The organism is Brachybacterium sp. GCM10030267 (genome assembly GCF_042666875.1).
In the GTDB taxonomy this organism is placed as follows: domain Bacteria; phylum Actinomycetota; class Actinomycetes; order Actinomycetales; family Dermabacteraceae; genus Brachybacterium.
Genome location: NZ_JBHTCX010000017.1, coordinates 55676 through 169103, shown reverse-complemented (window position 1 = coordinate 169103; position 113428 = coordinate 55676). Strand labels below are relative to the sequence as shown.

At 70.7% G+C, this 113428-nt stretch carries 102 protein-coding genes (2 of these 102 cut by a window edge); 53 read left to right on the top strand and 49 right to left on the bottom strand.

Features of this window, described 5'->3' with window-relative positions; genetic code table 11:
* The 3 genes from ACFQS2_RS15355 to ACFQS2_RS15345 all read right to left on the bottom strand — a co-directional run.
* Positions 1-51, bottom strand: partial view of a sensor histidine kinase gene (locus tag ACFQS2_RS15355; RefSeq protein ID WP_377794317.1) — the start only. The gene continues 1317 nt to the left of window position 1, outside the view; only the first 51 of its 1368 coding nucleotides appear in the window; the start codon lies at positions 49-51; its stop codon lies off the left edge, out of view.
* Between the two features lie 108 nt (positions 52-159).
* Entirely contained in the window at positions 160-651 is a 492-nt protein-coding gene (locus ACFQS2_RS15350; protein WP_377019133.1) for an SRPBCC family protein, read from the bottom strand.
* Between the two features lie 32 nt (positions 652-683).
* Positions 684-1751 carry an NAD-dependent epimerase/dehydratase family protein gene (locus ACFQS2_RS15345; protein WP_377794316.1) on the bottom strand — a complete coding sequence of 356 codons (1068 nt, stop codon included), beginning with the start codon at positions 1749-1751 and terminating at the stop codon, positions 684-686.
* A 105-nt stretch (positions 1752-1856) separates the two neighbouring features.
* Here ACFQS2_RS15345 and ACFQS2_RS15340 point away from each other — a divergent pair, with 105 nt between their 5' ends.
* On the top strand, positions 1857-2591 hold the full coding sequence (locus ACFQS2_RS15340) for a TetR/AcrR family transcriptional regulator (RefSeq protein ID WP_377019135.1): 735 nt from the start codon (positions 1857-1859) through the stop codon (positions 2589-2591).
* Here the strand turns inward: ACFQS2_RS15340 and ACFQS2_RS15335 are convergent.
* Positions 2575-2889: a hypothetical protein gene (locus ACFQS2_RS15335; protein WP_377019136.1), complete on the bottom strand. Its 315-nt coding sequence runs from the start codon at positions 2887-2889 to the stop codon at positions 2575-2577. The two genes, ACFQS2_RS15340 and ACFQS2_RS15335, sit on opposite strands and share 17 nt — an antisense overlap.
* Positions 2890-3108: 219 nt before the next feature.
* Here ACFQS2_RS15335 and ACFQS2_RS15330 point away from each other — a divergent pair, with 219 nt between their 5' ends.
* From ACFQS2_RS15330 to ACFQS2_RS15315, 4 genes are all read left to right on the top strand, one after another.
* Positions 3109-3396, top strand: coding sequence for an FmdB family zinc ribbon protein (locus ACFQS2_RS15330; protein WP_377794315.1), 288 nt, complete (start codon positions 3109-3111; stop codon positions 3394-3396).
* A gap of 61 nt (positions 3397-3457) precedes the next feature.
* Positions 3458-4714 carry a formamidase gene (gene fmdA / locus ACFQS2_RS15325; RefSeq protein ID WP_377794314.1) on the top strand — a complete coding sequence of 419 codons (1257 nt, stop codon included), beginning with the start codon at positions 3458-3460 and terminating at the stop codon, positions 4712-4714.
* 91 nt (positions 4715-4805) lie between these two features.
* Positions 4806-5408, top strand: coding sequence for a class I SAM-dependent methyltransferase (locus ACFQS2_RS15320; RefSeq protein WP_377794313.1), 603 nt, complete (start codon positions 4806-4808; stop codon positions 5406-5408).
* On the top strand, positions 5405-5959 hold the full coding sequence (locus tag ACFQS2_RS15315; RefSeq protein WP_377794312.1) for an AAA family ATPase: 555 nt from the start codon (positions 5405-5407) through the stop codon (positions 5957-5959). Before ACFQS2_RS15320 ends, ACFQS2_RS15315 begins: the two co-directional genes overlap by 4 nt.
* Position 5960: 1 nt before the next feature.
* Here ACFQS2_RS15315 and ACFQS2_RS15310 read toward each other — a convergent pair whose 3' ends face one another.
* The 5 genes from ACFQS2_RS15310 to ACFQS2_RS15290 form a co-directional block, all read right to left on the bottom strand.
* Complete coding sequence (locus ACFQS2_RS15310) at positions 5961-6644, bottom strand: alpha/beta fold hydrolase (protein WP_377794311.1); 684 nt, start codon at positions 6642-6644, stop codon at positions 5961-5963.
* Positions 6645-6650: 6 nt separating this feature from the next.
* Positions 6651-8363 (bottom strand): dihydroxy-acid dehydratase, encoded by a 1713-nt coding sequence (ilvD, locus tag ACFQS2_RS15305; RefSeq protein ID WP_377794310.1) that lies wholly within the window; start codon positions 8361-8363, stop codon positions 6651-6653.
* Between the two features lie 76 nt (positions 8364-8439).
* Entirely contained in the window at positions 8440-9495 is a 1056-nt protein-coding gene (locus ACFQS2_RS15300; RefSeq protein WP_377794309.1) for a PKD domain-containing protein, read from the bottom strand.
* Positions 9482-10177 (bottom strand): DUF6318 family protein, encoded by a 696-nt coding sequence (locus ACFQS2_RS15295; protein ID WP_377794308.1) that lies wholly within the window; start codon positions 10175-10177, stop codon positions 9482-9484. The genes ACFQS2_RS15300 and ACFQS2_RS15295 overlap by 14 nt, the downstream gene beginning before the upstream one ends.
* Before the next feature lie 93 nt (positions 10178-10270).
* Positions 10271-11086: a spermidine synthase gene (locus ACFQS2_RS15290; RefSeq protein WP_377794307.1), complete on the bottom strand. Its 816-nt coding sequence runs from the start codon at positions 11084-11086 to the stop codon at positions 10271-10273.
* 115 nt (positions 11087-11201) lie between these two features.
* Between ACFQS2_RS15290 and ACFQS2_RS15285 the strand changes: the two genes are divergently transcribed.
* Complete coding sequence (locus tag ACFQS2_RS15285) at positions 11202-11903, top strand: DNA alkylation repair protein (RefSeq protein WP_377794306.1); 702 nt, start codon at positions 11202-11204, stop codon at positions 11901-11903.
* Positions 11904-11906: 3 nt separating this feature from the next.
* Here the strand turns inward: ACFQS2_RS15285 and ACFQS2_RS15280 are convergent, their stop codons facing one another.
* The gene (locus tag ACFQS2_RS15280) at positions 11907-12263 is read right to left on the bottom strand and encodes a VOC family protein (RefSeq protein ID WP_377794305.1); all 357 of its coding nucleotides are present in this window, start codon (positions 12261-12263) and stop codon (positions 11907-11909) included.
* 308 nt (positions 12264-12571) lie between these two features.
* On the opposite strand from ACFQS2_RS15280, the gene dnaK reads away from it, so the two are divergent.
* From dnaK to ACFQS2_RS15260, 4 genes are all read left to right on the top strand, one after another.
* Positions 12572-14446 carry a molecular chaperone DnaK gene (dnaK, locus tag ACFQS2_RS15275; protein WP_377794304.1) on the top strand — a complete coding sequence of 625 codons (1875 nt, stop codon included), beginning with the start codon at positions 12572-12574 and terminating at the stop codon, positions 14444-14446.
* Positions 14446-15144, top strand: coding sequence for a nucleotide exchange factor GrpE (locus tag ACFQS2_RS15270; protein ID WP_377019151.1), 699 nt, complete (start codon positions 14446-14448; stop codon positions 15142-15144). Before dnaK ends, ACFQS2_RS15270 begins: the two co-directional genes overlap by 1 nt.
* 168 nt (positions 15145-15312) lie before the next feature.
* Complete coding sequence (locus ACFQS2_RS15265; RefSeq protein ID WP_377019152.1) at positions 15313-16359, top strand: DnaJ C-terminal domain-containing protein; 1047 nt, start codon at positions 15313-15315, stop codon at positions 16357-16359.
* 179 nt (positions 16360-16538) lie between these two features.
* Positions 16539-16976 carry a heat shock protein transcriptional repressor HspR gene (locus tag ACFQS2_RS15260; protein ID WP_377019153.1) on the top strand — a complete coding sequence of 146 codons (438 nt, stop codon included), beginning with the start codon at positions 16539-16541 and terminating at the stop codon, positions 16974-16976.
* On the opposite strand, the gene ACFQS2_RS15255 is transcribed toward ACFQS2_RS15260, so the two are convergent.
* From ACFQS2_RS15255 to ACFQS2_RS15205, 11 genes are all read right to left on the bottom strand, one after another.
* The gene (locus ACFQS2_RS15255; protein ID WP_377019154.1) at positions 16894-18144 is read right to left on the bottom strand and encodes a glycosyltransferase; all 1251 of its coding nucleotides are present in this window, start codon (positions 18142-18144) and stop codon (positions 16894-16896) included. The genes ACFQS2_RS15260 and ACFQS2_RS15255 overlap by 83 nt on opposite strands.
* A gap of 19 nt (positions 18145-18163) precedes the next feature.
* The gene (locus ACFQS2_RS15250; RefSeq protein WP_377794303.1) at positions 18164-18928 is read right to left on the bottom strand and encodes a TVP38/TMEM64 family protein; all 765 of its coding nucleotides are present in this window, start codon (positions 18926-18928) and stop codon (positions 18164-18166) included.
* Positions 18925-20250 carry a glycosyltransferase gene (locus tag ACFQS2_RS15245; RefSeq protein ID WP_377794302.1) on the bottom strand — a complete coding sequence of 442 codons (1326 nt, stop codon included), beginning with the start codon at positions 20248-20250 and terminating at the stop codon, positions 18925-18927. Before ACFQS2_RS15245 ends, ACFQS2_RS15250 begins: the two co-directional genes overlap by 4 nt.
* 192 nt (positions 20251-20442) lie before the next feature.
* Positions 20443-20925 carry a YbhB/YbcL family Raf kinase inhibitor-like protein gene (locus ACFQS2_RS15240; protein ID WP_377794301.1) on the bottom strand — a complete coding sequence of 161 codons (483 nt, stop codon included), beginning with the start codon at positions 20923-20925 and terminating at the stop codon, positions 20443-20445.
* Positions 20926-21043: 118 nt separating this feature from the next.
* Positions 21044-22318, bottom strand: a complete 1275-nt coding sequence (locus tag ACFQS2_RS15235) for a carboxylate--amine ligase (RefSeq protein WP_377794300.1) — start codon at positions 22316-22318, stop codon at positions 21044-21046.
* Positions 22319-22340: 22 nt separating this feature from the next.
* Positions 22341-23600 (bottom strand): carboxylate--amine ligase, encoded by a 1260-nt coding sequence (locus tag ACFQS2_RS15230; protein ID WP_377794299.1) that lies wholly within the window; start codon positions 23598-23600, stop codon positions 22341-22343.
* Between the two features lie 132 nt (positions 23601-23732).
* Complete coding sequence (locus tag ACFQS2_RS15225; RefSeq protein ID WP_377794298.1) at positions 23733-25433, bottom strand: alpha-amylase family glycosyl hydrolase; 1701 nt, start codon at positions 25431-25433, stop codon at positions 23733-23735.
* A 73-nt stretch (positions 25434-25506) separates the two neighbouring features.
* On the bottom strand, positions 25507-27534 hold the full coding sequence (locus tag ACFQS2_RS15220; RefSeq protein WP_377794297.1) for a glycoside hydrolase family 13 protein: 2028 nt from the start codon (positions 27532-27534) through the stop codon (positions 25507-25509).
* 13 nt (positions 27535-27547) lie between these two features.
* Positions 27548-28450 carry a sugar ABC transporter permease gene (locus ACFQS2_RS15215; protein WP_053918813.1) on the bottom strand — a complete coding sequence of 301 codons (903 nt, stop codon included), beginning with the start codon at positions 28448-28450 and terminating at the stop codon, positions 27548-27550.
* Between the two features lie 14 nt (positions 28451-28464).
* Positions 28465-30045 carry an ABC transporter permease subunit gene (locus tag ACFQS2_RS15210; RefSeq protein ID WP_377794296.1) on the bottom strand — a complete coding sequence of 527 codons (1581 nt, stop codon included), beginning with the start codon at positions 30043-30045 and terminating at the stop codon, positions 28465-28467.
* A gap of 135 nt (positions 30046-30180) precedes the next feature.
* Positions 30181-31461: an extracellular solute-binding protein gene (locus ACFQS2_RS15205; protein ID WP_377794295.1), complete on the bottom strand. Its 1281-nt coding sequence runs from the start codon at positions 31459-31461 to the stop codon at positions 30181-30183.
* A gap of 160 nt (positions 31462-31621) precedes the next feature.
* Between ACFQS2_RS15205 and ACFQS2_RS15200 the strand changes: the two genes are divergently transcribed.
* On the top strand, positions 31622-32623 hold the full coding sequence (locus ACFQS2_RS15200) for a LacI family DNA-binding transcriptional regulator (RefSeq protein WP_377794294.1): 1002 nt from the start codon (positions 31622-31624) through the stop codon (positions 32621-32623).
* A gap of 709 nt (positions 32624-33332) precedes the next feature.
* Positions 33333-34427, top strand: a complete 1095-nt coding sequence (trpS, locus tag ACFQS2_RS15195; protein WP_377794292.1) for a tryptophan--tRNA ligase — start codon at positions 33333-33335, stop codon at positions 34425-34427.
* A 30-nt stretch (positions 34428-34457) separates the two neighbouring features.
* On the opposite strand, the gene ACFQS2_RS15190 is transcribed toward trpS, so the two are convergent.
* A complete protein-coding gene (locus tag ACFQS2_RS15190) occupies positions 34458-34934 on the bottom strand; it encodes an SRPBCC family protein (RefSeq protein WP_377794291.1) in 477 nt (158 codons plus the stop codon).
* A gap of 189 nt (positions 34935-35123) precedes the next feature.
* Here ACFQS2_RS15190 and cysK point away from each other — a divergent pair, with 189 nt between their 5' ends.
* Complete coding sequence (gene cysK / locus ACFQS2_RS15185) at positions 35124-36053, top strand: cysteine synthase A (protein ID WP_377794290.1); 930 nt, start codon at positions 35124-35126, stop codon at positions 36051-36053.
* 37 nt (positions 36054-36090) lie between these two features.
* Positions 36091-36651 (top strand): serine O-acetyltransferase EpsC, encoded by a 561-nt coding sequence (gene epsC, locus ACFQS2_RS15180; protein ID WP_377794519.1) that lies wholly within the window; start codon positions 36091-36093, stop codon positions 36649-36651.
* Between the two features lie 64 nt (positions 36652-36715).
* On the opposite strand, the gene ACFQS2_RS15175 is transcribed toward epsC, so the two are convergent.
* Complete coding sequence (locus tag ACFQS2_RS15175; RefSeq protein WP_377019165.1) at positions 36716-37495, bottom strand: NAD-dependent deacetylase; 780 nt, start codon at positions 37493-37495, stop codon at positions 36716-36718.
* Positions 37492-38331, bottom strand: a complete 840-nt coding sequence (locus tag ACFQS2_RS15170; protein ID WP_377794289.1) for an aldo/keto reductase — start codon at positions 38329-38331, stop codon at positions 37492-37494. The genes ACFQS2_RS15175 and ACFQS2_RS15170 overlap by 4 nt, the downstream gene beginning before the upstream one ends.
* A 119-nt stretch (positions 38332-38450) precedes the next feature.
* Between ACFQS2_RS15170 and ACFQS2_RS15165 the strand changes: the two genes are divergently transcribed.
* Positions 38451-39698: an arginine deiminase gene (locus ACFQS2_RS15165; RefSeq protein ID WP_377794288.1), complete on the top strand. Its 1248-nt coding sequence runs from the start codon at positions 38451-38453 to the stop codon at positions 39696-39698.
* A 27-nt stretch (positions 39699-39725) separates the two neighbouring features.
* Here ACFQS2_RS15165 and ACFQS2_RS15160 read toward each other — a convergent pair whose 3' ends face one another.
* Positions 39726-40298, bottom strand: a complete 573-nt coding sequence (locus ACFQS2_RS15160; protein WP_377019169.1) for a GNAT family N-acetyltransferase — start codon at positions 40296-40298, stop codon at positions 39726-39728.
* A gap of 265 nt (positions 40299-40563) precedes the next feature.
* Here ACFQS2_RS15160 and gcvT point away from each other — a divergent pair, with 265 nt between their 5' ends.
* The 8 genes from gcvT to ACFQS2_RS15120 all read left to right on the top strand — a co-directional run bounded on the left by gcvT (position 40564) and on the right by ACFQS2_RS15120 (position 50598).
* Positions 40564-41697, top strand: a complete 1134-nt coding sequence (gene gcvT / locus ACFQS2_RS15155; protein ID WP_377019170.1) for a glycine cleavage system aminomethyltransferase GcvT — start codon at positions 40564-40566, stop codon at positions 41695-41697.
* A gap of 65 nt (positions 41698-41762) precedes the next feature.
* A complete protein-coding gene (gcvH, locus tag ACFQS2_RS15150; RefSeq protein WP_377019171.1) occupies positions 41763-42134 on the top strand; it encodes a glycine cleavage system protein GcvH in 372 nt (123 codons plus the stop codon).
* A 98-nt stretch (positions 42135-42232) separates the two neighbouring features.
* Positions 42233-45298 carry an aminomethyl-transferring glycine dehydrogenase subunit GcvPB gene (gene gcvPB / locus ACFQS2_RS15145; protein ID WP_377794287.1) on the top strand — a complete coding sequence of 1022 codons (3066 nt, stop codon included), beginning with the start codon at positions 42233-42235 and terminating at the stop codon, positions 45296-45298.
* 100 nt (positions 45299-45398) lie between these two features.
* Positions 45399-46616 carry a cobalamin-independent methionine synthase II family protein gene (locus ACFQS2_RS15140; protein WP_377794286.1) on the top strand — a complete coding sequence of 406 codons (1218 nt, stop codon included), beginning with the start codon at positions 45399-45401 and terminating at the stop codon, positions 46614-46616.
* 93 nt (positions 46617-46709) lie between these two features.
* A complete protein-coding gene (locus ACFQS2_RS15135; RefSeq protein ID WP_377794285.1) occupies positions 46710-47855 on the top strand; it encodes a glycosyltransferase family 4 protein in 1146 nt (381 codons plus the stop codon).
* 187 nt (positions 47856-48042) lie between these two features.
* On the top strand, positions 48043-48792 hold the full coding sequence (locus ACFQS2_RS15130; protein WP_377794284.1) for a gamma-glutamyl-gamma-aminobutyrate hydrolase family protein: 750 nt from the start codon (positions 48043-48045) through the stop codon (positions 48790-48792).
* Positions 48793-48860: 68 nt separating this feature from the next.
* A complete protein-coding gene (locus ACFQS2_RS15125; protein ID WP_377019177.1) occupies positions 48861-49100 on the top strand; it encodes a hypothetical protein in 240 nt (79 codons plus the stop codon).
* A 205-nt stretch (positions 49101-49305) separates the two neighbouring features.
* Positions 49306-50598 carry an MFS transporter gene (locus tag ACFQS2_RS15120; protein ID WP_377794283.1) on the top strand — a complete coding sequence of 431 codons (1293 nt, stop codon included), beginning with the start codon at positions 49306-49308 and terminating at the stop codon, positions 50596-50598.
* Positions 50599-50648: 50 nt separating this feature from the next.
* Here the strand turns inward: ACFQS2_RS15120 and ACFQS2_RS15115 are convergent, their stop codons facing one another.
* Entirely contained in the window at positions 50649-51284 is a 636-nt protein-coding gene (locus tag ACFQS2_RS15115; protein ID WP_377794282.1) for an L-threonylcarbamoyladenylate synthase, read from the bottom strand.
* Positions 51285-51348: 64 nt separating this feature from the next.
* The gene (locus ACFQS2_RS15110) at positions 51349-51714 is read right to left on the bottom strand and encodes a DUF952 domain-containing protein (protein ID WP_377019180.1); all 366 of its coding nucleotides are present in this window, start codon (positions 51712-51714) and stop codon (positions 51349-51351) included.
* Between the two features lie 24 nt (positions 51715-51738).
* On the opposite strand from ACFQS2_RS15110, the gene ACFQS2_RS15105 reads away from it, so the two are divergent.
* From ACFQS2_RS15105 to ACFQS2_RS15090, 4 genes are read left to right on the top strand one after another with little or no spacing between them, the layout of a single operon-like run.
* Positions 51739-52149 carry a GNAT family N-acetyltransferase gene (locus ACFQS2_RS15105; protein WP_377019182.1) on the top strand — a complete coding sequence of 137 codons (411 nt, stop codon included), beginning with the start codon at positions 51739-51741 and terminating at the stop codon, positions 52147-52149.
* Positions 52146-52661, top strand: a complete 516-nt coding sequence (locus ACFQS2_RS15100; RefSeq protein ID WP_377019184.1) for a low molecular weight protein-tyrosine-phosphatase — start codon at positions 52146-52148, stop codon at positions 52659-52661. The genes ACFQS2_RS15105 and ACFQS2_RS15100 overlap by 4 nt, the downstream gene beginning before the upstream one ends.
* Positions 52658-54118, top strand: coding sequence for an amidase (locus ACFQS2_RS15095; protein ID WP_377794281.1), 1461 nt, complete (start codon positions 52658-52660; stop codon positions 54116-54118). Before ACFQS2_RS15100 ends, ACFQS2_RS15095 begins: the two co-directional genes overlap by 4 nt.
* Positions 54115-54519 (top strand): RNA-binding S4 domain-containing protein, encoded by a 405-nt coding sequence (locus ACFQS2_RS15090; protein WP_377794280.1) that lies wholly within the window; start codon positions 54115-54117, stop codon positions 54517-54519. The genes ACFQS2_RS15095 and ACFQS2_RS15090 overlap by 4 nt, the downstream gene beginning before the upstream one ends.
* A gap of 37 nt (positions 54520-54556) precedes the next feature.
* Here the strand turns inward: ACFQS2_RS15090 and ACFQS2_RS15085 are convergent, their stop codons facing one another.
* Positions 54557-55966, bottom strand: coding sequence for a PrsW family intramembrane metalloprotease (locus ACFQS2_RS15085; RefSeq protein WP_377794279.1), 1410 nt, complete (start codon positions 55964-55966; stop codon positions 54557-54559).
* Positions 55967-56347: 381 nt separating this feature from the next.
* Between ACFQS2_RS15085 and ACFQS2_RS15080 the strand changes: the two genes are divergently transcribed.
* Complete coding sequence (locus ACFQS2_RS15080; RefSeq protein ID WP_377794278.1) at positions 56348-59005, top strand: ATP-dependent Clp protease ATP-binding subunit; 2658 nt, start codon at positions 56348-56350, stop codon at positions 59003-59005.
* 83 nt (positions 59006-59088) lie between these two features.
* Here ACFQS2_RS15080 and ACFQS2_RS15075 read toward each other — a convergent pair whose 3' ends face one another.
* From ACFQS2_RS15075 to ACFQS2_RS15050, 6 genes are all read right to left on the bottom strand, one after another.
* Positions 59089-60342 (bottom strand): hypothetical protein, encoded by a 1254-nt coding sequence (locus ACFQS2_RS15075; RefSeq protein WP_377794277.1) that lies wholly within the window; start codon positions 60340-60342, stop codon positions 59089-59091.
* Positions 60343-60460: 118 nt separating this feature from the next.
* On the bottom strand, positions 60461-63412 hold the full coding sequence (gene leuS, locus ACFQS2_RS15070) for a leucine--tRNA ligase (RefSeq protein WP_377794276.1): 2952 nt from the start codon (positions 63410-63412) through the stop codon (positions 60461-60463).
* A 283-nt stretch (positions 63413-63695) separates the two neighbouring features.
* Positions 63696-67052: a GH92 family glycosyl hydrolase gene (locus tag ACFQS2_RS15065; RefSeq protein ID WP_377794275.1), complete on the bottom strand. Its 3357-nt coding sequence runs from the start codon at positions 67050-67052 to the stop codon at positions 63696-63698.
* 113 nt (positions 67053-67165) lie between these two features.
* A complete protein-coding gene (locus ACFQS2_RS15060; RefSeq protein ID WP_377794274.1) occupies positions 67166-68584 on the bottom strand; it encodes an extracellular solute-binding protein in 1419 nt (472 codons plus the stop codon).
* A complete protein-coding gene (locus ACFQS2_RS15055; RefSeq protein ID WP_377794273.1) occupies positions 68581-69504 on the bottom strand; it encodes a carbohydrate ABC transporter permease in 924 nt (307 codons plus the stop codon). The genes ACFQS2_RS15060 and ACFQS2_RS15055 overlap by 4 nt, the downstream gene beginning before the upstream one ends.
* A 16-nt stretch (positions 69505-69520) precedes the next feature.
* A complete protein-coding gene (locus ACFQS2_RS15050; RefSeq protein WP_377794272.1) occupies positions 69521-70546 on the bottom strand; it encodes a carbohydrate ABC transporter permease in 1026 nt (341 codons plus the stop codon).
* Between the two features lie 244 nt (positions 70547-70790).
* Between ACFQS2_RS15050 and ACFQS2_RS15045 the strand changes: the two genes are divergently transcribed.
* Positions 70791-72068 carry an ROK family protein gene (locus tag ACFQS2_RS15045; protein ID WP_377794271.1) on the top strand — a complete coding sequence of 426 codons (1278 nt, stop codon included), beginning with the start codon at positions 70791-70793 and terminating at the stop codon, positions 72066-72068.
* 54 nt (positions 72069-72122) lie between these two features.
* On the opposite strand, the gene ACFQS2_RS15040 is transcribed toward ACFQS2_RS15045, so the two are convergent.
* Together ACFQS2_RS15040 and panD are read right to left on the bottom strand one after the other, a co-directional pair.
* Positions 72123-73049, bottom strand: a complete 927-nt coding sequence (locus ACFQS2_RS15040; protein WP_377019198.1) for an AEC family transporter — start codon at positions 73047-73049, stop codon at positions 72123-72125.
* A 192-nt stretch (positions 73050-73241) separates the two neighbouring features.
* Positions 73242-73667: an aspartate 1-decarboxylase gene (panD, locus tag ACFQS2_RS15035; protein WP_377019199.1), complete on the bottom strand. Its 426-nt coding sequence runs from the start codon at positions 73665-73667 to the stop codon at positions 73242-73244.
* A 69-nt stretch (positions 73668-73736) separates the two neighbouring features.
* Here panD and ACFQS2_RS15030 point away from each other — a divergent pair, with 69 nt between their 5' ends.
* The 3 genes from ACFQS2_RS15030 (at position 73737) to acs (ending at position 78753) form a co-directional block, all read left to right on the top strand.
* Positions 73737-75266 (top strand): DEAD/DEAH box helicase, encoded by a 1530-nt coding sequence (locus ACFQS2_RS15030; protein ID WP_377794270.1) that lies wholly within the window; start codon positions 73737-73739, stop codon positions 75264-75266.
* Complete coding sequence (locus ACFQS2_RS15025; RefSeq protein ID WP_377794269.1) at positions 75263-76657, top strand: L-serine ammonia-lyase; 1395 nt, start codon at positions 75263-75265, stop codon at positions 76655-76657. The genes ACFQS2_RS15030 and ACFQS2_RS15025 overlap by 4 nt, the downstream gene beginning before the upstream one ends.
* A gap of 116 nt (positions 76658-76773) precedes the next feature.
* Positions 76774-78753 (top strand): acetate--CoA ligase, encoded by a 1980-nt coding sequence (gene acs, locus ACFQS2_RS15020; RefSeq protein WP_377794268.1) that lies wholly within the window; start codon positions 76774-76776, stop codon positions 78751-78753.
* A gap of 86 nt (positions 78754-78839) precedes the next feature.
* On the opposite strand, the gene ACFQS2_RS15015 is transcribed toward acs, so the two are convergent.
* From ACFQS2_RS15015 to ACFQS2_RS15005, 3 genes are read right to left on the bottom strand one after another with little or no spacing between them, the layout of a single operon-like run.
* Positions 78840-79826, bottom strand: coding sequence for a hypothetical protein (locus ACFQS2_RS15015; RefSeq protein WP_377794267.1), 987 nt, complete (start codon positions 79824-79826; stop codon positions 78840-78842).
* Positions 79826-80479 (bottom strand): response regulator, encoded by a 654-nt coding sequence (locus ACFQS2_RS15010; RefSeq protein WP_377794266.1) that lies wholly within the window; start codon positions 80477-80479, stop codon positions 79826-79828. Before ACFQS2_RS15010 ends, ACFQS2_RS15015 begins: the two co-directional genes overlap by 1 nt.
* The gene (locus ACFQS2_RS15005; protein ID WP_377794265.1) at positions 80476-81795 is read right to left on the bottom strand and encodes a sensor histidine kinase; all 1320 of its coding nucleotides are present in this window, start codon (positions 81793-81795) and stop codon (positions 80476-80478) included. Before ACFQS2_RS15005 ends, ACFQS2_RS15010 begins: the two co-directional genes overlap by 4 nt.
* 150 nt (positions 81796-81945) lie before the next feature.
* Here ACFQS2_RS15005 and ACFQS2_RS15000 point away from each other — a divergent pair, with 150 nt between their 5' ends.
* From ACFQS2_RS15000 to rlmB, 4 genes are all read left to right on the top strand, one after another.
* Positions 81946-83136, top strand: a complete 1191-nt coding sequence (locus ACFQS2_RS15000; protein ID WP_377019206.1) for a LacI family DNA-binding transcriptional regulator — start codon at positions 81946-81948, stop codon at positions 83134-83136.
* Positions 83137-83198: 62 nt separating this feature from the next.
* Positions 83199-83681, top strand: coding sequence for a phage holin family protein (locus ACFQS2_RS14995; RefSeq protein ID WP_377019207.1), 483 nt, complete (start codon positions 83199-83201; stop codon positions 83679-83681).
* A gap of 128 nt (positions 83682-83809) precedes the next feature.
* On the top strand, positions 83810-85249 hold the full coding sequence (gene cysS, locus ACFQS2_RS14990) for a cysteine--tRNA ligase (RefSeq protein WP_377794264.1): 1440 nt from the start codon (positions 83810-83812) through the stop codon (positions 85247-85249).
* Positions 85250-85259: 10 nt separating this feature from the next.
* The gene (gene rlmB, locus ACFQS2_RS14985) at positions 85260-86234 is read left to right on the top strand and encodes a 23S rRNA (guanosine(2251)-2'-O)-methyltransferase RlmB (RefSeq protein WP_377794263.1); all 975 of its coding nucleotides are present in this window, start codon (positions 85260-85262) and stop codon (positions 86232-86234) included.
* A gap of 10 nt (positions 86235-86244) precedes the next feature.
* Here rlmB and ACFQS2_RS14980 read toward each other — a convergent pair whose 3' ends face one another.
* From ACFQS2_RS14980 to ACFQS2_RS14970, 3 genes are all read right to left on the bottom strand, one after another.
* Positions 86245-86961: a YitT family protein gene (locus tag ACFQS2_RS14980; protein WP_377794262.1), complete on the bottom strand. Its 717-nt coding sequence runs from the start codon at positions 86959-86961 to the stop codon at positions 86245-86247.
* A gap of 16 nt (positions 86962-86977) precedes the next feature.
* Positions 86978-88219, bottom strand: a complete 1242-nt coding sequence (locus ACFQS2_RS14975; RefSeq protein ID WP_377019211.1) for a DUF4032 domain-containing protein — start codon at positions 88217-88219, stop codon at positions 86978-86980.
* Positions 88220-88437: 218 nt separating this feature from the next.
* On the bottom strand, positions 88438-89523 hold the full coding sequence (locus tag ACFQS2_RS14970; RefSeq protein WP_377019212.1) for an ABC transporter ATP-binding protein: 1086 nt from the start codon (positions 89521-89523) through the stop codon (positions 88438-88440).
* A 269-nt stretch (positions 89524-89792) separates the two neighbouring features.
* Between ACFQS2_RS14970 and ACFQS2_RS14965 the strand changes: the two genes are divergently transcribed.
* Together ACFQS2_RS14965 and ACFQS2_RS14960 are read left to right on the top strand one after the other, a co-directional pair.
* Positions 89793-90539, top strand: coding sequence for a peptide deformylase (locus ACFQS2_RS14965; RefSeq protein ID WP_377794261.1), 747 nt, complete (start codon positions 89793-89795; stop codon positions 90537-90539).
* Positions 90540-90694: 155 nt separating this feature from the next.
* Complete coding sequence (locus tag ACFQS2_RS14960; protein ID WP_377019214.1) at positions 90695-91432, top strand: hypothetical protein; 738 nt, start codon at positions 90695-90697, stop codon at positions 91430-91432.
* 54 nt (positions 91433-91486) lie between these two features.
* Here ACFQS2_RS14960 and ACFQS2_RS14955 read toward each other — a convergent pair whose 3' ends face one another.
* On the bottom strand, positions 91487-91999 hold the full coding sequence (locus tag ACFQS2_RS14955) for an inorganic diphosphatase (protein WP_377019215.1): 513 nt from the start codon (positions 91997-91999) through the stop codon (positions 91487-91489).
* A 67-nt stretch (positions 92000-92066) separates the two neighbouring features.
* Between ACFQS2_RS14955 and ACFQS2_RS14950 the strand changes: the two genes are divergently transcribed.
* The 15 genes from ACFQS2_RS14950 to ACFQS2_RS14880 all read left to right on the top strand — a co-directional run bounded on the left by ACFQS2_RS14950 (position 92067) and on the right by ACFQS2_RS14880 (position 106832).
* Positions 92067-93476, top strand: a complete 1410-nt coding sequence (locus ACFQS2_RS14950) for a D-alanyl-D-alanine carboxypeptidase/D-alanyl-D-alanine-endopeptidase (protein ID WP_377794260.1) — start codon at positions 92067-92069, stop codon at positions 93474-93476.
* Entirely contained in the window at positions 93476-94570 is a 1095-nt protein-coding gene (gene tilS, locus ACFQS2_RS14945; protein ID WP_377794259.1) for a tRNA lysidine(34) synthetase TilS, read from the top strand. The genes ACFQS2_RS14950 and tilS overlap by 1 nt, the downstream gene beginning before the upstream one ends.
* A gap of 41 nt (positions 94571-94611) precedes the next feature.
* On the top strand, positions 94612-95166 hold the full coding sequence (gene hpt, locus ACFQS2_RS14940) for a hypoxanthine phosphoribosyltransferase (RefSeq protein ID WP_377019218.1): 555 nt from the start codon (positions 94612-94614) through the stop codon (positions 95164-95166).
* A 1-nt stretch (position 95167) separates the two neighbouring features.
* The gene (ftsH, locus tag ACFQS2_RS14935; protein WP_377794258.1) at positions 95168-97294 is read left to right on the top strand and encodes an ATP-dependent zinc metalloprotease FtsH; all 2127 of its coding nucleotides are present in this window, start codon (positions 95168-95170) and stop codon (positions 97292-97294) included.
* 1 nt (position 97295) lies between these two features.
* On the top strand, positions 97296-97862 hold the full coding sequence (gene folE, locus ACFQS2_RS14930; RefSeq protein WP_377019220.1) for a GTP cyclohydrolase I FolE: 567 nt from the start codon (positions 97296-97298) through the stop codon (positions 97860-97862).
* A gap of 3 nt (positions 97863-97865) precedes the next feature.
* Entirely contained in the window at positions 97866-98741 is an 876-nt protein-coding gene (gene folP / locus ACFQS2_RS14925) for a dihydropteroate synthase (RefSeq protein WP_377794257.1), read from the top strand.
* The gene (folK, locus tag ACFQS2_RS14920; protein WP_377794256.1) at positions 98738-99691 is read left to right on the top strand and encodes a 2-amino-4-hydroxy-6-hydroxymethyldihydropteridine diphosphokinase; all 954 of its coding nucleotides are present in this window, start codon (positions 98738-98740) and stop codon (positions 99689-99691) included. The genes folP and folK overlap by 4 nt, the downstream gene beginning before the upstream one ends.
* Positions 99688-100194 carry a DUF3180 domain-containing protein gene (locus ACFQS2_RS14915; protein ID WP_377019224.1) on the top strand — a complete coding sequence of 169 codons (507 nt, stop codon included), beginning with the start codon at positions 99688-99690 and terminating at the stop codon, positions 100192-100194. Before folK ends, ACFQS2_RS14915 begins: the two co-directional genes overlap by 4 nt.
* A 176-nt stretch (positions 100195-100370) precedes the next feature.
* Positions 100371-101036, top strand: a complete 666-nt coding sequence (locus tag ACFQS2_RS14910; RefSeq protein WP_377794255.1) for a PH domain-containing protein — start codon at positions 100371-100373, stop codon at positions 101034-101036.
* Positions 101033-102721 (top strand): PH domain-containing protein, encoded by a 1689-nt coding sequence (locus ACFQS2_RS14905; protein ID WP_377794254.1) that lies wholly within the window; start codon positions 101033-101035, stop codon positions 102719-102721. The genes ACFQS2_RS14910 and ACFQS2_RS14905 overlap by 4 nt, the downstream gene beginning before the upstream one ends.
* On the top strand, positions 102718-103641 hold the full coding sequence (locus ACFQS2_RS14900; protein ID WP_377794253.1) for a Rossmann-like and DUF2520 domain-containing protein: 924 nt from the start codon (positions 102718-102720) through the stop codon (positions 103639-103641). Before ACFQS2_RS14905 ends, ACFQS2_RS14900 begins: the two co-directional genes overlap by 4 nt.
* Positions 103642-103788: 147 nt before the next feature.
* Positions 103789-104646, top strand: a complete 858-nt coding sequence (gene panC, locus ACFQS2_RS14895; protein ID WP_377019229.1) for a pantoate--beta-alanine ligase — start codon at positions 103789-103791, stop codon at positions 104644-104646.
* A 43-nt stretch (positions 104647-104689) separates the two neighbouring features.
* Entirely contained in the window at positions 104690-106198 is a 1509-nt protein-coding gene (gene lysS / locus ACFQS2_RS14890) for a lysine--tRNA ligase (protein ID WP_377019230.1), read from the top strand.
* A gap of 1 nt (position 106199) precedes the next feature.
* Positions 106200-106367: a hypothetical protein gene (locus tag ACFQS2_RS14885; RefSeq protein WP_377019232.1), complete on the top strand. Its 168-nt coding sequence runs from the start codon at positions 106200-106202 to the stop codon at positions 106365-106367.
* A 129-nt stretch (positions 106368-106496) separates the two neighbouring features.
* Entirely contained in the window at positions 106497-106832 is a 336-nt protein-coding gene (locus ACFQS2_RS14880; protein ID WP_377019233.1) for an Lsr2 family protein, read from the top strand.
* Between the two features lie 112 nt (positions 106833-106944).
* Here ACFQS2_RS14880 and ACFQS2_RS14875 read toward each other — a convergent pair whose 3' ends face one another.
* The 6 genes from ACFQS2_RS14875 to ACFQS2_RS14850 all read right to left on the bottom strand — a co-directional run.
* Positions 106945-107916 (bottom strand): aldose 1-epimerase family protein, encoded by a 972-nt coding sequence (locus ACFQS2_RS14875; protein ID WP_377019234.1) that lies wholly within the window; start codon positions 107914-107916, stop codon positions 106945-106947.
* Complete coding sequence (locus tag ACFQS2_RS14870; RefSeq protein WP_377794252.1) at positions 107913-108680, bottom strand: lactate utilization protein C; 768 nt, start codon at positions 108678-108680, stop codon at positions 107913-107915. The genes ACFQS2_RS14875 and ACFQS2_RS14870 overlap by 4 nt, the downstream gene beginning before the upstream one ends.
* The gene (locus ACFQS2_RS14865) at positions 108677-110287 is read right to left on the bottom strand and encodes a lactate utilization protein B (RefSeq protein WP_377794251.1); all 1611 of its coding nucleotides are present in this window, start codon (positions 110285-110287) and stop codon (positions 108677-108679) included. Before ACFQS2_RS14865 ends, ACFQS2_RS14870 begins: the two co-directional genes overlap by 4 nt.
* Positions 110284-111069: a (Fe-S)-binding protein gene (locus tag ACFQS2_RS14860; protein ID WP_377019238.1), complete on the bottom strand. Its 786-nt coding sequence runs from the start codon at positions 111067-111069 to the stop codon at positions 110284-110286. The genes ACFQS2_RS14865 and ACFQS2_RS14860 overlap by 4 nt, the downstream gene beginning before the upstream one ends.
* Positions 111070-111229: 160 nt before the next feature.
* A complete protein-coding gene (locus ACFQS2_RS14855) occupies positions 111230-112714 on the bottom strand; it encodes a malate:quinone oxidoreductase (RefSeq protein ID WP_377794250.1) in 1485 nt (494 codons plus the stop codon).
* 148 nt (positions 112715-112862) lie between these two features.
* On the bottom strand, positions 112863-113428 hold the 3' portion of the coding sequence (locus tag ACFQS2_RS14850; RefSeq protein ID WP_377794249.1) for a DUF624 domain-containing protein. The gene runs 112 nt beyond the window's last position; 566 of the gene's 678 nt are visible here — the last part of the coding sequence; the start codon falls outside the window, past its right edge — the gene reads right to left on this strand; it ends in the stop codon at positions 112863-112865.

Sequence of the window (113428 nt, the reverse complement as noted above, 5' to 3'; positions counted from 1 at the left end):
CGCGTCGGCGCCTGGGGCTTCGACGCTGCGGGGCATGGTCATCGTGTTCATGCCTCAACTCTGCCGCCGGATGTTCGCCGGCCCCATCCTGTCACCAGGCCGGTGGTTGTCGGGCATGCCCGACAGCGGCGGCTCCGCCCCACAGCAGGGGACGTCGCCTCAGCTGTTCTCGAGCACGCGTTTCAGCTCGGCCAGATCTGCCGAGACGGCCGAGGCGTCCTCCTCCAGCTCCTGATCCGACATGCTGCCGCGGCGCAGCGTGAACAGCACCTCGCTGCGCTGCTCGTCCAGCGGCAGGACCCGCATCGGATTCAGCGTCGACTCGCCGTCGGGCAGCGTCACCGTGTGGTCGAGCACTCCGTAGGCATTCTCCGGGACGAAGCTGACCAGCACGCGGCCCATCGGAGAGTTCATCGACCACTGCGAGACCTCGCGCTGGACATCGCCGCCGGCCAGTCCCGCCGCCCAGCGGGGGAGGTTGCGCGGATCGCTGACGTAGTCGTACACCTCGCGCCATGGCCGCTCGATGACGACGTCGAGGTGGACGGACGCGCTGGCGGAGCCCGCGGCGGTGGAGGGCTCCGTCCTCGTCGGCCGCTGCGCGTTCTCTGAGTTCTCTGGTTTCCCTGCGTTCTCCGGCGTGGCGCTCATGCCGCCGACGCTAGCAGCCGGCTCCTGCGTCTTCACGCGCCGACCGGATGCTCCGTATCAGGCGCGCCCTGCGACGCAGTGCTCTCCGAGACGGTGCTGCGCGGGTCCGTCGCCCCTGCCGTCCCCGCCGACCCCGCCAGCTGTGACGCCCGTGCCGCCTGCGCGGTGTCCCGCAGCGCGTCGGTCCACGACGTAGGCGCCAGGTCCTCCTGGCTGGTCAGGACACCGGGACGCAGGACCGCCGGCGCGTACCAGAGCCCGGAGATCCCGTGCAGCTCGCGCGCGAAGCTGTTCAGCGCTGCCAGCATCCGCAGCGCGACGCGCGGGATCGGCACGGGCCGACGCACCGGCTGATCGAGCAGCTCGGACGCGGCTGCGATCAGTTCGGACTGCGAACGGGCAGGGGCCGACGGAGCGTGCACGACGGCATCACCACCGGCGCCATCAGGCGCAGAGGCCCCGCCTGCCAGGCGCTCGGCGTTCCGGGCGGCGTGGAGCATCGCGACCGCGAGGTCAGGGATGTAGGTCAATGTATGCGGGGCGCTCGCGGACCCGAAGAGGATCGGCCGGGAGCCGGCGGCGATCCGTTCGATGAGCATCGTGGTGACCACGGCGGCTCCGGTGCCCAGTGCCGTCGGCCCGATGAGGTCCGAGGCGATGATGCTGACAGTGCGCGCCGGATGCTGCCGGCGCTGCTCGAGCAGCTGGATGCGCACCCGGCCCTTGGCGTCGCGGGGCGTCGGGGCGGCACCTTCGACGAGATCGCCGGCCTCTCCCACGAAGCCGTACATCGACTCCGGGAAGATGACGGGGATCCCTCGCGCGGCCGCCGCATCGAGCACGGCGCGCTCGCGCGGTGGGAGGTCGCGCTCCCAGACCCGTGCGTCGTAGACGGCGTGGAACGTGGCATGGACGGCGTCGGCCTCCGAGATGGCCTCGGCCAGCGCCGCCTCGTCGAGCACGTCGCCCGTGACCCGGCCGATGCCGGCGGACGGCGGGACGGGGGTGCGGCGCAGGACGGTGACCTCGTCCCCGTCGGCGAGGGCGCGCTCGATGATCGCGCGCCCGATCTGTCCTTCTCCGATAACCAGGTGATGCATGACGGCCTCCAAAGTGTGAGCGCTGCTCTCTGTTGTGGAATCAGTGAACACTGCTCTCGGGTTGAAGTCAAGAGCGGTGCTCTCTGTCTGTGGCAGGATGGCCGTATGCCCGCCAGCGAGACCGCGAATGCCCGGCCGCCCCGCACCGCGCGCGCCGAGGCGCGCGAACGCACCATGCGACGGATCGTCGAGCTCGGGAACGCGCAGCTCGCCGCATCCGGCCCGGCGGCGCTCAGCGTGCGCGAGATCGCGCGCGGCCTGGGCATGGTCTCCTCCGCCATCTACCGCTACGTGAGCAGCCGTGACGAGCTGCTGACCCTGCTGATCGTGGAGGCCTACAGCGATCTGGCCGACGCGGCCGACGAGGCGGTCGCCGGCGCCGGGGACGATCCGCGCGCGCGGTTCATCGCGCTGGGCGAGGCCATGGCCGCGTGGGCCATCGCCCAACCGGAGCGGTGGACGCTGCTCTACGGCACACCGGTGCGCGACTACGCCGCTCCGGCCGAGACCACCAATGCCGCTGGTACGCGCACCATCGGCACCGTGCTGGCGATCGCGGCCGACGCCTCGACGGCGGGCTCCTACGACGGCGCCGTACCTCCGGGTGCCCGGCCCGATATGCCGCCCGAGGTCGAGTCACTGCTGGCAGAGAGCCTCGAGGAGTTCGGCGTGGGAGCCGATGCCGCCACGGCGGCCCGAGCCGTCACCGCCTGGAGCGGGCTGATCGGCATCATCAGCGCCCACGTGTTCGCTCAGCTCGGACCCGATGCCGTCGCCGTCGGCGAGAAGATCCTGGACGTCCAGATCCCGATGCTGGCCGACCTCATCGCGCCTCGCTGACTCGATCCAGCGCTGCCAGCGCCGTGCGGGCGACCGCCCCGACGCTCGCGGGCTCCCGCAGGCGGGCGCGGTCGGCCTCCGGGGAGACCACCACCCAGCGTGCGGCGCCGCGCCGGCGCATCCGACCGATCTCGATGCTGCCGCCCGTCGGCAGCGGGATCACCAGCGCGCCGCTGGGGCCCACCTGCATCCGCTGCGCGAGATCGGGGCGTTCCCCGACCAGCAGGTCCCGGATCTGCTCCCGCTCGCGCAGCGCAGTGCTCGGCGGGTCTGCGATGTTCGCGATCCTTTGAGCCATGCCTGGACGCTACGGACGGGCTCCGACAGATGGGCGGCGGGCCGGGAGCACGGCTGCGCCGCGCGTCCGCCGTGCGGGCCGCCGGATCACGTCGCCATCACGGCTCCAGTGTTCCTGTACGGCTGGTCGGCGAGCAGGCTAGAGTGGCAATGGTTATGACGCACGTCACGTGATCGGTCCGCGTGGCGGCCGCGCGCACGGCGAGGCTCGGAGGTCGAGGTGCCGCTGTACGAATTCCGGTGCGAGAGCTCGCACGTGCACGAAGTGATGCTCCCGATCAACGCCGAGGCGCGCGAGGCGACGTGCCCTGCGTGCGGGGGCGCCTCGGTCCGGCTGATCAGCTCGGCCCGGCTCGGCCGGCTGGGGTCCGACCGCGCGCAGCTCATCGAACGCACCCAGGCCAGTGCGGATGCTCCGGGGGTCGTGGACCGGATCCCCGGCACGGGGTCCGGGAACTCCGCCCCCACGACGACGGACCCTCGCCACGCGCGCCTGCCTCGCCCCTGAACCGCATCACCCCAATCCGGTGGGACCGGGCATCGGCTCCGCCGCCGTGGAAGGAGAGATCATGCCCCAGAACGTCTTCCCGCTGGACTCGACGAAGGCCTTCACCGATCAGCAGAAGCGTGGCCACAACCGCTGGCATCCCGAGATCCCGCCGACGGTCAGTGTCAGGCCCGGCGACACCTTCCGCGTCGACTGCCGCGAGTGGTTCGACGGATACATCAAGAACGATGATTCCGCCGAGGACATCGCGTCGGCTCCGCTGAACACCGTCCATGCCCTGTCCGGGCCGATCCGGATCGAGGGTGCACGGCCCGGCGATCTCCTGATCGTGGACATCCTCGACGTCGGCCCGATCCCGCAGGAGGATGAGGGGCCCCTGGCCGGGCAGGGGTGGGGCTACACGGGCATCTTCGCCAAGCGCAACGGCGGCAGCTTCCTGACCGACGAGTTCCCCGATGCCTACAAGGCCGTCTGGGATTTCCAGGGCGATCGGGCCACGTCCCGGCACGTGCCGGGCGTCGAATTCACCGGCATGATCCACCCCGGACTCATGGGCACCGCGCCCTCGCCCGAGCTGCTGACGACATGGAACGACCGCGAGGCCGCACTGATCGCCACCGACCCCGACCGGGTTCCGCCGCTGGCGCTACCTCCGGAGCCCGACGGGGCGGTTCTCGGCGATGTGCCCGAGGGCGAGAGCAATCGTGTCGCGGGAGAGGCCGCCCGCACGGCACCACCGCGGGAGAACGGCGGCAACCAGGACATCAAGAACCTCACAAAGGGGACCCGCATCTTCTATCCCGTCTTCGTCGACGGCGCGAACTTCTCCGTGGGCGACCTGCACTTCTCGCAGGGAGATGGTGAGATCACCTTCTGCGGCGGCATCGAGATGGGAGGGTTCATCGACTTCCACGTCGATGTCATCGAGGGCGGTATGGACAAGTACGGCGTCACCGAGAACGCCATCTTCATGCCGGGCACCACGGCGCCCCAGCACAGTCAGTGGCTCTCCTTCTCCGGCACCTCCGTGACGCTGGACGGCGAGCAGCGATACCTCGATTCCCATCTCGCCTACCAGCGCGCGTGCCTGCATGCCATCGACTACCTCTCGACCTTCGGGTGGTCGAAGGAGCAGGCGTATCTACTGCTCGGTGCCGTCCCGATCGAAGGCCGCTTCTCCGGCGTCGTGGACATCCCCAATGCCTGTGCAACGGTGTACCTGCCGCTGGACATCTTCGACATCGACATCCGACCCGGTTCGGGGGAGGCGCCGAAGATCGATCCGGGTATCGGCGCGCCGCACGCAAGCATCGGGTGACGGGGCGGAGGCTCGATCCTTCGGGGCCGAGCCGCGGAGACTCGCGTGTCCGCGCGCTCCGGGCAGCGGCACGGAACGTAAGGTGCGCAGCATGAGCGCCGTCGATGCCTACTCCACGCGTGCCCAGGAGTACTCCGACCTCCTTGGCAGCATCGATGCCATGGCTCCGACAGACCGCCACCGTATCGAGACGTGGGCGGCCGAGGTGCACGGACCGATCCTCGATGCCGGGTGCGGGCCCGGGCACTGGACCGCGCACCTGGCCTCGCTCGGTCACGACGTCGAAGGCCTCGACCCGGTGCCCGAATTCCTGGACATCGCCCGCCGGGCCCACCCCGAAGTCGCCTATCGAGCCGGATCCTTCGGAGATCTCGTCCACGAGCCGGGCAGGTACGGCGGGGTCCTGGCCTGGTATTCGCTGATCCATCTCGATCCGGTCCAGGTGCCCGAGACCTTGTCGATCCTGCACGACGCGCTGCGCTCCGGCGGGACGCTCCTGCTCGGTTTCTTCGACGGGCCGTGCCAGGAGGAGTTCGACCACGCCGTGGCCACCGCTCAGTACTGGCCTGCCGCTCATATGGCCGAGCTGCTGGGATGCGCCGGATTCGACGTGCTCGAGGTGGAGCAGCGCCAAGATCCGGGCGTGCGGCCCCACGCCGCGATCACAGCTCGGCGCTCCGGGAGTCAGGCATGAAGGAACACATCTCCGCCACGCCCACGCTGATGCTCATCGGCGGTGCACCTGGCAGCGGGAAATCCACTCTCGCCTCGACACTCGCGGCCGAGCGCCCCCTGGCACTCGCGCTGGACATCGACACCATCAAGCACTCGCTCGGGGACTGGGAACGCGATCCCACGGCCGCAGGTCTGCAGGCCCGCCGACTCGCAGTGGCGATGATCGATCGGCACCTGACCGACGGCTACGACGTCGTCCTCGGGCAGTATCTGGCGCGCACGGCGTTCCTCGAGGAGCTCGAGAGTCTCGCCGCCGCGCGCGGGGCCCGGTTCATCGAGGCCGTGCTGGTTCTCGACGAATCGACCCTGGCACGGCGACTGGCAGGCCGGCGCGAACGGCCGGACCGGCCGGAGCACACCGTCAACGACCGTTTTGTCGGCCCGGCCGATGCGGGTGACCTGGTGCGTTCGATCGATCAGGTCCTCGCGCTGCGCCCGGGCGCCCACCGCGTCGACGCGTGCGGAAGCCCGGAGGAGACCGCGGCAGTTCTTCGACGCCTGCTCACGTGAGTCAGCTGAGCGAGGTCTCCAGGGCGTCGGCCAGCTCCCGGGGGTGGCTGAGGGCGACGCAGTGGCCCCCGGGAACCTCTTCCGCCTCGACTCCGAGTCGCGCGCGGGCGAGGCGGCGCAGGAAGTCCGCGGGGAAGAAGCGATCCTCGCGGCACAGCAGGAACCGCGTCGGGACGTGCGGATGCTCCTCGAGCGGCCACGGATCCTCGAAGGACCGTCCGGACTGACCGCGCGAGCGGCGCATCGCCTCCTGCGCCAGCTCGTCCGGGACTCCGTGGAAGAAGCTGACGAAGGGATCCTCGTGGCCGGTCACGCCGCCGTCACGCGCGGCCTGGCTCTCGACGGCCCGCGAGTAGCCGGTGTTCGACCACCAGTCGCCGGCGCGCTCGCCGGGAGCGGGAATCATGGCGGCGAGGTAGACGAGTCCTCGCACCCGCGCCGGCATCCGGCTCGCGACGAGCGGGGCCGTGAAACCCCCGAAGGAATGGCCGACGACCACGACGTCCTGCCGATCGCCGACGGCGCCGATGACCGCGTCTGCGGTCTCCCGGTGGCCGGCGGCCTCGTCCTCGCAGGGAAGGTCGGGCGCCACGACGTCGTGCCCGCGCGCCCTCAGCTCGGCCTCGACGAGGTGCCAGGACCACCCGACATCGCCGGCGCCGTGGAGGAGGACGAACGTGGCCATGACCGCTCAGTCCCCGAGGATCGCGCCCTTGGACGCGGATTTCACGAGCTTGACGTACTTGCCGAGCACGCCCTTGGTGAACTTCGGGGGCAGGGGAGTCCAGCCCTCCAGCCGGCGCGCCAGCTCGACCTCGTCGACCAGGAGGTCCAGGGTGCCGCTGGCGACGTCGAGCCGGATGCGGTCCCCGTCCTGGACGAACGCGATCGGGCCGCCGTCGACGGCTTCCGGCGCGATGTGGCCGACGCACAGTCCGGTGGTGCCGCCGGAGAAGCGCCCGTCGGTCATCAGTAGCACGTCCTTGCCGAGCCCGGCGCCCTTGATCGCGCCGGTGATCGAGAGCATCTCTCGCATGCCGGGGCCGCCCTTGGGGCCCTCGTAGCGGATCACGACCACGTCGCCGTGGGTGATGGTGCCGTCGTTCAGGGCATCCATCGCCTGCTGCTCGCGGTCGAAGACCCTGGCAGTGCCCTCGAAGACATCGGCCTCGAACCCGGCGGATTTCACCACGGCGCCCTCGGGGGCCAGCGAGCCGCGCAGGATCGTGATGCCGCCGGTCGGGGCGATCGGCGCCGAGGCGGGGCGCAGCACTGTTCCGTCGGCAGGGCGCGGTGCGAGGACCTCGAGGTTCTCGGCGATCGTGCGGCCGGTGACGGTGAGGCAGTCGCCATCGAGCAGCCCCTCGTCCAGCAAGGTCTTCATGACCACCTGGATGCCGCCGACGTGGTCGACGTCGTTCATGACGTAGCGGCCGTAGGGCTTGAGATCGGCGAGGTGGGGGACCTTCGCACCGATGCGGGCGAAGTCGTCCAGGGTGAGGTCGACCCCGGCCTCGTGGGCGATGGCCAGCAGGTGCAGGACGGCGTTGGTGGAGCCGCCGAACGCCTGGACCACCGCGATGGCGTTCTCGAACGCCGGCTTGGTCATGATGTGGCCCGACGTGATGCCCCGGCGCAGCATGCCGACGACGGCCTCGCCGGCCCGGCGGGCGTCGGCATCGCGGCGACGGTCGGCCGACGGGGGAGTGGCGGATCCCGGGATCGACATGCCGATCGCCTCGGCCACGGTCGACATCGTGTTGGCGGTGTAATAGCCGCCGCAGGCGCCCTCGCCGGGGCAGATGGAGCGTTCGATGCGGCCGACGTCCTCGCGGCTCATCAGCCCTCGCCGACAGGCCCCGACGGCCTCGAAGCCGTCGATGAGGGTGACGTCCTTCTCCGTGCCGTCGGTGAGGGTGACGCGGCCCGGCATGATCGTGCCGGCGTAGACGAACACGCTGGCCAGGTCCAAGCGGGCCGCGGCCATGAGCATGCCCGGCAGCGACTTGTCGCAGCCCGCCAGCAGCACGGAGCCGTCGAGGCGCTCGGCCTGCATGACGGTCTCGACCGAGTCGGCGATGAGGTCGCGGGAGACGAGGGAATAGTGCATCCCGTCGTGGCCCATCGAGATGCCGTCGGAGACGGAGATGGTGCCGAACTGCAGCGGGTATCCGCCCCCTGCGTGGACGCCTTCCTTCGCGGAGCGGGCGAGACGGTCCAGGGACAGGTTGCACGGCGTGATCTCGTTCCAGGAGCTCGCGATCCCGATCTGCGGCTTGTCCCAGTCGTCATCGCCCATTCCCACGGCGCGCAGCATGCCGCGGGACGCGGTGGCGGCGAGGCCGTCGGTGACCTGGCGGCTACGGGGCTTGATGTCCGGTGAGGCGTCGTCGTTGGCGGTCATGGTGGCGAGCCTATGACCCAGCTGACGGGATGTATACGCCGTCTCCAGCGTGTCGGGCGTACGGCCGGATGGTGCCTCAGATCGTGCGGTGCGTGGCGCTGGGGTCTTTGGGGCCTTCGGTGTCTGTCGTGCGCTCGGGTATCCAGGGGTCTTCCTCCTCGTCGACCGGGACGTTGCCGTCGACGAGCCTGGATTCCAAGGACTTGGAGTAGACGGGCACGGACTCCGATTCGATCTCGATCGAGCCCTCGATGTCCTGCCATTCCCCGCCGTTCACGGAGAACTGCCCGGTGAATGTCGTGGTGAGGGTGATGTCGTACCAGCCCTCCTGCGTGTACGTGCTGGAGACGGCCTCGGAGGGGTATGGCTCGCCGGGGTTGTCCGTGGTGATCGTGTTCCCGTCGCCGAGGTCCCAGTGGTACGAGACGGGCGTCGCTCGGACGGCGACGGGGGTATCGAGGAGCGTGACTTCGAGTTCCTGGGACTCGGCTTCGGCGTAGAGCACGTTGACCATGTTCACCGGGAGCCAGCCATCGACCGGTCCGGCATGAGGCTTGAGCGGATCGACGGGCATCTGCGCGAAATCGCTCTGGGTGACAGTGATGACGATCGGTTCGGCCTCGGCCATCTCAGGAGACCCGGGCATGGCGCACCGGAACCCCATGTCGGTTTCTTCTCCAGTCTCGTTGTCGATACGCGTGCCGCGCTGCGTGACTCCCTCACTGTCGGTGTCGCCTCCGCCGCCGCCACCGCTGGAGTTGTACATGACGTCGCCATTGCCGCGCATGGGCGCGCTGTCTGATTCGCAGGATGCAGCGTCCGGGTCGCACTGCCACGCGGCGTCGGCGGACATCTCGCAATCGTCGAATGCGGAAACGGCTTCCCAGACATAGCTGTATTTTGGTGCGTTTCCATCCGATGAATCGTTTGTCGTCGATGAGGAGTCGGTAGACTCGCCCGAGTCTGTCGTGGCATCTTCCAGAGACGCTGCAATTTCTTCTGGCGTTAATTTTCCTTCTACTGGCGGGTCGTCTGCTTCGGCACTGAGTGGGGCGGAAAATAGAATGATGGCGGCGAGAAAGATCGTGACTAGATTGTGTTTTCGGTGGATGTGTCGATTAGCTGTGAGCATCCTCGCTCCACTCAATGCTCATTTCGCTGACAGTCCACTCTCCAGACGTCCAGCTCATCCCGCCGATAGCTGTGTACTCGAGATGGGTGACATTCTGTCGACCAGAGAAGTCGGGGCTCGGGCGGGAGTGTGGGCCAAGCTCGAATTCGTATCCGATCTCGTGTTCAAAGTTGGGTGATTCATGGATTGCTGTGGCGATGTCAGTCACTTCGACCTCGCTCCAATAATGTCCGCCGTCTGCAATTTGCTTTAGGTCTTCGTTCAAGTATGCGCAGCCTTCGCACGCATCGGATTGCAGCGTCTTGAGTAGTTCGTCGCTCCCCGTCTGGTGCGCCCACATGGAGACGGCGATGTAATACCGGAACGCCTGCTCCGCGCCCTCCGGCGTGTGCTCGTCCATGCCTGCATACTCCGCAGGATCGGGAGGGGGGATATCGGGGGCGGCTGCGCTCGGGTCCGCTTCGCCGTTGCCGCCGCCATCGCTGGAGTTTCCGCCGTCGCTGGGCGCGCCCTCGCCATCGGAGCCTCCTCCGTCGCTGGCACCTCCGCCGTCGCTGCCACCGCCGGTGACGGTGACGTCAGGGGGCGGGCTGGTGACGGGGCCGTCACCACCGTCGCCGCATGCCGCGAGGCCGAGGGTCAGAGCGGCGGCGGCCGCGGCGGAGAACAGGCGACGGGGCATGGAGATGCCTTCCGGGAGTGCGTCAGGTCACCTGCACGCTATCTGGCCCGCGTCTCCCGCGTCCTCCAGTCGCAGAGATTGTGGATAACCGGCTCAGCCGAAGGCCTCGACCGTCTCGGCGGGGTCGAGCACCGCGGCCGGGTGCGGGCCTGCCTTCTTCCACGCCGCCCGCCACGTCTCGACCTCGGGTGACGACAGTGCCCCGCCGGCGAGAAGCACCATGTTCCCGTCGGCCGGATGCAACAACAGCGTTGCGTGAGTCAGCGTCCAGACCCCGGAGAGGCCGCGCGCGGCCGCCGCCTCCTCGAGCTCGCGCACCTGACGTGCGAGGAACCGCTGGCCGGCGTCGTCGCCGACGTTGACCAGCAGCACGCCGTCGTCCGTCAGATGCGCGAGCGCCTCCGCATAGAAATCCTGGGTGGCCAGATGTGCGGGAGAGGATTCGCCGGAGAACACATCGAGCACGATCGCCTCGAACTGTCGGTCTCCCATGGCGGCGAGCTCGGCGCGGGCATCCCCGATCACCACCTCCAGATCCGTCCCGGTGGGCAGGGGCAGCGCGGAGGTCACCAGCGTCGGCAGCTCGCGCTCTATCTCGACGACCACCTGCGCGGAACCCGGCCGGGTGGCCTGGACGTACCGCGCCAGGGTCAGGGCGCCCGCCCCCAGGTGTGCGATCCGGATCGGCTGGCGACGCGGCCATGCCTCGTCCAGCACGTTCGCCATCCGCCGCAGGTACTCGTGCACGAGGTGCGTCGGATCCTCGAGGTCGACATGGGACTGCTCCACCCCGCCGATCTGCAGGACCCAGCCGCCGTCGACCTCGTCCTTCACGATCCACGCTGGCTGGTCGGAGGTGCTCAGTTGCACGGTGCGGCGCGCGGAGGGAGGCAGGTCGGATGCAGACATGGCGACATTGTCGCGGACACGGGAGGAGGTCAGCGGATTGAGGGCGTCGCCTGCGACGCCGCTCGCGGTGGCTGCACGTATCCTGCGCGTAACTCCGAGACCGAAGGACGAGCACATGGCCGATCGCGAGCAGGATGCCGACGACCTGACCGCGGTGGCGGCCGAGGTGCTGGAGGAGCTGGCCTCGCTCGAGGACCCGCGAGTTCGGGCCGTCAACGAGAAGCGCGGCGACGACCATGGCGTGAATCTGTCCGCGCTTCGCGCCCTTGCCAAGCGACTCAAGACGCAGCCCGATCTTGCCCGTGAGCTGTGGTCGACCGGCGAGACCTCTGCCGAACTGCTCGCCGTGCTCATCTCGCGGCCCAAGGAGTTCGGCCGCGATGAACTCGACACCATGCTGCGTGAGGCTCGCGCTCCCAAGGTCCACGACTGGCTCGTGAACTACATCGTCAAGAAGAGCCCACACCGCGAGGAGCTCCGCCAGGCGTGGTCGGCGGGCCCGGATCCGGTCGTCGCCAGCGCCGGCTGGGCGCTGACTAGCGACCGGGTGGTGAATAACCCGCACGGAATCGACCAGTCCCGGCTCCTGGACATCATCGAGGCCGAGATGAAGGACGCCCCCGATCGTCTGCAATGGTCCATGAACCACTGCCTAGCGCAGATCGGCATCCACACGCCGGAGCTGCGTGAGCGGGCGCGGCGGATCGGGGAGCGGCTCGAGGTGCTCAAGGACTACCCCACGCCCCCGAACTGCACATCGCCCTATGCCCCGGCCTGGATCGACGAGATGATGCGACGCCGGGAGGCGATCTCCTGAGATCTACGTGAGCGGGCGCGAGAAGTCGAAGACGAGACCAGGAGCGTCGTCGACCGCGACGGAGGCCGAACGCTCGCCGTAGTCCATGTCCTGTGGCTGCCGGATGGCGCGGGCGCCGCGCGCGACGGCCTCGCGGAACGACTCGTCGACGTCGTCGGCTGTGAGGTGCAGTACGAGATTGCCGGTTGCGGGCTCGCCGTCCGCCGGGGCGTTGATCCACAGAGGGACGTCGCCCGGGAGCTGTAGCGCTGCGAACGTCCCGAAGTCGCTCTCCACGCTCCAGCCGAATACGGTGCTGAGCGACCGTGCTGCCCGGGAAGGGGCCGGCAGCAGCGCCGTGAGGGCTCGGATCGCGGGCATCTATGCCTCCTTCGGCTCCCGCCGGATCGTCCGACGGATCGGCTCCCGCCGGATCGTCCGACGGATCGTCTCGTACCGCGAACCTACGCCAAAGACGTGGTCTCCGTCACGCCGTTCCGGATCGGGAATGTGCGGCGCATCCCCGTAGTTGAGTCGGGTGTACTCAAGTTCGATGCGTCCCGGATTGACAACGATCGCGACGGGTCCTCTACTTGAGTGCGTACAGCTCAAGGCTTGCCGCCGGCCCACGGCGGCCGGCATCGCACGAACCCGTTTGCGGCGTTCCCGTCGCAGAAAGGCAGGCACTCATGTCCCGTGTCGTCGGAATCGACCTCGGTACCACCAACTCCGTCGTCTCCGTCCTCGAGGGCGGCCAGCCCACCGTGATCGCGAACGCCGAGGGCGCTCGCACCACCCCGTCGGTCGTCGCCTTCTCCAAGCAGGGCGAGGTCCTGGTCGGTGAGGTCGCCAAGCGCCAGGCCGTGACCAACGTCGACCGCACCATCTCCTCGGTCAAGCGCCACATGGGCACCGACTGGAGCACCGAGATCGACGACAAGAAGTACACCGCGCAGGAGATCTCCGCGCGCATCCTCGGCAAGCTCAAGCGCGACGCCGAGTCCTACCTGGGCGAGGACGTCACCGACGCGGTCGTCACGGTCCCCGCGTACTTCAGCGACGCCGAGCGCCAGGCCACGAAGGACGCCGGCACCATCGCCGGCCTCAACGTGCTGCGCATCGTCAACGAGCCCACCGCCGCGGCCCTGGCCTACGGCCTCGAGAAGGGTAACGACGACGAGCAGATCCTCGTCTTCGACCTCGGCGGCGGCACCTTCGACGTCTCCCTGCTCGGCGTGAGCAAGGACGAGGAGGGCTCGACCATCCAGGTCCAGGCCACCGCGGGCGACAACCGCCTCGGCGGCGACGACTGGGACCAGAAGATCGTCGACTGGCTGATCTCCCAGGTCAAGAACAAGGAGGGCGTGGACCTCTCCAAGGACCGCATCGCTCTGCAGCGCCTCAAGGAGGCCGCCGAGCAGGCGAAGAAGGAGCTGTCCTCCTCGACCTCCACGAACATCTCGCTGCAGTACCTCTCGATGACCGAGAACGGGCCGCTGCACCTCGACGAGAAGCTCACCCGGGCTCAGTTCGAGGACATGACCTCCGACCTGCTCGAGCGCACCAAGGCGCCGTTCCACCAGGTCATCAAGGACGCGGGCATCTCGGTCTCCGAGATCGACCACGTGATCCTGGTCGGCGGCTCCACCCGTATGCCGGCTGTGACCGACGTCGTGAAGTCCCTGACCGGTGGCAAGGAGCCCAACAAGGGCGTCAACCCCGATGAGGTCGTCGCCGTGGGCGCGGCCCTGCAGGCCGCGGTCATCAAGGGTGAGCGCAAGGACGTCCTGCTCATGGACGTCACCCCGCTCAGCCTCGGCATCGAGACCAAGGGCGGCGTGATGACCAAGCTCATCGAGCGCAACGCGGCCATCCCGACCAAGACGTCCGAGGTGTTCTCCACCGCGGAGGACAACCAGCCCTCCGTGGCGATCCAGGTGTTCCAGGGCGAGCGTCAGTTCACCCGGGACAACAAGATGCTGGGCACCTTCGAGCTGACCGGCATCGCCCCGGCTCCCCGCGGCATCCCGCAGATCGAGGTCACCTTCGACATCGACTCCAACGGCATCGTGCACGTGACCGCGAAGGACCGCGGCACCGGCAACGAGCAGTCCATCCAGATCACCGGCGGCTCCGCCCTGTCCGACGAGGACATCGACCGCATGGTGAAGGACGCCGAGGCCCACGCCGCCGAGGACGAGGAGCGCCGCAAGAACGCCGACGCCCGCAACACCCTCGAGCAGCTCGTCTACCAGGGCGACAAGGTCCTCAAGGACAACGAGGGCAAGGTGCCGGATGCGGATCGCACCAAGGCCGAGGATGCCATCAAGGCGGCCAAGGAGTCCCTCGCCAGCGAGGACACCTCCACCGAGGACCTCGAGTCCAAGCGCGACGCGCTGAACGAGGCCCTGCAGGCCGTGGGCACCGCGATCTACTCCCAGGCCGAGCAGGAGGGTGCCGAGGGCGCCGCCGGGGCCGAGGGTGCCGAGAGCGGTTCGACCTCGTCGGACGATGACGACGTGGTCGACGCCGAGGTCGTGGACGAGGACGAGGAGAAGAAGTGATGAGCGAGGACCAGAGCACTCCCGACGACGCGCAGCGCCCCGAGGGTGAGCCCCGGTTCTCCTTCAACGACAAGCGGAAGGTGAACCCGGAGGACGGCAGCGTCCGTGACTCCGGCGCCTCGGAGACCGCCTCCGCCGGGAACGAGCAGGACCCGGCGGAGGGCGCCGAGCCCGTCGACCCGATCGAGGCCGAGGCCGCGAAGCTCTACGAGCAGGCGGCCGAGGGCGATGACTCCGGCAGCGGGGTCCCGGCAGATGCCGGCCGGGTGGCCGAGCTCGAGGGCCAGGTCACCGAGCTGACCGAGCAGCTCAGGCGCGAGCAGGCGGAGTACGTCAACTCGCGCCGGCGCATCGAGGGCGCCGCCGAGGCGGGCAAGGAGGCGGCCGTGGGCCGTGTCCTGACCTCGCTGATCGGCGTCCTGGACGATGTGGAGCTGGGGCGTCAGCACGGCGACATCGCCGAGGGCACCCCCTTCCACTCGATCGCCCAGAAGCTCGAGGACACCCTCGGGTCGCACGGTCTGAGGCGCTACGGCGCCGTCGGGGAGGAGTTCGATCCGAACCTCCACGAGGCGCTGATGCACGAGCAGGCCGACGACGCCGAGACCACCACGATCGCGCAGGTCATGCAGCCCGGCTACGCCCTGGGCGAGCGCGTGCTGCGACCGGCGCGGGTGAGCACCCGCGGCCCGGCCTGACCGGTCGCACCTAGGGGCGGCGCGGGGCCCTGCCGGCCATCACCCGGCCGGCAGGGCCCCGCCCTCCCCGCCCCGGCGGGCGTGTCCCGTCGGCCCCATATCTCTCACCCACCGACTCACCGCCCACCGACCCCAGGAAGCCCCTGACGCTCCCGAAAGGAGACGCACATGTCCGGACAGGACTGGCTCGACAAGGACTTCTACGCGGTCCTCGGCGTCTCGAAGGACGCGAGCGCGCAGGAGATCAAGAAGGCCTATCGGGCCAAGGCCAAGAAGTTCCACCCCGACCGTCATCCCGACGACCCCACGGCCGAGGAGAAGTTCAAGGAGGTCGGTGAGGCCTACTCGGTGCTCAACGATCCCGAGCAGCGTCAGCAGTACGACGCGATCCATGCCATGGGTTCCGGCGGCGCGCGCTTCTCCGCGGGCCAGGGCGGCCCCGGCGGTGCAGGCTTCGAGGACGTCTTCTCCTCCATGTTCGGCGGCCAGGGCGGCGGCTTCTCCGGCGCCGGGGCACGCGGCGCCCGGGGCGGCGCGGCAGAGCCGGATCTCGAGGACATCCTGCGCATGTTCGGCGGGCAGGCCGGCGGTGGCTACAGCAGCGGTCCGGCCGGATTCGGCGCCACGGGCGGCTTCGGCGGCGCCGGTGGACCAGGCGGCGCCCCGCCGAAGGGGGCCGACATCTCCGCCCGCACCCGCATCGGCTTCCGCGACGCCGCGCTGGGCACCGAGATCCGCCTGAACGTCGAGGGACGCACCGTGACGGCGCGCATCCCGGCCGGCGTGCATGACGGCCAGAAGATCCGGCTGCGCGGCAAGGGACGCCCCGGTCCCGGCTCGGCCCCGGCGGGCGACCTGCTGCTGACCCTCGACGTCGAGGAGCATCCCGTCTGGAGCAGTGACGGCGCGAACCTGCGCCTGACCGTCCCGATCTCCTTCGACGAGGCGGTCCTGGGCACCACGCTGTCGGTGCCGCTGCTCGACGGCGGCTCCGTGAGCGTCAAGGTGCCACCGGGCACCCCGTCGGGCCGCACCCTGCGGGTGCGCGGCAAGGGCATCACCACGAAGAAGACCACGGGTGATCTGCTGGTCACCGTGCAGGTCGCGGTGCCCACCCACGTCGAGGGCAAGGCCAAGCGGGCCGTCGAGGATCTGCGCGAGGCGCTGGCCGACGAGGACCCGCGGGCAGGACTGGCGGAGGCCGCCGCCCGCTGACACCCGCTCCGGCGGGGCGGCCTCGCCGCTCCGCCGGCGCGGCCTCTCGCCACCGAGTCCTCGTGCGCCGGCTGCCGCCGGCGGCAGGCCCCGGCCTGGCAGAGTAGGACGGAGCAGAGAGCAGACCTCGCCCGACGTAGGTATCCCGCGTAGAACTGGCGCAGGAAGGAGCATCCCCGATGGCCGGCCCGCACCGCATCGACGAGCGCGCACCCGTGTTCGTGATCTCCGTGGCCGCGGAGCTGTCCGGGATGCACCCGCAGACGCTGCGCCAGTACGACCGGCTGGGCCTGGTCTCCCCGCAGCGCACCCGCGGGCGGGGCCGGCGCTACAGTGCGCGCGACGTCGCGAAGCTGCGCGAGATCCAGCGACTCTCCCAGGACCAGGGCATCAACCTCGCCGGGATCAAACGGATCATGGAGCTGCAGGACGAGGTCAACGACCTCGCCGACCAGCTCGAGAGCGTCCAGGAGACTCTCGACGCGATGACCCCCGCGCAGCGGCGGGTGTTCTCGGCCGACCGCGACGGGGAGATCAGCGCGCTGCGCCGGGGCGAGAGGCCCCAGCGGCGCGGCGGAGGCGCGCTCGTACTGTGGCGTCCCTCGCGTCGGCAGTGAGACCGCGCGAGCGGCGATGGGGCTGCACGCCCGTCAGCCGGTAGATCTCCTCGAGCCGGCGGGCCACCGAGCGCAGATCGACGTCCTCGGCGGCGAGCCGCCCGGCCTCGGTGAGGTCCTCGAGCCGCCCCTCCAGCAGATCGGTGAGCTTGCGCGCGACCTCGGCCGGGAACTCGGGGCCGTCGCCGGCGACCTGGTGGGTCAGCACCCCGTCGGGCATCCGGTCCCGGTACAGCGGGATGGCCCGCACCAGGGCGGGAACTCCGCAGGCCAGTGCCTCCCACAGCACGATCCCCTCGGTCTCCTCCTTGGTCAGGAAGCAGAACACGTCCGCGCCGCAGTAGGCCTCACGCAGCTTGTCGGGGCGGAGGTAGCCGGGGAACAGGGCGTTCGAGGGCGCAGTGGCCAGAGCGCGCTCGACGTCGGCCGTCAGCAGGCGCTCGTCCGTGCGGCCGTACCAGACGAAGGTGACCTCGGGCATCCGTCGGGCCACCTCGACCCAGTCGAGGATCCCCTTGCGCACCAGCTGCATGCCGACGCTGATGACCACCTTCGCATCCGGGGCGATGCCGAGGGACTCGCGCAGCCGCGGCCGCGCCTCGGGATCCGGACGGAAGAACGTGGTGTCCACGCCGTTGGAGAGCACATGGATGCTGCTGGTGATGCCGTACTTCGGGTCCGAGACCAGCTCCCGGGAGTACTCGCTGGGCGTGACCACGGCATCCCCGAGGCGGTACAGGTGCGAGATCCACCGCCGGAACAGCGGCGCGAGCTGGTTGGAGCCGGGGAAGGAATCGCGGAAGTCGTTCTCCGTCGAGTGCGCCCACACCAGCACGGGCCGGCGCCATAGACGGGCCCAGCGCGCGAGGAGCGGGGTGTCCGGGAACGGGGTGTTGAGGTGGACGACATCGAAGGGGAGCAGCGGATTGGTGACCACCTTGTGCCCGAGCGCGCGCACCACGGACTCCTGATGCCGGATCGCCGCTCCGATCCCGGATTCGCGGGCGAGCCCGGCCATGCCGTGCGGCATGAGCACGCGCAGCGGCTCGTGGGTGCGCACGTTGCGGCGCGGGTGCCGCCCGGGCAGGAGGGTGTGGACGACATGGTCCAGCCAGTGCACGGCCGGGTCCCAGGGCCGGCGGGGGCGCCTGACGGCGCGGGTCCTCATGAGCATGACTCTCCTCCGTTCACCAGGGCAGGACGCGGAGCAGGATGGCGCTGACGCCGAGCCCGTACGCGATCAGGGCCCACGGCTTGCACAGCAGGATGATCGCCGCGTAGGTGCGCCACCGCATCCGGGTGGTCCCGGCGATGTAGCACAGCAGATCGTCCGGCGCGATCGGCAGCGCGATCGCGAGGCCGAAGGCGCGGGTGAAGTGGGCGTTGCGCGTCCAACCCAGGAATTTCTCGACCGTCCGCGGGCGGAAGATCCGTTCGATGAGCGCGAGGCCGACGTGCCGGGCGATCAGGAAGTTCAGGAGAGACCCGGTGCACACGGCGAAGTAGTTCAGCAGGGTGCCTTCGACGGGACCGAACAGGACCGGGCCGGCGATGACCAGGAGGCCACCGGGCACGATCGGGAACACCACCGAGGCGGCGGAGACGATCAGGAAGGCCACCGGTCCCCAGGCTCCGAGGGAGTCGATGAAGCTCTGGAGGTTCGCCAGTGACTGCAGCACGCCCGTCTGCAGGCCCCACCAGATCAAGCCGATGCTGAGCCCGAGTCCCAGCAGCGGGGAGAGGCGGGCGGCGATCCGCACGGGGTCCCGACGGGCCGGGGTGGCGGGGCCGGTTCCGAACCCTCCGAGCGCTCCGAGCTCCCCGTGGTCACCGATGCGCGGTGGCGCGACGGTCCCGGGCTCCCCGGCGAGCTCCAGCGTCGAGCGCTCGGCGCGCGAGATCCCGCCGGGGACGGCCACGGCGGTCGGTGCGGACTGGATCGCGGTGCTCATGCCACGGCCGCCATCCGGGTGATGACGCGCGGGGAGTGACGCAGCAGGGTCTGCTGATACACCTCGAGCACGGAGCGGCCGAACCGGCGGGCCCCGAAGGTGGCCGCGGCGTGGTCGACCGCGGCGGCAGCCATCTCGCGGCGCGTGCGCGGGTCATCCAGCAGTGCCGAGAGGTGCTGAGTGAACTCCGCCGCGGTCTCGTACTGGTGGCCGGTGCGGCCGTCGAGGACCACGCTGGCCAGCGACGGGTCCCGGTGGCACAGGAGCGGCAGGCCGCTGGCGAGGGCTTCGATGAAGGTCAGGCCCTGGGTCTCGCTCAGGGAGGCGCTGACGAACACGTCGCCGACGCGGTACCAGCGCTGGACCTCGGCGGGCTCGACCACGCCCGTGAACACGACGCGATCGGCGATGCCCAGCTGCCGCGCGCGCTCCTCGAGCTCCTCGCGATAGGGGCCCTCGCCCACCAGCACCAGGACCACGTCGCTGCGATCGGCGGCCGCGACCATGTCCAGGACCTCGTCGAGGTTCTTCTCCTTGGCCAGGCGGCACACCGAGACCAGCACCTTCTGGTCCGCGCCGATGCCCAGCCGGGAGCGCAGGGCGGCGGTGTCGGCCCGCTCGGCCTCGGAGGCGGCCGGTCGGAAACGCTCCAGATCCAGCCCCGTGGGGACGACGTGGACCGGCCGGCGCACCCCGTACCCGCTCAGCAGCGCGGCGACCTTGGCGGTGGGGACGACGACGGCGTCGGTGCCCGAGAGCACGCGCCGCGAGAAGGTCGCGACCACTTTGCGGCCGACGGTGCGGCTGGGGGAGTAGTAGTGCGTGTAGTCCTCGTAGATGGTGTGGTACGTGTGGATCAGCGGCACCGAGAGGGTGCGGGCGATCCGGCGGGCCCACACATGGGTGGAGAACTCGCAGTGGGAATGGATCACATCCGGCCGCCAGCGCAGAATGTCCCGCAGGACTCGACGGCTGGCCGGCATGCCGATCCGCGCCCGGTCGTAGAACATGGCCGCGGAGACCGAGCCGATGCGGTAGACGCCGGGCTCGCTGCGGGTGCGGATCCCCTGGGAGAGGGTGAGGACGCGGACGTCGCAGCCCAGCGCGATCAGTTCCCGGCGCAGAGTGGCGACGGAGGCGACGACGCCGTTGACGACCGGCTCCCACCAGTCGGTGGTCAGCAGCACCCGCAGCGGTCGCTGCTCGCCGCCGGTGCGTTCACCGCCGGCACGCTCGCCGCCGCGGCGCTCGCCCCCGGTCCGCTCGGCGGCGGTCCGGGCGGTGGCCGCCCGGTCGGCGGGGCGCATCTGGATCACGTTCACCCCTCGACCTTCGCACTCGGAGGCGTCTCCGTCGTCCGTCGAGCGGATGAACGGGGTCAGACTCCGGTCTGATATCTGCCTCGTCCACTCACCGTGGGATGTCCTCGACCTCATGGTTCGAGCCTACGGGCGGCGATCTTCGACCACGACGGGGCACGCCCGAGCCGTCGCGGAGTGTTTCCCCCTGGTGCGTCAGTTCGTAACCTGGTAATGCGCGGTGAGCGAGGTGGAGGCCAGCTGCTGGCTGAAGATCGCGAACCGGGCCCTGATGTGCGGGCCGTCGGGGTCCACACCCAGCGTCTCGACCGGCAGGGCGTGGACCGTGAAGGTGTAGCGGTGCGGCGGTCCGGCGGGCGGCTCGGGACCGTCGTACCCGCGGTTGCCGAAGTCGTTGACGCCCTGCTGCAGGGAGGGCTCCTCGCGGGGGACGCCGAGGGGCAGCGAGGTCGTGGTGGCAGGGATGTCCCACGCGATCCAGTGCCAGAAGCCGGAACCGGTGGGGGCGTCCGGGTCGAACAGCGTCACCGCGAACGAGCGGGTCCCCTCGGGGGCGCCCGACCAGGTCAGGTCGGGAGAGAGGTTCTGCCCGCCGAGGTTCTCCACCAGCTGCTGGGGAGCCACCTCGGTGCCGTCCGGGGTCGCGTTCGAGGTCACGGTGAAGGTGTTCTCGCTCATGCCTGCCAGCGTAAGCAGGTGCGGCCGCGCTGTCGACCGGCCGGCGGCCCGGCCTACCGCTCGGCCGACCGCTCGGCCGACCGCTCTGCCCGCGCCGCCGTCGGTGGGGGCGTCCGGCTCAGAATCCGTCGGCCGACGGTCGCGGGTAGTGCTGGAGGAACTTCTTGACCTGGTTCGCCTGGGCGGCGAGGACGTAGGCGCGGCGCCGCGGGCCCTCCGGGCCGTAGGACAGCGGGTGGACGGTGCAGCGCCGACCGATCTCCCGCACCCGCGCGCGCAGGTCCGGATCGATGATGTACCGGCGCAGCAGCATCCAGGGCACGATCGAGTAGAGGATCTCCTGCTGCGGGACCATCCGCTCCGCCTCGCGGTCCTCGACCAGATCGGCGACGACGGGCACGGCGACATTCGCGCCGGCCGCGGTCATGTAGTAGTTGTTGCGACCGATGCGGGGATTGACCTCGAAGAACTTGGCGATGCCATCGCGCGGATCGATCTTGACATCGAAGTTCGCATAGCCGCGGTAGCCGGTGTGCTCGAGGAAGCGCACGGACTGCTCGAGCACGTCGGGCAGGTCGGTGGTGTACATCGCCGCCGGGTTCCCCTGGGCGATGGGTGTGTGCTCCTCCAGCAGCACCTGCGCCCCACCCAGCAGCGTCACCTTCCCGCGGGTGTCGACGTACGCGGTCACCGACAGCATGGACGTGTCATCGCCCGGGATCATCTCCTGGACCACGAAGCGGTCGGTGTACCCGGCGGCGCTGAGCCGGCCGACCAGGTCGAGGAGCTGGGCGCGGTCGTGGAGCTCGAAGACCTTGCGCTTGCCCGGGAAGGAGACCGCGTTGTACGCCGAGGAGCGGGAGGCCTTGGCGACCACGGGCCAGCCGAGATCGAGCTCGGGAACCTCCGGGGTGGAGCCGCCGGCGAAATCGAGCACGACGGTGCGCGGCGTGGGCACCCCGATCTGCTCGCAGACCTCGCTGAAGGCCGCCTTGTCGGCCACCGTGGCCAGCACGTCGTCAGCGAGCAGGGGGAGATGGAAGTACTGGCTCAGGCGGTCGCGGTGGGCGGCCAGCAACGAGACCAGGAAGTCGGCATTGGCCAGCAGGATCGGGCGGTGCCCGGCCGGCCCGGAGGCCTTGCCGGACCCGACCTCGAGCAGGGCCCGGATCAGCTCGTCCTCGCTCGCGGACATCCCGACCTCGACGGTCTCCAGGATGGAGGAATCCGCGACGGGGCCCACGACCTTGCGGGTCACCACGGTGGCCCGGATCCCGTACTCCTCGTGGAAGGCGCGGGCCAGCGCGTAGATGCCGATGTCACCGCCCAGCAGCACCAGGTCGATCCCGGGTGCGGGATCGACGGCGAAGGGGCGGGCGGGGGTGTCGGGCATCGGGGCGGGGTCCTTCCCAGGATCAGAATCCGGTGTCGGTGGGCCGCGGGTACACGGCGCGGAACTTGCGCACGAAGTTCAGGCCCGAGAGCACGGAGTAGGCGCGCATCCACAGACCTTCAGGACCGTACCGGAAGGGGTTGCGCAGGGAGGTGCGCGCCACGCGGCGGATCCGGTCCCGCAGTGCGGGATCGCGCAGGTAGCGCAGCACCAGGCGCACCGGCAGGATCGAGTACACAACGGTGTCGGTGACCACGACCTGCTCGAGGTCCCGGCCGTGGACGCGATCCTCGACGACGTGCCGGGCCACGGATTCCCCGGCTGCGGTGACGTAGTAGTTGTTGCGGCCGATGCGCGGGTTGATCTCGAAGAAGCACTCGCGGCCGGTGCGCGGGTCGACCTTCACATCGAAGTTCGCGAAGCCGACGTAGTCCACCGCGTCGAGGAACCTCTCCGCGGCGGCGGTCAGGGACGGGAAGTCGCCGGTGACCATGGCGGCGGGCCGGCCCAGGGCATCGGGCGTGTGCTCGCCCAGCAGCACCTGGGCGGCGCAGAGCAGGGTGACCTTGCCGCGGCTGGAGCGGTAGGCGGTGATCGAGCGCTGCGCGGTGTCGTCCCCCTCGATCAGCTCCTGGAACAGGAAGCGCCCGGTGAAGCCGGCCTCCCGCAGGGACCGCACGAGGGCCTGCTGCTCCTCCGCGGACTCGAGGAAGAACACCTTCTTCTTCCCGGGGAAGTCGACGTGGTGGTACTCGGCGGTGTTCGCGGCCTTGCCGACCACGGGATAGGACCAGGGCAGCTCCTCGTGCCCGTTCCAGTTCTGCTCCCCGGCCCGGGAGAAGTCGACGATGACGGTGGGGACCGTGTCGATGCCGAGCTCCTCGCAGATCTCCGCGAACTCGGCCTTGTCCGCCAGGCGCGACAGCAGCAGGGCGTCGACCTGCGCGAGCAGGTAGTGCGGCTCCAGATCGGCGCGGAAGCGATCGATCAGCTCGATGAGGGAGTCCGCGTTGGTCAGCAGCAGCGCCGGCCGGCCGGCGGGGCGCTGGGCGGCCAGGTCGATCAGCGCATCGCGCAGGTCCTCGTCGCTCGCGTCGGCGCCGAGGGTGACGAGGTCCGTCGTGACCGTGCGCTCGTTCATCGCCACCGGGGTGCGCACCACGGTGGTGCAGCGCATCCCGTACTGGGCGTGGAAGGCGATCGTGAGGTTCAGGGAGTTCAGGCCGGCCCCGAGCACGACGACGTCGAACCCGGGGTCGACCGGGGCGGAGGGCGAGCGCATGAGCGCGATCCTAGCGGGGAGGCGGGCTCCCGCCGCGCAGGGACGGGCCCTGCGCGGCCGGACGTGAGCACCGCGACTCACCAGCGACCAGCCGGCGGCGTCAGTGCTGCTCCTCCCCGGCGCAGCGGCGGCTCAGCGCCGACGCAGCCACACGGCGGCGTCGGCCGGGAGCCGGCCGGGCACGGGCTCGGCGGAGCCGACCAGCACCTCCGCGTCCGCGAGGTCGAGGCCGTCCGGTCCGTCGGGCAGGGGCAGCTCCTGCTCCGAGGTGTTCACCAGCACCACCACCTCGTCGCGGACCAGGCCCAGCAGGCCCTCGGGCAGGTCCTCGAGGAACTCCACCGGGGCGTCCGGGCGGCCCAGGCCGTGCTCCCTGCGCAGCGCGATCGCGGCGCGGTACATCTCCAGCGTCGACCCGGGCACGCCCTCCTGCGCATCCGCCGCCAGCGCCCCGAACTCCTCCGGCTGCGGCAGCCAGCTCTCGCCGGTGGGGGAGAAGCCGTGCGCCGGGGCGTCCGCCCGCCAGGGCAGCGGCACGCGGCAGCCGTCACGGCCGGGCACCCCGGCCCGAAGATGGGCGGGGTCCTCGCGCAGCGCGTCGGGGATCTCCGCGACCTCCGGCAGGCCCAGCTCCTCGCCCTGGTACAGGTAGGCGGCGCCTGGCAGGGACAGCATCAGCAGCGTCGCCGCGCGGGCGCGGGCCAGGCCCAGCGCCGCGTCCGGCGTCTCCTCGCGGCCCAGCCCCTCGCCGAAGCGGTAGCCGGGCGGGAAGCCGTAGCGGGTGGCGTGCCGGATCACGTCGTGGTTGGACAGCACCCAGGTGGTGGGCGCGCCCACGGCATCGGCCAGGGCCAGCGGCTTCTCGATCGCCGCCCGCATCGTCTCCACGCCCCAGGTGGCCTGGAGGAACCCGAAGTTGAAGGACTGGTGCGCCTCCTCGGGGCCGATGTACAGCGGCAGCCGGTGCTCGGGGATCCAGGCCTCCAGCACCATCATCCGCTCGCCCTCGTAGGAGTCCAGGATCGGCCGCCACTCGCGGTAGATCTCCAGCACCCCGTCGTTGTCGAAGTAGATCGGCACCTCGCCCTCGGGGATGTCCAGCAGCCCCTCGGCGTTGACGGCGGCGTCCGGCAGCCCCTCGGGCTTGACCATCCCGTGGGCGACGTCCACGCGGAACCCGTCGGCCCCGCGATCCAGCCAGAACCGCAGCACATCCCGGAACAGGGCGTGCACGTGCGGGTTCTGCCAGTTCCAGTCCGGCTGGGAGGTGTCGAAGATGTGCAGGTACCACTGCCCGGGCGTGCCGTCCGCCTCGGTGACGCGGGTCCAGGCCTCTCCGTGGAAGATCGAGGTCCAGTTGTTCGGCGGCAGCTCGCCGTGCTCACCCCGGCCGTCGGCGAACACGTACATGTCCCGCTCGGGGGAGCCGGGCCCGGCCGCCAGTGCCTGTTGGAACAGCTCGTGCTCGCTCGAGGAGTGGTTGGGGACGATGTCCACGATCACCTTCAGGCCCATCGCATGGGCGGAGGCGATGAGCTCGTCGGCATCGGCGAGGGAGCCGAAGCGCGGGTCCACGTCGCAGTAGTCGGCCACGTCGTAGCCGCCGTCGCGCTGCGGGGAGGTGTAGAAGGGCGAGAGCCAGAGGGCGTCCACGCCGAGCTCGCGCAGGTAGGGCAGGCGGGAGGTGACGCCGGGCAGGTCGCCCATGCCGTCGCCGTCCGCATCGGCGAAGGAGCGGGGATACACCTGGTAGACCACGGCGTCGCGCCACCATTCGGGGGCGCCGGCCTCCGGCTGCGCGGTCGCGGGGGCGGGCGAGGAGGTGGTGGTCATGGTGTCCTTCCGATGGGGGCGGTGCGGGGCGCCGGGCCGACGGGGAGTGCCGGCCCGGAGGATTCGTGGAGTCTCAGACAGAGGTCGGTTCCGTGGTCGTTTCAGCAGCCAGCACGGTGGCGCCGGCCGCGGTGGCCTGCAGGTGCAGCAGCGGTCCGTCCGCGGCGGCGGTGGCGCCGCCGACGGCCGCCAGGGGATGGGCACCGGTCACGCCGGGCAGGGACCGCAGGTCCAGAGCGACGGGATCGTGGGCGTCCCGGGCCAGGTGCACGATGATGTCGCCGTCCGGGTGGGTGCGCACGAGCACAAGGGCGTCGTCCCCGGTGTGCAGCCAGCGCAGGCCGCCGCGGCGCAGGGCCGGGTGCTCGCGGCGCAGGCCCAGCAGGGTGCGGGTGGCCTCCAGCACCTCGGCATCGACCGGAAGATCGGCGTCCCCGGGATCACCCGCCTGCTCGGCGAGGGCGTCGATGGCGGCCCAGGGCATCGGGGTGCGGGCGTGCTCCCCGGTGAGGCCCTCGGCGCCGAGCTCGTCCCCGGCGAAGACGGTGGGCACCCCGGGAAGGGCCGCCAGGGCGGCGACGGCGGTGAGCTGGCGGCCGCGCTCGCCGACCACGGTGCGGGTGCGGGGCGTGTCGTGGCTGGAGAGCTGGTTCTGGGAGTGGAGTCGGGAGGGCCAGGGCATCTGCGCGTTGTAGTCGCGCAGGCTGCGGGAGACGGCACCGCCGGGCAGCCGCGGCGTCGTCATGGGCAGTCCCAGCCAGTTCAGGGCGCTGCCGGGCTCGGCCAGCCAGGCCCACAGGGGCCGGGTGAAGCCGGTGTAGTTCATAGTGCCGTGCCAGCCGTCGCCGTCGAGGTCCCCGGTGGCGTCGTGGCCGTGCTCGGCGACCAGCCAGGTGTCCCGGCCGGTGCGGGCGCGGACTCGGCGCAGGGTGCCGCGCATCTCGCGGGCCACCTCGCGGGTGAGGTCCACAGCACCGTGGCGGCCGGTCATGTTGGCCACGTCGATGCGCCAGCCGTCGGCGAGCACGGGCTCGTCGAGGAATCGCGCGGTCACGGAGCCCTCGCCGCGTGTGAGGCGGGCGCGCAGGGCGGCGCTGCGCTGGTCGAGCTTGGGCAGGCTCGGCACGTCCAGCCAGCTCACGTAGCGGTCCGGGTGCTCGGTGAACAGGTAGTACCCGGCCTCTTCGCTCCCGGCATCGGCCTGGGCGGCGCGGAACCACTCGTGGGTGTCCCCGGTGTGGTTGGTGGTCAGGTCCAGCACCAGGCGCATACCGCGCGCGTGCAGCGCCTTCGAGAGCCGCACCAGGGCCTCCTCGCCGCCGAGCAGCGGATCGACCGCCTCGAAGGTGGAGGCGTCGTAGCGGTGCACGGAGCCGGCGGGGAAGATCGGGGTGAGGTAGACGGTGTCAGCGCCGAGGGAGGCGATGTGGTCCAGGCGCTCGATGATCCCGTCGAGGTCGCCGCCGTAGTACTGGGCGCCGGTGAGGTCGCCGCGCACCGCGGGCTCCTCGTCCCAGCGCATCGGCACCGCCCAGGCGGGCAGGTCCTCCGGGACGGGGCGGCCCTCGGCGTCCTCGGGGATGCGGGAGCTGCGGGCGAAGCGGTCGGGGAAGACCTGGTAGACGATCGCGTCGTCCACCCAGTCCGGGGCCGGCTCGTGCGCGACCAGGCGGAAGTCGGTGGCGTCGGAGACGTCCCAGGGCACCAGGCCGGCGGCGGTGAGCCAGGCGTAGGTGGGGACCGGGGCGCCGGAGGCGGTGCGGGCACCGGGCTCGGCGAGCACGGCGACGCGGTAGGGCACGACCGGGTTCGCGACGGTCAGGGTCGCTTCCCACCAGGTGCCGGTGCCGTCGGACGCGGGACGCGGGGTGAGGTCCCCGGTGAGGATCTCCCCGTCCACCACGGACCGCAGGGCCAGGGTGCGGGCCGGATAGGCGGCAGGCACCCAGACCCGCAGCGTGGCCTCCTGGCCGAGGCCCGCCCGCGGACCCGGCACGAAGGACGGGCCGGAGTCGTGGTGGGGCTGCTCGGTCAGGGGCACGCCGCTGGGCTCGATCGCGGGATCGACCGGCTGCGGGGCGGGGGAGGGGAAATCGCTCATCGGGAGGGTCCGTTCAGCCCTTCACGGCGCCGGCGGTGGAGCCGCCGACGATGTAGCGCTGCAGGAACTGGTACAGGATGATCACCGGCACCATGATCATCACCGAGCCGGCGGCGAAGACGCCCAGGTTGTTGGAGCGGTCGCCCTCGAGCATCCCGTACAGGCCCACGGCCAGGGTCTTGGTGTCGTTGCTGGTCAGGAAGATCGAGCCCAGCAGGAACTCGGAGAGCACACCCACCAGGGCCAGCAGGATGGTGGTGGCAAGGATCGGGGTGAGGGTGGGCAGCAGGATCTTGGTGAACACCTGCCAGTGGGAGCAGCCGTCGATGATGGCGGCCTCGTCCAGCTCCTTGGGCACGGTGTCGAAGAAGCCCTTGATCAGCCACACCTGGCCGAGCGAGCCGCCCAGCAGCACGATGATGTAGCCCGGCAGCGAGTCCAGACCCAGGAAGGGGATCGCCTTGCCCAGCCCGGAGACCATCGAGTAGACCGCGATCATCGCCAGGAACGCCGGGAACATCATCACCAGCAGCAGCGAGAGCAGGCCGATGCGGCGACCGGCGAATCGCAGGCGGCTGAAGGCGTAGGCGGCCAGGGTGGAGAGGAACACCTGCACCAGGGCGACGGTGCCGCACACGATGACCGTGTTCGCGTACCAGCGCAGGAAGGGCCCGCGATCGCCCGCGATCAGGGACTCGTAGTGCACCAGGGAGAAGGCCTTGGGGATCAGGCCGGAGCTGGAGACGGTGCCCAGCGGGTTCACCGAGGCGGAGACGATGAACAGGATGGGGAACACCGCGAAGGCGACGGCGAGGATGCCGACGACGTGGCGCCACCCGACCTCGGCCATCCAGCGGCCGAAGGGCATCCGCCGCTGCGCGGTGACGGAGGTCTGCTGCGAAGTCTGCGTGCTCATGATCGGGCCGCCTCTCAGTTGACGTCTTCGAGGACGCTGGTGAACCGGAACTGGATCGCCGCGAGCACGCCGGTCAGCGCGAACAGGGCGACGGAGACGGCGGAGGCGAAGCCGAAGTCGGCCCCCGAGCCGCCGAAGGCGATGCGGTAGATCATCGAGATCAGGATGTCGGTGCCGCCGCGGGTGTACTCGCCCGGCAGGAACGGACCGCCCTCGGTGAGCAGCTCGATCGCGTTGAAGTTGTTGAAGTTGAAGGCGAAGGAAGCCACCAGCAGCGGGGCCACGGCCACCAGCAGCAGCGGGGTCACCACCTTCACCGTGGTCTGGAAGCGGCTGGCGCCGTCGATGCGGGCCGCCTCCATCACGTCACCGGGGATCGCTTGTAGGGCGCCGGTGGAGACGATGAACATGTAGGGGAAGCCCATCCACAGGTTCGTCAGCAGCACCGCGATCTTGGCCATCGTCGGATCGCCCAGCCAGTTCACGTTGATGCCGAGGGTGGTGTTGATCAGGCCGAAGTCCTGGTTGTAGAAGTTCGACCACACCAGCAGGGCGATGAAGCCCGGCACCGCGTATGGCATCAGCAGGATCGAGCGGTACAGGCGGCGGCCCTTCAGCCGCTCGTCGTTGAGGATCAGCGCCAGGGCGAAGCCGACCACGAAGGTCAGCGCCACCGAGCCGAGGGCGAAGACCAGGGTCCAGGCGAAGGCGGCGAGGAACTGGCCGGCGATGTTGGAGTCGGTGAACAGGCGCTGATAGTTGGACCAGCCCACGTTCTGCAGCCAGGACTGGCTGAAGGCGCGCTCGCCGTTCTCGTTCACGAAGTACTCGGAGTCGCCCACGGTGCCGACCGTGTAGACCGCGCCCGTCTGGGTGTCGGTGATGGTGTCGGCGGCCTCGTCGTAGGTCAGCAGGGTGGTGCCCACGTAGGCCTGATTGGCGCCCTGCACCCGCACCGCGGAGTTCTCGTCGACGGGGACGGCGACCTCCTGCAGCGCGTTGTAGGCGTCGTTGACCTCGCGCGCCTCGAGGATCGTGTAGCCGGACGCCTCGGTGACGTAGTTGTTCTCGACGGTGACGTCGGCGGAGGGCACCGGGGCCAGCTCGGTCTCCTCGTCGCCGGAGTAGACGGTGCCGGTGGCGGGGTCCACCAGGAACAGGGTGAAGGGGCCCTCCACGGGGTCGCCCTGGGTGGCGACCGACATGTTGTACCAGGTGGAGTCGTCGGTCTGGACCACCGAGTTGGCGATGATCGAGTTCACCGCCTGCTCCTTGGTGCCGCGGGTGCCGTCGCCGTAGTTGGTGAAGGAGTAGCCCACCGTGAGGATGATCGGGGTGATCAGGAAGACCGCGAGGAAGAAGGTGCCGGGGAAGAGGTACTTCCCGGGGATGAAGCGCTTCGTGGAGTAGATGACGAAGATCGCGATCGCGGCCAGGACCATCACGGCCAGCCACATCCACTGCTGCTGCTGGATCATCAGCGGCACGGTGAAGGCGGTGACGGCGAGGACGGCGCCGAGGACGATGATGCGCACCAGGACCGCGGGGATCGAGGTGCTGCGCTCGCGGTGCACGGGCGGCAGGGGGCTGGTCATGGCGACGGTGCCTTTCACGGGGTGGCGGGGGTGACCGGGCAGGCCGGTCGGACGGGGTGCGACGCCGTGATGTCGCACCCCGTCCGGGGGAGCCGGGGGAGCGGGCGTGCTGCCCGCTCCGTGACGGAGGGAGGGTCAGCCGATCTGGCTGGAGATCTGCTCGCCGGCGGAGGTCATGGTCGACTCGGCGTCCGCGCCGCCGACCAGGTTGGCCTCGGCCTGACCGAGCGGTTCCCAGATGGCGGCCATCTCGGGGATGGCGGGCATCGGGGAGGCGTCCTCGGCGTACTCGGCCACGCGCACGACCTCGGGGTACTCGCCCGAGAGCTTCTCCTGCAGCTCGAGGTTCACCGGGGGCAGCTCGTTGCCGGGGAACATCGCCTCGGCGATGTCGGGGGAGGAGACCACGTCGGTGGCGAACTGCTGGGCGAAGGCCTGATTGGCGCCGCTGGAGGCGACGAAGAAGGCGTTGACACCGGCGAAGGGGACCGCCGGGTCCATGCCCTCGAAGCCGGGGACCTGGCTCATGGTGAAGTCGACCTCGGCGGTGCGGATGTCGGCCAGGGCCCAGGGGCCCGAGATCAGGTAGGCGGCGTTGCCGTCGGTGAACAGCGAGATCGCGTTGTCGTTGCTGATGGAGGTCTTCAGCACGCCCTGCTCGCCGAGCTCCACGATCTTCTCGGCCGCGGAGATCGAGCCCTCCTGGCCCACGCCCACGTCGGAGGGGTCGAGGTTGCCCTCGGAGTCCTCGCCGAAGAGGTAGCCGCCGCCGGAGGTGTAGAAGGGCTGCATGTGGTAGGCGTCGCCCTCCTCGCCGACCGGCAGGGACAGCACGTTCTCGGCGCCGCCGGCCTCGCCGGCCTCGACCAGCTCCTCCACGGTGGAGGGCTCGGGCACGTCGGTGAGCTCGTTGTTCGCGTAGAGCACCAGGGTCTCCACGGCGTAGGGGGCGCCGTAGGTCTGACCGTCGTAGGTCACGGCCTCCAGGCCGACCGGGGCGATCGCGTCGGAGGCGCCGGAGGGCAGCTGCACCGGGGAGATGGCGCTGTTCTGCACCAGGTTCCCGATCCAGTCGTGGGCGGCCACGATCATGTCGGGGCCGTTGCCGGCCTGGTTGGCGGTGATGAAGTTGCCCTGCAGGTCGTCGGCGACGATCTGCACCGCGACGGTGAGGTTGTTGGCCTCGGCCCAGTCCTGTGCCGGGCCCTCGAGGGCGCCGGCCTTGACCTCGTCGGTCCAGATCACGAGGTCGGCATCGGCGCGCTCGGGCGCCGCGCCCTCGGAGGAGCCGCCCGCGTCCGAGCCGCCGGAGGAGCTGTCGGAACCGGAGTCGCTGCTGCCGCCGCAGGCGGCGAGGACACCGGTGGTGGCGGCGATGCCGCTCAGGGCGAGGAAGTTCTTGCGACGGATCTGCACGTCTTCTCCTTCGAATCGTGGTGCACCTGGCCGTCGGTGGCCGTGCGGATTGGGAAAAAATATAGATCCTGCCGCTGTCTTGTGCAAGAATGGGCAAGAACTTGCAGGACACGATTTGGACACGGCGCGATGACGCCCGTGACCGGGGAGGATGAGTGTGATGGCGCGACTCATCGACATCGCCGAGGCCGCCGGTGTGAGCGAGGCCACGGTCTCCCGGGTGCTCAACGGGCGACCCGGGGTCAACGAGGCCACCAGGCGTTCCGTGATCGAGACGGCCCGCCGGCTGGGGCGGGAGGTCGGCACCGCCGCCACCCGCACCGGGCCGCTGGTCGGTGTGCTGGTGCCCGACCTCGACAACCAGGTCTTCACCTCATGGGCCGAGCGCATCGAGGCCGAGCTCTTCGCGCGCGGGGCCGACTGCCTGGTGGCCATGCGTGCCCGGACCGCTGAACGCGAGCGAGAGATCTTGCAGCGTTTCCTGTCGATCGGGGTGGACGGCATCATCGTCGTCTCCGGGCACCACGCCCAGGAGGGTGGCCCCATCGACCACTACCGCGAGGTGACCGATACCGGGAGGCCCCTGGTGCTGGTCAACGGCGTGCGCCCGGACCTGGACGCCGCCTACCTGTCCACCGACGACGAGCACGCCGTGCGCGCCACCCTGCAGCACCTCGAGGACCTCGGCCACCACCGCATCGGCCTCGCGGTGGGGGACGAGCGCACCTGGCCGGTGCGCGAGAAGGTGCGGGTCTTCGAGGAGGCCTCCGCCGACAGCGACCGCGAGGAGCGCCCCGTCTCCTACACCGACTTCTCCTACGCCGGGGGCTACGAGGCCGCCCGCGACCTGGTCGCCCGCGGCGCCACCGCGATCATGTGCGGGTCCGACGTGATGGCCGCCGGCGCCCTGGAGGCCGTGCGCGCGATGGGCCTGACGATCCCGGGGGACGTCTCCGTGGTCGGCTACGACGACGTGTTCTGGTCGGCCCTGACGAACCCGCCGCTGACCACCATGCGCCAGGCCGTGCCCGCCCTGGCTCGCGCGGCCGTGCGCGCCGCGCTCAGTGGCGGCGAGGAGTCCCGTCGCCCCTCCCGCACCTTGGTGGTGGTGCGGCCCCAACTCGTCGTCCGCGGCTCCACCGGCTCCGCCCCCGAAGCCTGACCCGGGGCCGCGGACCGGGGGCTTCCTCGCCCCGGTCGGACGCCGCGAGCGACCCCGGCAACGCCGCACGGCACGGTATTCATCACCTGACTTCCATCCCTGGAAGGGAGCCGAGGAAAACCGGCTCCTCCGTCCGGATGTGCGATCATTTCGGGTCGCACTGACCTCGGTGGACGTGCTCACTGAACATGTTCACCACGGTCGGGGAGGTCCGATGCCTGGAACACGGCACGCACAGCGCGCAGGGACGAGTCGGCGGGTGATCGCCGCACGACGCTGCCGTCCCGGAGGTCGCGGGGTACGAGCCGGAGACCACCGGGTATGGTGCGCTGGACGTCGCGGACGCCATGCTCGGGCTGGTCGATCCCTTCCTGGGATCCTGTTCGCGCACCCCGGGCTGTCGCGGTCCTATGTCGCGATCCTCGTGACGGGCCGCTATCCCTCCACCCTGTTCTCCGAGCTCACCAATCGGCTCACCGCTGACTTCCGGGCTGTGCTGCCGTCCTGTCCGGGTCGTCTACTTCCTCGCAGCCGCCGCCTCCCACCTGCGGGCGCGCTTCCTCGGTCCCGCCTTCTGGGTGAGCTGTCAGGGGATGCTGCTCCACTCCACCGCCGTGCTGGTGCTCTCCCTGGCCTGGTGAGGCACCCGACGATCCGGCCGTCGTCGGTCGCGTCGGAGGGGCGCGCGGGCGCCGATAGCATGGTGGGCATGACCGATACCGTCGCCGATGTGACCCCCGAAATCGCCCCCTCCAGCTACGACGCCGCCCAGCGGCGCAGCGACGCGATCTGGCGAAAGATCGAGAGCGACCCCAGCGGCCTGCGCATGCTCACCGGTGACCGGCCCACCGGCGCCCTGCACATCGGCCACTACTTCGGCTCCCTGCGCAACCGCGTCCGCCTGCAGCAGGCCGGCGTGGAGACCTGGGTGATCGTCGCCGACTACCAGGTGATCACCGACCGCGAGATCCTCGGCGACATCCGGGGCTCCGTGCGCGAGCTGCTCACCGACTACCTCGCCGTCGGCATCGACCCCGAGCGCGCCACGATCTTCACCCACTCGGCGGTGCCCGCCCTGAACCAGCTCATGCTGCCCTTCCTCTCGCTGGTCACCCAGCCGGAGCTGGAGCGCAATCCCACCGTCAAGGCCGAGCTCGCCGCGGCCGGGAAGTCCGCGATGGGCGGGCTGCTGCTGACCTACCCGGTCCATCAGGCCGCGGACATCCTCTTCTGCCACGGAAACGTGGTCCCGGTGGGCAAGGATCAGCTGCCCCACATCGAGCAGACCCGTGTCATCGCCCGGCGCTTCAACGAGCGCTACGCGGACGGAGAGCAGGTCTTCACCGAGCCCGACGCGCTGCTGTCGGACGCCCCCACCATCCTGGGCCTCGACGGTGCGGCCAAGATGAGCAAGTCGCTGGGCAACACCGTGATGCTGCGGATGAGCCCGGACGAGACCCTGAAGAAGATCAAGAAGGCCAAGACGGACTCCGAGCGACGGATCACCTATGACCCCGAGGGGCGCCCCGAGGTCGCCAACCTGCTCACGATCGCCTCGGAGGCCACCGGGCGCACGCCCGAGGAGATCGCCTCCGAGGTCGGCGACGCCGGCTCCGGCACCCTGAAGATGCTGACCGCCGAGGCGCTGAACGAGCACCTCGCCCCGATCCGCGCACGCCGGGCCGAGATCGAACAGGACCCGGAGTACCTGTTCGGGGTGCTGCGCGCCGGCAACGAACGCGCGAACGAGGTCGCCGAGCAGACCCTGGCGCGCGTGCGCGAGGTCATGGGCATGGTGTACTGACCGGTTCCTCGCCGGGCGCGCCGCCGCGTCTCAGCGCTCCGTGGCCGGCGACTCACTTCGCAGGATCGCGGCGATGCGCTCGAGGGTGGCGGGCATGCCGGCACGGGCAGCCTTCCGGCGGATCTCGATCTGCCTCGCGGCATCCTCGCCGTGCCGCTCGGCGAAGACCTTCTCGGCGCGCTCACCGAACCGGGTGTACTGGATCAGCTCGGTGCCGCCGTCCTGCGGCTGCATGCGGTAGCCCCAGATCACCTCCGCCGGGCCCACGGACCACGCGAACTCCCGGCCGGGCTCGTCGATGACGACCGTGGAGACGGTCTGCCATGTCCGCTCCGGCGTGCGGTTATGACCGGTGAACGTCGCGCCCACGCCCCGGGCCTCGGAGTTCCATTCGGCCTTCTCGGTCTGGACGCTCCATTCGCCGGTGCGCGTGATGTCGCTGAGCAGTGCGTAGACCTCCTCCGGGGTGGCGGGCACGTGGAGGGAAGCGTCGAGCTCGTACGTCATGGCGCGAGCCTATGCGCTCAGCCGCGGGAGCTGTGCAGCCTGTGGACCCGCTCGAGCGGGTGACCCGACCCCCGGGAGTGCGCGGGTGCTGCCGAAGGACGGATCCGGCCACGGCCGTTCCGAGTTCCCGTTATGCTCGGGGAAAGTGCCCCTTTGGGGCTCCGGGAGATCCAGTCCACAGGAGGAAGCATGCCCGTCTACGAGAACGTCTCCGAACTCGTCGGCCGTACCCCGCTGGTCAAGCTCAATCGCCTCGGCGACGACGTCAAGGCCACCGTGCTCGCCAAGCTCGAGTTCTACAACCCCGCCAACTCCGTCAAGGACCGCATCGGCGTCGCCATGATCGATGCCGCCGAGGAGTCCGGCCAGCTGCAGCCCGGCGGCACCATCGTCGAGGCCACCAGCGGCAACACGGGCATCGCCCTGGCCATGATCGGCAGCTCGCGCGGCTACAAGGTCATCCTCACGATGCCGGAGTCAATGTCCAACGAGCGCCGTATGCTGCTGCGTGCCTACGGCGCCGAGCTGATCCTCACCGAGGCCGCCAAGGGCATGAAGGGCGCGGTCGAGAAGGCCGAGCAGGTCGCCGAGGAGACCGGTGCCGTCCAGGTCAAGCAGTTCGACAACCCGGCCAACGTCGAGATCCACCGCCGCACCACGGCCGAGGAGATCTGGGACGACACCGAGGGCTCGGTGGACGCGGTCGTCGCCGGCATCGGCACCGGCGGCACGATCAGCGGCGTCGGTCAGGTGCTCAAGGAGCGCAAGAGCGAGGTCACGATGATCGCGGTCGAGCCCGAGGAGTCCGCGATCCTCAACGGCGGCCAGCCCGGCCCGCACAAGATCCAGGGCATCGGCGCGAACTTCGTGCCCAGCATCCTGGACCGCGAGGTCTACGACGAGGTGCTCGACATCGACGCGGAGACCGCGATGGAGCGCGCCCGCGCCACCGCCCGTTCGGAAGGCCTGCTGGTCGGGATCTCCTCCGGCGCCGCGATCGAGGCGGCCGTGCGCGTCGGCTCCCGCGACGAGTACGCCGGCAAGACCATCGTCGTGATCGTGCCCTCCTTCGGCGAGCGGTACCTCTCCACGCCGCTGTTCTCCCAGTACGCGGACTGATCCCTTGGCTCTCGTCCGCGGCCTGCTGGGTCGCGCCATGGGTGCCGTCGCGACGGTCCGCGAGGACCTCGCGGCGGCACGCCGGCGCGATCCCGCCGCCACCGATGACCTCTCCCTGCTGCTGACGTCGCCGGGACTGCATGCGATCTGGACCTACCGCCTCGCCCATCAGATGTGGGAGCGCGGGGCGACGCTGCCGGCGCGGGTCATCGCCCAGGGCGCCCGGTCGATCACCGGCGTGGAGATCCACCCGGGTGCCACCATCGGCCGACGCTTCTTCATCGATCACGGCATGGGTGTCGTGATCGGCGAGACCGCCGAGGTCGGGGACGACGTCATGCTGTACCACGGCGTCACCCTCGGCGGCCGTTCCATGGAGCCCGTCAAACGCCATCCCACCGTCGAGGACGGAGTCACCATCGGCGCCGGGGCGCGGGTGATCGGCCCCGTCGTGCTCGGACAGGGATCCCAGATCGGTGCCAACGCCGTGGTGGTCAAGGACGTGCCGGCTCTGGCCACCGCGGTGGGTGTGCCCGCGCAGGTGCGCACCGGTGCCGCCCACCCCCAGGAGCAGGTCGACCCGGCGATCTGGATCTGAGTCGACCCGACGAGACACCGACACGCTCCCGGCGCTCGGCCGTTCATCGCCCGGCGGGCCCGCCTCAGAAGGGGCGGAGGAACGAGGTCCCGCCGACGCCGTTGACCTCGCGCTCCCACTCGGGCAGCACCTCGTGGGCGTCCTCGGCGATGACATGATCGAAGGCGGCCCTCAGCGCAGGGTCCTGCGGCGGATCGACGTCGATCAGCACCGTCGTGGCCCCGTGCGACCGGGCGGTGGGTGCCAGCTGCGCCGCCGGGAACACGACACCGCTGGTGCCGACGGCGACGAAGAGGTCCGCCCGCTGGGCAAGCCGCGTCGCGAGGTCGAGGGGGCCCTGCGGCAGCATCTCGTCGAACAGCACCACGTCCGGCCGCGTCGGCGACCCGCACAGGGGGCAGCGGGCGGGGACCCCGTGGTCCTCGGGGCGCTCGCCGTCGCCAGGTTCGACCCGGCCGCGCCACGGGCATCCCGACCCCATGCACGTGGCGTGCAGCGCGCTGCCGTGCAGCTCGGCGACGACCTCGCTGCCGGCGGCCTGGTGCAGCCCGTCGATGTTCTGCGTGATCACGGGAGCACCGAGACGTGCGATCGCGCGGTGCCCGGGCGTGGGCCCGTGCTCGAGCGCGATCCGGCCCATCCTGCCCCAGACCTTCCACAGCAGCGGCAGCGACCGGGGCAGCTGGTCGGCGTGCATCGCCTGCTCCGTCTCCGGCTCCAGCGCCCACAGGCCGTCCGGTCCGCGGAACGTGCCCAGGCCGGTGCGGGCGCTGAGGCCCGACCCGGTCAGGAAGACGATCTCGCGGTGCTCACCGCCGGGTGAGAACCGGTCCTCCCGGCTCACCACTCCTCGTGCTCGCGGGAGTCCCAGGCTTCCTTCTCGCCCAGGTCCAACGTCGCCAGGAGCTCGCGATCCTCGTCGTCGAGGGTGATCTGGTCGAGGGTGGCGTTGGTGAGCTGGCGCTGCGGGTCGCTGGACTTCGGGATCACCACGATGTCCTGGTCCACGGCCCAGCGCAGCGAGACCTGGGAGGTGGTCACGCCGTGCTTGTCGGCCACCTTGCGCAGGGCGAACTGCGCGCCCAGCCCGTCGCGGCCGCCCAGCGGTCCCCAGGCCTCGGTGACGATGCCGTGCTCGCGATGGAAGGCGACCGCCTCGCGGCGCTGGAGCGCGGGGGAGAGCTGGATCTGGTTGACCTCGGGCCATACGCCGGTGGCGTCGACCAGCTCCTGCAGCTGCTCGGGGCGGAAGTTCGAGACGCCGATGTGCAGCGCCCTGCCCTCCTCCTTGAGATCGATCAGCGTGCGCCAGGTCTCCAGGGCGAGCCCGCGGGAGGGGTTCGGCCAGTGGATCAGCACCAGGGCGGCGCGCTCGAGCCCCAGGCGCCGCAGCGACTCCAGATACCCGGTGCGGGCCGCCTCGCGCCCCTGGTCGCCGCCGGCGATCTTCGTCGTCACCAGCACCTCGTCGGCATCGACGCCGCTGCGCCGCACGGCCTCGCCCACCGCGGCCTCGTTGCCGTACTGGGCGGCGGTGTCCAGCAGCCGGTACCCGGCGCGGATCGCCGCGGCGATGGACTCGCAGCCGTCGGCGCCCCGCAGGCCGGCGGTCCCGAAGCCGACCAGCGGGAAGGGCGAGCCGTCGGCGAGGGTCGTGGTCGGGATGGACAGCGTGGTCATGGGGGCCTCCTGCGGGAACGACGTGCGGACACCGCCAGCGTATCGATCCGCGCCCGGCGCGTCTCGGGGTGTTTACTGGCGGCTCGTCCCCGTCCCTGCCCTCGCCCTCAGGAGAACCCATGGACGCTGCGTCCCCACAGACCGGAGAGCACGACCAGGCCGGAGTGCATGACGAGATCTCGCCGCTGCGGCGGGTGATCCTGCACGAGCCCGGCGCCGAGCTCGAACGGCTGACCCCGGACACTCGCGAGCGGTTCCTGTTCGACGAGGTGCTGTGGCGCGATCGCGCCCGCAGCCAGCACCGTGAGTTCTCCGCCCTGCTGCGCCGCGAGGGCGTCGAGGTCCTCGAGCTGAGCGATCTGCTGACGGACCTGCTCGAGGTGCCTGAGGTCCGCAGCGACCTGCTGCACCGGGCGCTGGATCCGACGGTGCTGGGAGACATCGCCGTCCAGGACCTGACCGAGGCGCTCGGCGAGATGCCGTCGGCCGCTCTGGGGGAGGTGCTGATCGCCGGGATCACCGTCGCCGAGCTGCGCGGACTCGGTGTCACTCCCCGGTCCATCGCCCTGCAACGGATGGGGGAGGAGCACCTGGTGCTCGATCCGCTGCCCAACCATCTGTTCACGCGCGACTCCTCGGCGTGGATCGGGGACGTGGCCGCGGTCAGCCCGATGCGGAGGTCGGCACGGCGCCGCGAGAGCCTGCACCTGGAGGCGATCTATCGGCACCATCCGCGCTTCGCCGGGGCATCCGGCCCGCGACGCGTCGTCGGCAGCGGCGGCGCGGGCGCAGCCACCGTCGAGGGCGGGGACGTGATGATGCTGTCCCCGCGGGTGGTCGCGCTCGGACTCTCGGAGCGCACCAGCGCCGTCGGCGTCGAACGGCTCGCGGGCGACCTGCTCGAGGACGGCACCGTGGACCGCGTGATCGCCATCGCCCTGCCGCACCGGCGCTCGATGATGCACCTGGACACGGTCACCACCGTTGTCGACCACGACTCGATGCTGCGCCACGGGCCGCTGGGGCCGCTGGAGACGTTCGAGATCGAGCGGCCCGGTGACCGTCTGATCTCGCGGTCGCGTGCCGCCGACGAGATGGATTCCGTGCTCGCCCGCGGGCTCGGCGTGGACGCACTGCGAGTGCTCAGCGCGCCGCTGGACCCGTACACCGCTGCACGCGAGCAGTGGGACGACGGGTGCAACGTGCTCGCCCTCGCCCCGGGGCGCGTGGTGGCCTACGAGAGAGCGGCGGCGACCAACGACTACCTCCGCGCCCAGGGCATCGAAGTGCTCGAGTTCGCCGGCGACGAGCTGGGTCGCGGTCGCGGCGGTCCGCGGTGCATGAGCTGCCCGGTCGCCCGCGGTTGACCTCCCCCGGGCGCCACCGAGAACCGCTCAGCGCCGTGTGGGCGGCGGAGGATCGGACTCCGACTGGATCATCAGCGTCTGCTCCGGCAGCGGATCCTCCAGCGAGCGTTCGAGCAGCAGCTGCTGGGTGCCGAACTCCTCGAGCCCCTTGCGGACGGTGAAGCCGAGCTTGCGCAGCAGGGCCACGCTGCGCTTGTTGCGGGTCTGGCTGACGGCGATGACGTGGTCGTCCTCGAGCTCGTCGCGGGCCCAGGCCAGCAGCGCCACGCAGGATTCCGCGGCATAGCCCCGTCCCGTCCACTCGGGCAGCAGCGCGTAGGAGAGCTCCAGCTCGCCCCGGTCGTAGTCCAGCGTGATGGACCCGATCATGGTGTCGTCCTCCGCCCGGGCCAGCACCCAGCGTCCCCAGGTCAGCCCCAGCGGGGAGAGCTCGAGCGCCTGCCGGGAGGCGTAGTCCAGGGCTCCGCCCAGGTATTCCCGGGTGACGGGATCGGTCATCAGGCGGATCATGGCGTCGCGGTCGCCATCACCGGGCGGCCGGATCACCAGACGCTGGCTGCGGATCCGTATCGGCCACTCGGTCGTGCCTTCCTTTGTCACGGCCTCCACGGTACAAGCTGGTCCCCGGGCGCTCGGCACCTTCGGGTCGCTCGGCCTCGCGGTGACCGGCCAACGGTGCGGACTGCGTGGTCACAGCCGCATGACGCCGGACCGAGCGGCCGCGTCGCGCCCTGCCGGGCGGTAGGGTGAGGCCTGCGGCGGCCGGATCATCGCACCGGGGCAGGCCGCCGGCGCGCCCGGTCCGTGCCGCGAGATGGACGGGCGGCGCTCGCTCCGTGGCGAGCAAAGAACGAGAAGGAGCACCATGGTTGAGCAGGCCCTGCGCAGCACCGCGCTGGAGGCGATCCACGAGTCCCTCGGCGCGACCTTCACGGACTTCGCCGGCTGGCGGATGCCCGTGCGCTACGGCTCCGACCTGGCCGAGCACGCCGCAGTCCGCGAGCGTGCCGGACTGTTCGACCTCAGCCACATGGGCGAGATCCACGTCCAGGGCCCCCAGGCCGGGCAGGCCCTCGATAACGCCCTGGCAGGCAAGCTGTCCGCCATCTCCGTGGGACGAGCGAAGTACTCGCTGCTGCTGACCGAGGAGGGCGGCGTCATCGACGACGTCATCACCTATCGCCTCGCCGAGGAGCACTACCTCGTCGTCGCCAACGCGGCCAACGCGGAGATCGACGCCCAGGAGATCACCGCCCGCGCCGAGGGATTCGACGCCCGCGTCGAGGACGCCTCGGACCGCACCGCCCTGATCGCGGTCCAGGGCCCCCGCAGCCAGGAGATCCTGCTGCGCGTCCTCGCCGGCGCCGAGACGGGCATCGAGGGCATCGCCGCCGAAGATCTCACGGAGATGAAGTACTACCGCGTCGCCCAGGGCACCTACCGCGGCCGGCAGCTGCTGGTGGCCCGCACGGGATACACCGGGGAGGACGGCTTCGAGCTGTACGTCCCGGCCGATCTCGCCGCCCCACTGTGGGAGCAGCTCACCGTCGCCGGAGGCGAGGATCTCACGCCGTGCGGACTCGCCTGCCGCGACACCCTGCGTCTCGAGGCCGGGATGCCGCTGTACGGCCACGAGCTGGGCCGCGACCTGCATCCCGCCCAGTCCGGCATGGGCCGCGTGGTCGCGCTGTCGACCAAGGACGACTTCGTCGGCCGGGCGGGCGTGGAGAACACCGACGTCTCGTCCCGTCCTGTCCTGGTGGGGCTGGTCGCCGAGGGTCGCCGCGCCGCCCGCGCCGGCTCCAGCGTCCGCACCGCCGACGGAGTCGAGGTCGGTTCCGTGACCTCCGGAGCCCTCTCGCCGACTCTCGGCCACCCGATCGCCATGGCGCTCGTACGGCCGGACCTCACCGAGGCCGGCACCGAGCTCGTCGTCGACGTCCGCGGCAAGCCCCTCCCGGTCCGCGTCGTCGAGCTGCCCTTCTACTCCCGCCGCTGATCCGCCCCACCGCTGACCCCAGCACCCCCATCCGCCCGAGCCCCGCCCCAGGAAGGACCATCGCCATGACCGAGGAGATCCGCTACAGCAAGGACCACGAATGGGTCCGCGTCGAGTCCGACGGCATCGCCGTCATCGGCGTGACGGACTACGCCGCCGAGCAGCTGGGCGACGTCGTCTACGTCGACCTGCCCGAAGCGGGCACCGAACTCTCCGCCGGATCCGAGATGGGCGAGATCGAGTCCACGAAGTCCGTCTCGGACCTGCTCTCCCCGCTCGACGGCACCGTCACCGAGATCAACCAGGACGTCGTCGACTCCCCGGAGCTGGTCAACTCCTCTCCGTTCGACCAGGGATGGCTGCTGCGCGCGCGCTTCGAGTCGCTGCCGGAGGATCTGCTCAGCGCGGAGGACTACAAGGCCTTCACACAGTCCTGATAAGTCGCGGCGGCCCCGCTCCGAGCCCGGCCGGTCCCGCGCACATCGCCTGACGACGCACCACTCCCACGACGCAACACCCCAGGGGCACCCACCTCATGACCGCTTCGCCCGTCCACGACCACGAGTCCTTCGTCCGCCGTCACGTCGGCACCGACCCCGCGGCCCAGCGCCACATGCTCGAGACCCTGGGCTACGAGAGCCTGGACGAGATGCTCACCGCTGCGGTGCCCGGGACCATCCTTCTGGCCGGAGACGGTGCGGAGACCGGATCGGCGGTGCCCGAGGGCATCAGCGAGACGGCGGCGCTGGCCGAGCTGCGCGCACTCGCCGATCGCAACACCGTGCGCCGCTCGTTGATCGGCCTTGGGTACCACGGCACCCACACCCCGGCCGTCATCCAGCGCAACGTGCTGGAGAACCCGGCCTGGTACACCGCCTACACGCCGTACCAGCCGGAGATCTCGCAGGGACGGCTCGAGGCGCTGCTGACGTTCCAGACCATGATCTGCGATCTCACCGGGATGGAGGTCTCCAACGCCTCCACGCTGGACGAAGCCACCTCCGCCGCCGAGGCGCTGATGCTGGCCCGCCGCACCGCCAAGCGCAACGGCAACGTGTTCCTCGTCGACGCCGACACCCTTCCCGCCACGAAGGAGGTGCTGCGCGGGCGCGCCGACGGGCTCGGCATCGAGCTGCGCGAGGTCGACTTCGCCGCCGGCGACATGCCCGACGGCGAGCCGGCCGACGGCGAGTACTTCGGGGCGCTCATCCAGTACCCGGGCGCCTCCGGCCGGGTGTGGGATCCGCGCGAGACGATCGCCGCGATCAAGGAGACCAAGGCCGTCGCCGTCGTCGCGGCCGATCTGCTGGCGCTGACCCAGCTGGCCTCCCCGGGCACCCTGGGCGCGGACGTCACCATCGGCACCACCCAGCGCTTCGGCATCCCGCTCGGCTTCGGCGGGCCCCACGCCGGGTTCGTCGCCGTGCGCAAGGGACTCGAGCGCCAGCTGCCCGGCCGGCTGGTGGGCGTCTCCGTCGACGCCGAGGGCAACCCCGCCTATCGGCTCTCCCTGCAGACCCGTGAACAGCACATCCGGCGCGAGAAGGCGACCAGCTCGATCACCACCGCCCAGGTGCTGCTGGCCGTGATGGCCGCTATGTACGCCGTGTACCACGGGCCCGACGGCCTCGCCCGCATCGGTCGCCGCGTCGCGGCGCGCACCGCAGCGCTGGCCGACCACCTCGTGCGCAGCGGTTTCGAGCTCGAGAACGACTCGTTCTTCGACACCCTCGAGGTGCGCGCCACGGGCCTCGCCCACGACATCGCCGCCTCGATGGCCGAGGCCGGGTTCCTGCTCCGCCCCCTCGGCGACGACGTCGTCCACCTGTCCCTGGACGAGACCGTCACGCCGGCCGACCTGGAGGCGATCGCCGCCGCCTTCGCGCCCTATGCCCCGACCCCGGGGCAGGAGCTGCGCGACGTCACGGCGCTCGGGAGGGACGACGATGAGCTCGACGCCGACGCCGACGCCGACGCCGACGCGGACGCCGACGCCGACGCCGACGCGGGCAGCGAGGCTGCGACCGGTGCCGGCCCCGGCGCACGGCAGCGGTGGGGCGCCCTGGCCCGCCAGGACCGATTCCTGCAGCACCCCGTCTTCTCCTCGTTCCACTCCGAGACCGCGATGATGCGCTACCTCCGCCGCCTCGCGGACAAGGACTTCGCGCTGGACCGGGGCATGATCCCGCTGGGCTCGTGCACCATGAAGCTCAACGCCGCCACCGAGATGGCCGGGGTCACCTGGGCCGGGTTCAACGCCCTCCACCCCTTCGCGCCCCGCGAGGACGTCGGGGGCTACCTCGACCTGATCGAGCAGCTGGAGACCTGGCTGGCGGATCTGACCGGGTACGACACCGTCTCCCTCCAGCCCAACGCCGGGTCCCAGGGCGAGTTCGCCGGACTCCTGGCCATCCGCGCGTACCACGCCTCCCGGGGGGAGAGCGGCCGCGAGGTGTGCCTGGTCCCCAGCTCCGCGCACGGCACCAACGCGGCCTCCGCGGTCAATGCCGGACTGCGGGTGGTCGTGGTCGGCTCCGACGATCGCGGCAACATCGACCTCGAGGACCTGAAGCAGAAGCTCAAGGACCACGGGGACGAACTCGCGGCCATCATGATCACCTACCCCTCCACGCACGGCGTGTACGAGGAGGAGGTGCGCACCGTCTGCCAGCTCGTCCACGACGCCGGGGGACAGGTCTACGTCGACGGTGCCAACCTCAATGCCCTGCTGCAGGTCGCCAGGCCCGGGGAGTTCGGCGGCGACGTCTCCCATCTGAACCTGCACAAGACGTTCTGCATCCCCCATGGCGGCGGCGGCCCGGGAGTGGGCCCGCTGGCGGCGAAGTCGCACCTGGCTCCGTTCCTGCCCGGCCACCCCGCCATCCAGGAGGAGAAGCACCCGGTCGCCGGGCGGGACGCGCAGGTCCACGCGGGGCCCCCGGTCTCCCAGGCGCCCTACGGCTCCCCCTCGATCCTGCCGATCTCATGGACCTACATCCGTCTCATGGGTCCCGAGGGGCTGCGCCACGCGACTGCCGCGGCCGTGCTGGCGGCCAACTACATGGCCCGTCGCCTCTCGGAGGCCTACGAGATCCTCTACACCGGGGAGAACGGCCTGGTCGCCCACGAGTGCATCGTCGACCTGCGGCCCCTGACCGCGCGCACCGGGATCACCGTCGACGACGTCGCCAAGCGGCTCATCGACTACGGGTTCCATGCCCCGACCATGTCGTTCCCCGTCGCCGGCACGTTCATGATCGAGCCCACCGAATCCGAGGATCTCGCGGAGATCGATCGCTTCGTCGACGCGATGCTGATGATCGCCGAGGAGGCCGACGAGGTCGCCTCCGGCAGCTGGCCGGCGGATGACAACCCGCTGGTGGGCGCCCCGCACACGGCGGCCTCCATCGCGACGGGGGAGTGGAGCCACCCGTACTCGCGGGAGGTGGCCGTCTACCCCGGCAGCCGGTCCGCTCCGGAGGATCTCTCGGTCCACGACAGCGCCCAGATGCGGATCCAGTCGAAGTACTGGCCGCCGGTGCGACGCATCGACCAGGCCCACGGGGATCGCAACCTGGTCCCGACCTGGCCCCGCGACTGACCTGGCCGCGCGACGGACCGTCGGCCTCGGAGCGCGTCGATATGAACCGCTGTGACGGCCCGGTTTCCTGCCGCGATCGAGGGCCCATAACCTCGATGCCATGACAGAGATCCTCACCACCACCGCCGGTTCACTGCCACGCACTCCGGAACTGCTCGCGGCCAACGCCGCCCGACGCTTCGACGCCGACGGTCTGACGCCCCTGCCCTCGGCGGAGTTCGATGCCGCGCTCGCGGCCGCCGTCGACTCCGTCGTCACCCGCCAGCAGGAGATCGGGATCACCCTTCCCGGTGACGGCGAGTACGGCAAGGCGATGACCACGACCTTCAACTACGGCGCGTGGTGGAGCTACATCTTCCACCGCACCGCCGGCCTGGAGATCGTCGAGGAGGACACGTTCGTCTCCCAGCCGCCGACCGCGGAGAACGCCGACGGTCTCACGCTGACCTCGTTCGGCAACCGCCGGGACCGCCAGCGCTTCCCGGACGTGTACGCGAGCGACGCCGAGGTGAACAAGGCGACCCCCAAGGAGGGCGCGCTGACCTTCCCCGTCGCCTCCGGCGAGCTGGCCTACACCGGCCACGAGCAGATCGCCTCCGACGTCTCCAACTTCTCCCGCGCGCTGAAGGCCCAGGGCATCGAGCGGGGCTTTCTGACCTCGCTCTCCCCGGGCTCCGGCGCCCGCATCCAGGATCGCCACTACGGATCCGAGGACGCCTTCCTCGAGGCATGGGCCGGCGCCCTGCACGAGGAGTACAAGGCCATCACCGACGCCGGGCTGATCGTGCAGGTGGACGACCCCTCCATCGCCGAGAACTTCGATCAGATCGACCCCGAGCCGAGCATCGAGGACTACCTGCGCTTCACCGGCAAGCGCGTCGAGGCGCTCAACCACGCCCTCGAGGGGCTGCCCACGGAGCAGCTGCGCTTCCATCTGTGCTGGGGCTCCTGGCACGGCCCCCACACCACGGACATCGAGTTCAAGCATCTGGTCAAGCTCATGCTGGACATCGACGTGACCTACTACTCGTTCGAGGGCGCCAACGCCCGCCACGAGCACGAGTACGTGGTCTGGGACGACGTGACGCTGCCGGAGGACAAGATCATCGTGCCCGGAGTGGTCACCCACTCCACCAACGTGGTCGAGCATCCCGAGCTGGTCGCCCAGCGCATCCAGCGCTACGCGAAGCGCGTCGGCCCCGAGCGCGTCATCGCCTCGACCGACTGCGGCCTGGGCGGGCGCATCCACCCCGACATCGCGTGGGCAAAGCTCGAGTCGCTGGCCGAGGGAGCACGGATCGCCTCGCAGCGCGCCTGATCGCTCCCGGCGACGAAAAAGTTCACCTGGGCGTCGACGACACGTCACGCGGGCGTGAGCCCGAATCCGGCGGCGAAGAGGATCATCTCCGGTGTGAGGATCCTCTTCGTCGCCGAGTCCTTCCTGCCGCACATGAACGGGGTCACCAATTCGGTGCTCCGCGTCGTCGACCACTTCGCCGCCGCCGGTGATGATCTCTCCATCATCGCTCCCCAGTGGCCCCGTGCCGACAAGTTCCTGCGCACCGCCTGCGGGCGCAAGATCCGGGTGCGACGCATCGCGTCGGCCCCGCTGCCGGGGTACGCCGACGTGCGCGTGGCCACCACCAGCGCCGCCACGATCCGACGCCGCATCGATGATTTCCAGCCCGACGTCATCCACCTCGCCTCGCCGACCATCCTGGGCGGCCGCGCCGTGATCGCCGCCCACAAGGCGGGGGTGCCGACCGTCGCGGTCTACCAGACCGACATCCCCGGCTACACGGCCCGCTACGGGATGCCGTTCCTCGAGAACGCGACCTGGCAGCTGCTCAAGGACGTGCACAACCGCGCCACGCTGAACCTCGCGCCCTCGACGGCGACCCGCGATCAGCTCGTCGAGCACGGCATCAAGCGCGTCCAGCTGTGGGGGCGGGGCGTGGACACCTCGCTGTTCTCGCCCTCGCTGCGCAGCGAGAAGCTGCGCGCGAAGTACGCGGATCCGGGCGAGAAGCTCGTGGTCTACGTCGGCCGGCTCGCCCCGGAGAAGCAGGTCGGTGACCTCAAGGTCATCCATGACATGCCCGGGGTGCGACTGCTGATCGTGGGCGACGGCCCGGACAAGGACGCGCTGCGCCGTGCCATGCCGCGCGCGCGCTTCGCCGGGTTCCGCTCCGGCACGGACCTCGCCACCCACCTGGCCAGCGCCGATCTGTTCATCCACCCCGGCGAACTGGAGACCTTCGGGCAGACCATCCAGGAGGCCATGGCCTCGGGCCTGCCCGTGATCGCCCCGCGGCGCGGCGGCCCGGTCGATCTGGTCGCTCCCAGCCGCACCGGCTGGCTGTACACGCCGGGCATGCACGACGAGATGCGCCAGCATGCCGGCGACCTGCTGTTCGACGACACGAAACGGCTCGCCTTCGGGCAGGCGGCGCTGGAGGCGGTGCACAAGCGCACCTGGCCGGTGCTGTCCGAGCAGCTGCGCGGCTTCTACCGCACCGCGATCGAGCAGCACGAGAGAGTGCACTCCTCCCACTGAGTCGTCCCCCTGAGGTCGTCCCACTGAGTGAACGCCCCGGGACAGCCGTGTCATCGCCCCGGGGCGACAGCCTGCTCGATCCCGGTGCGTCATATTCCGCCACACAGCTCGCCCCGCACGTCGCGCGGGGAGTGAACTGTGGACGTCGCCGATACGGGCGGCTCGGATCTCCGCGGAAGGACAACTCATGGCGCAGCGCACCTCCACCCGTCGCCCGCTCATCGGCGTGACCGCAGGGACCCGCGCCATGATGACCGGCGCCTGGGCGGGCCATGACGCCGTGGTGATCACCGAGCACTACGTGCGCGCCCTCCGCGAGGCCGGAGCCCGTCCCGTCATCATCGCCCCGCAGGACCAGTGGAGCGACGAGGAGGTCGGCGAGCTCGACGGTCTCGTCCTCACCGGCGGCACCGATCTCGATCCCGCCGCCTGGGGCGAGGACGCACTGCCCACGGACATGACCCCGGACCCGGAGCGCGACGCCTTCGAGACGGCTCTGTACCGCGCCGCCCGCCGGGCCGACGTCCCCGTGCTCGGCATCTGCCGCGGACTGCAGATCATCGTCGTCGCCGAGGGCGGCACCCTGCACCGTCACCTGCCCGAGGACGTCCCGGCACACCCGGCGACGGGCGTGAGACCCACCCGCGTCGAGGTCGCCCTCGAGGCGGCCAGCGACCTCGCCCTCGCGCTGGGCACCCGTGCCGGTGTCACCGCGTACCACCATCAGGGCGTCCGGGACGTCCGCGGTGACCTCCGGGTCGTCGCTCGACATGCCAGCGCTCTGCCGGTGGCCGTCGAGGCCGCCTCCGGGTCGACCGTGCTCGCGGTGCAGTGGCATCCCGAGATCGACGGGGCCGACGGCAGTGCCGTGTTCGAGAGCCTGCTCACCGCCATCGAGCACCGGGAGGCGGCAGCACCGCAGCGCTCGCTGGTCTAGGATGGACCCTGACCGTGCGGGCCTTCGGGCCGCCGGAGGACCCAGGCGAAAGCGGAGGAAGAGGCACCATGAGCAACCAACGGGTCGCGATCGGCACCGACCCCGCCGATCAGCAGGAGGGGAAGGTCGCCTCGAGCGGCAACAGCCTCGTCCTCAGCGTGGTCCTGTTCCTGGTCCTGTTCGGCCTCTTCGCCGCCGGTCTCTACGTCATGAGCCTGTTCACGATGTGGACGTTCCTCGGCGGGCTCGGAATGTGCCTGGTCGCGCTGTTCGCCTCCCTCGAACTGGTTCCCCGCTTCCTGACCTGAGCGGGCTCCTGCGCTCGCCGCAGCAACCGGCCAGTCCCCACATTCCTCGTGCCCGGCGCCTCACGGCGACCGGGCACGACTGCATCCGCGAGGGCGTGCAGCTGCATCCGCGACGAAGCCCGGGCCACCGGGAGTGTCCGCCGGCCGTGTCCGCAGAGAGCACTCGCATGGATTTCGTGCGTCGGTTCCCGGACAATGAGTCCTCGTGAACGTTCCCTCCCCGGCCCGTATCGCGGCCGCCGACGCCCCGCCGGACGCCGTGCGTCGTGCCCGCTGGGCCGTCTCCCTGCTCTTCTTCCTCAACGGCGCGTCCTTCTGCGCGATCCTGCCGCGCTACCCCGAGCTGGTCGAGAGCATCGGCCTCTCCCACACCGCCTTCGGGCTCGCCGTCGGCATCGGGCCCGTCGGCGGCCTGATCGCGGGGCTGACGGTGGCCGGCCTGATGTCCCGCTACGGCTCCGCGCGGGTCAGCGTCGTCGCCCAGGTCATCGCCTCGACCACCCATCTGGCGGTATACGTGTCCGGCTCGTGGCTCTGGCTGGCGGCGTCGCTGGGCCTGGCGATGGCGGCCGACGCCGTCACCGACATCTCCATGAACGCCCACGGCATGCGCGTCGAGCGCCGCTACCGCCGCTCGATCATGAACAGCTACCACGGCTGGTGGTCCCTGGGCGCCGTCACGGGCGGACTCCTCGGCGCGGGCAGCGCCCAGATCGGTCTCGCGCTGTGGCTCCAGGGAGTGCTCGGGCTCGTCGTGTTCGGGGCCCTGGGCGCCGCGTCGCTGCGCTTCATGCTGCCCGGGCACGACGCCACCGAGCGCACCCCGAGCGGGGGTCCGGCGGCCGGGCCGTCGGCCGGCTCCGCCGCGGAGGTGCCCGCCGAACCGGTCCCGGCCGGCTTCCGCCTGGCGGGGATGAGCCTGCGCGCACTGGGTCTGGTCGCGGCGCTGGGCATGATCCTGGTCTTCGCGGGGTCGACCGAGGACGCCGGCAACACGTGGGGCGCGCTGTTCATGACCTCCACCTTCGAGGCGACCCCGTTCGTGGCCGGACTGGCCTTCGTCGCCCTGCAGGGAGCCCAGACCGTGGGCCGCTTCACCGGCGACTTCGTCGTCGACCGGCTGGGGGACCGGCTCGCCGCCCGGATGGGTGCCCTGGTCTCGATCTGCGGCATGAGCGTCGCTCTGCTGATGTCCACCCCGGCCACCGCGGTGGTCGGTTTCGCCGCCGCCGGGTGGGGCGTCGCCACCTTGTTCCCCGCCGCCTACCGGGCCGCCGACGACATGCCGGGCGTGCCCCACGGGGTGGGCATCACCGTGGTGGGGTGGTTCGCGCGGTTGGGCTTCTTCGTCACGCCGCCGCTGGTCGGGGCGCTCGCCGACGCCCTCACCCTGCGCTACGCCCTGTGGATGATGCCGGTGTACGCGCTGGGCATCCTGCTCTTCTCGGGGGTCCTCAGCAACCGTCCGTCGGCCGATGCGACCGCCGGTCGTGGCTGATACCGGTCCTGGCACCCGAGGGCATCCGCGGGTGCATCCACCGGCCCAGGTCAGAAGCGGCTGATGTCCCCGGCGCCCTCCCGAGCGATCTCGACGTCGCCGCCGGAGAGGTCGACGACCGTGGTGGGCTCGGTGCCCACCTCCCCGGAATCGATGATCACGTCGAGCTGATCGCCCAGGAGGTCCTGCACGACCCAGCCCTCCGAGGGGGATTGCTCGTGACCAGGCAGCAGCAGCGTCGAGGAGACGATCGGCTCGCCGAGCGCACGGACCAGCGCATGGGCGACGCGGTGATCGGGGATGCGCACCCCCACGGTGAGCTTCTTGGGGTGCGCCATCCGCCGCGGCACCTCCTTGGTGGCCGGCAGGATGAACGTGTACGGGCCCGGGGTCGCGTTCTTGACCAGCCGGAACGTCGGGTTCGAGACGATGACGAACTGGCCCAGCTGGGCGAAGTCCGCGCACACCAGCGTGAAGTGGTGATTCTTGCCGACCTGGCGGATGCGGCGGATCCGCTCGAGCCCCTCGTGCGCTCCCAGCGAGCAGCCCAGGGCGTAGGAGGAATCCGTCGGATAGGCGATCAGCCCACCGGCCTTCAGCACGTCGACGGCCTGGTCGATGAGCCGTGGCTGCGGGTCGACGGGGTGGATGTCGAGATAGCGGGCAGAGCGTGATGATCTGGCCATGCTCGATGCTACGACGGCGGCGCCGCAGGCCGCCATGGGGCTGCGGAGGTGTGCCTCGCGCAGCTCAGGCGACGACGACGAACTCCCGGCCGATCCACTTCGTGCGACGCAGACGGAGCACGGCCCCGACCGGCAGCGGCCCCTTGATGTGCGGATAGCCGCGGCCGCCCCCGTCGTCGTCGGCCTCGATGTCCACCGCGACGCCGGCCGCCTCCACGCGCGCCACGTCGATCTCGAGGATCACGAGATCCGAGGGGCGATCGGGGTAGACGCGCTTGGCGACCATGGAGACCTGCTCGGGCCAGGACGCGTGGATATAGCCGACCTCGGAGAGGTCGCGGCCCCGGGTGGCTTGGGTGTACGAGCCCTGCCGGGCTGCCGCCTCCCAGGCGGGCAGCTCGGTGATGTGCCAGATCAGGGGCGCGGGCATGCCCGGCAGTGTACCGTGACCGGCATGGATGAGACCTCCGCCGGACCGGGCGCGGTGCGCCTGGTCCATGACGACGACAGAGACCGCTACGAAGCGCTGGACGGTTCCGAGCTGCTCGCCGTCCTGTACTACGGCGATGAGCCCGCCGCCGACGCGAGCGAGAGCGCCGGGACGGCCGAGGGCCAGAGCGCGGGGGCCGCCGCCGGCCCCGGGCCGGCCACGGTGCGCGATCTGCGCTCGACCGTGGTCGCCCCCGAGCACAACGGCCGGGGAGTGGGCTCCGCGCTGGTCCGCTTCGCCCTCGACGACGCTCGCGAGCACAGCCTGCGGGTGCGCGCCACGTGCTGGTTCGTGCGCGGCTGGATCGAGCGGCACCCCGAGTACGCCGATCTGCTCGAGGAGCCCAGCGCCGGCAGCGGAACGGAGGGTCGATGAGCTACCGCATCCTCACCGTGTGCACCGGCAACATCTGCCGCTCCCCGATGGCCGAGTACGCGCTCCGCGAGGCGCTCGAGCAGGCCGGTCTCGATGACCACGTCGAGGTCGCCTCCGTCGGCACCTCCGGCTGGGAGGTCGGCAACCCCGTCGACGCACGGGCCGGAGCGCTGCTCCAGCGCCACGGCCTGGACGCCTCCGCCCACCGGGCCCGGCAGATGACCGCGGCGCTGCTGCGGGAGGCGGACCTCGTGCTCGCCCTGGACCACGACCACGTCGAACCGATCCGTCGCGCCATGGGCGACCGGGCCCGCGGCCGCCTCTACATGCTGCGCGACTTCGCGTCGGAGCCCGTGCAGGACACCGGCATCCGCGACCCCTGGTACGGGGACGAGAGCGGCTTCGAGATCGCATGGGAGCAGATCATGGACGCCGCTGACGGGATCATCGATCACGTCCGCTCCGAGCTTGCCTCGCAGGACGCCTCCCGCTCCAGCGACAGCCGTCGATGACCGCAGCGAACGGGGAGGAGGTGCTCGGAGCGCTCGAGACGGCCGCCGCGATCCGGGCGGGCGAGATCGACATGCGCGAGCAGACCGAGCGCGCCCTCGACGCCGCTCGTGGCACGGTCGCCCGGGTGGGTGCGTTCGCCCACGTCCTCGAGGACCTCTCGCGCCGGCAGGCCCGGGCCGCCGCCGAGCGCCTCGCGGACGCGCGACGCACCGGAGATCTCGCGGGACTCGCACGTGACCTCCCGCTGCTCGGAGTCCCGATGCCCATCAAGGACCTCACCCAGATCGCCGGAGAGCCCTTCGAAGCAGGCAGCACCGCGCTGCGCGGCACCATCGCCCCGGTCACCGACGGCGTCGCGCAGCGAGTCATGGACGCCGGTACCGTGACGATCGGCAAGACCACCACTCCCGAGTTCGGGATGCCTGCCTACACCGAGCCCGCCACCGGAGCGCCGGCGCGCACCCCGTGGGATCTGCGCCGCACCGCCGGCGGCTCCAGCGGCGGGGCCGCCGCCGCGGTGGCCGCGGGAGTGGTGCCGCTGGCGCACGGCTCGGACGGAGGCGGGTCCGTCCGGATCCCTGCGGCCTGCTGCGGCATCGTGGGCATCAAGCCCTCGCGCGGGCTCGTCTCGCCCGGTCCGTACGGCGCCGAGGGCGTGGGCCTGGTCACCGACGGCGTGCTGGCCCGCACCGTGCGGGACCTCGCGGCGGGCCTGGACACGATCGCCGGCGACCGCCCCGGGGACTCCACCCCGCTGGCCCGCCGCGAGCGCCCCTACCTCGACGCGGTCGGCGAGCAGGCGGGCCCGCTGCGCATCGCGGTCCTCACCGAGCCCCTCGCCGCCGAGACCGACGTGCACCCGGCCGCCCTGCGCGGCCTCGAACGCGCCACCGAGCTGCTGCGCGGGCTCGGCCACGAGACGACGAGCATCCCGGCGCCGTTCACGGCCTCCGAATGGGCTGCCTTCATGCCGCTGTGGACCGTCGGCGCCGCCGCCATCGAGCTCGACGCGGTGCAGGAGGGCAAGCTGCTGGAGCTGACCCGGTGGCTACGGGAGCGGGGCCGCACCTACAGCGGCATCGACGTGGTCAGAGCCATCAGCGCCATGCAGACTCTCTCCCGGCGCACGGGGGAGACCTTCGCGTCGTACGACGTCGTCCTCACACCGACCCTGGCGGGACCGCCCGCCTTCCCGGACGAGCTGCAGCTGCCCGATGGCGCCGCGGATTTCCAGGCGCAGTGCGAGTTCACGCCGTGGACGAGCACCTGGAACATGCTCGGCCGCGCCGCGATGTCGGTGCCGCTGCACCGGGAGCACGTCGACGGCGTGGAGCTGCCCTTCGGCGTCCACCTCGGGGCGACCCGGCCCGGGGATGACGCCCTGCTCCTCTCGCTGGCCGCGCAGCTGGAGGCGCACGATCCGTGGCCCCTGGTGCGGGAACCGGTCAGCCCGTGAGCACGCCCGGAACCGGCACCGGTCCGCAGTCGGTGCGGCTGGACGTATGGCTGTGGAGCGCTCGGCTGATGCCGACCCGCTCGGCCGCCACCACCGCGTGCCGGGCAGGGCACGTGCGCCGCAACGGGGAGCCGGCGAAGGCCTCGCAGCGCATCACCGTGGGGGACGAGCTGCGTGTCCGCTCACCCGGGCGCGAACGCATCGTGGTCGTCACGACGATCCTCACCAAGCGCGTCGGCGCCCCGGTCGCGCGGGAGGCCTATGAGGACCACAGCCCCGAGCCACGGCCGCAGCTGGCCGCCGCGCCGCCGCGACGCGAGCGCGGGACCGGCCGTCCGACCAAGCGTGAGCGTCGCCAGTTCGAGCGCCTGCGCGGCCGCGACGAGGACTCGCGCCGCTGAGCACAGCAGCCGCGGTCGAGTCGGGGACCCCGGTCGGCTAGGAGCCGGTGTGCCCGGCCCTCGCGAGCAGGGCCTGGCGATTGGTGGTGAGCCTGCGCAGCAGGTCGGACTCGAGGGCGACCACCTTCGGGTTCGCGCCGTCGGCCAGCAGACGCTGGCGCACCGAGGCCAGGTCCGCGCTCTCCCGGATGAACTTCTTCATCAGCGGCTTCGCGCCCAACTGGTTCGCCCACCGCTTGCCCTCGCGGCGGCCTTTCCACGTGCCGAGCATGTCCACCTCCTCATGCGTGAGCCATCCGTGATTGGCGTAGTCCCCCAGGCGCACCCGCGTCAATCGTGATTCGTCCCAGACGAGAATCGCGATGAGGATCAGCCATGCCAGGGAGATGAGCGCCTCCAGGGCGTACATCACCAGCAGGGCGATGATGCCGGAGAAGAGGGTGGCCCCGAGGTTCCACAGAGCGTGCAGGAGCATGCCGGGGATGAGGGCGGGGATGAACGCCAGCAGGCCCATCACCGTCCCCCACTTCCTCACCACGAAGCCCACGGTGATGCCGGTGAGCGAGGTGTAGATGGCATGCCCGAAGATGTTCAGCACGCCGCGCATGACCACGTTGATCAGCAGGCCCACCTCGCCCGCGCCTTCGAGAGCCCGGGTGTAGTAGAGGATGTTCTCGGTGAAGGCGAAGCCGCCGCCGATGAGCGTGCCGTAGATGAGCCCGTCCAGGGGGCCGTTGAAGTACCGCCGGCCCAGGAGCATCAGCAGCAGGAGGCCGAGCCCCTTGGTGGTCTCCTCCACCAGAGGGGCGCTGATGACTGGGCCCACGAAGTTCGCCGCGGCCTCGCTGCCGGTGACCCAGAAGGTCAGTATCGAGTTGGCGGTGTTGAGCAGATAGCTGAGGCCGGCCCCGACCGCCGCGCCCCAGAGCACGGCGACGATCAGCAGAGGGATCGGCTGCGGATCCCAGCGGTCGGCCAGGATCATGATCCCGATGATCACGATCAGCGAGATCAGCGCGAGGAACGCCGTCACCGGCCACCAGATCGGACTCGAACTCGAGCTGATGACGAATCCGAGGAAGAACAGACCCAGGATGACGATCAGCAGGATGCCCAGCATCGCCGCGACGATCCAGGACACGACCGTCGTCACCGGCACCTTGTTCGCGCTCTGGGAGACCTCCTGGGCACGTCGGGCCTGGGTGGTCGTCCACGCCGAGGGCGGCTGTTCCTGATCCGGCTGCCGGATCCGGGCCGGGGCGTACCGCGCGGCTGTCAGCCCGGACGCCGGTCGCACCGAGGTGTCGTAGGCGCGAGGATTGCCGTAGTCGACGTAGCGGGGCTGGGACGGGCCCGACGGGGAGCCGCCTGCGGACCCCGCGCCGGGGCGCGGGCGCCCGTTGGGCATGTACTGGCCACTGGGCGGCTGCTGCGGCGGGTGGGACATGATGGCCTCGGTTTCGTCGGCAGAGGGACGGGAGCGCAGGGACGGTCGAGCGCCCCGGGACGTCGTCGGTGTCTGGTCCCCCACACGACAGGGCGATCGGCTGCCTGCGATGCTACAGGTGCCGATCCCCATCCTCGCCGATGACGAGACCCGAGCGGAGCCGATTGTGGACAGAACCCAACCTTGAGCGGAATAGACTCAACCTTGGCGTCGTTGCACTGGTCGCAGGACCGCCCGCGGGGCCACTGACAGACCGCCGCGGGCCGCGCGCAGCGATCGCGGAACCACAGCGATCCTGCGGGCACGCCGCACAGAGATCGAGCAACCACACGGACCGGCCGATAACACCGACCGCACGGTCCAGGCAGGAGAGGAAGCGCCGTGGAGTTCCAGTTCACCACTCGTTCGCAGGAGGCCGTCACCGCGGCCGCGGAGAAGGCAGTCGAGCTCGGCAACCCCCAGATCAGCTCTCTGCACCTCTTGTGGGCGCTGGCACTCCAGAGCGATGGCATCGGCGCGGCGGCCCTCACGGAAGCCGGCGCGGATCCCCGCGACGTGGCTCGGCGTGCCGAGGAGGCCATCGGTGCGCTGCCACGGGTCAGCGGCAGCGGCGCGCATCCGACCTTCGTCGGCGACGGCTTCGACGCCCTGGAGGCGGCGCGGCACGAGGCCGATGCCCAGCAGCGGACCTATCTGTCCACCGAGCACCTGATGATCGGCATCGCGCTCGGCTCGGACGAGGCCGCTCGCCTGCTGGCCGCCGCCGGCGCGACGCCGGCGGCCCTTCGCGATGCCGTGACCCGACTCTCACCAGGAGATGAGCGCATGACACAGATGGACACCCAGAACCCCGAGGGCACCTTCCAGAGTCTCGAGAAGTTCGGCATCGACCTCACCGAGCAGGCCCGCGAGGGCCGGCTGGACCCGGTGATCGGCCGTGACGCCGAGATCCGCCGCGTGGTCCAGGTGCTCTCGCGACGCACCAAGAACAACCCCGTGCTGATCGGCGAACCGGGCGTCGGCAAGACGGCCGTGGTCGAGGGACTCGCTCAGCGCATCGTCGCCGGTGACGTCCCGGATTCGCTGCGGGACAAGAAGCTCGTCGCCCTGGACCTGTCCTCGATGGTCGCCGGGTCGAAGTACCGCGGCGAGTTCGAGGAGCGCATGAAGGCCGTGCTCGATGAGATCCGCACCAGCAACGGCCAGATCATCACCTTCATCGACGAGCTGCACACCGTGGTGGGTGCGGGCGGCACGGGCGACGGCTCGATGGACGCCGGCAACATGCTCAAGCCCATGCTGGCCCGCGGTGAACTGCGCATGGTCGGCGCCACCACCCTGGACGAGTATCGCGAGAACATCGAGAAGGACCCGGCCCTCGAGCGGCGCTTCCAGCAGGTCATCGTCGGCGAGCCCAGCGTCGAGGACACCATCACCATCCTGCGCGGGCTCAAGGACAAGTACGAGGCCCACCACAAGGTCTCGATCACCGATGCGGCCCTGGTGGCCGCGGCGACGCTCTCGGACCGCTACATCTCGGGCCGGCAGCTGCCGGACAAGGCGATCGATCTGGTCGACGAAGCCGCGTCCCGCCAGCGCATGGAACTGGACTCCTCGCCGGAGGAGCTGGACATCCTGCGCCGGCAGGTGGACCGGTTGAAGATGGAGGAGCTCGCGCTGGATGGCAGCGACGATCCCGGCAGCATCGCCCAGCTCGAATCGGTCCGCGCGCAGCTGGCCGACCGCACCGAGCAGATGACGGCGCTGTCGGCGCGCTGGGACCGGGAGAAGGCCGGGCTGAACCTGGTCGGTGACCTCAAGGCGCGACTGGAGCAGCTGCGGATGCAGGCCGATCGTGCCCAGCGCGAGGGCGACCTGACCGCCGCCTCCAAGATCCTCTACGGCGACATCCCGGAGGTGAAGTCGCAGCTGGTCGAGGCCGAGGAGAAGGAGGCCGAGGGCGTCGGTGAGGACGATCGCCCCCTGGTCGCCGACCACGTCGGTCCCGATGACATCGCCGATGTCGTGGGCAGCTGGACCGGGATCCCCGCGGGGCGCTTGCTGGAGGCGGAGAGCCAGAAGCTGCTGGAGATGGAGGAGCTGATCGGTCAGCGCCTGATCGGCCAGCACCGCGCCGTCGCCGAGGTCTCCGACGCCGTGCGCCGGGCCCGTGCCGGGATCGCTGATCCGAACCGTCCCACCGGCTCTTTCCTGTTCCTGGGGCCGACGGGCGTGGGCAAGACCGAGCTGGCCAAGTCCCTGGCCGACTTCCTCTTCGACGACGAGCGGGCGATGATCCGCCTGGACATGTCGGAGTACGGGGAGAAGCACACGGTCTCGCGCCTGGTCGGTGCCCCTCCCGGGTACGTCGGCTACGACGAGGGCGGTCAGCTCACCGAGGCCGTGCGGCGCCGCCCCTACTCGGTGGTGCTGCTCGATGAGATCGAGAAGGCGCACCCCGACGTGTTCGACATCCTGCTGCAGGTGCTCGATGACGGTCGTCTGACCGACGGGCAGGGCAGGACCGTGGACTTCCGCTCCACGATCCTGATCCTCACCTCGAACCTGGGCGCCCACTTCCTGCAGGATCCCGTGCTGAGCGAGCGCGAGAAGCACGAACAGGTGATGCAGGTGGTCAGGGGATCGTTCAAGCCCGAGTTCCTCAACCGCCTCGACGACGTCGTGATCTTCGATGCGCTCTCCCGCGAGCAGCTCTCGCGGATCGTGGACCTCCAGGTCCGGGAGGTCGCGGCACGGCTCGAGGATCGCCGGATCGGCCTGGAGGTGGACGAACCGGCCACGCAGTGGCTGGCCGAGACGGGCTTCGACCCGATGTACGGGGCGCGCCCGCTGAAGCGGCTGGTCCAGAAGGAGATCGGTGACGCCCTGGCGCGTCTCATCCTCAGGGGCGAGGTCCGCGACGGCGACCACGTCGGCGTCGGCGTCAGCGAGGAGGGGCACTCCCTGGAGCTGACCGTCATCGCCCCGGACGAGGCCGACGGCAGCGAGCGGGACGAGGCCGCGGCCGCGGTGAGCTGATCGCTGGAGCGGGGCGCATTCCGAGGTGCCGGGATGCGCCCCTCGCGCGCGGCCGGCCGGTCGAGAGACGCGCGGCTCACGCCTCAGCCCGCCGGCTGGGGCTGCGGATCCCACGGCAGGGGCGCTACCGCGCGGCGGAGGTCGTACCAGGTCTCGGCATCGGTGGCCTCGTCCCATGCCTGCGAAGCGGGCTCCAGGGTCTCCCGCCCGGCGTCCTGGCCCTCCCGAATTCGCGAGGCCGCCTCCGGGCTGACCGGCTCGATGATGTCCGCAGCGTGACCGATGCTGCTGTCCACCGCATCGGTCAGCGCCGGCACCGGGGTGGCCGTGACGATGCCGGCCACGCCCGCGAAGTGGCGATACATACCGCGCTCGCCGGCTCGGGCCGCGGCGGCGGGATCACCGTCGCCGATGGCGTCGGCGACTTCGCGAGTGGTCTGGTCCGCATTCGCCACGAGGTGCTCCACGCCGCCGGTCACCTGGCCCATCACGGAGTTCTCGCCCACGGCGACGCCTGAGATCTCGTGCGGGATCCGGGCGAGGGAGACAGCCGGAGTGAAGGCACCGAGCCCGTTGTCCTCGAGCGTGCTCTCGGCGAGATCGAGCCCGTCCCCGACGGTGCTGTGGAGGTCCATGAGAGCCTGGGCCCCGGCGCTCCACTTGGTCATCTTGAAGGCTCCGCGGCGCACCTCCTCGGCCCGCTCGAGCCGTTCCGGAGCCAGATCGAACTCCTCACCCTCGGGCAAGGAGTCGCGGCTCGTGCGGAGCTGTTCCGGCTCCCGAGCCATGGGCCCTCCGATCGGGGACCAGCTGCCCGGACCTCCGGTGACGACGGGCGGGAGGGGCGCGCCGAGCACCGGAACGAGCTCGAACGGGTCCTCCGCCTGGAACGGACCGCCGATGGTCGGCCCGAGGCCCTCGTACCACGGTGGTGGCGACAGACGCGGGAACAGCTCGGGGAAGGGCAGTCCGCGACCGCTGCCCCCGTTGCCACCGCTGCCCCCGCTGCCTCCTCCGGGGCCGGCGGGCATCTCCGCGCGCGCCCAGCGCAGCGGGTCGCTGCGATCGGACCGGGCCTCCGACGCGCTCACCTGCTGCGCCGACTCCTCCCGCAGCATCTCGGCCCGGTCGCGGATCGCTGCGCAGACGTCGCCGGCAGTGACGGCGACCGCATCGACCTGGCCCCGATGGGAGTCGGCGTCCGGCCCGGCCCACGCGACCGTGACGGAGGTCGTGCGCAGGAGTTCGATGAGCTCGATGATTCTCTTGGCGCTCTCGACGAGCTTCTCGGCCAGCTCGTCCAAGGTCTCGGGGTCGCATCCGCAGAAGATGTTCATGGACCGACCGTAGGCAGCCGAACGACTCGTCGACCGCCGCGCGGTCTCCATTGTGGACGCAGCCGCGTTGGGGAGGAACGATCCCGGCCGAGTGATCAGCCCGGCCGGGACGACCTTCTCAGACCACGATGTTCACGATCTTCGGCGCCCGCACGATGACCTTGCGGATCGGCCGGCCGGCGATGACCTCCTGGACCCGGTCCTCGGCCATGACCAGCGCCTCGAGGTCGGACTCGGAGATCTCCGGGTCCACCTCGAGCTTGTGGCGCACCTTGCCGCCGACCTGGACCACGCACGTGATCGCGTCGGCCTTGACCAGCTCCGGGTCCGCCACCGGGTACGGTGCCCGCGAGATGGTGCCCTCGTGGCCGAGGCGAGCCCACAGCTCCTCGGCCAGGTGGGGGGCCAAGGGGGCGACCATCAGTACCAGCGGTTCGACGGCCTCTCGGGGTGTGGCCCCCGTACCGGTCAGGCCCTTCGTGAGGTGGTTGACCAGCTCGATCAGCTTCGCGACCGCGGTATTGAAGTGCATCTGGGCCATGTCGCGGCTGACCCCGTCGATGGTGCGGTGGACGGCCTTGCGGGTGGGCAGGTCGGCCGGCTCCTCGGAGACGGTCAGTGCTCCGGTCTCCTCGTCGACCATGAGCCGCCACAGGCGCTGCAGGAATCGGTGCGAGCCGACCACCGCGCGCGTCTCCCACGGCCGAGAGAGGTCCAGCGGGCCCATCGACATCTCGTACACCCGCAGCGTGTCGGCGCCGTAGTCGCGATACATGTCGTCCGGCGCCACCGCGTTCTTCAGCGACTTGCCCATCTTCCCGTACTCCTGGGTGACGGGCTCGCCCTGATAGGTGAAGGTGCCGTCCTCCTCGGCGACGACCTCCTCGGCCGGGACGTACACGCCTCGGGAATCGGTGTAGGCGTAGGCCTGGATGTAGCCCTGGTTGAACAGCCGGTGGTAGGGCTCCTGGCTGGAGACGACGCCGCGGTCGAACAGCACCTTGTGCCAGAAGCGCGCGTACAGCAGGTGGAGCACCGCGTGCTCCTGCCCGCCGACGTAGAGGTCCACGCCGCCGACCTCGCCCTCCGCGCGGGGGCCCAGCCAGTACTCCTCGTTCTCGCGGCGCACCAGGGACTCGTCCTCGGTGGGGTCGATGTAGCGCAGGTGATACCAGGACGAGCCGGCCCACTGCGGCATCGTGTTGGTCTCGCGCAGGTAGCGCTTGGGGCCCTCGCCGAGGTCCAGCTCGACCTCGGCCCAGTCCCTGGCGCGGGACAGCGGGGTCTGCGGCTCGGTGTCGCCGTCGTGGGGATCGAAGGTCTTGGGGGAGAAGTCCGCGACCTCGGGCAGGTCCACGGGCAGCATGGAGTCCGGCAGCGGGATCGGCACGTCCGGATGGTCCGGGTCGTAGACCACCGGGAACGGCTCGCCCCAGTAGCGCTGGCGCGAGAACAGCCAGTCCCGCAGACGGTAGGTGGTACGCGCGGTGCCGAAGCCCTTCTCGGCGGCGAACGCGGTGGCGCGTTCGGCGGCCTCGGCGGGGGAGAGGCCGTTGAGGTCCAGCTCCGCACTGGCGGAGTTGATCTTCTCGCCGTCCCCGGTCCAGGCCCCGCCCTCGAAATCGGCGGGCGGCCGCACGGTACGGATGACGGGCAGCTCGAACGTGGCCGCGAAGTCGAAGTCGCGCTCGTCCTCGGCGGGAACGGCCATGATGGCACCGGTCCCGTATCCGGTCAGCACGTAGTCGGCAGTGAACACCGGCAGTTCGCGCCCGTCCAGCGGGTTGGTGGCGGTCAGGCCCGTGAACACGCCCGTCTTCTCGCGGTTCTCGGCGGTGCGCTCCTCCTCGCCGAGGGCAGCGGCTCGTGCGCGGTACGACTCGACGGCCTCGCGCGGCGTCGCGGCCTCGCCCTTCCAGGCCTCGGGGATGCCCTCGGGCCACTGCGCCGGGAGGGCCGAGGAATCCTCCAGCAGCGAATGCTCGGGGGAGAGGACGCAGAAGGTGGCGCCGAAGAGGGTGTCGGCCCGCGTGGTGAAGACGTCGAACGTCGGGTCCTCGTGGCCTGTCAGCCCTGCCACCGGGAACGTGATCTGCGCGCCCTGGCTGCGACCGATCCAGTTGCGCTGCATGGTACGGATCGACTCGGGCCAGTCGACCCGCTCCAGGTCGTCCAGCAGACGGTCGGCGTAGGCGGTGATGCGCATGTTCCACTGGCGCAGGCGGCGACGGAACACCGGGAAGTTGCCCCGCTCGGAGCGGCCCTCGGCGGTGACCTCCTCATTGGCCAGCACGGTGCCCAGGCCGGGGCACCAGTTCACCGGCGTCTCGGAGATGTAGGCCAGCCGGAAGGCGTGGGCCAGCTCGTCGATCTCCGCGTCGCTCGCGGCGGTGACGTCGGCAGTGCTGCGACCGATCCAGGCGGCGGGCAGTTCGATGTCCTGACGCTCGGCGAGGGCGAACGGGTCCACGGTGCCGGCTCGCAGCTCGTCGCGCAGCTCCGCGATCGGGCGCGCCTTCCCGGTGATGCCGTCCACGTTCGGGGACTCGGGGTCGTACCAGGAGTCGAAGATGCGCAGGAAGATCCACTGCGTCCACTTCACGAACTCGGGGTCGGTGGTGGCCAGCGAGCGCCGCGGGTCGTGGGACAGCCCCAGCCGGTGCAGCTGACGACGCATGTTCGCCACGTTCGCCTCGGTGGTGGTGCGCGGGTGCGTGCCGGTCTGGACCGCGTACTGCTCGGCGGGCAGGCCGAACGCGTCGTACCCCATCGTGTACAGCACGTTCTTGCCGAGCATTCGCTGATGCCGCGCGGTCACGTCGGTCGCGATGTACCCCAGCGGGTGCCCCACGTGCAGCCCCGACCCCGAGGGGTAGGGGAACATGTCCATGATGTAGAGCTTCTCCGCCGACCCCGCGGAGGCGGCCTGGTCGAGCGAGGCGGCCTCGCCGCGCAGCGCGCCGACGGGATTGTCGGCATGGAACGTGCCGTCCTCGTCCCAGCGCTGCTGCCAGCGCTCCTCGATCTCGTCCGCCACCGCGGCGGTGTAACGGTACGGGGCCTCGCTCATGGGGAACTTCCTTCGGAATCGAAGCGGCCGATGCCGCCGGGCGTCTCGTGACATGAAAAAACCCCCGCGCAGGCGAGGGTTGCCGCGTCGGTGCCCGCGCCGCGGGACCGATCCGCCGCGCGGGCGGTGGCCTGGGCAGGCGTTCTCCGACGCGGCTATCTAAGCAGCAGACGTTGAGCCACGTGGACAGTCTACGACCTCCGCACCTCGGCTGCATCGCCGATGCCGCCGCACCGCCGGGTCGGCCTCGGACGTCGGCCTCGGACCGCAGAAGCCGAGAGGCTCAGCCGAGCAGCTCGAGCTGTGCCAGGGCGAGTGCGCGCCGCTGCGGGGGTCCGGCGAAGGTCCAGCGGTAGTGGCGATACGCGCCTGCTTCACTCAGCGAGAACGGTCGCGTCTGCCGGTCCCACCGGAACTCCTCGTGCTCCCTGCTGTCCAGCAGCGTCCAGTGATGCCCGTCGGTGGATCCGTGCAGCTGCCAGCTCGTCGGGGACTCCTGGACGGCGGACGAGGTGAGGGTGTACATCTGCGCGGCGGCTTCCCGCCCCTCGGGGAAGCTCCACGTGACGACGGGGTGCTGGCCAGGAAGGTTCGCGGTGGTCTCCGAGGTGTCGTCGAACAGCGCCTCCGCGGCTCCATCGGTACGGGCCTCGTCGGCGCCGGCCTCGTCGGAAACGGCCCGGTCGAGCGCGGCGTGGCCTCCGAGATCGCCGGTCAGGTCCCGCAGCGGGTGCGGGAGCTCATCATCCTCGGTCAGTGACGGTGGAGCGGAGGCCGGATCCGTGCCCCACCCGGAGGGCTCCGGACCCATGTCGAACTCGATCTCCGCGCCGCCCGCGAGCAGCTCGCGGGTGATCCAGGTCCTCTCGTACGGCTGCCCGTTGACCCTGACTCCTTGGACGTAGCAGTTGCGCAGGCTGGTGCGCGGAGCCCGGACCGTGATCGGCCGCCCACCGTGCGGGCGGATCGTCACGGAACGGAACAACGGGGAGCCGAGGACGAAGGTGGCGGTCCCCACCTGCAACGGGTACAGGCCCAGCGCGCTGAGCACGAACCAGGCGGAGGTCGAGCCGGTGTCCTCGTCACCCGGGTAGCCCTGTCCGATGTCGCTGCCGGCGAACTGACGTGCCAGGGCGGTGCGCACGATCCGATGAGCGGCCCAGGGCCTGCCCGCGAAGTAATACATGTACGGGATGTGGAACCCCGGCTGATTGCTCAGTCCCCACTGCCCGGCCTGGATCCCGGCGGCCTCGCGCACCTCATGGATCACCGCACCGTAGGAGCCGGGATGGCTCGCGCGTTCCGGGATGGCGAAGAAGTCGTCCAGCTTGGCGGCGAGGCCCTCGGCGCCCCCGTACAGGTTCGCCAGGCCCCGGCCGTCGTGCGGCACGCTGAAGGCCATGCCCCAGCCGTTGGTCTCGGTGTAGTCGAAGCCCCACTCCCGCGGCTCGTAGTCCTGGGGCCGGACCCGGCGGCCGCCGTCGGCGTGGCGGCCCTGGAAGAAGCCGGTCGCCGGATCGAACAGATGCACGTAGTTGCGGGCACGGCTGAGCAGATACCGGTGCTCCTCGGCATAGCGCGGCAACCCCGTGGCCTCGTGCAGGGATCGTGCCATGGCAGCGATCGCGAAATCGCCCAGGTAGTTCTCGAGGGCGTCGGCCAGGCTCTCGTCGGGTGTGCCCCCGGGACGGGCGGGCCCGGCCGACAGCGGGGTGTACCCCAGGAAGATGCCGCGCTCGAGCCCGGGGCGTCCGGCCCCGCGCCGGTCCGAGACCACGGTGGCGTGCTTGATCAGGACGTCGTAGGCGGCCTCGACATCGAAGTTCCGCACGCCCTGGGCGTGGATCTCGGCGAAGGAGGCGTCGCTGCAGCTGCCCACCATCCCGGTGGGGAACCAGCCGGCCTCCGCGAACTGGGCCAGGACGCCTTGAACCAGCTCTCCGGTCCGCTGCGGGGAGAACAGCGCGAGGGCGGGCCACGTCGTGCGGTAGGTATCCCAGAAGCCGCTGCTGCGGTACAGCGTGCCGTCGACGACCTGGGCTCCGGTCACGGAGTCGGTGCCCTCGCCCGCAGCGGGAAGGAACGGGCTGGCGTGCCGCAGCCGTGGTCGCTCAGAGGTGGCGACGTTCTCGTGGGCGGAGTTCTGGTAGAGGCTCATCCGGTACAGGCTCGAGTACAGCGTGACCAGCTGGTCCGTGCTTGCTCCCTCGACATCCGAGATCACCCCGAGCACCTCGTCCCAGGCACGGCGGGCGCGGTCGCGGATCTCGTCGAACGTGGCGGACTCGGGGATCTCGAGGTCGAGGGTGTGCTCGGCCTGATCGATGCTGATGCGGGAGGTCGCGATGCGCATCGAGACCTCCCGGTGCGCGGACGTCTCGAACCTCACGTATCCGGTGCGTCGACCTGTCTGGAGAGTGCCGGCCCGGACGACGGGACGATCGAACCGGGCGAGGAGGAACATCCGGTCACGGTCCTGGCCCATCGCGCCGACCAGCGCATTGCGGTCCGGATCCCAGTGCGCACCGCCGGAGCTGCCGGTGATGTTGTCGAAGATCAGCTGTCCGGTCCCGGAGGGGAAGGTGAAGCGCAGCATCGCGGCATGGTCGGCGGGCGTGATCTCCGCTCGCACTCCGCTGCGGAAGGAGACGGAGTAGTGGTGGGGCCGCGCGATCTCGTCCTCGTGGTCGAAGGCGAGAGCACGCTCACGGCGGTCGGGATTCGGGAGTCCCGGATCGGTCGTGGGCATGACCTGGAACGTGTGGCGGTCGCCGCCCCATGGGTAGGACTGATGGCTCAGGGCGAGAGCCTCGAGCGCGGGGAGGTTGTCGGCGTCGTTCTGCTGCTGGTAGTGGTACAGCCACCTCGAGGAGCTCGCATCGGTCACCGGGGCCCAGAAGTTGAAGCCGTGGGGGAGGGCCACGGCGGGCAGGGTGTTTCCCCGGGAGTAGGCAGGGCTCGAATTCGTCCCGCGACGGATGTCCACCAGGTCGGCGGGATGCTCGAGGTCGACCGATCGGGTCTCGGTCACCACGGCGATGTCATCGACCCAGCCGGCGAAGGTGCCCTCCTCGCCGTCGCGCTCGTAGTCCAGGCCGATCGCCGTGATGGTCCTGCCCTCGGCGACCGCTCCGATGTCCGCGCCGACCGAATTCCAGTGCCCGGCGAACAGCACCCCGCTCTCGCCGTGCCCGCGTGCACTGAGCTCGAAGCCGTGGTCGTCCACGGCACCGAGGTCCCGTAGGTGGGATCCGTCGGAGAACTCGAGATCGAGCGCCACGTGCGCCCCGGGCGCGGGCAGGGCGGTGCCGTCGGAGACGTCGCGGGGGAAGATCTTGTAGGAGAGCCGGGTGTGCCGGGTGACGGGGATGCGCACGGGCAGCACGATGTTGTACGAGTGCGCCCTGCCGGGGCGGGCGTGGTACCCGCGGTAGGCGAGGCATTCCCTCCCGGTGATACCGACGTGGCGCTTGACGCTGTATCCACTGTCGGGCCCGCCCTCGACCCACGTCGCCATGCCCGTCGGCGGGCCGTTCGCGCTGCGGAGCACGCCCGCGCACTCCGGGGCGGAATCCTGCTCCGGCTGAGGCTCACCGGGGGCGAAAGCGGTGCGGAAATCCTGGTCGGCCGGTGACCTCACGAAGTCTCCTGGATCGGGGTCGGCATGTGCCATGGGTGATGGGGAGGTCCCGGTGGGGCAGGGCCGGCTGCGACGCGTAGCCGGCCCTGCCCCGGTGCCCGGACCCGGGGCGCTCAGGCGTCGAAGCTCTGCGCGTCGTCCGCGGTGAAGTTCGGGTCCGGCTCGCCGTAGCCTTCGGGCAGGCGCACCGGGCAGAACTGCTGCATCGTCGGATTCACGTAGTCCTGGGCGATGCGGACGGCCTCTTCGGGGGTCTTCGACTGCTGATTGAGGCTGTCCTGCATGGTGAACATCGCGTCCCACACCTTGGTGCCCACCGGCAGCGGGAGCCGCGAGGTGGCGTAGGGCATCTGGTCGACGAAGAACTGGATCTCAGGATCGAACGCCTCCGGGTCCTTCGCCGCCTTGATGTTCGTCGGGATCTTCTTGATGCCGGGCATGTAGATCTTCTGACCCTCGTAGCCGGTGTAGAAGGTCATGAGCTTCCACGCGGCCTCCGACATGCTCGAGCCCTTCGGCATCACGAAGGCGAAGCCGCCGGCCCAGTTGAACGGTTCCCCGCCTTCTCGCGCCGTCGGGAGATGAGTGAGCCCGTAGCGCATGTCCGGCTTGTACTTCAGCAGGCTGCCGACGGAGTCCGGGACGCTGATCTGGAACAGCTGCCGCCCGGAGAAGAAGGACGTCTGGCTGGGCGGCGCGTTCGGCGGCTGATAGGTGGCCTTGAACGCGTCCACCCGCGGGAAGTCGAGCCGCTTGACCCACTCCGAGTACGTCCGGGCCACGCCGAGCATGTCCTCGGAATTCAGCATCATGTTGCAGGAGTCGTCGTCGAACATCTGCACGTCGTACGCGTAGGCCCACATCAGCAGCGACCCCTGATCGTCCCAGGGGATCCAGGTGAGCTTCTCGTAGGTGCCGCGCTCGTCCTGGATGTTGAACGAGTCGTTGATATCCCACATCTGATCGATGGTCATGGGCCCGTTGGCCGGGTCCAGCAGCGCCGGGTCGATCCCGGCCTCGTCGGCGAGGTCCTTGTTGTAGAACAGCGCCCGGGTGTCCGTGTCCAGGGGCAACCCGTACCACTGGCCGTCGTAGTACAGCTCGTCGGTGGCGAACTTGACCCAGCCCGACATGTACTCTTCCGGGCTGACTCCTTCGTACTCCTCGATGAGATCGTTGATCGGCTCCAGCAGCCCCAGGGACGCGAACTGGGCACCGTTGAAGCGGTCCATCCAGTACAGGTCCGGTCCGGTGCGGCCGCGGACTGCGGTGATCACCGGCGAGTTGTCCCCCGATCCGTTGCTCGGGGCGGGCGAGATCGTGACCTTGATGTCGGGGTTCTGCTCTGTGAAGGCCTCGATCACATTGGTCTCGTACTCCTCGAACGCAGCGATCGCGCCCCAGACGCGCACATGGTTCGGATCGCGGTCCTCGCCGACGGGGCGGCTGGCGCAGCCGACGATCGATCCGCCCGCGATGGTCACGCTCGCCCCTGCGCCGAGGGCGCGCAGCAGAGTTCTGCGATTGATCACTTGAAACCTCCGAGGGTGATTCCGCTGATGAAGTAGCGCTGGAAGATGAAGAACAGGATCACCAGCGGCAGCAGCACCAGGAAGGATGCCGCCATCAGCAGGTTGAACTGGATGTCCTGGGCGTTGACGGTGCGGAAGACCTGCATACCGATGGAGAGCGTCTGCTTGTCCTCGTCCTGCAGGTAGATCAGCGGGCCCATGAAGTCGTTCCACGTGCCGACGGCCGAGAAGATCGCGATCACGGTGACCGCCGGGCGCGCGGTGGGGAACACGATCCGCCAGGCGATCGACCATTCGCTGGCCCCGTCCACCCGCGCGGCGTCCATCATGTCGCGCGGGGTCTGGAGCATGAACTGCCGCAGCAGGAAGGTGAAGAACCCACCGGCGAACATCGCCGGAAGGATCAGCGGCACCCACGTGTTCACGAACCCCAGCGCGGCCCACATGTCGAACATGGGGATCAGGGTCACCGGCAGCGGGAGGAACAGCGTCGCCAGCACGACGAAGAACACGCGATTGCGGCCGGGCCAGTCGATGCAGGCGAAGCCGTAGGCGACGATGAAGTTCGAGACCACGCTGAGCACCACGACGCTGATCGTGATGATCGCGGAGTTGCGGAAGAACAGCCAGAACGGCATCACGGTGACGGCGTCGGCGAAATTCTCCCAGCGGATGTCCTGGGGGAAGAGGGTGGGTGGGAACTGGGCGAGTTCCTCGGGCGACTTCAGTGCCGAGATGATCATCCAGTACAGCGGCAGCGAGAAGAGCGCCAGGACCAGCAGCATCACAAGTCGGGAGATCCATGCGCTGGCCGGGCTCTGGCGCGAGCCATCAGGGTTTCGTCCGTACTCCGACCGGGGCTTGAGCTTGGGAGCATTGCCGAGATTGCGGGTGCTCGTATTCACGGTGTCGATAGCCATGTGCTTCTCCTCTTCCTCAGCCGGCCGAGACGTCGTAGTTCACGAACCGGCGGGAGAGCCAGTAGATGAGTCCCGCCAGGAGCATCCCGAACAGGAACAGCAGCACCGCCAGCGCCGAGGCGAAACCGAGCTGCCCGTACGAGAAGGCGTTGCGGTAGAGGTACAGCATGTAGAACAGCGTCGAGTTGTCGGGACCGCCATTGGTCATGATGTATGCCTCGGTGAAGACCATCATCGCGCCGGAGACCCCCGTGATCAGATTGAAGAGGATCGTCGGGGTCAGCAGCGGAATCGTGATCGACAGGAACTGGCGGAAACGGCTGGCGCCGTCGATGCGCGCCGCCTCGTAGAGGGTCTCGGGAATGTTTCGCAGACCTGCGAGATAGATCAGCGCGGCGTTGCCGGCCCCCAGCTGCGCCATGAGGATGATGACCAGCTTGGCGAGGCTGGGTTCCCCCAGGAGATTCGTGTCCGGCATCCCGAAGAGCCCCAGGAAGCGGTTGACGATGCCGTACTGGGGATTGACGAAGACGATGAAGATGAACGACATCGCGAACATCGGGATCAGCGAGGGCAGATACAGAAGGGTGCGGTAGACCGCGACCTCCCGCACGTTGCGGTTCATCGCCAGGGCCAGCAGCAGTGCGACCACCATGCCCAGCGGCACTGCGATGAACATGTAGTAGGCGGTGTTGCCCACGGCGGTGTGGACCATCGGATCCAGCGCAGCGGCGATGTAGTTCTGCAGCCCGATGAACGTCGGGGACTTCATGCCGGAGTACTGGGTGAGGCTGATCGCGAAGGAGTAGACCAACGGGTAGATCACGAACACGCTGACCCCGATGATCCAGGGGGAGATGAACAGCAATCCTGTGCGCAGGTTGCGTTTCTCCCGTTGTGTCAGCTTCCGCTTGGACGGTGTCTCGCCCGTTGCGCCGGCCCGGACCGGTGGCCCGCTGTGCGCCGTGAGGTCAGCAGAGGGGCCCGCCCCTGCGGCACCGGTGCCGGGGGCCCCTGCTGCGACGGCATTGCTCGCGCTCATCGCTCTCCCTTCGGATATTCGCCGCACCTCCATCGGTGCGGTGATACGCACCGCACCTGCAGCGATGCGGCGATATTCGCCGCGCCGTCGTCGGCGCGGCGACCGGGGAACGGCAGGCATCGGTGCCTTCGCGGTCACACTGGGAGGAGGGACCACGTCGTTCCTGTGAGGTAGGTTACTCACACCGATGGACTAATGCAACGGCATCCGCGTGGGAGCGTGAGAGATGCCGGGGAGGAGCATCATGCGCGGGTCGTCGATGTCCGATATCGGAGAGTTCAACGAGAGGCTGGTGCTGCAGACCATCCGCAGCGCTCCGGACGGGGTGGGGCAGGCGGAGGTGGTGCGGCGCAGCCGGCTCTCCCGCCAGGCCGTCTCGCTGATCACCCGCCGCCTGGTGGCCGAGGGGATGATCGAACAGGCAGGTCGTCGGATCTCCGGGCCCGGCAAGCCGCATACCCTGCTGCGCGTGGTCGCCGACGCTCGCCTGGCCGTCGGGGTGCACCTCGACCCCGCTCACATCAGCGTCGTCGTCTGCGACCTCGCCGCCCGGCCGGTGGCCCGGGCCACCCTCGCCCCGCCGACCGAGGAGCCGGAGGCCGATATCGATCGCATCGCGGCCGCGATCGCCGAGCTGTGCCGTGAGCTCGGTGCGTCCTTGCCGCAGCTGGGCGAGGAGTTGCCGGACCAGCCGATCCGCCGCCGTCTGCTGGGCATCGGGATCGCCGCCCCCGCCGGACTCGACGCCGCCGCCGGGATCCTGCGCAACCCGCCCTGGATGCCGGGTTGGCGCGACGTCCCCGTGGTCGACGCCCTCAGCGCCGTGACCGGCCTGCCGGCGCTCCTGGACAAGGACACCAATGCCGCCCTGACGGGGGAGATCTGGTCGCGTCACCTCGGCGGCTCCGAGACGGTGGTCTACGTGTACGTCGGCCACGGCGTGGGCTCCGCGGTCAGTGCGAACGGCCAGGTCCACCGCGGCGGAAGCACCCAGGCCGGCGAGATCGGGCATCTGCCCACCGGTCGCGCCGACGAGGTGTGCTCCTGTGGACGCCACGGCTGCCTGAGCGTGTACACCGACGCCGACCGGCTGCTCAGCCGTGCCCGGGACGCCGGGATCGAGCTGCCCGACGGGGCGGGCACCACTGCCATGATCGATGCCCTCGCCGCCGCCGCGGACGAGGGGCGGAGCGCAGCGAGGGAGATCATCTCCCTCCATGGCACGGCTCTCGGGGAGGCGCTGACCGTTCTCGCGGGGATCCACGACCCGCAGCGGATCATCATCGGCGGGCCCACCTGGCCCGCGCTGCGGTCCGTCGCCGAGCCGTCCCTCCGCGAGGCCCTCGGGGAATGGGTGGCCGACGGCCGAGCCGTGCTCGAGTGCTCGCACCTCAGCGACGACGTCGGCGCCATCGGTGCGGCGAGCCTGTTCCTGGAGCGGGAGCTCGCGCCCGGGACCGGAGCCTCGGCCTCGGGGCAGGTCGGAGGCGGGTCCGGGCTCGCCGTCGCGGCGGCGCGGTGAGGCAGTGACGCCCCTCGAGGGCGGGCCAGGCCACGGAGTGCGGCCGGCCCGGGCTCAGACCCCGAGCAGTCCGGAGATCAGCAGCAGCACCAGCACGGTGCCGATGGTGGTGATCAGCACCGTGTCCCGGGCGAGGTTCTCCGCCGCCCGGTAGCGCGCGGCGGCGACGAACACGTTCTGCGCCGTCGGCAGAGCGGCCATGACCACGACCTCGTACAGCGAATGCCCGCTGAGCCCGAACAGCAGGCCCACCCCGAGCGCGATCACGGGCATCACCAGCAGCTTGGCGCTCGAGGCGACGGCGATCAGCCCGCGGTAGCCGTCGTCCTTGGCCAGCGGCGTCGAGCCGTGCAGGGACAGGCCGTAGGCCAGCAGCATCGCGGGGATCGCCATATCGGCCAGCGACTGGACGGGCTCGAGCACCACCGCGGGGACGTCCACCCCGGCCAGGGCGAGCACCATACCGAGGGCGCCGGCGACGATGACGGGATTGGCGCCGATGGTGCGCGCCACGCCGGCGGGTCCGAGCGACGTCTTCTGCGTGACCTGGTGGAGGACAAAGAGGTACAGCGGGTTGTAGACCGCCTGCTGGAAGAGGATCACCGGCAGCGCGTGGGAGATGTCCCCGAGCACGTAGGCGGCGATCGGGAAGCCCATGTTCGCGCCGTTGACCACGGACCCGCTGATCGCGGTGACCACGAGCTCCGCCCCGCGCCGCTTCGTCAGCAGCCGCACCGCCAGCAGCAGCAGCGCGCCGGTGCTGAGGCCCGCTATCCCGGCGACTGCCATGGGGATCGAGAGGATGTCGCGCACGTCGGACTCCAGGAGGCCGACGAGGACCAGGGCGGGGGAGGCGAGGAAGAACGTGGCGCGGTTGAGCACATAGCGACCGTGCGGGCCCAGCACACCGGTCCGCCCGGTCACCCAGCCCACGCCGATGAGGGACCAGACGATGAAGAATCCGGCCAGGACCCCGCTCACGGCTCGGTGCGGGGCAGTGGCGTCGTCATCTGGCCGATCCTAGAGCGCCGGGACGGCCGGGGCTCGCCGCGTCCGCAGGGCGGGCGGGACGGATGTCGGCGCAGCGGGTCGCTGACAGCCGCTCGCCAGCAGCCGGAGACTGCCACCGGCCGGACGGGCAGCCGGTGACGGCAGGCGGACGGCCCGGCAGGGTCAGCGGATGCCGCTGGATTCGCGGCCGGAGATCTGGTCGGGCATCCCCGGGACGGGCTGGGCGGCGTCGTCCCCGGTGGCGACGATGCGGTTGCTCTCGTCCACGTGCACCACGTGCGGATGGTGGGCGGAGACCTCGGCCGCCTCGAACTGCCCGTAGGCCATGATGATCACCAGGTCGCCGGGAGAGACCAGATGGGCCGCGGCGCCGTTGATGCCGATCACGCCGCTGCCGCGCTCGCCCTCGATGACATAGGTGGTCAGGCGCTGACCATTGGTGATGTCTGCGATGGTGACCTGTTCGTGCTCGACGAGACCGGCGGCCTCGACGAGATCGGGGTCGATTGTCACCGAGCCCACGTAGTGCAGGTCTGCCTGCGTGACGGTGGCCCGGTGGATCTTCGAGGTCAACAGAGTGCGGTACATCGCCTATAAGTCTTCCACGGACCGCCCGTGCGCGATGATGGTGGGGTCCGTTTCGTCAGGAGGATCACCATGCCCAAGGCCCGTCGCCGCTCCACCCATAGCTCGGAGCGTTTCGAGGACATGGCCCTGCCCGAGGAGCTGATCGGTGTGCTCGCCGATCAGGGCCTTCAGCGCGCCTTCGAGATCCAGTCCGCCATCCTGCCCGATGCGCTCGCCGGGCGGGACGTGCTGGCCCGCGCGGAGACCGGATCGGGCAAGACGCTGGCCTTCACCCTCGCCATGACCTCCCGGTTCCGCGGCCGCAAGGTGCACCGCAAGCGTCCCCTCGGGGTCGTGCTGGTGCCCACGCGCGAGCTCGCCGTCCAGGTCGTCGACACCATCCATCCCTACGCCCGTGCGGTCGGGATCAAGGCGCAGCTGGTCGCGGGCGGCATGAACATCGAGAAGCAGGCCGACGCGGTGGCCCGCGGCGTGGAGATCATCGTCGCCACCCCGGGCCGGCTGATCGATCTCGCCGAGCGCGGGGCCCTGCAGCTGGACCTGGTGGAGTCCACTGTCATCGACGAGGCCGACCACATGGCCGATCTGGGCTTCCTGCCCGATGTCGCCGACATCCTCGCGGCCATCCCCATGGGGACCCAGAAGATGCTCTTCTCCGCCACCCTGGACGGGCAGGTGGAGGATCTCGTCGATACGTTCCTGGTCGATCCCGTCAGCCACGAGACCGTCCCGGTCGCCGCGGCCGTGACCACCATGGACCACCACGTGCTGGCCATCGAACCCTCCGCCAAGCGTGCGGTCACCGCATGGCTCGGCGCCCGCGAAGGCCGCACGCTGATGTTCACCCGCACCCAGCTCGGCGCGGAGCGCGTGGCACAGGAGCTGGTCGAGGTCGGCGTCCGCGCCGCGGCTCTGCACGGCAACAAGCAGCAGGGGCTGCGCACCAACGTCCTGGCCGGGTTCCGTCAGGGTGCCTATCCCGTGCTGGTGGCGACAGATGTCGCCGCCCGGGGTCTGCACATCGATGACGTGAGCATGGTCGTCCACGTCGATCCCTCCGCCGACGTCAAGGAGTACGTGCACCGTTCGGGCCGCACCGCCCGTGCCGGCGCCGCGGGAACCGTCGTCACCCTCGCCCTGCCGCACCAGACCCGCTCGACCCGGCGGATCGTCGAGGAGGCGGAGGTCGAGGCCACCTGGGCCGAGGTCGCCGAGGCCGAGGATCCGGCCCTGGAGCAGCTCGGGGCGCGCGCTCCCAGCGGTGAGCCCGCCGAGGACCCCGCGCAGGTGAAGTACAAGGGCGCGCCGCGCAAGCTCGACATCAAGCGCACCAGAGGGGCCGACGCCCGCCGCGCCGAGGAGCGCCGGGCCAATGAGGAACGGCGTGCCTCCTGGGAGGAGGACGAGGAGCCTCCTCGCGGTGGCAAGGGCCGCGGCCGCCAGGGCCAGGGTGCCCGGGGCCAGGGTTCCCGGAGCCAGGGTGCTCGAGGCCGGAGCGGCGGCAAGAGTGCCGGCGGCCGGGCCAGCACCGGTAAGGGCGGCGCTCGCGGCCGTTCCGGTGCGCCGTCCCGCAGTCCCCGCAAGCGCGGCAAGCCATGAGCATCAGCACGTTCGACCTGTTCAAGATCGGGATCGGGCCTTCGAGCTCCCACACCGTCGGCCCGATGCGCGCGGCGGCGCAGTTCGCCCGCGAGACCCTCCAGGATCCGGTGATCGCGCCGCACGTCGCGGACGTCGCGGTCCACCTCTACGGCTCCCTCGCCGCGACCGGCGTCGGCCACGGCACGCTGGACGCCGTGGTGATGGGCCTCGAGGGCGCAGATCCCGAGACGGTGGACCCGATCGCCGGGCGCGAACGGGTGGCCCACATCGAGGCGGGCGGCGGCTTACTGCTGGATGGGACGCTGCCGGTCAGCCTGCGCCCCTCCTCGATCCAGCTGCATCCGCTCACTGTGCTTCCGCAGCACTCCAACGGCATGGTCTTCATCGCCCTGGACGCGCTCGGCGAGGAGCTGGTGCGCCGGCCGATGTTCTCTGTCGGCGGCGGGTTCGTCGTCGAGGAGGCCGACATGGAGCAGTCCATCGCCGAGGTCGCCGCCGAGGGCGAGGGCACGGCGGTCTTCACCACCGGCGACGAGCTGCTGCGCGTGTGCGAGGACCGCGGCATCTCCGTGTCCGAGGCGATGCTGCTGCGGGAGCGGCAGTGGCGCGGCGACGAGGAGATCCGCGCCGGCATCCTGGCGATCTGGCACGCCATGGAGGAGAGCATCCAGCGCGGCACACGCACCGGCGGCACCCTGCCCGGCGGGCTGGACGTCAAGCGCCGCGCGGCCTCCTGGTACGACTCCCTCAGCGCCGAGGACCCCACGCGGCTGCCGATGAATGCCTTCGAGTGGGTCTCCCTGGCCGCGCTCGCCGTGAACGAGGAGAACGCCGCGGGCGGCCGTGTGGTCACCGCCCCGACCAACGGGGCCGCCGGCATCATCCCGGCCGTGCTGTTCTTCGCCACCACCTACATCGAGGGCGTCGATCCCGACGAGGTCGCGGTGCGGTTCCTGCTGACCGCGGGCGCGATCGGCTCGCTGTACAAGGAGCACGCCTCGATCTCCGGCGCCGAGGTCGGCTGCCAGGGCGAGGTCGGCTCGGCCTGCTCGATGGCAGCGGCCGCCCTGTGCGAGGCGATGGGCGGCAAGCCCGCCCAGGTCGAGAACGCCGCCGAGATCGCCATGGAGCACAATCTCGGCCTCACCTGCGACCCCGTCGGCGGACTGGTGCAGGTCCCCTGCATCGAGCGCAATGCGATGGCCGCGGTCAAGGCGATCACCGCAGCGCGATTCGCGCTGCGCGGGACCGGGGAGCACTTCGTCTCGCTGGACACCGTCATCGAGACCATGCGCCGCACGGGCAAGGACATGAGCGAGCGCTACAAGGAGACCGCGATGGGCGGGCTCGCGGTCACCGCGGTCCCGGTCAGCGTCCCGGACTGCTGAGGCGCCCCGGGCCCGCCTCTCCGGGTCCCGGACGGTGCGCGTGACGTGGGTCTCCTGCGATACGGTGGGGGCGTCCATTCCGCCCCGGAACCGGGGCCCGTGTAGCAGGAGCGCTGATGTCTGACGACGCCGTCACCGGGATCGAGAATCTCTCGCAGGAGACCCGCACGTTCTCCCCGTCCTCCGAGTTCGTCCAGAACGCCGTGGCCCGTCCCTCGCTCTACCAGGAGGCCGAGCGCGACCGGCTCGCCTTCTGGCGCACCCGGGCCGGCCTGCTGAGCTGGAAGACGCCCTTCACCGAGACCCTCGACTGGTCCAACCCCCCGTTCGCTCGGTGGTTCGCCGACGGCACCCTGAACGCCGCCTACAACTGCGTGGACCGCCACGTCGAGTCCGGCCACGGCGATCAGGCCGCGATCCTGGCCGAGTACGAGGACGGATCGGACGCCACCTTCACCTACGCCCAGGTCAAGGACGAGATCTCCCGGATGGCGAACGTCCTGACCGATCTCGGTGTCAAGACCGGCGACCGCGTCGCCATCTACCTCCCGATGGTCCCGGAGGCGGCGTTCGCCATGCTCGCCTGCGCCCGCATCGGGGCCCCGCACTCGGTCGTGTTCGGCGGCTTCAGCGCCGACGCCCTGCGCTCGCGCATCGAGGACGCCGAGGCCCGGGTCGTCATCACCGCCGACGGGCAGAACCGTCGCGGCAAGCAGCTGCCCCTGAAGCCCGCCGTGGACGAGGCGCTCGCCGGTGGCGCCGAGTCCGTCGAGAAGGTCCTGGTGGTCCGCCGCACCGGCGGCGACGTCGAGTGGACCGAGGGGCGCGACGTGTGGTGGCACGAGGCGCGGGAGAACGCCTCCACCGAGCACGAGCCCGTCTGGGTCGAGGCCGAGCACCCGCTGTTCATCCTCTACACGTCCGGCACCACCGGGAAGCCCAAGGGCATCGTCCACAGCACCGGCGGCTACCTCACCCAGGCCGCCTACACCCACCGCAACGTCTTCGACCTCAAGCCGTCCTCGGACGTCTACTGGTGCACGGCCGACGTCGGCTGGGTCACCGGGCACACCTACGTGGTCTACGGCCCGATGGCCAACCGCGCCACCCAGGTGATCTACGAGGGCGCCCCCGACACCCCGCACCAGGGCCGCTGGTGGGAGATCGTCGAGAAGCACAAGGTCTCCCTGTTCTATTCCTCGCCCACCGCGATCCGCACCGCCATGAAGTGGGGCGAGGAGATCCCCGGCAGGTTCGACCTCTCCTCGCTGCGCGTGCTCGGCAGCGTCGGCGAGGCCATCAACCCCGAGGCCTGGATGTGGTACCGCCGCGTCATCGGCGGGGACCGCTGCCCGATCGTGGACACCTGGTGGCAGACGGAGACCGGCGGCATCATGATCTCCCCGCTGCCGGGCATCACGGCCACCAAGCCGGGATCCGCGCAGACCCCGCTGCCCGGCATCAGCGCCGACGTGGTCAACGACGCCGGCGAGTCCGTCGAGAACGGCAAGGGCGGATATCTGGTCCTGGATCAGCCGTGGCCGGGGATGCTCCGCGGCATCTGGGGCGACCCGGAGCGCTTCAAGGAGACCTACTGGTCCCGCTTCGAGGGGCTCTACTTCGCCGGTGACGGCGCCAAGCGGGACGAGGACGGCGACATCTGGCTGCTGGGCCGCGTGGACGATGTCATGAACATCTCCGGGCACCGTCTGTCCACCATGGAGATCGAGTCCGCGCTGGTCAGCCACGACTGGGTCGCCGAGGCGGCGGTGGTCGGGGCCGACGACGAGACCACTGGACAGGCCGTGGTCGCCTTCGTGATCCTGCGCTCCGGCCATGACGACGCGGTCGCCGAGGAGGGCGGCAAGGATCAGGTCATCGAGACCCTGCGCGCCCACGTGGGCAAGGAGATCGGTCCGATCGCCAAGCCCAAGAAGATCCTCCTGGTCACCGAGCTGCCCAAGACCCGGTCCGGCAAGATCATGCGCCGCCTGCTGCGCGATGTGGCCGAGAACCGCACCGTGGGGGATACCCAGACCCTCGCCGACGCCTCCGTCATGGACCTCATCCAGCAGGGGATGAGCGGCAAGAGCTGACCCCGGCCCCGCGTCGCAGCGTCCCTCGGCGGGTCACGGCGGGGCGCCGCGCACCTCGAAGCGGGTCACGGCGACGTCGCTGTCCCTCAGCGCGTCACGGTGACGTCGCCGAGGTCCGAGACGACGGTGAGCGTGCCGACCAGCGGACCGTCGGCGCGGGTCAGGCTCGGGTCCACCCGGGCGTCGCCGGTATCCGCCCGGGCGTCGACGGCCCAGCGCCCGGTGCCGGGAGCCGCGACGTCTGCGGAGCCGACATCGGTGTGGACGTCCACGTCGCTCTCGGCGCCGGAGGGCAGCCGCAGATCGATGTCGCCCACGGAGCTGGAGAGGCCGATCGTCTCGGGGGCGGTGCCCTCCAGCTCGATGTCGATCCCGCCGACGTCGGAGCTGACGTCGAGCCCGCCCGGTGCGCTGACGGGGGAGAGGCGGACCTCTCCGACCTGCGACGAGATGGTCATGGCGGAGTAGTCGCCGTCGGCGCGGATGTCACCCACCGACGAGGTGATGTCCACAGCGAGCCGATGCGCCTCGGGCACGATGACGAGCACGTCGCGCACGTCGTGCTTCCACGGCACCGAGCTGAACTGTTCGGGCTGGCGCACGTCGAGGACGGGGGCGTCGGCCGGTCCCTGCTGGTCGACCCGGGCACGGACCAGCGAATCGGCCGGCGGGAGCTCGGTGGCTCCGTTCTCGACCAGCGCCACCGAGACCTGATCGGCATCCGCCGACTGCAGGACGCGGACGTCGGCGATGCGTGAGCTCAGCGAGAGCGAGCTCGGTTCTCCGAGGTGCGTGGTGGCGGGCACGTCGTCGTAGCCGCGAGCGATGGTCCACTGGGTGATCGACATGGCGGCCAGGCCCAGCACCATCAGTGCCACGAATGCCGCGCCGAGCAGTGTGATCAGCAGACGCCACGGACGGTCGTCCTCGGGGGCGGGGGAGAGGCGGCGCGCCGGTTCGACGGACGTGGTCGGCCTGGGTGCGTCGGGGCCGGAGCCGTGCGGTGACCCGCCGGCGAGGCCGGGGCCGGTCTGTGGAGTCTGCGGGGGCGGTGGGGTCTGAGTGCTGGTCATCATCTGTCCTCTGATTCGAGATAGCGCAGAACGGCCATGACCCGGCGGTTCTCCCCGTCGACCGGGGGCAGGTCGAGCTTGGTCAGCAGCGAGGAGATGTGCTTCTCGACGCTGCCGGCGGAGACGAACAGGGTGTCGGCGATCGCCTGGTTCGAGCGTCCCTGCGCCATCAGCGAGAGCACCTCACGCTCGCGGGGGCTGAGGGCCTCGAGCGTGCGGCGTCGCCGGGAGCGGACGAAGATCTGCTGGACGACCTCGGGGTCCAGCCAGGTGCCGCCCTCCCCGACATCGGAGACGACGGCCAGGAAGTCCTCGACATCGGCGACGCGGTCCTTGAGCACGTAGCCGAGCCCGTGAGGCGAATCGGCGATGAGCTCCGAGGCGTAGCGCTCCTCGACGTACTGCGAGAGCACCAGCAGCGCCACCGCCTGGTCCTGCTGCCGGATCAGGGTCGCAGCGCGCACCCCTTCGTCGGTGAAGGTCGGCGGCATCCGCACGTCGATCACCGCCAGGTCCGGCTTGTGGTGGGAGACGGCGCTGAGCAGCGCCGTGGCATCGCCGACGGCCGCGACCACCTCGTGGCCGGCATCGGTGAGCAGGCGCTCGACCCCTGCGCGCAGCAGAACGGCATCATCGGCGATCACGATCCTCATCGCGGGGCCTCCTCGGTGGTGGTCGGGCCGGTCGCGGCCGGGATCCGGTGTCCGGGACCGACGGGGACGAGGGCCAGCAGCACCGTGCCGCCGCCGGCGGGACTGGTGACCTCGAGCCGGCCGCCGGTGGCACGCACCCGGTCGGTCAGGCCCGCGAGGCCGGTGGAGAGTCCGTCGCGGCGCACCTGGGCCCCGCCGCGGCCGTCGTCCTCGATCCGCACCCGCAGCACGTCCTCGCTGCGGGTGACGGACACGGTGGCATGTGCGGCCTCGGAGTGCTTGGCGATATTGGTCAGCGCTTCGGAGACCACGAAGTAGGCCACGGCCTCGCGCTCACGATCCAGGGCGGGGCCGGCCCCGCGGCCGAGCTCGACCTGCAGGTCGACGGGAACCGGTGAGCGGGCGGCGAGGGCGGACAGGGCGGCGTCCAGGCCCCGGTCCGTCAGCACCGCGGGGTGGATCCCGCGGGCCAGCTGGCGCAGGTCCGTCATCACGGCCTTCGCCTCGGAGTGGGCCTGTCCCACGAGGGCTTCGGCCCGGTCCGGATCGGAACGGACCGTGTTCTTGGCCATGCCCAGCGTCATGGCGAGACCCACCAGGCGCGGCTGGACGCCGTCGTGGAGATCGCGCTCGATGCGCAGCCGCTCCTGGGCGGCGGCATCGACCGCGCCCTGCCGGCGCTCGGCGAGCTCGGCCACCTGCTCGCGCAGATCGTCCTCGGAACCGGACACCAGAGCGCGGGACAGGCCCCGGTCCGCGAGGGCTCCGAGCACGAGGGTCACCGTGGACAGCACGAGGGTCGCCACGCAGATGAGCCCCAGGATCCACCGCGGGAGCCGGACCGAGCCCACCTCGAGCGGGCCGTGGCGCAGCGCGATGTCCCCGGCGGTCCATCCGGTCCACACCAGGAGGAGGAACAGCACGAAGAAAGCGCCGGTGACGAGCATCGCCAGATGGTGATGGAGGACCCCGCGCCAGAAGGCCGCGCTGCCCAGCTCGAGCCAGCGGTCGTGGATCCACCCGGACGCCCCCGTGCGCCACGACCGGCGCCGTGCGGGCAGGATCACGGGTATCCGGTGGATCGCCACGGCCCTCCGGCGCTCCAGACGCACGGCGGCCTGCATCAGCAGCAGCCACGGGATCAGCAGCAGCAGGCCGGTGCCCATGGCGGGCAGCGAGCCGAGCCCGGTGAACAGCATCGTCAGGCTGATCCAGAACCAGGTGCAGAAGAGCAGGCCTCCGACGATCACGGAGGCGAGCGCCGCGAGGCTGAGCCGGGAGCGGCCGTCCGGAGGTGTCGTCGAGGTCTCGTCCATGGCACCGACAGTATTCGGGCCCGCGCCGAGTTCCCACAGGGGCGTCCTGCCGTTGTGGCGGGGGATAACCCCCGCCGGCCCCGTCCTCGCGTCTGCCTGTCGCACCGGCCGGTCCCGTCGCCAGGGCCGAGATGCGGTTCAATGGGGGTCATGAGCAGTGACGCGAACGATTCCGCCGATGAGACCGTCCAGCCCGAGAGCGATGCCGGGACACCGCCGCCCGAGGCGGGGGAGACCGGCCAGGTGATCGAGCACATCGACCACACGGCCTCTGAGATGGAGGAGAGCGGACAGTCCCGCGGGACGCTGCGGGACGTCGCGGATTCGCTCGGCGTCTCCAGCGCGGTCGCTCTGCGCGCCCTGCGCGGCTCCGAGGAGATCAAGCCCCAGATGATCCGGCGCGTCCACGAGGCCGCCGAACGGCTCCACTTCCCCCTCGAGGAGCTCAGCGAGGAGACCGACCACCGCGGCGTGGTGGCCGTGCTGGTCAACACGATGCGCAACACGTGGATCTCGGACCTGGTGCGCGCCATCCGCATCGAGCTGACCGCCACCGGACGCTCGGCCGTGGTCGTCCCCACGCGTCGCCGCGTGCCCGAGCACCCGGTCGCTGCGGACACCGACGCCATCGAGTCCCTGGTCGAGCTCGGGGTCGACGGGTTCCTCATGATCTCGGACCTGGCCGACATGGAGAGCGTGCTGAAGGCCACGGGCGATCGCCCCTTCGTCGGCATCGGATGCTCCCGCGAGTTCGTCGGCCAGATCGACACCGTCCGGATCGATGACGAGGTGGGCCAGGGACTGCTGGTCGACCATCTGGTGGGTCTGGGCCACCGGGAGATCGCCCACGTCGGCGGCGTCGGCCCGGAGGTCGCCCGCGAACGGGCCGAGGCCTTCCGCGTGGCCATGGACCGGCACGGCCTTGGGGACGAGGCCCGCGTCGAGCCCGGAGACTTCACCGAGCAGGTCGGGCAGACGGCCGGGTCGATGCTGCTGCGCGGCAGCCGCGTACCCACGGCCGTCACCTGCGCCAACGACGTGACCGCGGTCGGCGTGCTCTCCGCAGCGCGCGAATACGGCTTCTCCGTGCCCGAGGACCTCGCCGTGGCCGGATACGGCAACACCTCGCTGGCCTCCTCCGGCGTCTCGCAGCTGACCAGCGTCGATCCCAACTCCGACCGGCTCGGCGCACTGGCCGCCCAGTTCCTCGTCGAACGCGTCTCCGGTCACGACGTCGAGCCACGGGACGTCGCCGTCGCCCCGGACGTCGTCGTGCGTCGCTCCACCTCTGCCGGTCCCCGCCCGGAGACCACCAAGCGCAAGCGGGTCTCGGTCGACTGACCTCACCCGCCGGCGCCCCGCGCCGACTGCGAATCCCCTGACCCCTGCGATAGGCTCCGACCATGATCAACACCACGAACGATCCGAGCACGCCGCCCACCCAGCGGTCCATCGGTGAACTCGTCCAGTCCATCCGGGACGAGCTCCTCGGAGTCGTCCATCACGAGATCGACATCGCCAAGAAAGAGATCACCGCGATCCTGATCAAGGCGGCCATCATCGCCGCCTGCGCCGCGGTGCTGCTGTTCCTGCTGCTCTCCGCCTGGGTGATGCTGCTGTTCTTCGCGGCCACCGGGCTCGAGGCGCTGGGGCTGTCCTACTGGCTCTCCTTCCTGATCATCGCCGTGGTGTTCATCGTGCTCGCCGCCATCGCGGGTCTGATCGCGTTCCTGGTGTACAAGCGGATCAAGGCGCCCGAGACCACCATCGAGACCGCGCAGGGCGCGGTCGGTGCGGTCCAGGGCAAGCGCCGCCACAACGCCGTCTCCTACGACGACACCTTCGAGGAGCTCTACGGCAAGAAGGTCAGCTCCCGCACGGAGTGAGCCCCGGCGGATCCGTCGGATCCCATGGGATCTCCGGGGCACCGGGTCGAGCGGTCCGACGCGATCGAGGGATCGGCCACGGTGCGGCGGGGCCGCGGGCTCCCGCAGGCGGCATTACCCTGGAGGACGTGACTCTCCACCTGCACGACACCGCCACCCGCACGACCGCGCCGCTGACCCCGGTGCGCGAGGGGACGGTGTCGCTGTACGTCTGCGGCCCCACCACGCAGGGCGCCCCGCATCTGGGCCATCTGCGCACGTTCGTCGCCTTCGACGTGCTGGTGCGCTGGCTCGAGCGCAGCGGGTACGACGTCACCCACATCCGCAACGTCACCGACATCGATGACAAGATCCTGGTGAAGTCCGCCGAGGCGGGGACACCCTGGTGGGCATGGTCGCTGCGCTTCGAGCGCGAGTTCCAGGACACCCTCGAGCGCATCGGCAACCGCCGTCCCACCTACGAGCCGCGCGCCACCGGCCACGTGCCCGAGATGATCGAGCTGATGCAGCGGCTCATCGAGCGCGGCCACGCCTACGCCGACGGCGAGGGATCGGTGTACTTCGATGTCGCCTCCCACGCCGGCTACGGCTCCCTGACCCGTCAGTCCCTCGAGGACATGCAGGACGCGGGGGAGGAGATGGAGCCCGGCAAGCGCGACCCCCGCGACTTCGCCCTGTGGAAGGCGGCGAAGCCGACGGAACCGGCCACCGCCTCCTGGGACACACCCTTCGGCCGCGGCCGCCCCGGCTGGCACCTCGAGTGCTCCGCCATGAGCCGCAAGTACCTCGGCGAGACGTTCGACATCCACGCCGGAGGGCTGGACCTGCGTTTCCCGCACCACGAGAACGAGCAGGCGCAGTCCCACGCCGCCGGCTACGGCTTCGCCCGGCGCTGGATGCATTCCGGGGTGCTGACCGTGGACGGGATGAAGATGGGCAAGAGCCTGGACAACTTCGTCACCGCGGCCCGTGCCCTGGCGGACCACCCCACTCCTGCTGTGCGCCTGGCCCTGGTCAGCGGCCACTACCGCGCGACCGTCGAGTACAACGCCACCGCGATGCAGGAAGCAGAAGTGGTCTGGGACCGCTTCTCCGCGACGGCCCGCCGCGCCGCCGAGCAGCTCGGCCCGGAGGAGCCGGCAGGCGCCGATGCCGATCTCGCCGCCGTCGAGCTGCCCGCCGAGTTCATCGCGGCGATGGACGACGACCTGACCGTGCCGGAGGCCCTCGCCGTCATCCACCGTGAGCAGGCGGCCCTGAACACGCTTCTGGCCGGCGGAGGTGCGGCGGGAGAGATCGCTGCGGGCCTCGGGCGGCTGCGCGCGATGCTCGATGTGCTGGGCCTGGATCCGCTCTCGGCGCAATGGGCCGGTAGCCATGCCGGCTCGACCGCCGAGCACGAGGCACTGGACGCCTTGATCACCACCCAGCTGGCAGCCCGGGAGGCGGCCCGCGCCGAGAAGGACTGGGCCCGGGCGGACGCCCTGCGGGACGCGCTGAGCGCCGCCGGGATCCGCGTCGAGGACGGCCCCGACGGCGCGCGCTGGACGCTCGAGACCACGGACTGAGGAGACACACATGGCAGGCAACAGCTCGCGCCGCGGCGCGGTGCGCAAGGGCAAGAAGGGCCCGTCCGTCGGTTCCGGCGGCGTGCGCCGCCGCGCGCTGGAAGGCAAGGGACCCACCCCGAAGGCCAAGGACCGCCCCGCCCACAAGGCGTTCACCGGCTCCTCCAAGCCCGCCTCGGGATCCTCGAGCCGGCGCGGCGGTGCAGGAGGCAAGGGCGCGAAGAACCGCCCCGGCAGCGACCAGGTGGTGGGCCGCAATGCCGTGCTGGAGGCGCTGCAGGAGAACGTGCCTGCGACGCAGCTGACCGTGATGGTGCGCCTCGAGACGGATGAGCGGGTGCGCGAGATCATGCGCCTGGCCGCGGCCCAGGGCCTTCCGGTCGCCGAGGCGTCCCGGACCGATCTGGATCGGATGAGTGACAACGCCGTGCACCAGGGCGTCGCCCTGACGATCCCGCCGTACGAGTACGCCGACGTGGAGGAGCTGCTGCAGATCGCCGCCGAGGCGTTCGAACCGCCGCTGCTGGTGGCGCTGGACGGCATCACCGACCCCCGCAACCTCGGCGCGATCCTCCGCTCCGCGGATGCCTTCGGCGTCCACGGCGTGATCCTGCCCGAGCGGCGCAGCGCCTCCATGACCGCGAGCGTGTGGAAGGTGGCCGCCGGCGCCGCCGGGCGCGTGCGCGTCGCCCAGGTCACCAACCTCAACCGCACCCTCTCCTCGCTCAAGGAGCAGGGCGTGTTCGTGCTCGGCCTCGATGCCGGCGGGGACGTCACCACGCGGCAGCTCGAGCTCGGCACGCAGCCGGCGGCGCTGGTCGTCGGGGCCGAGGGCAAGGGGCTCTCCCGTCTCGCCCGGGAGACCAGCGATCAGGTGGTCTCGATCCCCATGGGCGGGGGCACGGAGTCGCTGAACGCGTCGGTCGCCGCAGCGATCGCGCTGTACGAGATCTCCGGAGTCCGGGAGGCACAGGGCCGCGCGTGAGCTGAGACGGTCAGGCAGGGCCGGCCGGCGGCGTCGGGCCGACGGGCTCTCCCGTCTCCGGCGCCGCGGACGGGGACGCCGGTCCCGCGGTGCGTACGGGCATGATCACGCGGGGAAGGACCAGCTGGATGACCGGGCCGAGCCCGATCGCGTAGGCGAGGGTTCCGACGCCCACGGGACCGCCGAGCGCCCAGCCGGCGGCCAGCACGGACGCCTCCAGCGCGATCCGGACGGGGCCGACGGGGCGGCGCAGACGCCGGCCCAGTCCCGTCATCACTCCGTCGCGCGGGCCCGGGCCCAGCTGCGCGCCGATGTAGACGGCGCCGCTGACGCCGTTGATCACCACGCCGGCGACCATCATCAGCACAGCGATGGGCAGGGTGGAGGCCGGGGGCAGGATCGTCATCCCGAGGTCGAGGCTCACGCCCACCCAGATGGAGTTGGCGATGGTGCCGATCCCCGGCTGCTCGCGCAGCGGGATCCATGCCAGCAGCAGCAGGAAGCTCACCGTGATGCTCACCGTGCCGACGCTGAGTCCGGCCCGCTCGGCGAGCGCGGTGTGCAGCACGTCCCATGGCGCCCCGCCGAGTCCCGAGCGCAGCAGCATGGCGAGGGAGAGGCCGAAGCCCGTCAGTCCCAGCATCATCTGGGCGAGGCGGAGCGGAAGCCGGTCCACGCGCAGCTGAGCGCGCAGCGAGAGGTTCGCCAGCGGGGAAGGACCTGCCATGCTGCTGCTCGGACTCTCAGCTGTCGAAGATCGGCAGGGCCGAGGTCTCGGTCGTCACCAGCGACTTCTCATCGGGACGGTGGATGAGCACGGTGAGGATGTAGTCCCGCACGGTCTCGTCGAGACTGACGTCCGTGCCGGCCTTCTCCGACAGGAACCACTTGTGCTCGAGCACCTCGTGGAAGAACTCCGGGGGCTCGAGCTTGGAGCGCATGGAACGCGGGATCGCGCGGACGACGGGCTCGTACTGCTGCTGCAGCCACTCGTGCGCGACGAACTCCTCCTCCTCGGCCTGCTGCTCGGTGGCCGCCCGGTACTGGTCCAGGTCGTTGAGCAGGCGTCGGGCCTGGTTCTCCTGGGCGTCGATGCCGGTCAGTCGCATCAGCCGGCGCGAGTGGTGGCCGGCGTCGACGACCTTCGGCTGGATCGACAGGGTGGTCCCGTCCAGGTCCGTGGTGATCTCGAGCTCTCCCACGTCGAAACCCAGCTGGTTGAGCTTCTCGATGCGGGCCGAGACGCGCCAGCGTTCGTCGGCCGAGAACCGTTCCCGGGCCGTCAGCGCCGACCACAGGCTGTCGTATCGCCGCAGGAGCTCATCGCCGATGGCGATCGGATCGGCCTCGGCATCGAACATCTCGCCCGCCTGGAGGTCCATCAGCTCGCCGATGATGTTGGTGCGTGCCAGATCGAGGTCGTAGCTGCGCTGCCCGTCGGAGAGGGTCTCGTGGAGCGACCCCGTCTCGACGTCGACGATGTAGGCGGCGAAGGCCCCTGCATCGCGGCGGAACAGCGTGTTGGACAAGGAGACGTCGCCCCAGTAGAAGCCCTCCAGATGCAGGCGCACCAGCAGCACGGCGAGCGCGTCGAGCAGCCGATCGGTGGTGTCCTCGCGCGAGACCTGGCTGAACACCGCGCGGTAGGGCAGGGAGAACTGGAGGTGGCGGGTGATCAGCACCGCGTCCAGCGGCTCCCCGGTGGGCGTGGTGCGCCCCGAGATCACGGCGAAGGGGACGACGGAGGGCACTCCGATGCGGCCCAGGACGCGCAGCATGTCGTACTCGCGGGAGGCGAGGTCGTGGGTGATCTCCTTGAGCGCGAGAACCCGCCCGGAGACCCGGACGAATCGCACGACATGCCGGGAGAGACCGCGGGGGAGAGCGGCGAGGATGTCCTCGGGCCAGTCCTCCAGCGGCTGCTCCCACGGCAGGTCCAGCAGGGCCGGATCTGCGCGCGATGCGGTGATCTCCAGAGGTGCCATGGCTCCATTCTCTCCCGATCGCAGACCGTCTGCCCAGCCGGGCGCACTTCGTCACACCTCGCGCGCACCGTGCCGGCGAACTGTCCGTGCAGGTCGCCCCCGGCCGGAAGGGAATCGTACCGATCCGGGCACGGCGAGCGCCGCCCGGCCGATAGGACGGCGACGGGCGCCCGGCAGATGCCGGACGCCCGTCGCGCGATGTGCCGTGCTGGCGAGGATCAGTCGCCCAGTCGCTGACCGTTCGACACGTCGAAGAGGTGCAGGTGATCGGGCTTGGGACGGAAGAAGATCGTCTCGCCCTTGGCCGGGGGACGGCGCCCGTCGACGCGTGCGATGAACGGCTTCGAGGTGTCCTCGCTGCCGGCGCGGCGCCCGTAGATGAAGGCGTCGGCGCCGAGCTCCTCGACCACGTCGACCTCGATGGCGATGCCCTCGTCCGTCGGGACCAGCTCGACGTCCTCGGGACGGACGCCGACGGTGACCGACTTCTCGTCGGTGTCCGAGAGCGTCTGGCGATCCACCGGCAGCACCGTGCCGCCGAACTGGACACCCTGGTCGGTGAGCGGGACGTCCATCAGGTTCATGGCCGGGGAGCCGATGAAGCCCGCGACGAACACGTTGTTGGGGTGGTCGTACATGCGGCGCGGGGAGTCGACCTGCTGGAGCACGCCGCGGTCGAGCACGGCCACGCGGTCACCCATCGTCATGGCCTCGATCTGGTCGTGGGTCACGTAGACGGTGGTGACGCCCAGGCGGCGCTGCAGCGAGGCGATCTGCGTACGGGTGGAGACGCGCAGCTTGGCGTCGAGGTTCGACAGCGGCTCGTCCATGAGGAACACCTGCGGCTGACGGACGATCGCGCGGCCCATGGCCACACGCTGACGCTGACCACCGGAGAGCGCCTTCGGCTTGCGATCGAGGTACTCGGAGAGGTCCAGGAGCTGGGCCGCCTCCTCCACACGCTGGCGGATCTCGGCCTTGGGCTTGCCGGCGATCTTCAGGGCGAAGCCCATGTTGTCGGCGACCGACATGTGCGGGTACAGCGCGTAGTTCTGGAACACCATCGCGATGTCGCGGTCCTTCGGCGGCACGTCGGTGACGTCGCGATCACCGATCAGGATGCGGCCGGCGTCGATCTCCTCGAGCCCGGCGAGCATGCGCAGCGACGTCGACTTGCCGCAGCCCGAGGGGCCGACGAGGACGAGGAATTCGCCGTCGCCGATCTGGATATCGAGGTTGTCGACGGCTGCGCGCTCCTGCCCGGGGTAGATGCGCGACGCATTGTCGAATGTGACAGTTGCCATGGTGTATCCCTTCACCGGCAGGTACGTGCCGGACGGTCCGTTGTGAAGTGTTGTCACCGGTCCTGGTCGCTCTCGCGAGAGGTGCTCCCTTGCACCGGCTCCGAGAGTGTATCCCACGTCTCATCCTCGTGGTGCATCGAGCTGTGCGGTGTGTCTCCCGCGCGGTGTCTCCCGCGCGCGGCGAGGCGGTGATGAGCAGTGGCGGCCGGGGCTGGGCGGGGATCGGCGGGGATGGGAGGGGCCGGTTGTGGTCAGGCGATACTGGATGCGTGGATATCACTGAGCTGAGCCGGAAGATCCTGGAGCGTCGCCCCTCGGAGGAGGACCCGCTGCGGATCGTGCAGTCCGGCCACCCCGCCCTGCGCCGGCGCGCCGTCGCCGCCGGCGACCGGATCCCCGCCGGGCTGCTGCTGGAGCTCGCGGAGGCCATGACGATCACGATGCGCCGCGCCCCGGGCGTCGGGCTGGCCGCCCCGCAGATCGGACTGCCTCTGGCGCTCGTCGTGGTCGAGGACCGGTACGCCGGGGCCGGAGCGGGAACGGACGCCGACGTGGACGCAGGAGCGGACGCGGAGGACGCGGCCCCCGGCGAGGCGTCCGCCGGGGAGGATCCCCTCGAACGACGTCCGTTCCCGCTGCGCGCGCTGCTGGACCCCCAGGTGGAGCTGCTGGGCACCCAGCGCGTCTACGCCTGGGAGGGATGCCTCTCGGTGGACGGTTGGCAGTCGATCGTCCCCCGGGCGCGGCGGGTCCGACTACGAGCCACCGAGCTGCTGCCCGGAGGAGATCTGCGTGAGATCGACGAGGAGCACGGGGGCTGGCCCGCCCGGATCCTGCAGCACGAGACCGACCATCTGGCCGGGATCCTGTGCCACGACAAGATGGTCCCGCGCTCGTTCATCTCGGCCCGTTACACCGCCCACTACACCGACATGCCCGACGCTGTCCGTCGGCTCGGGCTGAGCGGGGAGATCACCCAGCTCGGCGAGGGCGAGGTCATCGCGGACCGGGCCTGACGACCCGGGCCCGGCCTGATCGCCGAGTCGTCGAGGCGCTTCGGCGCGGCGCACTCGGAGCCCGGGTCGCCTCGGAGCCCGCGCGGGATGTGGGCGCCGTCCGGCTGAGGACGGTAGCTTATTGCTGTCCAGGACCCCCAGGAACGGAGCCGATGATGCCCGGCAGCGACCCGACCACCCCGAATCCCGAGCAGGACGACAGCGGTGAGTTCGTCGAGCAGCTCGACGAGCGCTGGCTCTCGCTGATCGATGCCGCCCTGAAGGTCCAGTCGCCGTTCGCCCACAGCTACGTCGAGCGTCTGCGCGCCAAGCACCCGGAGGCGACGCGCCGCCAGCTGATGGAGATGGTCACCCGGCGCTTCACCGGGCTGACGACGGCCACCGGTGCCGGCATCGGCGGCATCGCGGCGCTGCCCGGCCTCGGGACCGCCGCCGCCGTCGGGCTGACCGTCGGCGAGGGGGTCTCCTTCGCAGAGAGCTGCGCGTTCCTGACCCTGGCCGCCGCCGACATCTACGACGTGGACATGTCCGACAAGCACACCCGCCGCCTGGTGCTGATGGGCGTGCTCAGCGGCGAGCGGGGCACGGAGATCATCGCGAAGGCCATGGGCAAGCAGGGCCTGCAGTGGAATGCGGTCCTCGGCGGGGGCGGCGGGTTCCTGCCGGGCCTGATCAGCCGCCAGCTCTCCCGCTACGTGCGCCGGCGCGTGATGGCCCGGGCCGGCGGCCTGTGGCTGGGTCGTCTGCTCCCGTTCGGCGTCGGCGCGATCATCGGCGGCTTCGGGGCCAACGCGGTCTCCCGCTCCGTCGTCGAGGCGATGCTCGAGATCTTCTCCCAGGCACCCACCATCGATGGCGAGCTCGCCGGCGACCGGCCCGAGCTCGACCGCTGAGCGGAGCCCCCGCTCGGCGGGGTGCCTCCGGCGGGGCCGCGGCCCCGAACGCGCTCAGACCTCGCGGGTGAACTCGTTGGCGTGCTCGGTGCCGGCGGCCCGCTGGTAGGACTGGCGGATCTCCGCCTCGGCGTCGCTGCGCCCCTCCCAGTGGGCGCCCTCGACGCTCTTGCCGGGCTCGAGGTCCTTGTAGACCTCGAAGAAGTGCTGGATCTCCAGCCGGTGGAACTCCGAGACGTCGGTCAGCTCCTGGCGCCGCACCTGACGGCGGTCGCCGACGGGCACGGCGATGATCTTGTCATCGCCGCCGGCCTCGTCGCGCATGCGGAACATGCCCAGCGCGCGGCAGCGGATCAGGCACCCGGGGAAGGTCGGCTCCTCGAGCAGGACCAGACAGTCCAGCGGGTCGCCGTCCTCACCGAGGGTTCCCTCGATGAAGCCGTAATCGTCGGGATACCGGGTGGCGGTGAACAGCATCCGATCCAGACGGATACGCCCATTGTGGTGGTCCACTTCGTACTTGTTCCGGTTCCCGCGAGGGATCTCGATGGTCACGTCGAATTCCACGACAGCCGCTCCGTTGCTCCGGCCCTGGGGGCACTGGTTCTGACCTGGACACCATATCGTGGTGACCATGGTGGCGAGAGTATCCGAGCGAGTCTGGCGCGCGACGGCGATGGTGCTGTGCGCCGCCGTCCCCGGGAGCTTCTACCTTCTCGGTGATCTGACCGACGCCTTCCCGGGCGTGCTGACCCTCGAGACGTCGCAGGAGGGCCCCGGGACCGGGCCTGCCGCGCAGGCGGAGGACTGGGAGCGCGTCTCCGCGGGCGCGCCGAGCCCTGCCGTCGCCCCCTCTCCCGACCCGGAAGCGGCGGCCGACCTGGAACAGCGCATGTCCGCCCATGCCGAGGACCCCGTCGTGGCAGGCGGGCTGGCCTTCAGCGTGACCGACGCGGAGACCGGCGAGACCATCGCCGCGCGCGACGCCGACACGGCCCGGATCCCCGCGTCCACCCTGAAGCTCCTCACCGCGGCCGCGGTGCTGCGGGTGTACGACGGCGACGAGGTGCTGACCACTCGGGCAGTCGCGACCGAGGGGACGATTACCCTCCAGGGCGGCGGTGACATGACTCTCACGGACGCGGACCTGCGCGACCTGGCCGGTCAGGCCGCGGCGCTCGCCCGCGAGCAGGGCACCGAGCAGGTCACTGTGAACCTCGACGACAACTACCTCACCGGCGGTCGGAACCCGGCCTGGGGGAACAACGGCCCCTCCGGCGGCTGGGTGACGCCGACGGCCACCCTCGCCCTGGACGAGGGGTGGCTCGACGGGGAGCAGTACGGTCCCAAGTCCACCGACCCGGCGGGCGACGCCGCGCTGCGGTTCTCGGAGCTGTTGGGCGAGGAGGGCATCGAGGTGGACGGCGAGATCACCGCGGCCGACGCTCCCGCGGACGCCCCGTCGGTCGAGGTCCACTCCGAGCCGTTGTCGCAGATCGTCCGTCACACGCTGCAGATCTCCGACAACACCACTGCTGAGCTGCTGGCCCACCTGGTCGCGGACGCGCGCGGCGAGGAGACCACCCCCGAGGGCGCCGCCGCCGCCGTGGAGGCGGAGATCCGTGATCTCGCCGCCGAGCTCGGCGTGCCCGACGAGGACCTGGATGCACTGGACATCCGCGACGGATCGGGGCTCTCGCGGCAGAACCGGGTTCCGCCCGCCCTGCTCGCGGCGGTGCTCGGCGAGACCGCCTCCGGGGACGTCCCGACCCTGGAGCAGCTGCTGTTCGACGTGCCGATCGCCGGGCTCAGCGGCACCCTCGCCGACCGGTTCGACGCGGACTCGGCACGCGATGCCGACGGCCTCGTGCGCGGCAAGACCGGCTATCTCGGGGGAGCGGCGACGCTCGCCGGCGTGGTCGCGCTGCCGGACGGGCGCGCCGCGGGCTACTCCATCGTCGTGCACGGCTTCGACGGCGCCGATGCCGCTGCGGCCCGGGCGGCGGTCGACGAGATCGCCGCCGAGATGGTTCGGACCGACTGATGCCGGGACCCCCGCCCGTCGTCGCCCGCGCCCGCACCGCCGTGCGGGCGGCCCTGACCTCCCGGCTCGAGCAGCTCGCCGACGACACCGCGGCCGGCCGCCTCTCTCCTCGTCTGGTGGTGGGCCTCAGCGGCGGAGCCGACTCCCTCGCGCTGCTGGCCACCACGGTGTGGGTGGGCTCGCGGATGGGTCTGGAGACGGAGGCGGCGATCGTCGACCACGGCCTCCAGGCGGAGTCCGGCCGCGTCGCCGAGCGCGCCCGCACCCAGGCCGAGCGACTCGGCGCCACCGCCCACGTGCTCCAGGCCCATGTGCCCACCGACGCTGCCGGAGGTCTCGAGAACGCCGCCCGGGACGCTCGCCGCGCCGCCCTGGAGACCCTCCTCGAGGATCGCGGAGGTCTCGCGCTCCTGCTCGGACACACGCTCGACGACCAGGCGGAGCAGGTGCTGATGGCCCTGGCGCGCGGCGCCGGTCCGAGAGCGCTGGCCGGCATCCCGCGCTCCCGCGACGGCCTGCTGCGGCCTTTTCTCGGCACCGGCCGCGACGAGACCACCGCGCTGCGCCGCGCGGACACCGAGGAGATCTGCCGTCTCCACGATCTCCAGTGGTGGCAGGACCCGATGAATGCGGACGAGTCGATGCTGCGCGCACGGGTCCGCCATCGAGCGCTGCCCCTGCTGCGGGAGATCCTCGGCGAGCAGATCGACGAGAACCTCGCCCGCAGCGCCGACCTCGTGCGCCCCGACGCCGACCATCTCGACGCCGAGGCCGCGGAACTGCTCGACTCGCTGCGCCGGGACGGCTCCCCGGCCCGCGAGGAGGGTGACCTGCTCCTGCTCGACGTCCACGCCCTGGCTGCGACCGCGGCCCCGCTGCGGACCCGCGTCCTGCGCGATGGGTCACGTTCCGCCCAGAGCGCAGCGCGCCCGCCCGGAGCTCCCGGGCCGACGAAGTCCCTGCTGCGGCGCCAGGTGCTCGCCATCGACGCCCTGGTGGTCTCATGGCACGGTCAGGCGGCTGTATCCGTACCGGGTAGGATCGAAGTCGCTCGTCGCGACGGCCTGCTGGTGTGGCGCCGTTCGGATCCGTGAGCCCCGACGGGCGACCTACCACATCCACGGAGGAGACCCGCGTGCCCTTGACGCACCACCACCCTGATGTCGACCGGGTACTGCTGGACGAGCAGCAGATCCGCGACCGGCTCGCCGAGATCGGAGAGCAGATCGCCGCGGACTACGCGGAGGAGCCGCCGATCCTCGTGGGCGTGCTCAAAGGCGCCGTGATGGTCATGGCAGATCTCGCGCGCTCGATCGATCTCACCGTGGAGATGGACTGGATGGCGGTCTCCTCCTACGGCTCGGGCACCAAGTCCTCCGGCGTCGTGCGGATCCTCAAGGACCTCTCCGCCGACATCTCCGGTCGCAACGTGCTCATCGTCGAGGACATCATCGATTCGGGCCTGACGCTGAAGTGGCTGCTGTCCAACCTGCGTTCGCGCGGCCCCCGGAGCGTCGAGATCTGCACCCTGCTGCGCAAGCCGGACGCCGCGCGGGTGGAGATCGACGTCCGGTACGTCGGGTTCGAGATCCCCAACGAGTTCGTCGTCGGCTACGGACTCGATTACGCGGAGGTCTACCGGAACCTCCCTTACGTGGGCGTGCTCAAGCGCTCGGTCTACGAGGACTGACATGGCGGATTCGGCCACCAAGAACAAGAAGCGCAGGCCCTTCACCGGGGTCGCGATCTGGATCATCGTCGCGCTGCTGCTGGGCATGGTGCTGTTCTCGCTCTTCGGGCGCGACGGCTATCAGCAGATCGACACCGAGCAGGGGCTCGAGCTGCTCGAGGGAGGCACCGTCGAGCAGGCCAAGATCATCGACGGCAACCAGCAGCGGGTCGACCTGGTGCTGACCGAGGACTTCGTCGACGGCGAGGAGAACAAGGGCACCCAGGTCCGGTTCAGCTACGTCGACGCCCGCGGCGACGCCGTCGTGCAGGCGGTCGAGGACGCCGCACCCGAGCAGGGCTACACCGACGAGATTGCCAGCAGCTCCTGGTGGTCGACGCTGCTGCTGTCCTTCCTGCCCCTGCTGATCTTCATCGGGCTGTTCTGGTTCCTGATCATGAACGCCCAGGGCGGCGGCGGCCGGGCCATGCAGTTCGGCAAGTCCAAGGCCAAGCTGTTCTCGAAGGAATCCCCCAAGGTCACCTTCGCGGACGTCGCCGGCGCCGAGGAGGCGGTCGAGGAGCTCGACGAGATCAAGCAGTTCCTCGTCGAACCCGACAAGTACCAGGCGGTGGGAGCCAAGATCCCCAAGGGCGTGCTGCTGTACGGCCCGCCCGGCACCGGCAAGACCCTGCTGGCCCGGGCCGTGGCCGGGGAGGCCAGCGTCCCGTTCTACTCGATCTCCGGCTCGGACTTCGTGGAGATGTTCGTCGGCGTCGGCGCCAGCCGTGTGCGCGACCTGTTCTCGACGGCGAAGGAGAACGCCCCCGCGATCATCTTCGTCGACGAGATCGATGCCGTGGGGCGCCATCGTGGCGCCGGCATGGGCGGCGGCCACGACGAGCGCGAGCAGACCCTGAACCAGATGCTGGTGGAGATGGACGGGTTCGACGAGAACCAGAACGTCATCCTCATCGCCGCCACCAACCGTGTGGACATCCTGGATCCGGCCCTGCTGCGTCCGGGCCGCTTCGATCGCCAGATCGCTGTGGAGGCGCCCGACATGAAGGGCCGCCTGCACATCCTCGGCGTGCACGCCAAGGGGAAGCCGTTGGCGCACGACGTCGACCTCGAGGCCATCGCCAAGCGCACCATCGGCATGTCCGGCGCGGACCTGGCCAACGTGCTCAACGAGGCGGCGCTGCTGACTGCCCGCAGCGGCAACCAGATCATCGACAACCGAGCCCTGGACGAGGCGGTCGATCGCGTCTCGATGGGCCCGCAGCGCTACTCGAAGGTCATGAACGACCGTGAGCGGCAGATGACCGCGTATCACGAGGGCGGCCACGCCCTGGTCGCCGCGGCGATGAACAACTCGGCGCCGGTCACCAAGGTGACCATCCTGCCGCGCGGCCGGGCCGGCGGCTACACCATGGTCGTGCCCACCCAGGACCGCAACTACCAGTCCCGCAACGAGCTGCTGGACCGCCTCGCCTATGCGATGGGCGGATACGCCGTGGAGGAGAGCATCTTCCACGACGTCACCACCGGACCCGGCTCGGACCTCGACAACGCCACCAAGATCGCGCGGACCATGGTCATGCAGCTCGGCATGAGCCGGTCGGTGGGGCAGGTGGCCCTGGCCGGCGAGCAGGACGAGGTCTTCGTCGGCATGCAGCAGGGTCAGGCTCCGCGCTTCAGCGCCGACACCGCGCGCCTCATCGATCAGGAGGTCCGGGCGCTGCTGGACAACGCCCTGGACGAGGCCTGGGCAGTGATCGTCGACAACCGCCACGTCCTCGACCGGCTGGTGGCCGAGCTGCTCGAGAAGGAGACCCTGGGCGAGCAGGAGCTGGCCGAGATCTTCGCCCAGGTCAAGAAGCGGCCGCTGCGCGAGGTCTGGCAGTCCAGCGACGACCGGCCGTCCCTCGAGGCGCCCCGGGTCGGGGCGAGCACCACCGCCACGGGCGCGGAGGACTCCGACGCCGGCGAGCCGCTCCAGCCCAATCCGCCCGAACTGCCGCACCCCGGCGGCGACGGCCCGGAGATCCCCGGCGCACCGCATCGTGAGGCCCCCGGCGGGACCGGCGAGGGCTACTGCTACGGCGAGGGCCACGGCTACGGTGACGGGAACGGGACGAGGGGCTGAGATGGCGGTCGACCATGCCCGCCTCCAGGCGGCGGTCCGCGAGATCCTCGCGGCCATCGGCGAGGATCCCGACCGGGCCGGTCTGCAGGACACCCCCGCCCGGGTCGCGCGCATGTACGAGGAGGTCTTCGACGGCCTCGACCGCGACCCCCACGAGCCGCTGGCGACCACGTTCGACATCCAGCACCAGGAGCTGGTGCTGGTGCGCGACATCGGCTTCCACTCGATGTGCGAGCACCATCTGCTGCCGTTCGTCGGCGTCGCCCACGTCGGCTACATCCCGGACGGGGCCGTGGTCACCGGACTGAGCAAGCTCGCCCGGCTGGTGGACGTGTATGCCCGTCGCCCCCAGGTCCAGGAGCGACTCACCTTCCAGATCGCCGACGCGCTGATGGACGAGCTCGGCGCGGGCGGCGCGATCGTGGTGATCGAGGCGGAGCACATGTGCATGTCCATGCGCGGTGTGCGCGCCGAGGGTGCCCGCACCGTGACCAGCGCCGTGCGCGGCATGCTCCGTGACAGCCCCAGCACGCGCGCCGAGGCCATGAGCCTCATCAACCGGAGCTGACTCATGAGCACCCGGACCCGACCGCGCAGCGGCCGACTGCGGCCCGACGGCCTTCCTGAGCGCCTCACGGGTGACGACACCTTGGTGATGGGCGTTCTGAACGTCACTCCGGACTCCTTCTCCGACGGGGGCGAGCACGACAGCGCTCCCGACGCGATCGCCCACGGGCGGCTGCTCGCAGCGCAGGGAGCCTCCATCATCGACGTCGGCGGTGAATCCACCCGCCCGGGGGCGCCCCGGGTCGAGGAGGACGAGGAGCTGCGGCGCGTGCTGCCCGTGGTGAGCGAGCTGGCCCGCGAGGGCATCGTCGTCAGCGTGGACACCATGCGCGCCTCCGTGGCGGCCGCGAGCATCGAGGCCGGCGCCCTGATCGTCAACGACGTCTCCGCCGGCCGCGCCGACGTCGACATGGGCGCGGAGGCGGCCCGGCTGCGGACCCGGCTCGGCACTCCGCCGGTGTTCGTGGCCATGCACTGGCGAGGGCACAGCGACGTGATGACCGAGCTGACCGAGTACGAGGATGTGGCCCGCGACAGCGCCGCGGAGCTCGAGGACCGTCTGGACGCACTGCGGGCCGCGGGGGTCGAGGACCGGTTCCTGGTGGCCGATCCCGGCCTCGGCTTCGCCAAGACGGGCGAGCAGAACTGGGAAGTGCTGGCGAGGTGGGAGCACATCGCCTCCCACGGGCTGCCGCTGCTCATCGGTGCCTCGCGCAAACGATTCGTCAGCTCCCTCGGCGTCGACCGTGACGCCGCCACCGCCGCCATCAGCGCCTACAGCGCGGAGCACGGGGCCTGGGCCGTCCGGGTCCACGACGTCCCGCCGAACCTCGCCGCCGTCCGCGTCGGCGACCGTCTGCGCCGGAGCGCCGGCCGATGACCCCCGAGTCCTCCGTGCCGCGCGAGGCCGGTGCACCGGACGTCACGAGGGCGCCCCGGCGCGCGCCGGGACGACTGGACCGCATCGAGGTCACGGGAATCCGAGCGTGGGGGCGGCACGGCGTGCTCGCCGCGGAGACGGAGCTCGGACAGCAGTTCGTGGCGGACGTGACCCTCCATCTCTCCACCGCCCCGGCAGGCCGCGCCGACGACCTCGCCCGCACCGTGAACTACGCGGGGATCGCCCTGGCCGTCCATGAGGAGATCAGCACCGGCGCCCACAAGCTGATAGAGACCCTCGCCGAGCGCATCGCCGATCGGATCCTCACCGGCGAGGGGGCACCGTGGGTGCGCCGGGTGGCCCTGACCGTGCACAAGCCCTCGGCTCCCGTCGGCCTGCCCGTCGGCGACGTAGCCGTGAGCATCGAGCGCGACGCCGCGCCCATCGAGGCAGTGCTCGCCCTGGGTTCCAACCTCGGCGACCGGGCCGCTCATCTCGAGCGCGCCCTGTCGGTGCTCGCCGAGGCCGAGGGGATCGAGGTGGAGTGGACCGGGCCCGTGCTGGAGACGGACCCCGTCGGCGGACCCGACGGCCAGGGCGCCTACCTGAACACGGCTGTCGGGGTGAGCACCGTGCTGGGGCCCTTCGATCTGCTCGAAGCGGCACGCCGGGCCGAGCAGGACGCCCATCGCCAGCGGGCGGTCCGGTGGGGTCCGCGCACCCTGGACGTCGACCTGATCACCTATGGCGACCATCGCCTCGACGACGCCGAGCTCAGCCTGCCGCACCCGCGCGCCCACGCGCGCGCCTTCGTGCTCGCCCCCTGGCACGCCGCCCGGCCCGCCGCCGAGCTGCCCGGCCACGGCCGGATCGCGGACCTCCTGGCCCGGGCCGGGGACCGCGACGGTCTGCGGCCGGGCCCTGCCGTGACGGGATTCGATCGTCCGTGAGGCCGCTGAACATCCCGGTCCTGGTGCTGATCTTCGTCGTCGGCGCAGGCTTCGGCGCCCAGATGCTGGAGACCCTCGCCAGCCGCGGCCACTCGCTCCCGATCGCCGGCTGGCTGACCACGCTGGTCCTGGTGGCGCTGTCGACCGTGCTGCTGGTCTACGGGATCCCGCTGCGCCGCTACATGCTCGAGAGCGAGGAGCGCCGGCTGCATCCCACCCTGGCTCCACGCCGATTCCAGATCGACCTGCCCACCGCCTTCCGCACCGTGCTCCTGGCCCGGGCCTGCGCCTACACCGGCGCCGTGGTCGGGGGGATCTTCACCGGTCAGGCGCTCTTCCTGATCATCACCGGCACGGGCGATCCGCTCGCAGCCATCCTGCCCACCGCTGCGGCCGCCGTGGCCGGGATCGTGCTCGGCGTGCTGGGAGTGATCGTCGAGCGCTGGGGCCAGCTGCCCCCGGAGGACGGCGACAGCGCGGCGGGCGCCGAAGCAGGACACTGAGCCCATCGGGCCCCGGGTGATGCCGACGGCGCCGAGGGCCCGCGCTGGACGGTGCCCGCCCCGGACGAGGCCCGACCTGGACGACGCCCGACCCGGACGACGCCCGACCATCGACGGTCCGATCTCCCACCCGCGTCGGAGCGCCGAAAGGGCCCTGAGGTGACACGATGGATCCCATGACCTTCCCATCCGAGGAATCCGGGCCCGGCACCGCTCCGGCATCACCCGCCCCGGCAGCGCACGGAGGCCGTGACGCCGTGTCGCCGGACGTCCCCGCCGAACCCGCGATCCCCGCCGGCCCCGCGAGTGCCGACCGGCCCGCAACCGCCGACCGGCCGGCGATCCCCGACGAGCCCGACGGCCTGCTCGGGGCCGGGGCCCTGCGCCCTGTCTCCGAGAAGCTGATCCGGGCGCGCTACGTCGCCGGCATCGTCGGCTACGTCATCTGGCTGCTGATGATCGCCGCGGCGATCGTCGGCACGGTGCTGACGGGCTGGTGGTGGATCGCCGCCCTCGGAGTCGTGCCCCTGATCCTGCTCCTCCAGAGCCTGATTCTCACTCCACGCCGGGTCCGGGCCATCGGATACCTGGACGCGGAGGAGGACCTCACCATCGCCGCGGGCGTCATGTTCCGCTCGGTCCAGACCATCCCCTACGGCCGGGTGCAGTCGGTGAAGATCGACGAGGGCCCGGTGGACCGCCGCTACGGCCTCGCCAAGCTGACCGTGACCACGGCGGCCGGGGCCTCCAGCGTCACGCTGCCCGGCCTGCCGAAGGAGGAGGCGGAGCGACTGCGGGAGCTGTTGACCGACCGCGGCATCGAGAACATGGCGGCGCTGTGAGCGAGACGGAGCCGACCGCCCCCGACGCCGCCGCACCGGCCGCCGAGCGTCGCCGTACCCACCCGATCACGCCCCTGGTCACCGGATGGAAGATCATCATCGGGCTGGTCGCCGTGGTCTCGGCGCAGAACGTCGCCCGCCTCATCGACGACTTCACCCTGACCCGAGCCGTCATCGGCCTGGCCGTGCTCGCCGGGGTGATCGTGATCTCGATCGTCCTGTCCGCCCTGGTGTGGTGGTTCACCACCTACGCCGTCGACGAGGACGGTGTCTCGCTGCACAAGGGGCTGATCAGCCGTTCGCGGGAGTACGCCCCACGGGCCCGCATCGAGTCGGTCTCCGTCGAGCGGCCGCTGCTGGCCCGTCTGCTGGGACTGGCCAAGGTGCGCATCGAGGTCGCCGGCGGGGGAGAGTCCTACCTCGACATCGAATACGTGCGATCCGCCGATGCCGAGGAGCTGCGCACACGGATCCTGGGCGTCGCCTCCGGTGCACCGGGGCCGGCCGGGACGGCAGGGACCGTCGAGGGCGCCTCCGCGCAGGAGGTCCGAGACGGGGACCATCGCGCGCCCGGGACGCCCGGTGACGTGATCGAGGGTGCCGGGGAGCCCGTGGGAACAGCATCCGGCGACGGCACCGGCGAGCACGGCAGCACAGCCACGGGTGGCGCCGCTGCGGCCGGGGGACGGCTGCAGCGGGTGCTCTACGACGGTGTCACCGACGGCGAGCTGATCGCGCAGATCCCCACGGGGCGCCTGGTGCGGTCCCTGCTGCGCGACCTCGGCTTCCTCATCGGCGCCGTGATGACCCTCGTCGGCGTCAGCCTCGCGGCCATCATGGTGATCTGGCAGGAAGGAGTGTCCCCGGCCGTGCTCATCCCTCTGGCCCCGGCCTTCATCGCCGTGCCGCGGTACGTGTTCGGCCGCATCGAATCCGGCTGGGGATTCGTCTCCCGCATCACCGACCGCGGGTTGCGGATGCGGCGCGGCCTGGCGAATACGCGGACGGACAACATCGCCTCCGGGCGGATCCAGCGGTTCGAACTGCGCCGGCCGCTGCTGTGGCGCGGGCCCGACTGGACGGCTGTGTCCGTGACCGTCGCCGGCATCGAGGACGACGACGTCAACGGCGCCCAGAGCGCGCTGCCCGTCGGCACCCGCGAGGAGCTGCAGGCCACCCTGGGCCACCTGGCCGCGCCGCTGGGAACCGCCGACGATCTCGCCGTCCTCGAGCGCCTGCTCACGGCCCCGGCCCGGAGCATCGAGGGGATGCGCACCCCGGTCGGGCTGTACTGGATCGACCGCCGCACCAGTGTCAGCGTGCTGCTGCCGGGGGCGCTCGTCCACCGCAGCGGCATCCTGACCAAGAAGCTCGAGATCGTGCCCCGCGAACGGATCCAGGAGCTCTCCCTCCACGACGGTCCGATCGGACGCCGGCTCGGAGTCCTCGACCTCAAGGTCGGCATCGCCGGCAGCACCCTGGCCCTCGGCGCCCTCTCGCGCCGAGACGCGCTCGCGCTGCACAGCGTGCTCGCCCGCGATGCCGCGACCCTGCGCCGGTACCGCGACCGCGAGCACTGGCCCCGGCCGGCGCTCGGGATGGCCGCCGCGAGCTCGACGGTCCCGTCGGCGGAGACCTCGGCGCCGTCCGCCGCGTCGTCCCCGTTGCCTCAGGAGGAACGATGAGCGCACCCCGGCTCGGCATCGGCGTGATCGGCGCCGGACGGGTGGGAGCCGTGATGGGCGCCGCGCTGCGTGCCGAGGGCCACGCCATCACGGGCGCCTACGCCGTCTCCGACGCCTCCCGCACGCGCGCCGAGAACCTGCTGCCCGGCGTGCCGCTGCTAGACGTTCCCGCCATCGTCGAACGCAGCGAGATGCTGCTGCTGGCCGTCCCCGACGACCAGCTGGGCCCGCTCGCCGCGGGCATCGCCTCCACCGGTCTCGCGCCCGGCGGACAGCTGGTGGTGCACACCTCCGGTCGGTACGGCACCGGCGTCCTCGCCCCGCTGGCCGACGCCGGCAGCGCGACGCTGGCCATCCACCCCGCCATGACCTTCACCGGTACCTCGGCGGATCTGTCGCGACTGGTCGGCTGCCCCATGGCCATCACCGCCGCGCCGACGTTCCTGCCGGTGGCAGGGGCGCTCGTGGTCGAGCTCGGGGGAGAGGCCGTAGTGCTCAAGGAGGGCGATCGCCCGCTCTATCACGCCTCACTCGCCCACGCCTCGAACCATCTGGTGGTGCTCGTCGACCAGGCCCGGGAGATCCTCGCCGGCCTCGGGATCGAGAACCCGGGCGCCTATCTGCGACCGCTGCTGGAGGCCGCCCTCGACGAGTCCCTGCGCCGCGGCGCCAAGGCCCTGACGGGCCCGGTGATGCGGGGCGATATCGGGACGGTGGCCGCGCACCTGGGAGCGCTCGACGACGTCGACCGGTCCTCCGGCGGGGCGGACCCCTCGGGCGTCACGAGCCGGCGTGGTGACGTCGGAGCGACCTACCGCGCCCTCGCGGTCGCGGCTCTGGCCCGGGCGGGGCTCCCGGACCGGACCCGGCAGCAGGTGCGCGAGCTGCTCGAGGATCACGGGCCCGCCGATGATGCGTGAGCCGCGGTCCCGACGCGTCCCGAGACGCCACGGGGCCAGGGCTCCGCAGATCGGGGGACCCCTCGAGGCAGGAGAGGGCATGTCGCCGCGCACGGCGGGCACGTGCTCGAGACAGGACACAGCACACGGCATGACACAGGAGACGGCATGAGTTCGCAGACACCTCCCACCACGGCGCTGGTCACCACCAAGGCCGAACTCCGTACGCGACGCGCGGCGATGGGGGGAACGGTCGCGGCGGTGCTGACCATGGGCGCGCTCCACGAGGGCCATCTCGCCCTGGTCTCCCGTGCCCGTGAGGTCGCCGACCACGTGATCCTCACGGACTTCGTCAACCCTCTCCAGTTCGGCCCGGGGGAGGACTACGAGGCCTACCCGCGGGATCTCGACGCCGACCTCGCCGTCGTGGACGGACTCGTCGATCTCGTCTTCGCCCCGAGCGTGCAGGAGATGTACCCGGTCCTGCCGCCGACGGTCTCGGTGACCGCGGGGCGCGCCGGCACCATCCTCGAGGGCGCGGCCCGCCCCGGCCACTTCGACGGCGTCGTCACCGTCGTCGCCAAGCTGCTGCAGCTGACCGACCCGCACGTCTCGGTGTTCGGCCGCAAGGACGCACAGCAGCTCGCGATCATCCAGCGTCTGGTCGCCGATCTCGACCTCCCGGTGCGGATCGAGCCCGTCGAGATCCAGCGGGAACCCTCCGGACTGGCCCGCTCCAGCCGCAACGCCTACCTCTCCGAGGCCGGGCGCGACCGGGCGCTGGCGCTCTCCCGCACGGTCGCCGCCGCGGACGCGGCAGGCGGATCGGTCGCGGGGATCCGCCGCGCGCTGGGGGAGGCCCTCGCACGCGCAGAGGTCGAATGGGCCTACGCGCTCGCCCTGGATCCCGCCACGCTCGAGGAGATCGGCCCGGACCACCGCGGCGACGTCCTCGTGGTGGTGGCCGCCCGGGTCGAGGGCACGCGGCTGCTGGACGCCGCTGTGGTGGTCGCGACAGCACCCTGACGAGGCGGGCACATCCTCGGGCAGTGATGAGAGAATCGCCCTCATGAGCGAGAATCCCCCTGCCCTCGATGCGACGGACCACTCCGACCAGGTAGCGGTCCGCAAATCCAAGCGGGAGCGCCTGCTGGCGCGCGGGGAGGACGCCTACCCGGTCGGAGTGCCGGTGACCGCCACGATCGCCGCCGTCCGCGAGGAGTACGGCCATCTGGAGGCCGGACAGGAGACCGAGGACGTCGTCGGCGTCGCCGGCCGCGTCGTGTTCCAGCGCAACACCGGCAAGCTCGCCTTCGTCACCATCCAGGACGGCGCCGGGCAGCGATTGCAGATCATGGCCTCCCTCGCGGTGCTCGGCGAGCAGCGTCTGGCCGATCTGAAGGCCGACGTGGACCTCGGCGACCACGTCTTCTTCCACGGCCGGGTGGGCGCCTCCCGCCGCGGTGAGCTCAGCGTGTTCGCGGACAGCTGGCAGATGGCGGCCAAGGCTGTGCGGCCTCTGCCGGTGCTGCACGCGGAGCCCTCCGAGGAGCAGCGGGTGCGTCGGCGCTACGTCGACCTCATCGTGCGCCAGCAGGCACGGGACACCGTGCGTCGCCGCGCCGAGGTGATGCACTCGCTGCGCACCTCGTTCCACGAGCGCGACTTCGTGGAGATCGAGACGCCCATGCTGCAGGTGATCCCCTCCGGCGCCGCGGCGCGGCCGTTCGTCACCCACATGAACGCGTTCGATCTGGATCTCTATCTGCGGATCGCCCCGGAGCTGTATCTCAAGCGCGCGGCCGTCGGCGGTCTCGAGCGGGTCTTCGAGATCAATCGCAACTTCCGCAATGAAGGGGCAGATTCCACCCATTCGCCCGAGTTCGCGATGCTCGAGGCGTACCAGGCGTACGGGGATTACGACTCCATCGGGGACCTCACCCGGACACTTGTCCAGGAAGCCGCTGAACGAGCCACCGGCTCCCAGGTCGTCACTCTCGCCGACGGCACCGAGTACGACTTCTCCGGAGAATGGGCGAAGATCACCGTGTACGGCTCGCTCTCGGAATCCCTCGGCGAGGAGATCACCCCCGAGACGGACACGGAACGGCTCCGCGGGATCGCACGGTCCCTCGATCTCGATCTCGATCATCCCAAGTTCGGGCACGGCAAGCTCGTCGAGGAACTCTTCGAGCACCGTGTGGGCGACCATCTCCACGAGCCGACCTTCGTCCGTGATTTCCCGGTCGAGACCAGCCCGCTGGTGCGCGAGCACCGCACGACGCCCGGCGTGGTCGAGAAGTGGGACCTGTACGTGCGCGGCTTCGAGCTGGGCACCGGGTACTCCGAGCTCGTCGACCCGGTGATCCAGCGCGAACGGTTCGCCCAGCAGGCCGCGCTCGCTGCCCAGGGCGACGACGAGGCGATGCGCCTGGACGAGGACTTCCTGGAAGCGATGGAATACGCGCTGCCGCCGACGGGCGGAATGGGTATGGGCCTCGATCGCCTGCTCATGGCCCTGACGGGGCTCGGCATCCGGGAGACCATCCTGTTCCCGCTCGTGAAACCGGAGGCCTGAGATGGACGGCGGATTCTGGTACGAAGCCGGTTCGCTGCTGCCGCCGATCGGTGCGGGGCTGCTCTTCTGGTTCGCGCTGCGGGCGATTATGCGGGCCGATCGACGCGAACGCGAGGCCGAGCGCCGGGCGGAACAGGATTACCGCGAACTCCACCGCGGGGATGAATAGCGTCACCGTTGTCCACAAATCTCCGTGATCGGATTGATATATGGGCGCGCGGACTGGATACTGGAACCAGCGTGCGACATCATCCCGAGGTCGCAAATGAAGCAGACCCGACCAACAAGGGAGACCCCCATGGCAAGGAAGACCTATGTCGAGCTCGTCGATGATGTCGATGGAGCGACCGCGAGCGAGACGGTGAGCTTCGCCCTCGACGGCGTCGCCTACGAGATCGACCTGTCCGAGCAGAACGCCCGCACGTTCCGCGACGAGCTCGGCACCTGGGTCGAGAAGGCCCGTCGCGTCGGCGGCCGCCGCACCCGGGGCGGTTCGAGCTCCTCCCGCTCCAGCAGCTCGAACGATTCCTCGCGCATCCGCCAGTGGGCCCGCGAGGCCGGCTACGAGGTCCCGGATCGCGGCCGCATCTCGGGCACCATCCGCAAGGCGTACGAGGATGCCCACTCCAACTGATACGGCACCCGCCCGGGTCGCTGGAACCCGGTGAGAGAAGGACCCGTCGCCCTCAGGGCGACGGGTCCTTCTCATGCTCGCCGCAGCATGTGCCTGTCCCGACCGGGCGTACTCACCAGCCCCGGATCGACCACGAGGCCGAGAACTCCTGGTCCGGACTCAGACGCACCACGTCGACGCCGCTGCGGAACGCGTCGGGCGGGCAGGTCATCGGCTCGACCGCGAGCCCGACCCGGTTGTTCTCCGGTTCCGGACGATCGGCGGTGTGCACCTGCAGCCAACCGCACTCCTCGCCCGCCGTCAGCTCGACGCCGGTTCCGCCGGGCGCGGAGACGCTGACGCGCAGCCGGCCGTCGGCGTCGCGGCCGAGGTCGGTGAAGGCATGGTCGATGAACAGGTCGCCGATGACCCGCGGAGCGCGGAAGTCGAACTCGCTGCCGTCGGCGACGGGCGCCGTACCGGTGGGCAGCAGCCGGTCCTCGGTGACGGTGAGAACCGTCTCCGCCTCGAAGTGCAGCGACCACGTATCCAGCGGCTCCGGGCCGGCGACGAGATAGGGGTGCGGGCATACGCCGTACGGAGCATCGGCGTGGCCGATGTTGCGTGCGGTCACGGTGGTGGTCAGTCCCGTCTCGGCGTCGAGTGCGTGGCGGACGGTCAGCAGCAGATGGAACGGGTAGCCCGTGGACGGGAACAGCTCGCCGCGCAGGATGACCTCGTCCTCCGCGACGGTCGCGGCAGTGAAGGGGTGGAAGGCGATCAGTCCGTGCAGGGCGTTGCCGCGTTCGGGCTCGGTGAGGGCGGCTTGGATCTCCTGGCCGTCCCAGGTGTATTTCCCGTCCCCGATCCGGTTCGGCCAGGGGGCGACGATCCCGCCCCGGAAGTGCTGCATCGGCCCCTGCTCGGGGTTGCGCACCAGGAGGTCGCGTCCCTCGATGCTCAGCGACTCGACGATCGCTCCCACCGTGGAGACCTGCGCCTGGTAGGTGCCGGCGCTGAGGGTGAAGAGGTCGCCGCGGTCGCGGGGCGCATTCTGCGGGGGGATGCCGGTGCCGGCGGGGGTCTCGGCCACGGGATCGCTCATGCTGTCTTCTCCTGATCGTTCCGGGACTCGGTCTCGGTCTCGTTCTCGGGCTCTGGTTCGGGTTCTGGTTCCGGTTCGATGAGGACGACCTCGAGGCGGCGGGGGCCATGGACTCCTTCGACCCGGTCCAGCTCGATGTCGCTGGTGGCACTGGGGCCGGAGACCATGGTCCAGGCGGCACGCGGATCGGTGTTCATGCGTTCGATGCCCTTGGGCACTCCGAGCACCACCTGCTCCGCCTCGACCACCACGACATGGTGGTCGGGGATCAGCGTGACCGCGCGGCGCCCGCCGAGCTCGTCGGCGCGCAGCACGATCGTGCCGGTCAGGGCGATCGCCGTGTGGCAGCCGGTGAGCACGGCGTCGATCGCGTCGAGCTCGTGCGGCGAGGCGCTGCCGTCGTCGAGGAGGACCGCAGTGCCCAGCTCCCGGGTCCAGCTCTCCGGTACCCCGGGCGGTGCGATGACCTGCCTGGCCTCGCCGACGGCCTCGGCGATGACGGCGGGCGCCCCGGCTGCGCTCGTGCGGTGGACGATCGCGGTGTAGTCCTCGAGGCGCTGGACCAGCACGTCGCGGATCTTGGCCGGGTCGGTGGAGACCTCCTGCTTGTCATCGGCGCGCTGATACGCGCGAGGGACGTCCTCGGCATCGGTGACCTCGTCCCGGCGGGGGACCGCCAGGGCGGAGCGGACCCGGGCCAGGATCTCCTCCTTGGCGCTCATCCCGCGCGTGCGCACGGGACGCTCGTCGGCCCAGGCGTTCATGCTCGCTCCTCGCCCTCGGTGCCGGTCTGCGACGTCTGCCCGGCTCCGCCGGGTTCCTCGGCGTCTCCGTCGCCGGCGGCTCCATCGGCCGTCCGTGACGCCGTCTCCTTCTGGTGCTCGTCCCACCAGCTGCGGAAGGACTTCCCGGGCTTGGGCAGGTCGCGGTGATCGGTCCAGCCCGGCATCAGGGGAACGATGCCGGGCAGCTTGCCGATGTTGGCGCCGGGCATCAGCTTGGTCAGCGGTCCGGCCGAGCGCACGGCGGCGTCGTACGCCCGCGGGGAGGACATCAGGGCACCGGCTCCCTTCATCGCCACGTCCCAGGTGCCCCGGAACTGGCCCTTCGTATCGCGGCGCTGGTCGACGTCCTCTGCCCGCAGATGCACGAGGATCTTGGGGATGTCGATCTTGACGGGGCACACGTCGTAGCAGGCCCCGCAGAGGCTCGAGGCGTAGGGGAGCGAGGTGCTGGGATCGTCCGCGTCGCCCATCCCGGTCATCTGCGGCGAGAGGATCGCCCCGATCGGACCGGGGTACGTCGACCCGTAGGCGTGGCCGCCCGAGCGGGCGTAGACGGGGCACACGTTCAAGCATGCGGAGCAGCGGATGCAGTGCAGGGCGCTGCGGCCCTCCGGGTCCTCGAGCACGGCGCTGCGGCCGTTGTCCAGCAGCACCAGGTGGAACTCCTCGGGTCCGTCCCCCTCGGTGACCCCGGTGAACAGGGTCGTGTACGGGTTCATCCGTTCCCCGGTGGAGGATCGGGGCAGCAGCTGCAGGAACACCTCGAGGTCCTCGAAGGTGGGCACGATCTTCTCGATGCCCACCACGGAGATGAGGGTCTTGGGCAGGGTCAGGCACATGCGCCCGTTGCCCTCGGACTCGACGACGACCATGGTGCCGGTCTCGGCGACGGCGAAGTTCGCGCCGGAGATCGCCACCGAGCCGGGCATGTCCAGGAACTTCTCCCGCAGGAAGCGGCGGGATGCCTCGGCCAGCTCGGCCGGGTCGTCGGTGATGGACTCGTCCAGGTCCGGCATCGCCTCGAGGAAGATCTCGCGGATCTGTGCGCGGTTGCGGTGGATCGCCGGGACCAGGATGTGACTGGGGGTGTCACCGGCCAGCTGCACGATGAGCTCGGCGAGATCGGATTCGATGGCGCGGATCCCGGCGTGCTCGAGGGTCTCGTTCAGGCCGATCTCCTGGGTGGCCATCGACTTGACCTTGAGCACCTCCTCGGCGCCGCGCTCGAGGGCGAGGCCGGTGACGATCTCTCCGGCCTCGTCGGCGTCGCGGGCCCAATGGACCACCCCGCCGGCAGCGGTCACGGACTCCTCGAGCTGCTCGAGAAGCTCCGGGAGATGGTCGGTGACCTGCCACTTCAGGGCGCTGCCGGCGTCCCGCAGCTTCTGCCAGTCGCGCACCTCCCGCACCGCCGCGGCGCGCTTGGTGGTGATGGTGGAGGTGGCGTGGCGGAGGTTCCCCCGCAGGGTCTCGTCGGCGAGGTCGTCCCGGGCCGCGGCAGGGAAGGAGCGATCGCCGCGCAGGTTCGAGGACGGTGAGGCGTGCTGCGGGCGGACGGACGGAATCCCCAGGTCGACGGTGCTCATGAAGCCCTCCCCAGAATGGTCTCGGACGGGATGAAGGGATCCTCCCGGGTGGAGGCGAGGATCTGTGCGAGGTGGATCGCCCGCGGCGCGGCGTCGGTGCGGCGGAGCTTGCCGCCGATGTTCATCAGGCAGGAGGCGTCCCCCGCGACGACGTACTCCGCACCCGTGGAGACGACATTGGCGGCCTTGTCGGTGACCATCGCGTCGGAGGTGGCGTCGTTCTTCACCGAGAAGGTGCCGCCGAAGCCGCAGCAGGTGTCGGACTCGGGAAGGTTCTTCACCTCGATGCCCTCGACCGCGCGCAGCAGCTTCAGCGGGCGCGGGCCCACCTTGAGGAAGCGCATCGAGTGGCAGGTGGGGTGGTAGGTGACGCTGTGGGGGAAGTAGGCGCCGACGTCGGTCACCTTGAGCACGTCCACCAGCAGCTGGGAGAGCTCATAGGTCTTCGCCGCCACGGCCTGGACGCGCTGTTCGAGCTCGTCGTCCTCCTCGTGCTGGGCGACCAGCTGGTGCTGCTCGCGCACGCAGCCCGCGCAGGAGCCGGACGGCATCACGATCGCGTCGATGGAGTCCAGGGCGGGTTCGAAGGTGTCCACGAAGCTGCGCACCACCGGCGCCGCCTCCGAGTAGTACCCGGAGTTGGTGTGCATCTGGCCGCAGCAGGTCTGGCGCTTGTCGAAGACCACCTCGTGTCCCAGCCGTTCGAGCAGGAGCACGGTGGAGCGGGCGACGTCGGGGGTCATCACATCCACCAGGCACGTGGTCATGAGTGATATGCGCATCCGGCGTCCTTCTTCCTTCGTCGTCTCGCGCCCGTCGGGCCGCGGGTTCGCGCCTTCGGAGTTCGTGGGTTCTCGAATGGTGGGTTCGTGCGTCGTGTTCGTGCATCTGCGGTGCCGGCGGCCGTCTCGGGGTTCATCGGGCCGGTCCCCGGCGCCGCTGTCAGGGGTGCTCGAGGCCCAGGGAGGCCGCCGTGCGCTCCAGCGTCCGGTGCGCCGTCTCGGGGTCGTCCGAGAGTTTCGTGCCCCAGCTCGGGACCATCTGGGTGATGGTGGGGCGCCAGGCGTCGATGCGGTCGGGGTACATGCGCTCGAGGACGTTCAGCATGATGCTGGTGGCGGTCGACGCCCCCGGGGACGCGCCGAGCATGCCGCCGATGGACCCGTCGGCGGCGGTGATCAGCTGAGTGCCGAACTGGAGGACGCCGTGCTTGTCGCGGTCCGGTGCGATCACCTGGACCCGCTGTCCGGCGGTGACCTCCTCCCAGTCCGACTCCCGCGCCGAGGGCATGTACTCCCGCAGCGCCTCGAACCGCTGGTGACGGGTGGCCACGAGCTGGGAGGCGAGGTACATCATCAGATCCAGGTTCGGCGGGGCCACCGCCATCATCTGCGTGACGTTGGAGGGCTTGATCGACGCGAACAGGTCCGTGTACCGGCCGGACTTCAGGAACTTCGGGGACCAGCCGGCGTAGGGACCGAACATCAGTGAGCGCTGCCCTGCGACGTACCGGGTATCGAGGTGGGGGACGCTCATCGGCGGGGCGCCGACGGCGGCCTTGCCGTACACCTTGGCCTCGTGACGGTCGATGATCTCGGGATCGGTGCAGCGCAGCCACTGCCCGGAGATGGGGAACCCGCCGAAGCCGCGGATCTCGTCGATCCCGGACTTCTGCAGCAGCGGCAGCGCGTTGCCGCCGGCGCCGACGAAGACGCGGGGTGCGCGCACCACGCGGATCGTCCCGTCGGCCGTATCGCGGACCATGACGCCCCAGTCCTCACCCATCCGGCGCAGGTCGATGACCTCGGAACCGGTCGAGACGGTGGTGCCGACGCGTCCGGCGAAGTCCAGCAGCTGACGGCTCAGGGCGCCGAAGTCGACGTCGGTTCCGTCGGGGGAGTAGGTCGCGGCGATGGTCTCGGTGACCGGGCGGCCCTGCGAGACCAGTGGTGCCCACTCGGCCAGCTGGGCGTGCTCGGTGGTGAACTCCATGCGGTCGAACAGGGGGCTGGCGACCAGGGCCTCGTGGCGGCGGCGCAGATAGTCGACATTGTCGAGACCGTGCACGAAGCTCATGTGCGGCACGGAGTGGATGAAGTCCGACGGGTCGCCGATACGGTCGTTCTCGACCAGGTGGGCCCAGAACTGGCGGGAGACCTGGAACTGCTCGTTGATGGAGATCGCCTTGGCCGGGCTGACCGAGCCGTCCACGTCCTGCGGGGTGTAGTTCAGCTCGCAGAGCGCACTGTGGCCGGTGCCGGCGTTGTTCCAGGCGTCGCTGGACTCCGCCCCGAGGGTGTCCAGCTTCTCGAGGACCACGAGGTCCCACTCGGGCTCCAGCTCGGTGAGCATCGCGGCGAGGGTGGCACTGGCGACGCCACCGCCGATCAGCACCACGTCCGCACGGGTCACATCCAGGTCAGCCATGTCTCTCCGTTCCAGCTCGCACGGGGCCGCCCGACGGCGTGCGGCGCGATCACTCGCGCGACACCGGGCGGCCGTACCGCCAGGGTATCCCGCGCGGCGGGGTAGGACGCGAACGCATCCACAGCGCTCCGCCTCGAGGGCGGAGACGTCACGATGCGGCGGCGCGGTTGTTCTCGATCTCCTCGAGCAGCAGCTCGACCTTTCGGCTCAGCAGGCTCGTGGCAAGATCGATCGCCGCCGCGGCTCCCAGCAGCACGGCCACCGGCCATACCAGGGAGCACAGCACCATCCAGACGATGAGGCCGAGAATCAGGCCGATCACCCGCACTGGCATCGCTCCGGGCAGCAGCAGCGCCAGCCGCCACGCCACGAAGGGATCCTGCCGGCGCACCCGCGGCGTGGACATGATCGTGGCGACACTCGCCGTGGACCAGGCGGCGCTGACCGCGGCGAGACTCCCGAGCCCGGCGCTCATCATCGGCGTCTCCACCGCACCTCCGGCCACGATCCAGAGCATCGCCACCGAGCCGGCCTGGACCACCATCAGCGGAAGCATGCGCACGTTGGCGGTGACCAGATGCTCGCGGAAGCTCGGCCACATCGTGGCCAGGACGCGGACCTTCGCCCCGTGGCGAGCGGCGATGAAGGCATCGGAGGCGGCCACGCTGGCCGGCGCCACACCGAGGACGACGAGACCGGCCAGGCTCAGGGCGA

Bases quoted from the DNA above. Each gene is read 5' to 3' on its own strand.
- ACFQS2_RS15350 (WP_377019133.1), bottom strand. From the start codon at position 651: ATGAGCGCCACGCCGGAGAACGCAGGGAAACCAGAGAACTCAGAGAAC.
- ACFQS2_RS15345 (WP_377794316.1), bottom strand. From the start codon at position 1,751: ATGCATCACCTGGTTATCGGAGAAGGACAGATCGGGCGCGCGATCATC.
- ACFQS2_RS15340 (WP_377019135.1), top strand. From the start codon at position 1,857: ATGCCCGCCAGCGAGACCGCGAATGCCCGGCCGCCCCGCACCGCGCGC.
- ACFQS2_RS15335 (WP_377019136.1), bottom strand. From the start codon at position 2,889: ATGGCTCAAAGGATCGCGAACATCGCAGACCCGCCGAGCACTGCGCTG.
- fmdA (WP_377794314.1), top strand. From the start codon at position 3,458: ATGCCCCAGAACGTCTTCCCGCTGGACTCGACGAAGGCCTTCACCGAT.
- ACFQS2_RS15320 (WP_377794313.1), top strand. From the start codon at position 4,806: ATGAGCGCCGTCGATGCCTACTCCACGCGTGCCCAGGAGTACTCCGAC.
- ACFQS2_RS15315 (WP_377794312.1), top strand. From the start codon at position 5,405: ATGAAGGAACACATCTCCGCCACGCCCACGCTGATGCTCATCGGCGGT.
- ACFQS2_RS15310 (WP_377794311.1), bottom strand. From the start codon at position 6,644: ATGGCCACGTTCGTCCTCCTCCACGGCGCCGGCGATGTCGGGTGGTCC.
- ilvD (WP_377794310.1), bottom strand. From the start codon at position 8,363: ATGACCGCCAACGACGACGCCTCACCGGACATCAAGCCCCGTAGCCGC.
- ACFQS2_RS15300 (WP_377794309.1), bottom strand. From the start codon at position 9,495: ATGCTCACAGCTAATCGACACATCCACCGAAAACACAATCTAGTCACG.
- ACFQS2_RS15295 (WP_377794308.1), bottom strand. From the start codon at position 10,177: ATGCCCCGTCGCCTGTTCTCCGCCGCGGCCGCCGCCGCTCTGACCCTC.
- ACFQS2_RS15290 (WP_377794307.1), bottom strand. From the start codon at position 11,086: ATGTCTGCATCCGACCTGCCTCCCTCCGCGCGCCGCACCGTGCAACTG.
- ACFQS2_RS15285 (WP_377794306.1), top strand. From the start codon at position 11,202: ATGGCCGATCGCGAGCAGGATGCCGACGACCTGACCGCGGTGGCGGCC.
- ACFQS2_RS15280 (WP_377794305.1), bottom strand. From the start codon at position 12,263: ATGCCCGCGATCCGAGCCCTCACGGCGCTGCTGCCGGCCCCTTCCCGG.
- dnaK (WP_377794304.1), top strand. From the start codon at position 12,572: ATGTCCCGTGTCGTCGGAATCGACCTCGGTACCACCAACTCCGTCGTC.
- ACFQS2_RS15270 (WP_377019151.1), top strand. From the start codon at position 14,446: ATGAGCGAGGACCAGAGCACTCCCGACGACGCGCAGCGCCCCGAGGGT.
- ACFQS2_RS15265 (WP_377019152.1), top strand. From the start codon at position 15,313: ATGTCCGGACAGGACTGGCTCGACAAGGACTTCTACGCGGTCCTCGGC.
- ACFQS2_RS15260 (WP_377019153.1), top strand. From the start codon at position 16,539: ATGGCCGGCCCGCACCGCATCGACGAGCGCGCACCCGTGTTCGTGATC.
- ACFQS2_RS15255 (WP_377019154.1), bottom strand. From the start codon at position 18,144: ATGAGGACCCGCGCCGTCAGGCGCCCCCGCCGGCCCTGGGACCCGGCC.
- ACFQS2_RS15250 (WP_377794303.1), bottom strand. From the start codon at position 18,928: ATGAGCACCGCGATCCAGTCCGCACCGACCGCCGTGGCCGTCCCCGGC.
- ACFQS2_RS15240 (WP_377794301.1), bottom strand. From the start codon at position 20,925: ATGAGCGAGAACACCTTCACCGTGACCTCGAACGCGACCCCGGACGGC.
- ACFQS2_RS15235 (WP_377794300.1), bottom strand. From the start codon at position 22,318: ATGCCCGACACCCCCGCCCGCCCCTTCGCCGTCGATCCCGCACCCGGG.
- ACFQS2_RS15230 (WP_377794299.1), bottom strand. From the start codon at position 23,600: ATGCGCTCGCCCTCCGCCCCGGTCGACCCCGGGTTCGACGTCGTCGTG.
- ACFQS2_RS15225 (WP_377794298.1), bottom strand. From the start codon at position 25,433: ATGACCACCACCTCCTCGCCCGCCCCCGCGACCGCGCAGCCGGAGGCC.
- ACFQS2_RS15220 (WP_377794297.1), bottom strand. From the start codon at position 27,534: ATGAGCGATTTCCCCTCCCCCGCCCCGCAGCCGGTCGATCCCGCGATC.
- ACFQS2_RS15215 (WP_053918813.1), bottom strand. From the start codon at position 28,450: ATGAGCACGCAGACTTCGCAGCAGACCTCCGTCACCGCGCAGCGGCGG.
- ACFQS2_RS15210 (WP_377794296.1), bottom strand. From the start codon at position 30,045: ATGACCAGCCCCCTGCCGCCCGTGCACCGCGAGCGCAGCACCTCGATC.
- ACFQS2_RS15200 (WP_377794294.1), top strand. From the start codon at position 31,622: ATGGCGCGACTCATCGACATCGCCGAGGCCGCCGGTGTGAGCGAGGCC.
- trpS (WP_377794292.1), top strand. From the start codon at position 33,333: ATGACCGATACCGTCGCCGATGTGACCCCCGAAATCGCCCCCTCCAGC.
- ACFQS2_RS15190 (WP_377794291.1), bottom strand. From the start codon at position 34,934: ATGACGTACGAGCTCGACGCTTCCCTCCACGTGCCCGCCACCCCGGAG.
- cysK (WP_377794290.1), top strand. From the start codon at position 35,124: ATGCCCGTCTACGAGAACGTCTCCGAACTCGTCGGCCGTACCCCGCTG.
- epsC (WP_377794519.1), top strand. From the start codon at position 36,091: ATGGGTGCCGTCGCGACGGTCCGCGAGGACCTCGCGGCGGCACGCCGG.
- ACFQS2_RS15170 (WP_377794289.1), bottom strand. From the start codon at position 38,331: ATGACCACGCTGTCCATCCCGACCACGACCCTCGCCGACGGCTCGCCC.
- ACFQS2_RS15165 (WP_377794288.1), top strand. From the start codon at position 38,451: ATGGACGCTGCGTCCCCACAGACCGGAGAGCACGACCAGGCCGGAGTG.
- gcvT (WP_377019170.1), top strand. From the start codon at position 40,564: ATGGTTGAGCAGGCCCTGCGCAGCACCGCGCTGGAGGCGATCCACGAG.
- gcvH (WP_377019171.1), top strand. From the start codon at position 41,763: ATGACCGAGGAGATCCGCTACAGCAAGGACCACGAATGGGTCCGCGTC.
- gcvPB (WP_377794287.1), top strand. From the start codon at position 42,233: ATGACCGCTTCGCCCGTCCACGACCACGAGTCCTTCGTCCGCCGTCAC.
- ACFQS2_RS15140 (WP_377794286.1), top strand. From the start codon at position 45,399: ATGACAGAGATCCTCACCACCACCGCCGGTTCACTGCCACGCACTCCG.
- ACFQS2_RS15130 (WP_377794284.1), top strand. From the start codon at position 48,043: ATGGCGCAGCGCACCTCCACCCGTCGCCCGCTCATCGGCGTGACCGCA.
- ACFQS2_RS15125 (WP_377019177.1), top strand. From the start codon at position 48,861: ATGAGCAACCAACGGGTCGCGATCGGCACCGACCCCGCCGATCAGCAG.
- ACFQS2_RS15115 (WP_377794282.1), bottom strand. From the start codon at position 51,284: ATGGCCAGATCATCACGCTCTGCCCGCTATCTCGACATCCACCCCGTC.
- ACFQS2_RS15110 (WP_377019180.1), bottom strand. From the start codon at position 51,714: ATGCCCGCGCCCCTGATCTGGCACATCACCGAGCTGCCCGCCTGGGAG.
- ACFQS2_RS15105 (WP_377019182.1), top strand. From the start codon at position 51,739: ATGGATGAGACCTCCGCCGGACCGGGCGCGGTGCGCCTGGTCCATGAC.
- ACFQS2_RS15100 (WP_377019184.1), top strand. From the start codon at position 52,146: ATGAGCTACCGCATCCTCACCGTGTGCACCGGCAACATCTGCCGCTCC.
- ACFQS2_RS15095 (WP_377794281.1), top strand. From the start codon at position 52,658: ATGACCGCAGCGAACGGGGAGGAGGTGCTCGGAGCGCTCGAGACGGCC.
- ACFQS2_RS15085 (WP_377794279.1), bottom strand. From the start codon at position 55,966: ATGTCCCACCCGCCGCAGCAGCCGCCCAGTGGCCAGTACATGCCCAAC.
- ACFQS2_RS15075 (WP_377794277.1), bottom strand. From the start codon at position 60,342: ATGAACATCTTCTGCGGATGCGACCCCGAGACCTTGGACGAGCTGGCC.
- leuS (WP_377794276.1), bottom strand. From the start codon at position 63,412: ATGAGCGAGGCCCCGTACCGTTACACCGCCGCGGTGGCGGACGAGATC.
- ACFQS2_RS15055 (WP_377794273.1), bottom strand. From the start codon at position 69,504: ATGGCTATCGACACCGTGAATACGAGCACCCGCAATCTCGGCAATGCT.
- ACFQS2_RS15050 (WP_377794272.1), bottom strand. From the start codon at position 70,546: ATGAGCGCGAGCAATGCCGTCGCAGCAGGGGCCCCCGGCACCGGTGCC.
- ACFQS2_RS15045 (WP_377794271.1), top strand. From the start codon at position 70,791: ATGCGCGGGTCGTCGATGTCCGATATCGGAGAGTTCAACGAGAGGCTG.
- panD (WP_377019199.1), bottom strand. From the start codon at position 73,667: ATGTACCGCACTCTGTTGACCTCGAAGATCCACCGGGCCACCGTCACG.
- ACFQS2_RS15030 (WP_377794270.1), top strand. From the start codon at position 73,737: ATGCCCAAGGCCCGTCGCCGCTCCACCCATAGCTCGGAGCGTTTCGAG.
- ACFQS2_RS15025 (WP_377794269.1), top strand. From the start codon at position 75,263: ATGAGCATCAGCACGTTCGACCTGTTCAAGATCGGGATCGGGCCTTCG.
- acs (WP_377794268.1), top strand. From the start codon at position 76,774: ATGTCTGACGACGCCGTCACCGGGATCGAGAATCTCTCGCAGGAGACC.
- ACFQS2_RS15015 (WP_377794267.1), bottom strand. From the start codon at position 79,826: ATGACCAGCACTCAGACCCCACCGCCCCCGCAGACTCCACAGACCGGC.
- ACFQS2_RS15010 (WP_377794266.1), bottom strand. From the start codon at position 80,479: ATGAGGATCGTGATCGCCGATGATGCCGTTCTGCTGCGCGCAGGGGTC.
- ACFQS2_RS15005 (WP_377794265.1), bottom strand. From the start codon at position 81,795: ATGGACGAGACCTCGACGACACCTCCGGACGGCCGCTCCCGGCTCAGC.
- ACFQS2_RS15000 (WP_377019206.1), top strand. From the start codon at position 81,946: ATGAGCAGTGACGCGAACGATTCCGCCGATGAGACCGTCCAGCCCGAG.
- ACFQS2_RS14995 (WP_377019207.1), top strand. From the start codon at position 83,199: ATGATCAACACCACGAACGATCCGAGCACGCCGCCCACCCAGCGGTCC.
- rlmB (WP_377794263.1), top strand. From the start codon at position 85,260: ATGGCAGGCAACAGCTCGCGCCGCGGCGCGGTGCGCAAGGGCAAGAAG.
- ACFQS2_RS14980 (WP_377794262.1), bottom strand. From the start codon at position 86,961: ATGGCAGGTCCTTCCCCGCTGGCGAACCTCTCGCTGCGCGCTCAGCTG.
- ACFQS2_RS14975 (WP_377019211.1), bottom strand. From the start codon at position 88,219: ATGGCACCTCTGGAGATCACCGCATCGCGCGCAGATCCGGCCCTGCTG.
- ACFQS2_RS14970 (WP_377019212.1), bottom strand. From the start codon at position 89,523: ATGGCAACTGTCACATTCGACAATGCGTCGCGCATCTACCCCGGGCAG.
- ACFQS2_RS14960 (WP_377019214.1), top strand. From the start codon at position 90,695: ATGCCCGGCAGCGACCCGACCACCCCGAATCCCGAGCAGGACGACAGC.
- ACFQS2_RS14950 (WP_377794260.1), top strand. From the start codon at position 92,067: ATGGTGGCGAGAGTATCCGAGCGAGTCTGGCGCGCGACGGCGATGGTG.
- tilS (WP_377794259.1), top strand. From the start codon at position 93,476: ATGCCGGGACCCCCGCCCGTCGTCGCCCGCGCCCGCACCGCCGTGCGG.
- ftsH (WP_377794258.1), top strand. From the start codon at position 95,168: ATGGCGGATTCGGCCACCAAGAACAAGAAGCGCAGGCCCTTCACCGGG.
- folE (WP_377019220.1), top strand. From the start codon at position 97,296: ATGGCGGTCGACCATGCCCGCCTCCAGGCGGCGGTCCGCGAGATCCTC.
- folP (WP_377794257.1), top strand. From the start codon at position 97,866: ATGAGCACCCGGACCCGACCGCGCAGCGGCCGACTGCGGCCCGACGGC.
- folK (WP_377794256.1), top strand. From the start codon at position 98,738: ATGACCCCCGAGTCCTCCGTGCCGCGCGAGGCCGGTGCACCGGACGTC.
- ACFQS2_RS14910 (WP_377794255.1), top strand. From the start codon at position 100,371: ATGACCTTCCCATCCGAGGAATCCGGGCCCGGCACCGCTCCGGCATCA.
- ACFQS2_RS14900 (WP_377794253.1), top strand. From the start codon at position 102,718: ATGAGCGCACCCCGGCTCGGCATCGGCGTGATCGGCGCCGGACGGGTG.
- panC (WP_377019229.1), top strand. From the start codon at position 103,789: ATGAGTTCGCAGACACCTCCCACCACGGCGCTGGTCACCACCAAGGCC.
- lysS (WP_377019230.1), top strand. From the start codon at position 104,690: ATGAGCGAGAATCCCCCTGCCCTCGATGCGACGGACCACTCCGACCAG.
- ACFQS2_RS14885 (WP_377019232.1), top strand. From the start codon at position 106,200: ATGGACGGCGGATTCTGGTACGAAGCCGGTTCGCTGCTGCCGCCGATC.
- ACFQS2_RS14880 (WP_377019233.1), top strand. From the start codon at position 106,497: ATGGCAAGGAAGACCTATGTCGAGCTCGTCGATGATGTCGATGGAGCG.
- ACFQS2_RS14875 (WP_377019234.1), bottom strand. From the start codon at position 107,916: ATGAGCGATCCCGTGGCCGAGACCCCCGCCGGCACCGGCATCCCCCCG.
- ACFQS2_RS14870 (WP_377794252.1), bottom strand. From the start codon at position 108,680: ATGAACGCCTGGGCCGACGAGCGTCCCGTGCGCACGCGCGGGATGAGC.
- ACFQS2_RS14865 (WP_377794251.1), bottom strand. From the start codon at position 110,287: ATGAGCACCGTCGACCTGGGGATTCCGTCCGTCCGCCCGCAGCACGCC.
- ACFQS2_RS14860 (WP_377019238.1), bottom strand. From the start codon at position 111,069: ATGCGCATATCACTCATGACCACGTGCCTGGTGGATGTGATGACCCCC.
- ACFQS2_RS14855 (WP_377794250.1), bottom strand. From the start codon at position 112,714: ATGGCTGACCTGGATGTGACCCGTGCGGACGTGGTGCTGATCGGCGGT.